Origin of the sequence: Frigoribacterium sp. PhB118 (genome assembly GCF_003751725.1) — a bacterium.
GTDB lineage: Bacteria > Actinomycetota > Actinomycetes > Actinomycetales > Microbacteriaceae > Frigoribacterium.
Genome location: NZ_RKID01000001.1, coordinates 977,012 through 1,091,697 on the forward strand (window position 1 = coordinate 977,012; position 114,686 = coordinate 1,091,697).

The following is a 114,686-nucleotide window of genomic DNA, read 5'->3' on the forward strand; positions in this document are numbered from 1 at the left end:
GGTAGGTCGCTCCACCAGGGGCGACGAGGATCGCTGTGACTCTCGGCTGCATGACTCGTGAAGCCTAGGTCGCACCGGCGCGGGCACCGGCTCGGCGCGCCGACGCGACGGGCGAGACGTGACGACCCGCGCCTCCTGGTCCCCGCGACCTCGGGCCATCACGACGGAACGGCACCGACCCGGAGGGGTCGATGCCGTCGGAAGCCGAGGAGGCGCGGGTCAGGCCCGCTTGCGGAGCTTGCGACGCTCGCGCTCGGACAGCCCGCCCCAGATGCCGAAGCGCTCGTCGTTCTGCAGGGCGTACTCGAGGCACTGGGCCCGGACGTCGCAGGAGGCGCAGATCTTCTTGGCGTCGCGCGTGGAGCCGCCCTTCTCGGGGAAGAACGCCTCGGGATCGGTCTGGGCGCAGAGCGAGTCCGCCTGCCAGGCCAGCTGGTTCTCGTCGTCGGCGACGATGGTGCGCGACGACGATCCGATGCCGGGGACGCCCAGCTGGATCGGGTCGACGTGCCAGTCGTCCGGGACGCCGGCGCGGTTCTCGTGGATGCCCACAGCGCATCTCCCCTCGTGTCGATCGCCCGTGAATGTACGCGACAAGGTAATTACACCGGTGTCATTACCCATCCGTCAAGTCGAGGGCCAATAAACCCTCCACCCCCCGATCAGGGGCAACGGAGCCCCGGCGTGTCGGGGGACGTTTCGACGGGAACGGGTGATGTCGGGTACGTGGCGGACCGTCAACCGCGAGGCGCGGCCTGCCAGGCGCTGGTGACCATCTCGAGCAGCGTGTGCCGCATCTCCCAGTCGAGGTCGCGCGCCGCCAGGCTGCCGTCGGCGACGATCCGGTCGGGGTCGCCGGGACGACGCGGGGCGATCTCGGGCGTGAAGTCGATGCCGGTGCCCTCGCGCATCGCGGTCATGATCTCGGCGACCGAGACGCCGCCGCCCGAACCGAGGTTGTAGGCCGGCTCGACCGGCTCGCCCGCGTCCAGTCGGCGGGCCGCCGCGACGTGCGAGACCGCCAGGTCGGCGACGTGGACGTAGTCGCGGACGCACGTCCCGTCGGGGGTGTCGTAGTCGTCGCCGTTGATGCGCGGGACGCGGCCCTCGGCGAGCGCGGCGAAGACGAGCGGGAAGAGGTTGTGCGGGCTGGCGTCCCAGAGGTCGGGCCGACCCGAACCCACGACGTTGAAGTAGCGCAGGCTGGTGTGGCGCAGGCCCTCGGCCACCCCCTGGTCGCGCAGCAGCCACTCGCCGATCAGCTTGCTCTCGCCGTAGGGCGACGCGGGTGCCTTGGGCGTGTCCTCGGTGACGAGTTCGGTCGGCGGCGTGCCGTAGACGGCCGCGCTGGACGAGAACACGATCCGGTCGACGCCCCGGCTCGACATGGCCTCGAGGAGGCGGGCGGTCCCCGTGACGTTCTGGTCGTAGGTGTGCAACGGCCGCTGGACCGAGACCCCGGCGTACTTGTAGCCCGCGACGTGGACGACGCCGGTCACGCCGTGCCGGTCGATGGTCTGCTCGATCAGCTCGCGGTCGAGGAGGGAACCCCGGACGAACGGGACGTCGGCGGGCACGAAGGCCTCGAGGCCGGACGAGAGGTCGTCCAGGACGACCGCGTCGATGCCCGCCCCCGTGAGCTCGCGGACGACGTGAGAACCGATGTACCCGGCACCGCCGGTGACCAACCATGACATGGGGCCAACCTATCGGGTGCCCGACGGGTCACGGGTGCCACCACGAGCGCCGGGTGGGGCGCACGGAGCCGGACGTCACGCGGAGCGGACGACTCCGCCCGGCCGCCCGGCCCGGCTCAGGCCGGCGTCGCCACGTAGGCCGTGCCGCCGCCGGTCATCGCGAGTCGGACCTCGTCGGGGGTGACGAACGCGGACTCGCCACGACCGAGCCGGATGGTGCCGTCCTGACCCTTGACGTGGACCTCTCCGGCGGTGACCAGGACGATGCTCGGACCGCCGATCTCGACGACGGCCCCCGCGCCCTCGGCGTCCACCCGAAGCATGGCGAAGCCCGTGCCGGGAGGCGCGAAGCGCTCGACCCCCCGGGCGACCGTGGTCGGATCGAGACGGGGGACGGGCAGTGGTTCGAAGTCGAGCACCTTCAGCAGCTCGGGGACGTCCACGTGCTTGGGGGTCAAGCCGCCGCGCAGCACGTTGTCGGAGGGCGCCATGAGCTCGACGCCGAAGCCGCCCAGGTAGGCGTGCACGTTGCCGGCGGGCAGGAACAGCGCCTCCCCGGCACGCAGCGTGACCCGGTTGAGCAACAGCGAGACGACCACGCCGGGGTCGCCGGGGTAGCGCTCGGCCAGGTCGACGACCGTGGCGATGCCCGCGCCGTCCGCCCGGTGGGCGGCGGCGAGTTCGCTCACCGCCGCGATGGCCGCGGACGACTCGTCGTCGCCCTGGAAGAGGAAGGCCAGGGTCGACCGCAGGGACTCGCCCAGGTGTCGGCGGAGCAGGTCGAGGCGCCCCGAGCCGTCGTCGAGGAGGTCGAGGTCGGCCAGGGTCCGGGCCGGCTCGCGGAACCCGCAGAGGGCGTCGAAGGTGTCGCTCAACGCCACGATGATCTCGGGCTTGGCCGAGGAGTCCTTGTAGTTGCGCTCGGGGGCGTCGAGCGGGATGCCCGCGGCGTCCTCGCGCGCGAAGCCCTCGCGGGCCTGCTCGGGGGTGGGGTGCGCCTGGATGGACAGCGGGCCGTCGGCCGCGAGCAACTTCAGCAGGAACGGCAGGTGGTCCCGGTCGCGGCCGAGCGCCCTGCCCGGCTCGGCGGCGAACCAGTCGGCGAGGGTGTCGGCACCACCCACGACCGCCGGGGCGACGACGACGCTCGGCGAACCCGGGTGCGCACCGAGCCACAGCTCGGCCTCGGGGCGGCCGCTCGGTCGACGACCGAGCAGGTCGGCGATGGCCGTCGTGGAGCCCCAGGCGTAGTCGCGGGGCGTGTTGGTGATGGCGAGGAACATGGCTTTACCTGCTTGTCGGAGGTCGTGCTTGGTCGCCCCCTACAAAGCGGTGAGGTCGACGACGCCGGGGCGTTGATCAAAGCTACCAACCCCTTGGCGGCGGCTGGGGCGCTGCCTAGGCTCCTGTCGTCCCGACACGAAGCAATGGAGCACGGATGTCATCAGCGACCCTCACCTCGTTCACCTCCCTCGTCAGCGACTTCTACGGTTACGAGGACCTCCTCTCGGACCGCGAGAAGGGCGTGCTGGCCGACCTGCGGCACTACCTCGAGACCGAGGTCAAGCCCGGGGTGAACCGCCACTGGGCCGACGCGACCTTCCCGCACGAGATCGTGAAGGGCCTCGCCGGCCTGGGCCTCTTCGGCATGCCGTGGGAGGAGACGCGCCCGTTCGAGAACTCCGCCGTCTTCCGCGGCTGGGTCGCGCTCGAGCTCGCGCGCGTGGACGCGTCCGTCGCGACCTTCGTCGGCGTGCAGAACGGACTCGCCATGGGCTCGATCGGCGTCGGCGGCTCGCCCGAACAGCGTGCCGAGTGGCTGCCCCGCATGGCGAGCGGTGACCTGGTGGGCGCCTTCGGCCTGACCGAACCGCTGTCGGGGTCCGACTCGGCCCAGGGACTCCGCACGATCGCCACCCGTGACGGCGACGACTGGGTGCTGAACGGCTCCAAGCGGTGGATCGGCAACGCCACGTTCAGCGACATCACGATCATCTGGGCCAAGAGCGCCGAGGACGGCCAGGTCAAGGGCTTCATCGTCCCGACCGACACCGCCGGCTACACGGCGACCAAGATCGAGGACAAGCAGAGCCTCCGCATCGTCCAGAACGCCGACATCACCCTCGAGGACGTGCGCGTGCCCGAGAGCCACCGACTGCAGCAGGCCGATTCGTTCCGCAGCACGGCGGCCGTGCTGCGCCTGACGCGGGCCGAGGTCGCCTGGGCGGCCGTGGGCAACTCGATCGGCGCCTACGAGGCCGCCCTGGCGTACGCCAACGAGCGCGTGCAGTTCGGCAAGCCGATCGCCAAGCACCAGCTGATCCAGGACCTGCTGGTGAAGTGCATCGGAAACATCACCGCCTCGATCGGCATGGTGGTGCGGTGCTCGCAGATGCTCGACGAGGGCACCCAGCGCGACGAGCACGCCTCGCTCGCCAAGGCGTTCACCACGGCCCGCATGCGCGAGACGGTGGGGTACGCCCGCGAGGTCATGGGCGGCAACGGCATCGTGCTCGAGTACGACGTGGCCCGGTTCTTCGCCGACGCCGAGGCGCTGTACAGCTACGAGGGCACCCGCGAGATGAACACCCTCATCGTGGGCCGCAGCATCACGGGCCAGGCGGCGTTCGTCTGATCCAGGAGGGGCGGCCCCCGGTCGCTCCTCCGCGCCTCCCCCGTCGTCTAGCCTGGTGCCCATGACCACGACGTTGCCCGCGCGGCCCGCCCGGACGGTGCCGACGCGCGGAGCCACGACGTTCGCGACGCTCGCGTTCCTCGTGTTGTTCGGTGGCGACGTCCTCCGCAACGGCACCGGCTGGTGGGGCTGGGGGGCGGCCTGCGTGGCGATGGTCGTCGCCGCCGTCGTCCTCGTCGTGCGGCATCCGCCCCGGGTACGGACCCTCCCGCGCCTCCTCGTCCTCTTCCTGCTCTTCGCCGTGGTCTCGATCGCGTGGTCGCAGTACCCCGCCGGCTCCGCGATCGGCATCGTCCTCACGCTGATGACGAGCGTGGGCGCCCTGGCGGTCACCGTCGTCGCCTCGTGGCCGACCATCGTGACCGCCCTCGGACGGGCCTTGCGCATCCATGTCGTGGCCTCCCTGCTCTTCGAGGTCGTCGTCGGACTGGTCGTCCGCCAGCCGGTCTGCCCGGTGTACCTGGACTGCACGGATCGGCCGGCGGCGTGGTTCTGGTCGCGCGACGTGCTCTTCGAAGGCGGTCGCATCCAGGGACTGCAGGGCAACAGCAACATCCTCGCGATCATCGCCCTGCTCGCCCTGATCGTCACGGCGGTCCAGGCGGCGGACCGGTCCATCGGTCGCGGCACGGCGGTCGTCGGTCTCGTCACCTCGCTCCTGGCGCTCGCCCTGACCCGGTCGACGACCGTCGCGGTGGTCGCGGTGGCCGTCGGCCTCGTGTCGCTGCTGGTGGTGGCGACCCGACGCCGTGAGCCCGGCCGCCGGGGGCCCGTCTTCGGCGTGGCGGCGCTCGTCGTGCTGGCGGCCGTCACGGTGGTCGTCCTCGCCCGCGGCCCGCTGCTCGCGCTGCTGGGGAAGAGCGGCGACCTGACGGGTCGCACCGACATCTGGTCGGCCGTCTACGACCTCGGCGTCCAGCACCCCGTCGTGGGCTGGGGTTGGGTCAGCTACTGGTTCCCGTTCGTCGAACCGTTCACCGACCTCGCCGAGCGCAACGGCGTCGTGTACCTGCAGGCGCACGACGCGTACCTCGACGTCTGGTTCCAGCTGGGCTGGATCGGCCTCGCCCTGTTCGGGCTCACGATCGTCGGCGTCGTCCTGAGATCGTGGTGGTGGGCCGTCGACCGCCGCATGCTCGCGCGCGGGGTCGCGGCGCCGTGGTCGGCCCTCGACCTGTTGCCCTTGCTGCTCGTGACGGCCCTGCTCGTCCACGGGTTGACCGAGTCCCGGCTGATCGTCGAGTGGGGCTGGGCCACGTTCGTGGTCGTCGTGCTCGTGACGCGCCGCGACCCCTTCGGCTGGACGGGCCACGACCGGTGACGTCCGGCCACGGCCACGGGTTCGACCGCAGCCGCGATCCCCTGCGCCGGTACCTCTCGGCCTGGATCGGCTTCTCGGCCGGCGGGCACTTCTCGCAGGCCCTCTCGGTCGCCATCGTGCTCTACGCGTTCTCGACCCAGTCGGTCCGCGCCCTGATGGGCTGGCCGGGCTCGCTCGCCGTCCTGGGCACCCTCGTGGTGCTCGCGACGCTCTCCCTGGTCGGTGGCCGACACCACATCGAGTGGCACGGCATCCTGCCGGTGTCGCTCATCGCCCTGTTCGGCTTCATGGCCCTCAGCGTCTTCTGGAGCGAGTACACCTGGGTCACCGTCGGCGGTGTGGCCTACGCCGTCGGGTTCGGCGCCCTCGGGCTGTACCTGGCCCTGGGCCGCGACCTGGTCCAGGTGGTGCGGGCCTTCGGGGACGCGCTCCGCATCCTGCTCGTCGTGTCGCTGTCGCTCGAGGTGCTGAGCGGGCTGCTGATCGACCAACCGATCGCGTTCCTCGGAATCCAGGGCAACCTCGCCGCGGGCGGTCCGATCCAGGGCATCTCGGGCACGCGCAACTACCTGGGCTTCCTGGCGACGCTCGCGGTCATCACGTTCGCCGTAGAGTTCCTCACCCGGTCGGTCCCTCGGCGGCAGGCCGTCGCCTCGGGCGTGCTCGCCCTCACGGCGCTCGGTTTCGCCCGCTCCCCCGCGACGGCGATCGCGGTCATCGTCCTGATCGTGGCGGGAGTGGCGCTCGACGCGCTGCGCCGGGCTCCCGAGTCGAGACGGTCGCTCATGCAATCGGTCTTCGCGGTGATCGTGGTGCTGGGTGGTGCGCTGGCCTACGCGGGTCGCTCGCGCCTCCTGGACGCGGTGGACGCGACCAACGACCTGTCGGTGCGGTCGCTGCTCTGGGCGCGCATCCGCGAACTGGCCGCGGTGCACGACATCGTCGGCTGGGGCTTCGTCGGGCAGTGGCCGACCGGGATCTTCCCGTACTCGACGATCATCGCGCCGAGCGGCCGACCGCACGAGACGGGGCTCAACGCGTTCTTCGACATCTGGCTGCAACTGGGCCTGGTCGGCGGGTTGCTCCTCGTCGTGGCCGGCACCCTGGCGTTCGTGCGCAGCTGGATCACGGCGTCGGGTCACCCGATCGTGGCGTACGTCTGGCCGGCGCTCGTCCTGGTGCTGATCGGGGTCACCGCCGTCGCCGAGAGCTTCGTGTTGTTCGAGGGAACCCTGATGACCTTCGTCGCCATCGCGACGATCGCCGCCCGCAAGCGGTCGTGGCGGTCACGGCTGCCGCAGGCGAACCGCCGGTAGGAGGCGCGGCTCGGTCGGGTGCCGTCGCGGACGTCGGTCGCCGGTCGAGACCCGGCGCGCCGCTTCAGTCCTCGACGACCCAGCGCGGCCCGGGGCGGTTGCCGAGCAGGGTCTGCAGGCGGCGTCGGAAGCCCCACTGCGTGACGCGCAGCATGGCCTCGACGACGATGGCCTGGCTCATCTTGGACTCGCCGAGCTCGCGTTCGCGGAACTCGATGGGCACCTCGACGACGCGCCCCCCGCCGTCGAGGACGCGGAGGGTCATGTCGACCTGGAAGCAGTACCCCTTCGAGTCGATGCCCGTGAGGTCCATCGCCTCGAGGGCCTCACGCGTGTAGGCCCGGAAACCGGCGGTGACGTCCTTGAGCTGCAACCCGAGCGCCAGCCGGGCGTAGAGGTTGCCGCCGCGGCTGAGGACCTGGCGCGACACCGGCCAGTTGACCACCGAGCCACCCGGGACCCACCGGGACCCGATCGCGAGGCTCGGCGTCGACGCACCCGGTGCGCTGACGAGCGAGATCATCTCGGGCAGTCTCTCGGGCGGGTGCGAGCCGTCGGCGTCCATCTCGATGACGACGTCGTAGCCCCGCTCGAGACCCCAGCCGAAGCCCATGACGTAGGCGGACCCGAGCCCGAGCTTGCCGGTGCGGTGCGCCACGTGGATGCGGTCGTCGTCGGCGGCCATCGTCTCGGCGAGCTCGCCGGTGCCGTCGGGGCTGCCGTCGTCCACCACGAGGACGTGGATCTCGGGGACGGCGGCGAAGAGGCGCCCCAGGATGATCGGGAGGTTCTCGACCTCGTCGTAGGTGGGGAGGACGACGAGTGCGCCGGCGCCGGTGTGGGCGGAGGTGGTCATGCGGTGCTTCCGGTTGCGGGGAACCGGCGACGCGTCGGCGTTCCGGTCGGCTGGGCCCTGGGGGGCACGCCGATGACGACTCTAGACCGAGCACCCGATCCGGCCCACACGAGTCGAGCGTTCAGGGGACGTCGTCGACGACGTCGCAGGGCAGGAGGGCGCCCCAGCCCGCCGGAGCGCCGGCCACGTCGGCGACCTCCGCCCCGCCGTCGCAGACGTCCCCGGCCGTCCCCAACGAACGCTCCCACCGAGGCCCGTCGGCGCGCACCGTGTCCGGGCCGACGAACCAGGTCGCCGCGACGACGGCGAGGACGACGAGGGCGGCCGCGCCCGCCGCCCGGAGACGTCGTCGTGTCGAGAGGAGCAGCGCGTCGACGGCGCACAGCACGACGACGACGAGGAACATCGACGGCACCACCCCGTAGCGGGTCAGCCCGAGTTCGGCCACCCGTCCGGGGTCGGCGAACCAGAACTTCGTGTCGGGACCGTGGTTCACCACGACGTCGAGCGTCCAGAGACCGATCGACGCCACCGCCACCACGGAGGCGAGGACCATCCGCCCGGACGCCACCCGACCCGATGCGTCATCGTCCGGCCCGCGGACGGTCGAGCGCCGGGAGGACCGGACCACGACCAGCGCCGATACCACGAACGGAACGGCCGCGACCACGACAGCGGGCCATCCGGCGCGGTCGAGCAGGTCACCCATCACGGAGGCCGAGGGCACCCAGGTGCCGAGGACGACGGACGTGAGGTAGCCCAGGACGACCTGCGGCACCGTCGAGGCGGCACCCGGGGCATCCGCCCGGGGCGTCAGGGCCGCGACGACGAGCTGGGCGACGAGCGCCGCGCAGAGGACGGCCACGGGGACGAGGTCGCGTCGCGACGGAGCCGTCCGACGGCGGACGAGCCCGGCCAGGACGACGAGCGGCACGAGGAGGACGGCCTGGATCTCGGTGAGGCCGATGAGCAGTGCCGCCACGGAGGCGAGCACGGTGGACGTCGCGCTCCGGTGTCGGTGCAGCAGCAGGAACGGGGTGAGCCACAGCAGGTACCAGTGCAGGTTGGCGAGGTTGCCCGACACCTCGAGCGGGGCGAGCGGCACGAGGACCGTCACGGCCGCGAGTGCGAGCCGGACGACCGGCGACGCCACGAGGCCGCGTGAGCAGCACCAGACCCCGGCGGCCACGACGCCGGCGACGAGACAGGAGAGGACCGTGACACCCGACGCGAGGCTGCCGACGGGAAGCCACGACCACGCGAGATCCGCCACGATGCGGGGGACGACGTGCAGGTAGCCGTCGTAGGGGACGAACCAGCTCTCGAACGGGCCGACGGCCGCTCGCTGCTGGACGAAGACCCGCCCGTCCTCGGCCCAGAGCGTGTCGCGGGCCGCCGGGGGCAACCGCAGCCAGGCCACGAGGGCGGCGACGACGGCGATCGCGACCGCGACCGGAGCACGAGCACCTCGGCGCGTCGGACGACCGGGCCGTCCACCCGGACCGGGCGCGGCCGCACGGATCGCAGGGGTCGGGGTCGATGTCGTCATGGGCTCATTGTGCCGGTCGGGGCCCGACCTGTTGGTACCATCGGGACCATGTCATCGGCCCTGGCGCAGACTCTCATCGTCATGCCCGCGTACAACGAAGAGGACGTCGTCGCCGACGTCGTCACCGAGGTCTTTGACAAATTGCCCGGCGTCACCGTCCTCGTCGTCAACGACGGTTCGCGGGACGACACGGTCGCCCGGGCGCGATCCGCCGGAGCGACCGTGCTCGACCTGCCCTTCAACCTGGGGGTCGGTGGCGCCATGCGCACCGGCTTCAAGTACGCGCAGCAACACGGTTTCCGGTACGTCGTCCAGGTCGATTCCGACGGTCAGCACGACCCGTCGGGAGTCCCGCTCATCCTCGACGCCCTGGCGTCGGTCGACGTGGCCATCGGCGCCCGCTTCGCCGGCGAGGGCGACTACCAGGTCACGGGTCCCCGCCGATGGGCGATGGTCGTGCTGGCGGCGGTCATCGGTCGGATCGCGCGGACGAAGCTGACCGACACGACCTCGGGGTTCCGCGGCGCCGGGCCCCGGGCGATCGGGATCTTCGCCCAGCACTATCCCGCCGAGTACCTCGGTGACACCGTCGAGTCCCTCGTGCTGGCGGCCCGGGCCGGGTGTTCCATCAGCCAGGTGCCCGTCTCGATGCGCCCCCGGGCCGGCGGCACCCCGTCCCACAATCCCGTGAAGGCCGCCGTCTACCTCGGACGGGCGGGCCTCGCCCTGATCATCGCCCTGTGGCGGCCCCCGCTCGCCCTCAGCGTGGAGGCCCCCACCACATGAGCGTCACCACCTACGTCTTCGGCATCGTGTCGGCCGTGCTCGTCCTCTACGTCGTCTTCGAGATGCTCCGTCGCCGACGCGTGCGCGAACGCCACGCCCTCTGGTGGATCTTCGCCGGGGTGCTGGCGCTCGTCGTGGCCGTCTTCCCCGGCATCCTGACCGGCGCCGCCGCGACCCTCGGCATCACCGCCCCGACCAACCTCGGGTTCTTCCTGAGCACGATCATCCTGTTCCTGGTCTCGGTGCAGCACAGCGCCGAACTCACGGTGCTCGAAGAGAAGACGCGCACGCTGGCCGAGGACGTCGCCCTCCACGACGAACGCATCCGTCGACTCGAACGCTCCGTCCACCGGGCGGATCAGGCCTGATGGGACTCCCCCGCGTCACCGTGGTGACCCTCGCCTACGGCGACGAGCCCGTCCTGCACGACTCGGTCTCGTCCGTCCTCGCCTCCACGGACGTCGACGTCGACGTGGTCCTGGTCGACAACGGGTGCACCAGCGATGCGGTCTCGACGCTGCCCACCGACCCGCGCCTCCGGGTTGTCACACCCTCCGAGAACCTCGGGTTCGCCGGCGGCGTCAACTTCGGGGCTCGACTGGCCGACGGAGAATTCCTCGCGCTCGTCAACAGCGACGCCGAGGTGCGGCCCGACACCCTCGCCAAGCTGGTCGCCGTCGCGTCCCGCCCCGAGGTGGGCATCGCCAGCGGAAGCATCCGCCTGGCTTCCGACCCCGAGGTCATGAACTCTGCCGGCAACCCCGTCCACGTCGTCGGACTCAGCTGGGCCGGCGGGCTCGACGAACCCGCCGCGGACCATGCCCAGGAGGCGCGGGTCGCGTCCGCTTCGGGTGCCGGCCTGGTCATCTCCCGAGAACTCTGGCTGCGCCTCCGCGGATTCGCCGACGAATACTTCGCCTACCACGAGGACGTCGACCTGAGCTGGCGGACCTGGCAGCAGGGGTTGCAGGTCGTCTACGTGCCCGACGCCGTCGTCCTGCACCACTACGAGTTCAGTCGCAACGCGCTCAAGATGTACCTGCTCGAGAAGAACCGACAGATCTTCCTGCGGACGGCCTACGGGCCTCGGCTCCGGGCCCTGACGTGGCTGCCCACCACCGCGCTCGACGTCGCCATGCGCGTGGTGGCACGCGCGCAGGGGTGGTCGGCCGAGAACGCGCGGGCCCGTCGCTGGATCGCCGACAACTCGGCATGGTTGCGCGAACGTCGCGACTGGGTCCAAGAGGTGCGCACGGCGTCCGACCGCAGCCTCGTGCCGCTGCTCACGGCGACGTTGGATCAGCAGGTGTTCCCGCTGCCCAAGGGTGCCGGCGTGCTCCAGACCGCGATGCGCGCCTACTGGGCCGTCGCGCGCCGACTCGTCTGATCGACGTCCCTCGGCGAGGCGCCGACGGGTGCTCGGAAGCCGAGCACGAGGAGCGCCACCAGGTTGAGGCCTGACCCGGTGACGAATCCGACCGTCCCGGCTTGCACGCCCAGCACGGGCCCCGACCCGACCATCACCGCGACGCCGACGACGAAGCCGGCCACGGACGTCAGGGCGACGGCCTTCGAACGGCCGGCCGACAGCAGCAGCGCCGAGGGGATCAACGCGACGGTGAAGACGAAGACGCCCACGATCAGGACCCTGAGCAGGGGCACGGCCTCGGCGGCCTCGGCGGGGTAGAACAACGGCAGGTACAGGGGCGCGAGAGCAGCGAGGGCCCCGAAGACCGCGGCGAAGACGGCGGTGAACGCGACCAGGAGCAGCACGGGACCACGCTGACGCAACGAGACCTGCCCACTCCGGTGCGCGAAGGCGGGGATGATGATCTGGCTCACGGCCTGCCCGAGCATGGAGGCCGGGGTGGCGAGGGTGAAGGCCGCCGCGTACACGCCCGCGGCCGTTCCCGGTCCGTAGACCTGGGCGGCGATCATCGCGAGCTGGAGGAGACCGTTGGTCGTCAACCCGGCCACCACGTTCCACGAGGCGAAACGGAGGGCCTCCTGCCGGCCGTCACCGTCCGCCTCCGACAGGTCTTCGGCGGTGGCGAATCCGTTCCCCCGGGGCCGGCACGCCAACGCGAACACCGTGTAACCGAGGGCCAGGGGCAGCAGCACGACGTCGCCCACTCCGCCGAGGCAGACGACGACGAGGAGGCCGAGGCTCACGACGCTCCCGATCGAGTCCCACAGGGCCACCCGTCCCGCGCGGTGGTAGCCGAGCTGGACGCCACGGCAGAAGGCGTAGGCGCCGTAACCCGCGACGAGCCAAGCAGCCAGCACCGCGGTCGTGAGGCCGTTGCCGAGGAGCAGGGCGACGGGCACGGCCGACACGGCCAGGATCGCGGACGACACCAGCATGCTCAGGGAGAAGACCCGGATCAGCTGGGCGTCGGACACCCTGCGGTGGAGCGCGAGGGCGATGAACCGCGAGACCGTGTTGCCGGCCGCGGTGGGCCAGAGGAGCGCCGCGAAGATCGAGAGCGAGAGCAGGGTGCTGGCGTGACCGAGCGCTTCGGTGCCGAACGCCCGCCCGATGAGGACGGTGTACGCGAGACGCGAGACCCCCTGGACGCCGATGCCCAGGGTCGAGAGCACCGCCGCCGAGAGCACCGACCTCGTTCCGGTCGCCTCCGGCGGGACGCCGTCGGCGCTGCGGTCTTCGACCTGGGGCATGTCGCGTCTCCTCACCGGGCACGCTGCCGAACCCGAGGAGACACTCTATTCGCCCGATCGATGCCGCCCGTTCGGTACCATCGTCGGGGGCCGTGGGCCCGCGACGCCAAGGGGAGCATCACCATCGAGACACGCACCGAGACCATGACGGACGACACGACGAACTCCCGCACCCGAGGTGCACGACCCCGGGTCGTCCACGGTGCCGGGCGCCCCCGCCCCTGGGCCGTCTTCGTCGCCGCGTTCGCGGTCTTCTGCGGCCTCGGGGGTGCCTGGGCGGTCGCCAGCCCCCTCATGTCGGTTCCCGACGAGCCGGCCCACACCATCCACGCGGCCGCCGTCGTCCGGGGGCAGCTCAGCGGCGATCCGGTCGAGCAACAGGGATGGACGCGCGTCACCGTGCCGGAGTACGTGGCCCAGACGACCTCCCTGCCCTGCTTCGCCTTCAACGACGACGTGGACGCCTCCTGCCAGGCCACCGTCAGCGACTCCGACGCCGACACGTCGGCCGTCACGACGGCTGGTTCGTACGACCCCGTCTACTACGCCTTCGTCGGACTACCGAGCCTCGTGCTCGACGGCAAGGCGTCCCTCTATGCGATGCGGGGATTCAGCGTGATCCTCTCCGCAGCCCTCCTCGCGTCCGCCGTCGCGGCTCTGGTCCAGCGCCGGTCGTCCCGCTGGTCGTTGATGGCGGTCGTGGTCCTCACCACTCCGATGGTGCTGTTCATCACGGGTTCGGTGAATCCCAGCAGCATGGAGATCTCGGCGGCCGTCGCCCTGTTCGCCTGGCTGACGTTGCTCCGCGAACGTGCCGACGAGGGGCTACCCGTCCATCGGATCGCCATGGTGGCGGTCTCGGCGTCCCTCTTGGCGAACACCCGCAGCATCGGCCTCCTCTGGCTCCTCGTGATCGTCGTCGCCTCGACGCTCGACCTCGCTCTCTGGCGCCGGCTCCTCCGCAGCGTGGCGTTCTGGGTGGCGGCCGCCGTCATCGGAGCGGCCTCGGTCTTCAGCTTGCTGTGGGTGCTGGCCACACAGAGCCTCAGCCCCACCGTCCCGAATCCGGGCGTGGGCTCGACCTTCGAGTCGGGCTTCATCCGCATGATCTTCCTCACGTTCGAGAACGGGCAGGGCTACGTCGGAATCTTCGGCTGGCTCGACGCGCCGGCTCCCGCGACGACCGTCGTGCTCTGGAGCTGCTGCATGATCGTGCTGGTGCTGGCCGCCCTGGTCTTCGGCCGCGGTCCGGCGCGACTCGGTACGGCCGTGCTCGCCCTCGCATTCGTGGTCGCCCCTCCGATCATCCAGGGCATCGCCGTGACCGACTACGGCTACATCTGGCAGTCCCGGTACATCCTGGCCGTCTTGGTCTGCGTCCTGCTCTCGGCCGGCGCAGCCCTCGACGAGGCGTTCCCCGCTCCGACCACCGGGCGGATGAAGACGCTCGTCGTCGTCGTCCTCGCAGCGCTCGGGGTCATGCAACTGCACACGTTCGTCTGGACCCTCCGTCGCTACGTGGTCGGCTGGTCCGACCAGAGCGGCGGTTGGGGTGCCATGTTCACCGACCCCCGATGGGCACCGTCGGGGGGCTGGATCGTGTGGACCGTCGTCTTCGCCGCCGTCTGGGCCACCGGGGCGGTCCTGACCGCGCGGGCGATGTCGGGCTCGGCGCCCGGGCACGACGAGCCGGCTGCTCGCCTGTCCGACGAGGCCACGGCATCCCCGGCGGCCGTCTCGGCGTCCAGGGACGCCTGACGCACGGCGCCGCCCGGGTCCGTCCATCGGACCCGGGCGGCGCCGGGGTGTCGCCCTCGGAATTCGCGCCTCAGCGGGTGTCGATGCGGCGCTTGACCTTCGCCAGAACGCTTCGTACGCCCTCGCTGCGGTAGTAGTGGTACACGCGGCCGACGTCGTGCCGGATGCCGTACTGCTTGCGCCGGTTGCGGACCTGGACCTTCGCATGCGTGGGCACGGCGTGCTCCACGTCACCGGTACCACCCGTCTTGTCCGCCGCACGGACGGGTTCGCGGACGAACTCGACGAGGGGCTTGAGGACGTTCTCCCAGGTGAACTGCTCACGCACCCTGGTGACGTTCGCGACGTGACGTCGGCGCGCCTCCTCGTCGAAGAGGACCGATTCGAGGGCCGATGCGAGACCCTCGACGTCGCGTTCGTCCACGACGACTCCGAGGTCCTCGACCGCCACGAGTTCGGCGAAGGAGTCGCCTGCCGTCGTCACGATGGGCAACTCGGCCCACAGGTAGTCGAGGATGCGGGTACGGAACGAGAACGTGGTCTCGAGGTGCTCGTAGTGCGTCGAGACGCCGGCGTCGGCTTCGCGGAGGAAGGCACCTCGATCGTCGTAGGGAATCCAGGCATCGTTGAAGAACACGTTGACGCCGGTGAGCCCCAGCTCGTCGGAGACCGCCCGCACCTTCGCCACGATGTCCATCTCGGGGACGTCGGGGTTCGGGTGCTGCACTCCCATGAAGAAGAGCTTGACTTCGGGTCGCCTACTCGCGAGGGACGCGATGGCGCGGACGAGGGTGATGGGATCGAACCAGTCGTAGATGCCGCCTCCCCAGACGACGAGTTTGTCGTCGGCATCGATTCCCGGGAGGACCCCCTTGAGGACGGGATGATCGTGCTGGGGCGGCGTCGACGAGAGGCCGAACGGCACGACGCCGATGAGGCTGCGCAGTTCGGGGTCACGCGAGTACGTGCGTGCGTTGACGCGGCCCGAGCCCGCGAGTTGACCCAGCCAGAAGAGCCTCTGGCGCTCCGAGGCACAGATGAAGTAGTCGCCGAGCTCGAGCTGGTGGTTCAGGGTGTCGGCGGCGTCGAGGATCTGGCGGTCCCAGGCCTCGACGTCGGTGCTGCGACCTTGTTCGAGCTGCTCGAGGTGCAGGGGGTCGTAGACGTCGACCACGAGCACCTTGCGCGTCTTCTCGAGCGAGGGGAAGAGCCGCAGAGCATGTCCCTGCACGATGATGACGTCCGCCCAGGCCTCGTGCTCGACCATCTGCTTCGGATGGCGGTGCGGCACGGTCACGACGTCGTAGGTCTCGTCGATGGGGGTGGATCGCGTCATGCTGACGACGCGGACGTCGTGTTCGAGGGCGAGTTCTCGTGCCATGTTCGTCGCACGGATGGCTGGTCCCGCCATCTTGGCGCCGATGGAGTCACCGGTGACGATGAGGACGCGACGCCGCTTGACGACCTCGAGCACGTCGAGGGAGGCGACGATCTTGTCGTACCCCGCGAGATAGCTCTCGATCGGGTATGCGGGTTCGTCACGGTTGCCGAAGAGATCGAGCAGCTGACGATCGTCCTTGACCCGGGAGGCCTGGATCTCGCGCCGGGATTCGGTCAGCGAGGGCAACATCTCGACGAACTGGTCGATGCCGTAGATGCCTGCCATGCCCTTCTTCGGGACGGGCCGCGTCTCGACGGAATCGTCGCCCGGGTTCCGCAGGTCGAGCTCGGTCGAATCGAGTTCGCTGCGTCCGACGGCACGCCGCACGACCAGTGCGAGCGCACCGGGCAGAGCCTTGTCGAGCTGCTCCTGGCCGAGGTTCTTGTACAGGGTGAAGAGGGCGTTGCGTTCGAGAAGGTAGGTCTCGCGGAAGTCACCGAACTTGTTCATCGACGCGTGGTGCTTGTGGTAGGCGATCGAGCGTGGCTGGTAGCGGAATCGCCAACCCAGCAGGTTCAGGCGCCATCCGAGGTCGACGTCGTCGTAGAACATGAAGTAGCGGTCGTCGAACCCGCCCAGCTGGTCGAAGAGCTCGGCCCGGATGAACATGGCCGCGCCCGTCCCGAACAGGACGTCCTTCTCGGTCTCCCAGGCGCCGGTGTCGGGCCCCCCGGCGTGCGGCTTGTAGCCCATGCCGTACCAGGTCATGGCCGCCTCGGTGAAGTCGACGTTGACCCCGTCCCAGTCGAGGACCTTGCTGGCCACGGCTCCGATGTCGGCTCCGGAGGCGAAGGTGTCCATCGCGGCCCGGATCCAGGCCACGTCGGGGCGGGCGTCGTTGTTCAGGAAGGCCACGATCTCGCCCGAGGACTGTTCGACGCCCAGGTTGCACCCTCCGGTGAAGCCGAGATTGCCCCCCGACTCGATCAGGGTGAACTCGAGCGACGACGCCTTGAGGCGGGCGACGTGGTCCGCACCCGAGTCGTTGTCGACGACGATGATCTCGAGCTTGTCGGCGGGCCAGTCCTGAGCGGCCAACCCCTCGATGCTCGTCAGCGTGTCGTCCGTCCCCTTGTAGTTGACGAGGACGACGGAGACGACGCCCGGTCTGCGGTCTTTCACGTGATGACTCCCTTTGGTCGGCGCGACGTCGTCCGTCCCGAGGACGACGAGGGCGCGGACAGCGCCATGGCCCGTCCACCTTACCGTCGGCACCCCGGTGGCCGAACCGGGTGGGAGGGTGCGGCAGCCGTACCCACCGGTAGAGTGACGACCGGTCTTCGCCGGGAGCGCCGATCCGGCCTCACCGCTCGAAGCCACCCCGAATCGATCGACAGAACCCGAGACGATGACCCCTGACGCACCCGCCCCCCACACGTCGACGCATGACGCATCCGATCTCTACCAGGCCCTGGCGCGTGACGAGCTGGCAGACGGCGATCGTGGCCGCGTCCTCTTCTGCGTGTCGACCGTCGACCTGGGCCAGGGGGCCGGAGACCTCTACGTCGCCCTCGGCCTCGCGGCCGCCCTGCACCGCATCGGATGGGGCGTCTCGTTCTGGCCGACCGAACGATGGGACGACGCGCCCGACGAGGCGGCCGACGTGGCCGTGGTCATGATCGAGTCGTTCGTGCCCGGCCTCTTGCCGCCGTCCACGGCGACGGTCGCGTGGGTCCGCAACTGGACGGCGTCGTGGGCCCGGCTCCCGTACCTGGACGACTTCGACGCGGTCTGGGCCTCATCAGGGGCGGCCGCGCGTCACGTGTCCGCCGCCTACGACGGACCGGTCGAGATCGTCCCGATCGCCGTCGACCCCGACGTCTTCGACGCGCCCGGCGTCCCTCGCGACCTGCAGGTCGTCACGACGGCGAACTTCTGGGGCGCCGAACGCAAGATCCAGCGCGCCCTCGACCGGTTGGCGGAGACGGTTCCGGTCGACTGGTTCGGAGCCAACGGAGCCCACCTCGAGAGGTCGCCCCACATCCGGCACCACGACCGTGTCGACTTCTTCTCCCTTCGCGGGGTCTACGGTCGGAGCGTCCTGGTCGTCGACGACCTCATCGATCCCGCGCGCGAATTCGGCACGCACAACAGCCGTCTCTACGAGGCGTTGGCCTGTGGGGCCCTTCCCCTGGTGAACACCCGGGACGGGCTCGACGAACTCGGCCTCGGTGAGCTGCCCGTGTACTCCGATGCGGACTCGCTCCGGGACGTGGCCCTGGGCCTCCTCGCCACACCGGAGGCGACGGCACGACTCGTGGGATCCCTCCGCGACGTCGTCCTCAGCCGTCACTCCTACGACGATCGCCTGCCGACGGTCACGGCGTCCTTCGCGCTGGCGACGTCGAGGGCACGACCGCGGACGTCTCGTCCGGCGATGCTCACCTGGGCCACGCTGCAGCAGGAACGACTCCGCAACGCCGTGCGGGAGGGCGACGGGCATCTCATCACCGTCCGGAGGCTCGAGAAGGAGATCGCGACCCTCCGCGACGAGATCGGTGCCCTGCAAGCCGACCTGCTCGCCACGGTCGGCCCCCTCGAGGAACTCGACGAACTCAAGTCGAGCAAGGCCTACCGGACCCTCGAGCGCTACCGAGGCCTCGTCGGCCGGGTCTCGCCGCCGCGCTGACCTCGGCCAGGCGTCCACCCAGCCGGCCGAGCACGACCATGAGACCTGCCGGGCCGACCGTCAGCGGACCGTGACCGGGGAACAGACGACGGTGTTGGCTCCGGCTCCGACGTTGATGGAGTAGAGGCACACCGAATGCTGCCCGGCGGCGAGGCCTGCGACGGACGCCGAGAACTGGTGACGCGGGCCGAACGCGGGGAAGGCCGTCCCGAGGCTCGACTTAACGACGTCGGCCGTCACCTTGGTTTGCAGGACGCCGTCGACGTAGACGTGCACCCGGAGGGGGTCGACGGTGTCCGGATCGATGGTCCAACCCCGGGCCAGCACGGCCCCCGCGCTCGGCGACGAGACCTCGTCGAGCAGCATGGACGGGGAGCCCGTGACCGCGGAGACGGTCCGGCAGTCGACGGTGTTGCCACCCCCACCGACGTTGATGGCGTAGGTGCAGAGGGTGTGCGCACCCGGACCGACCCCGGTGAGCGTCGCCGTGAAGGCGTGCTTCTCGCCGTAGCCGGGGAACGACGTGCCCAGACTGGCTTTGGCCACGTCGGCCGTCACCTTCGTCACGAGACGCCCGTCGAGGTACAGGTGGACGCGGACCGGGTCCACGACGTCCGGATCGAAGGACCAGCCCCGGACGGTGATCTGGCCGAGAGCCGTGCCCTGGGCCTGGTCGAGGAAGAGCCGCGGCGAGCCCGTCGGCGCTGCCACTTCGGCGCAGCGGACGGCGTTGCCGCCCGCCCCGACGTTGATGGCGTAGACGCAGACGGAGTGGGTGCCGGCGGAGAGTCCGGCGACGGGCACCGAGAAGGCGTGCTTGTCGCCGTAACCGGGGAACGCCGTCGCCAGGCTCGCCTTGGAGACGTCGGCCGTGACCTTCGTGGACAGGGCACCGTCCACATAGACGTGGACGCGCACGGGATCGACCGTGTCGGGATCGATCGCCCACCCGCGGACGAGAAGCTTGCCGGGCGACCCCATCGACACCTCGTCCAGGAACAGCGAGGGTGCGCCCGACGCCATCACGACGGTCTGGCAGGCGACGTCCACGGTCGAGCCCGCTCCGACGTTGACCCCCTGGACGCAGACGCGGTGCGAGCCGCCGGACACGCCCGTGACGGTGCTCTCGAAGGCGTGCCGGGTGCCCCAGCCGGGATAGACCGCGGGCAGGCCGGGGACCTCACCGGAGGCGATCTGGCTCGAGACCTGGCGTCCGTCGACCGTCACCCGGGCGGTGATCGGGTCGGCGGTGTCGGGGTCGACGACCCAGCCCTTCACGGTGAGTGAACCGGCCGAGGCCGAGACGCTGTCGACGTACCCGAACGGGTCACCCGTTCTCACGACGAACTCGCGACAGTCGAGCAACGTGTTCACGCCCGTCCCCACGTTGATGGCATAACTGCAGACGCTGTGCCGGCCGGCCGACAGGCCCGTGATGTTGGCCGAGAAGCCGTGTGCGGTGTTGCCCTTGCCGAGGACGCCCGCCAGGCTCGGGTAGTCGTTCCCGGCGACGGTGCTCGCGGCTCCGCGACCGTCGACGTAGAAGTCGACGCGGATGGGCGCGGCGCTGTCGGGATCGACGGCCCAGCCGCTGACGGTCACCTGTCGGAAGCCTGCCGCCGCCGTGTCGACGTAGCCGTAGGGCGAACCGCCGCCCGTCGTCGAACCGAACCAATCGGTGTAGATGCGGAAGAAGTTGCGGTTTCCGTAGGCCGAGCACGAGTCACCCGTGCCGTACATGTTGGCAAGGGCCGCGGCGTTCGGCGTGTACGGCGTGTAGATGTACAGGGACGCGGTGGCCTGGTTCTGGATGTACACGGGCTTCGTCCCGCAGCTCGCGTTGGGGTGATAGAAGATGTTGTTGGTTCGGCCGGCCTGGTAGCTCCACGACGTCGGAGTGGCGGCGTAGCGCTTGAACTGCAGCGCCGCCCCGTAGACCTGGTTGAAGAAGCCGTAGTACTGGGCGTCGCAGGCGGCCGTGTCCGGACAGCCGTAGCCGGTGGCGGACCTGTACATGTACGCGGTCGGGGCCGAGGACGTGACGATGCCCTGCTCCTTCTCGAGGAGCACGAGGAGCACCTTCGGACTGATGCCACAGATCTGGGCGACGTTGTAGATGACCGCTGCGGCCGACTGACCGGGCCCCCCGGGATACGTGCCGCAGCGGGCTCCACTGTCCTGTCGGGTGAACGTGTCCATCGTGTAGCTCTTGAGGCACGCGGGCCCGCTGGAGGCCCGACAGGACGGCACCTGCTGGTTGAGGAAGGACTGGACGTTGTCGAGGGTCATCGACCCCGCCGCATAGAAGTTCGCATCGCTGATGATGTTGCCCGGATCGAAGTCCGCACCGGAGGCGGCCGAGGCGGGCCGTGGATCGTCGGCGGCGATCGACACGACGGTCAAGGCCGAGGCGACGAGCGCGACGGCGAGGAGACGAGCTGTCCATTTCTTGATCACGCGGGTACCTCTACTTGTACGGCTTCGGACGATGCCGCGGACGAACCGACCACGTATCGGAGGGTGACGTTCCAGAGACCCGGCGCCAGCTCGGCCCGGGGGACGACGAACTGGCCGCAGTCGACGCTCGAGGCCGAGGCCTGGGGCACGGAGTCACGGACGACGCGACTCGATCCCTGGACGAGGACGAGACGGCACGTCCCGGCGGGATCGAGCTGACCGCTGACCACCCCACCGGCCTCGAGCTGCCCCGACGCGGCGTTCCAGGTCGCGAAGGTGACGAGGGGGGACGCGGGGTAGTCGGCAGGGTCCGGCTCGTCGACCGGATCGGAACCGTTCGATCCCGGGAGGGGGGCTCCGGTCACGAACTCACCCCCGGTGACGGGTGCCGCCGAGGTCGCGGAACCCGTCGGAGCGACGGGCTCCGCGGAGGGGGCCTGTGAACCCGGGCCGGTGGTCGACACGGTGGGAGACGGCTCGGACCCCGACGACGTGCACGCTCCGAGGGAGAAGGAGAGGACGACGGCGGCGCCGACGGCGAAGACCAGCACGGGCGCCCCGTGGAGGGAGTGGTTCATCCAGATGTGCCCCGTCTGATCGATTGGTCGAAAACAACCGTAACCCAGGGGATTGCCAGGTGCGAGGGCCATGCGGTCGTCAGTACCTATCGGCCGCCGACCGGGAGCCGTCAGACCGGGCGGCCGCCGAGCAGGTGCCGGTTATGCTGGCCCAGTCCTTTTCCGCCGACCGGATCGCGTGATGACCTCCAACTCCCGTATCGAAGCACTCTCCCGCGAACCACTCGTCGTCATCGGCGCCCCCGCGAAGGCCTTCCGCGGCACCGGCAAGTCGCTCCGAGACATCCTCGGCCAACGAGAGATGCTCTCGCTCCTCGTGCGTCGCGACCTGAAGGCACGCTACAAGGACAGTGCGCTCGGCTTCGTCTGGTCCCTCGTCAGGCCCCTCACGCAACTGCTCATCTACTACGTCGTCCTGGGGCAGTTCCTCGGTGCCGCGAGGGGCATCCCCGACTTCGCGATCTACGTCTTCACCGGGCTGACGGCGTACACGCTCTTCAGCGAGATCGTGGCCGGCTCCACGAGTTCGATCGTCGGCAACAGCGGACTCATCAAGAAGGTCTACATCCCCCGCGAGGTCTTCCCCCTCGCGAGCGTCGGTGCGGCATTGTTCAACTTCTGCATCCAGTTCGCCATCCTGCTCGCAGCCACCCTCGTCCTCGGCAAGTTCCCCCTCACCGGCGAATTGATCTACCTGGTGCCCGCGCTCCTGGTCATCGTCGTCTACGGAACGGCACTCGGGCTGGTGCTCTCCGCCCTCAACGTCTACCTGCGTGACGTCCAGTACCTCATCGACGTCGGCTTGATGGTGTTGCTCTGGGCGTCGCCGATCGTCTACGCATGGTCACAGGCGAAGAGCGTCCTGGGCAGTGGACTGCTCCTGCAGATCTACACCGACAACCCCCTGACCCTCTCGGTCCTGTCGTTGCAGCGAGCCATCTGGACGGCGGGCCATGACACCGTCGCCTACCCCGAGCACCTGATGCTGCGTCTGCTCGTCGCCCTCGCGGTGGGCCTGCTGCTGCTGTTCGGGGCACAGCGAGTCTTCTCCCGACTGCAGGGCAACTTCGCCCAGGAACTGTGAGCGCCATGAGCAACGACGACATCCTCAGCACACCTCCGCGCCCGGCCGTCGAGGCGCCCGACGTCATCGTCGTGAAGGGCGTGTCGAAGAGGTTCACCGTCCGCAAGGACAACTCGCTGAAAGAGCGCCTGGTCACCCTCGGCAAGATGGGTCGACGTCACCGACAGGACTTCTGGGCCCTCAACGACGTCGACGTCAGCATCCAGGCGGGCACGACGGTGGGACTCATCGGCCAGAACGGCTCAGGCAAGAGCACGCTCCTCAAGGCGATCGGCGGCATCATCCAGCCGACGACCGGCACGGTGTCCCGCCGCGGACGGTTGGCGGCCCTGCTCGAACTCGGCGCGGGATTCCACCCCGACCTGACGGGACGCGAGAACGTCTACCTGAACGCCGCCCTCCTCGGCCTCACGCGTCGCGAGACCGAGGACCGTTTCGACGACATCGTGACGTTCTCGGGCATCGGCGACTTCATCGACACCCAGGTGAAGTTCTATTCGTCCGGAATGTACGTCCGGTTGGCCTTCGCGGTGGCGGTGCACACCGACCCCGACGTGCTCCTCGTGGACGAGGTGCTGGCGGTCGGCGACGAGGCGTTCCAGCGGAAGTGCCTGGACAAGATCCGTTCGTTCCAGGCCGAGGGCCGGACGATCATCATCGTCACGCATTCGCTCGCCCAGGTCCAGGAACTCTGCACCCGCGCGGTCTTCCTGAACAAGGGCACGGTGTTGTTCGACGGCGAGCCGAACGACGCGGTGGCCATGTTCCGCGACCTCCTCGAGGATCGGCGCCAGACGGAAGCGGAGCAGGCCCACGACCCCCTCGTCGGCTCGGGTCACGTCACGAACGTCTCCGTCGCGGCGTCCGGCCGGGTCGGCGACACCCGCATCCTGCCCGGTGACGATCTCGAGGTCACGATGGAGTTCGAACACGCGACCGGCATGGACGACTGGATCGCAGCGCTGCAGATCAACAGTGCGTCCGGTCAGGTGGTCTACGGGACGACGAGCACGCGCATGGGCATCGACCTCTCCCGGTTGCAGGGCACCCGCAGGCTGAAGTTCGTCCTCAAGGACGTCGCGTTCGGTGAGGGCAAGTACTTCGTCAACGCCTCACTGATGGACCCCCGAGGTGTGCACGTCCACGACCTGCCCCAGGGAGCCTCTTTCGACGTGCCGGCCTACGCGCTGGCGGTCGGCACTGTCCATGCCGAACCCGAACTCGTCCAGCTCTGAGGTCCCGACGACCCTCGTCGTCGTCGTCAACTGGAACAACGCAGATCTGACGTCTCGGTGCGTCGCCGCGCTCGACCGCGAAGCGACCGCACCCGAGGGAGCCGACTTCGAGGTCCTCGTCGTGGACAACGGTTCTGACGACGACTCGGTGGATCGTCTGCGAGACGGAACGACCGGTGACCGCCTCCTGGCCCTCACGCGCAACGGCGGCTTCGCAGCGGGGGTGAACGCGGCCATCCGGCATCACCCCGCGGATCGCTACGTGCTCGTCAACAACGACGCGGTCCCCGCTCCGGGGTTCGTGCGTGCACTGGTGGCGCACGTCGACGCGGCGCCGACCGCCGTCGCCGCGGTCACCGCGCGCCTCGAACTCGAAGGGCGATTCGTTCAGGTGCCGACCACGGCCGGACGACCCGACGACTTCGTCGCCGCGAACGGTTCCCGCTGGCGTCGAGACGACCACGGCCGCACGCTGGTGAACTCGACCGGTGGTGTCGTCGACCGATCAGGCAACGGACTGGATCGCGACTGGTTGGTCCCCCGGGAGGCCGTGACCGGCGGGCGGGACGTGTTCGGTTTCTCGGGTGGAGGCGTCCTGCTGCGAGCGTCCGCCCTCGAGGACGTCGGTCTCTTCGACGAGAGTCTCTTCATGTACTACGAGGACACCGAGCTCAGCTGGCGGCTGGCGGAACGCGGTCACGTCGTGCATCACGAACCGGCTGCCGTCCTGGTCCACCGCCACTCCGCCTCCTCGGGCACGACGTCGTGGACGTTCGTCTTCCACAACGCTCGCAACCGCATCAAGGTCGCGGTGTGGCACGCGTCGGTGACAACGGTCGTGCGAGCCGTCCTGCGGACCCTCGTCCGCGTCCTGACCACGACGGCCCGCCGATCCCCCGACGCGCCCGCGGTCCGGGCTGCCCTCCTCGCGTCGTTGACGGGCCTCCCCGCCGACCTGCGGCACCGTCGCGAGCTGGCTCGTCGTGCGACGTACCGACGTCGGGACATCGACCTGACGACCGGACTGCGCCGACCAGGCGTCCCAGGCCGCTGAGGGCGGGCCGGTCGGACGCTCGACGGTATGCTGGACGACGGTTCATCGAGTCAGTCAGCGAAGGGCGGCGTGTGCCTCACTACTCCGTTCTCATCGACGGCACGGCCATGCCGGTCGACCTGGGAGGCGTGGGCCGTTACGTCGAGGGTCTCCTCGGCGCCCTGGACCCCCTCGACCTCGACCTCGCGATCGTGGTCCGCCCCGAGCACCGGCAGCACGTCAGCGACGTCGCTCCCGGTGCGAACGTCGTCGTGGGTCCACGGTGGCTGCGGACGAAACCACTCCGCTTCGTGTGGGAGCAGCTCGGGCTGCCCGCTCTCGCCAGACGCCTGGGCAGCGATGTCGTGCATTCGCCGCACTACACGTTCCCTCTCCTCCGGCGTCGGGGGTCCGTGGTGACGCTGCACGACGCGACGTTCTTCAGCGACCCCCAGTGGCACTCCGTGACCAAGCGCCTCTTCTTCACGGCCTGGACGCGCCTCGCACTCGGTTCGGGACGACCCTGTGTCGTGCCGAGCGACGCGAGCGCCCGAGAGTTCCGGCGACACGTCCGACGAGTGAGGTCGACCCTGACCACGACGGCACTCGGCGTCGACTTCGATGTCTTCCACGCGCCGGGGCCGGACGAGACCGCCGCGTTCCGAGCCGCCCATGGACTGTCCGACTCCGAGCGGTGGGTGGCGTTCCTCGGGACCATCGAACCCCGGAAGAACGTCGGGCCTCTCGTCCGAGCCCACGAGCGACTCCGGCGCGAGCGTGAAGACGTTCCGACCCTCCTCATCTCCGGGGCGCGCGGTTGGGACGACGACGCGGCCGCCGAACTCGACCGCGTCGCGGCGCAGGGTGCGGTGCGCGAACTGGGCTACCTTCCCCTCGAGCAACTCCGCAGCCTCCTCGGCGCCGCCGAGTTCGTCGTGTACCCGAGTTCGGGCGAAGGTTTCGGCCTGCCCGTCCTCGAGTCTCTGGCCTGTGGCGCCTGCGTGCTCACCACCGACCGCCTGTCCCTGCCCGAGGTGGCGGGAGACGCGGCCGACTACACCGAGCCCGACGAGGACGCTCTGCTCGACGCCCTGCGGCGCCTGGTCTCCGACCGTGCTCGGCGCGACGAGTTGCGCGGCCGGGCGATCCCCCGAGCCCGCCTCTTCACCTGGGCCGCGACGGCCGACGCGACCCTCGAGGCGTATCGCGAGGCTGCCGCGTGACGGCGCGGATCGCGGTCGTCACGGTCACCTTCGACACGGGTGAGACCTTGAGGCCTCTGCTCCAGAGCATCCCGGCCGCCGCGTCCGTCCCGGTCGTGACGGTCGTGAGCGACAACGGGTCGAGAGACGTCGACCTCGTGCGCTCCATCGCCACCGAGCACGGTGCCCGGTTCGTGGCGTCCGGTCAGAACCTCGGATACGGCGGCGGCATCCGCTACGGTCTCTCGACGATCGACGAGGACGTCGAGTTCGTGCTGGTGACGAACCCGGACGTCGTACTCGAAGCAGGGTCCGTCGACCGCTTGCTCGCCGCTGCCGATCGACTCCCCCTCGGCGGCTCGTTCGGCCCACGGATCGTCGACGAGGCCGGTGACGTGTATCCCTCCGCTCGGCGGCTCCCCTCACTCCGGACGGGGATCGGCCACGCCGCGTTCTCCCGGGTCTGGCCGCACAACCCCTGGAGCCAGAGCTATTGGGCGGCGCGCGAGACGACCGCCGAACGAACGGCCGGCTGGCTCTCCGGCGCCTGCGTCCTGGTGCGGCGCACCGCTTTCGACGCGATCGGTGGATTCGACGAGGGGTACTTCATGTACTTCGAGGACGTCGACCTCGGCGCACGACTGGGCCGCGCCGGTTGGGACAACGTCTACGTGCCCGACGCCGTCGTCATGCACAGCGGCGCTCATTCCACCTCGAGCAATGCCAAGACCATGGAGCGCGTGCACCACGCGAGCGCCTACAGGTACTTGTCGCGACGCTATCGCGGCCCCCTGCTCTGGCCGGTGCGGTTGGTCCTCCGCGTCGGCCTGCGCGTCCGAGGCTGGTGGGTGACTCGATGAGCATTCCTTCACGGGCACTGTCCCGTCTCCGGCACGAGGCGCGTCGCGCAGCGCGGCGACTCGTCGATGCCGCCGGCCAGGGAGAGCGTCTGTCCCTCGTGCTCGCCCGTCGCAGAACGCTGTCCACCCTCGAAGCGGGCGGATGGCACGAGCGCCTGCTCGCGGTGCTCGAAGGAGGGGTGACGTCGACGAGGTCTGCTCGATGGGCGGCGCCCGACGACGACTCCATCCCTCTCGTCATGTGCCTGTGGAACAGGCCCGAACGTATCCACGACATCGTCACGATGCTCGAGCGACTGGACCCGGCCCGCCCGGTTCGGGTGCTGCTCTGGAACAACGATCTCGCCCTGAGGGCGGAGTACGCCTGGCTCGACGATCACGTGCCCTCGGGCTCGCTCCGCAGCGTCGACGTCGTGCACAGCCCGACCAACCTCGGCGGGCTCGCACGGTTCGTCGCGATCCGCCTGCTGCGCAACGGTGGTTACGAGGGTCCCGTGGTCATGCTCGACGACGACCAGGACGTCCGCCCGTCGTTCGTGGACGACCTCTTGGCAGACCACTCCCCTCGACGCATCGCTGCCTGGTGGGCGTTCGACTTCGGTCCGTCGTACTGGGATCGCGTCCAGATCTCGGTGGGCAGCATCGCGGACCACGGAGGCACGGGAGGCACGATCGTGGACGCGTCGCTGGTGGACGACGACCGATTCTTCCTGTCGCTCCCGGAGCGCTACGCATTCTTGGAGGACCAGTGGATGTCGCACTACGCTCGCACGCTCGGCTGGACGATCGTCAAGGCCGACACCGAGATCGGCTTCGTCCTCGAGCACAAGAACCAGTACCACGGGTTGCATGAACGCAAGGACGAGTTCCACCGAGGACTCGAGGATGGTTCGTTCCCGATCGGACCCGAGATCGGGTCGTCGGCCAAGGGGCGTCGGCAGGGCCGGTTGAACCCCAGGCCGCCCCACCCCGCACACGGAGCGGGCGCCTAGCCGACTCGCTCGACAGGGCCGTTCGGGCCCTCGAGGAGGACGATGGCCGAGCCGCCGGCGGCGGCGGCTCGGCCCTCTCCGTGGTCAGGCCTTGAGAAGATTCTGGAGATAGACGCCGTAGCCGCTCTTGGCCAGGGGCGCCGCCAACGCAGCGAGGTCCTCGTCGTCGATCCAGGCGTTCCGCCAGGCGATCTCCTCGATGCACCCGATCTTGTGCCCTTGACGGTCTTCGATGACACGGACGTATTCGGATGCCTGCATCATCGATTCGAAGGTGCCGGTGTCGAGCCACGCTGTCCCTCGATCGAGCACCTGCACCTGCAGTTCGTCCGCCTCGAGGTAACGCTCGTTGACCGTCGAGATCTCGAGCTCCCCCCGGGCGCTCGGCTCGATGGTCTTGGCGATCTCGATGATCTTGTTGTCGTAGAAGTAGAGGCCGGGCACGGCGTAGTTGCTCTTCGGAGCGAGCGGCTTCTCTTCGATCGACACGGCTTTGAACGACTCGTCGAACTCGACGACGCCGTAGGCCTTCGGATCGGCCACGTGGTAGGCGAAGATGGTCGCACCGTTGACGTCCGCGTTCTTCTTCAGATTCGACCCCAGGCCGACCCCGTGGAAGATGTTGTCCCCGAGCACGAGCGCGACGCTGTCGTCGCCGATGAAGTCCTCACCGATGATGAACGCCTGGGCCAAGCCGTCGGGCGAGGGCTGGACGGCGTACTGGATGTCCATGCCGAGCTGCGATCCGTCTCCGAGCAGGGCACGGAACTGGTCGTTGTACTCGGGTGTCGTGATGATGAGCACCTCTCGGATACCAGCCATCATGAGCGTCGACAAGGGGTAGTAGACCATCGGCTTGTCGTAGATGGGCATGAGCTGCTTCGAGATGCCCTTGGTGATGGGCCACAGGCGCGTACCGGACCCGCCGGCGAGGATGATCCCCTTCACGTCAGACGCCCTTCTCGAGGGCGGACGCCCCGTCGAGCGAGTCGTAGAACGCCCGCATGTCGGACCAGGTGGGCAGCAGCCCTGCCTCGGCCGCCTCGGAGAGAGAGGGTGCGTCGGTGTCCTTGGCAGACAGCAACGGTTCTCCGGCTTCGTCGGGGAAGACCAGGCCGATCTCGGGATCGAGGGGGTCGATGCCGTGCTCCCTGTCGGCGTTGAACGTGTCGGTGACCAGGTAACTCACCGTCGCGTCGTCGCTCAAGGCGACGAAAGCGTGCCCGAGCCCCTCGGCCAGGTAGATGGCACGGCGGTCGACGTCGTCGAGGAGGACCGTGTCCCACTGACCGAACGTCGCGGAACCGACACGGATGTCGATGACGTAGTCGAGCACCGCACCGTGCGTGGCGGTCACGTACTTCGCCTGCCCTCGAGGCACGTCGGCGAAGTGGATGCCACGGACGACGCCCTTCTTCGACACCGACGTGTTGGCCTGACGCAGGTCGATCGGATGACCGACGACGTCGGCCAACTTGTCGAAGCGGTACCACTCGAGGAACACGCCACGGTCGTCGCCGAACTGCTTCGGAGTGATCTCGTAACTGTCTGGGATCTTGAGTTCGCGGATCTGCACCCGGGCAGCCTACCAAGCCGGATGGACGCGGTCGCGGGAGGAGCGAGCGGGAGCACGACGAGGCTCCCGACGGGGGGCGATCAGCGGCCCGACCAGTCGGCGCCCGTCTTCAGTTCGGTCCGCGGGATGCCGAGGGAGGCGATGAGATCGTAGAACCCGGCGGCGTTGATGTTGCGCGGAGCCAAGCCGACGGCCCGCAGCGCGACCACCGTCGATTCGGTCGTCACGTGACGGATCATGCGCGGGGCGACGACGCAGACGTAGCCGCGGCCGACCTCGGGAAGGCTGTCTGGGCAGTGGAGGACGATCATGGAGTTCCTTTCTCGAGACGCTCAGCGGCGCCAGTAGTCGGAGTCGCCGGTGATGGCGGTTCGAGGGACGGAGAAGGCATCCACCAGGAGGTAGAAGTTCTGCCGGCCGACCTCGTAGTAGGGCACTCCCACGACCCGGAGGGCGTTCACCTTGTCGATGGTCGTCAGGTGCCGGAGGGAACGTAATCCGAGCAACGCCGTGTACCCGGTGCCGACGCCGTCCAGCGCCTCCGTCGCCCGGACGGTGACGAGGCCGCTGTCGCCCTGGACGGCACCCGCGGGCCCGGCATAGGCACCCACGTAGTCGAAGTGCCAGGGCTCGGGTCGGGAGAACGTGTTGCCCGTGGGACTCCACCCGTACGACGGGGCGTTGGCGTCCATCCACCGCTTGGCCACGCTGCCGGCCTGATCGACCCCGGCCCCGAAGTCGCAGGAGATGCCCCAACCGTGGTTCGACGTGCCCGGGTAGGCGGCCAGGTTGCCGGTGCCCGCCTGGTAGCGGTTCCAGTAGTCGACCTGCCGCTCGTAACTGCGATAGCCCTCGGTGATCGTGAGGGATCGTCCTACGGCGCTGCGGAAGGCGAGGCTCAGGGAGAGGTACTGACGGGCCGCGTCGTCCCGGAGGTAGCCGGAGCCGGCCACGGACGCCTGGACGGGCGACATCAGCGCTGCGGGGACCTTGCCGTTCGTCTGGCCACCCCAGGCCTGCAGCGCGGCGGCCGCCAAGGCCTCGGCCACGGTGTCCACGCCCGCCGTCGTCTCACCGAGTTGAACAGCGGCGGCCGCCCGCTCGGGCCTCGACAAGGCGGTAGCCGCGGCGACCGCACCGGCGACGCCGACACCGAGCAGGAGGCCACGGCGATCGAGGGAGGGAGCCCCGGAGGGCAGACCTCTGGAGTCGGATTCGTCTAGGGGCATGCGACGACGTTCGCACGAGCGACGCCGACGGTCCAGACCTTTCTCCCCGGGTCGTGTCGTCCCCCGGGCCGTGTACCCCGGTTTTCCGGCGCTCCCGAGGATCGCTTCCCCCCACGACTGGGGGCAGTCGACAGGATCGACCGTCCCGCCTACTGTCGATCACCGTCACAGCCGCGGCGCTTCCGGAGACCTCCCGAAGGCGAGCGACCGGTCCGATATGATGGCTCGACCGCCTGCGATCGACCCCAAGGGACCACTGTGAAAATTCTTGTCACCGGTGGAGCCGGCTTCATCGGCTCCAACTTCGTCCGCCGCACCCTCGAAGATGCCTACCCGGGCCTCGAAGGGGCCGAGGTCGTCGTCCTCGACGCGCTCACCTACTCGGGCAACGAGGCCAACCTGGCGAGTGTCGCCGACTCCCCCCGTTACACGTTCGTCAAGGGCGACATCCGTGACGGTGCCCTGCTCGACACGCTCTTCCCCGGGGTCGACGCCGTGGTCCACTTCGCCGCGGAGTCCCATGTCGACCGCTCGGTCCGCGACGCCTCGATCTTCGTCGAGACGAACGTGCTGGGAACGCAGCAGCTGCTCGACGCCGCCCTGCGCAACGACCTGAAGCGCTTCGTGCACGTCTCGACCGACGAGGTCTACGGCTCCATCGCCGAGGGCTCCTGGGCAGAGGACCGACCGCTCGAACCGAACTCGCCCTACTCCGCCTCGAAGGCCGGGAGCGACCTGCTCGCCCGCAGCTACCACCGTACGCACGGGCTGAACGTCTCCATCACGCGCTGCAGCAACAACTACGGCCCCTACCACTTCCCCGAGAAGGTCATCCCGCTCTTCGTCACGAACCTGATCGACGACGTGCACGTGCCGCTCTACGGCGAGGGCAACAACATCCGGGACTGGCTGCACGTCGACGACCACACCCGTGGCATCGCCATGGTGCTCGTCAACGGTCGCGCCGGAGAGATCTACAACATCGGCGGCGGGACCGAGCTCACCAACAAAGAGCTCACCGAGATGTTGCTCGAGGCCACCGGCAAGGACTGGTCGTACGTCGACCGCGTCCAGGACCGTCTGGGCCACGACCTGAGGTACTCCGTCGACATCTCGAAGATCCGGGACGAGCTCGGCTACGAGCCCCAGGTCCCGTTCGAGAAGGGTCTCGCCGACGTCGTCCAGTGGTACCGCGACAACCGCGAGTGGTGGCAGCCGCTCAAAGAGCGCGCCGCCCTCTGATGGCCGCCCCTCAGAACTCGAAGTACCTCGTCACCGGGGCCCGGGGAATGCTCGGCACCGACCTGCTCGAGGCGCTCTTCGGGCGTGACGTCACGGTCCTCGGCCGCGCGGACCTCGACGTGACCGACCGGGACGCCGTGTTCGCCGCTGTCGAGGGACACGACGTCGTCATCAACGCCGCCGCGTACACCGCCGTGGACGCGGCCGAGACCGACGAAGAAGCCGCATTGGCCGTCAACGGCACCGCCGCCGGTCTGCTGGCCGAGGCGACGGCATCCGTCGGGGCGAAGCTCGTCCAGGTCTCGACCGACTACGTCTTCGACGGCGATGCCGCCACGCCCTATGCCGAGGACGCCACGATCGCGCCGGTCAGCGCCTACGGCCGCACGAAGGCCGAGGGAGAGAAGCTCGCCCTCGCCGCCAACCCGGAGGGCACCTTCGTCGTGCGCACGGCGTGGCTGTACGGTGCCCACGGGGGCAACTTCGCGAAGACGATGGTCAAGCTCGCAGGCTCGCACGACACCGTCAAGGTCGTCGACGACCAGCTCGGTCAGCCGACGTGGACGGCCGACCTCGCGGCCCAGATCGTCGCGCTGCTCGACTCCGACGCTCCGGCCGGCGTGTACCACGGCACCAACTCCGGCAGTACGAGCTGGTTCGAGTTCGCCCGGGCCGTCTTCGACGAAGCCGGACTCGATCCGGCCAGGGTCTTGCCGACGGACAGCTCCACCTTCGTCCGTCCCGCACCGAGACCGAGCTACAGCGTCCTCGGCCACGATGCATGGGGACGGGCCGGACTGGCGCCCATGCGTCCGTGGAGAGAAGCGCTGGCCGAGGCCGCGAGCAGGGGAGTGTTGCAGACCGATGACCACGCTGCGAGTAGTCGTTGACCAGATCCTGGCTCCCATCCCCGGAGGCATCGGGCGCTACACGGAAGAGCTGACCCGGGCCCTCGTTGAGACGGCTCCCCGCGGCTGCGACGTCGAGGGCGTCGTGGCGGCCCACCCGCAGACCGACTACGACCGGTTGACGGACCTGCTCCCGGGGCTGTCCCGTGTCGCCAAGTCGCCACTCGGTCGCCGTGAGTTGTCGCTGGCGTGGCAGGGCGGCGTCGTTGGCCTTCCCGGCCGGGGGATGGTCCACGCGACCAGCCTGCTCGCTCCCCTCTACCGTCACGACCGCGCACTCGACCCGGGAACGCAGACCGTCGTCACGATCCACGACACGGTGCCGTGGACCCACCCCGAGACCCTCACCACTCGTGGCGTCCGCTGGCACAAGGCGATGACCAAGCGGGCCTTCAAGCACGCCGACGGCGTCGTCGTGCCGACGCACAGCGTCGCTCGTGAACTCTCCGAGTTGTTCCCCTTCGGCGACCGCCTGCGCGTCATCGGCGGCGCCGTGAGCCCCAAGCTCGCCGTCCCCGCGGACGCCGACGAGGTCGCCGATGCCCTGGACCTTCCCGAGCGGTACGCCCTCAGCGTCGGCACCCTCGAACCGCGCAAGGGCATCGAGCCCCTCATCCAGGCCCTCGCACACCCCGACGCCCCCGACCTGCCTCTGCTGATCGTCGGCCCCGAGGGATGGGGAGACCTGAAGGTGGCCGACCTGGTCGCCGCGGCAGGGCTCCCCGCCGACAAGGTCCGCACGATGGGCTTCGTGTCGGACGAGCAGCTCGCCGTCCTGTTGCAGCGCGCGGCCGTATTCGTGTTCCCCAGTCTCGCCGAGGGGTTCGGGCTGCCCGTCGTCGAGGCGTTCAGCCTGGGCACGCCCACCATCGTCTCGGATGCCCCCGCCCTCCTCGAGGTCGCGGCGGATGCGGCCGTCAGCGTGCCGCGGGAAGACTCCGCCGGTTACCCGGAGCGCCTCGCCCAGGCCATGTTCCAGGTCGTCTCCGACGTCGAACTGTCGACACGTCTCGGCATCGCCGGGATCGACCGGGCGCGCGCCTTCAGCTGGCGGGACTCGGCCGACAAGGTGTGGCAGCTGCACGCCGACCTCTGAGGACCCCTGAGGCCCGGGTCACGACGCGCGTGACGCGCCCAGCCGCAGAGCGCCTCCTCACCCGGCCGCCTCCGCCGACCGGCCTCGACGGACGGCCTGAGACGGGTCGTCAGGGTGCGGTGACGGACGTCGTGGCCTGCGCCACGGCGGTGCGCATCGCGTCGTAGTCCGGGTAGACGTTGTCATAGGTGGGCGGCACGAGTTCGAGACTCGTGATCTGCTGCGACTTCGCCTTGACGGCCAGGTCGACGAAGGCAGCAAGGGCACCCTGCGGGATGTCGGTGTCGACGGTCTGCACACCGGCCGACGCGACTGCCTGGAACTTCGAGAGCACCGTCGCCGGCTGGAACTGGGAGAGGAGCGCCTGCTGCACCTCGCGCTGACGAGCCATGCGGTCGTAGTCGCTGGTGCCGTGCCGCGCCCTGGCGTACCAGAGGGCGTGGTACCCGTCGAGCTTCTGCTCGCCGGGCTCGATCCAGCCGTCGACGTTGATCGGCTGACCGTTGCCGTCCACGCCTCCGTTGATCGGGATGCGCTGCTGCACGTCGACCTGGATGCCGCCGAGCGCGTCGATGAGGTCGACGAAGCCCTGCATGTCGATGAGGGCGTAGTACTGCACCGTCAGGCCCGTGATGCCCTCGACGGCGTCACGCATCGCCTCGACCCCGGGGTTGCTTCCCCTCGACTCGGCATCGGGGTAGAGGTCGGGATGCTCTTCCCCGTAGGTGTACAGGAAGCTCACGAGGCAGTCGTCACCGCAGTCGTAGCCGTCGGGGTACTCGCCGTACAGCGGCGATCCCGCGACGAAGGGCGCGTCGTACAGGTTCCGCGGGATTCCCACGATGGTGGTCGCACCGGTCTCGGCGTCGATGCTGGCGACCGAGATGCTGTCGGGACGCAGACCCGTGCGGTCGGCCCCCGCATCACCGCCGAGCAACATGATGTTGTAGCGACCGTCCACAGGAGGTGCGGCGTCGGCCCTCGAGGTGAAGAGACTGTTCAGCAGACCGTGCTGCACCCCGGCGAGGTAGGCCCCGTAGGCGGCGGGCCCGACGGTCACCACCATCAAGAGCACCATCGCTCCGGCGAGGAATCCCCGCGCCGAGGGGGCCGTCCGGACGATGCGGGCCAAGCGCAACGTGTCGACGGTCAGCACCACCCACAACACCGCGTAGTACGCGAGGAAGACCTGGACGATCGTGAGGGCGACGACGTTGGTCGCGATCTCGATCAGGGGCGAGCGGAAGGCGAACGCCAGGACGATGACGACGACCGCGACCGCCCAGAAGACCAGGGTGGAGGCGAGCCCCCACCGGCCGAGCCGGCGGCTGCCCGCGAGCACCTGGGCCGAGCCGGGCACGACCACGTTCAACAGGACGAGCACCCACGCTCGCTTCGTCATGAAGGGCTCGGAGGTGGCGTCGGGGTGACGCACGGGCAGGGACGTGCTCACAGTGATCGGCGCAGGTCGGCGTTCTTCTGCTCGACCAGACCGGCGAGGGACTCGGCGTGACGGGCCAACCGCTCGGCGACGGCCGGGTCGTGCGCGCCGATGATGCGGGCCGCGAGCAGGCCGGCGTTGACCGAGCCACCGATCGACACGGTCGCGACGGGGATGCCCGCCGGCATCTGCACGATCGAGAGCAACGAGTCCAGACCGTCGAGCTTGGCCAGCGCGACGGGCACGCCGACCACGGGCAGGGTCGTCACCGAGGCGATCATGCCGGGCAGGTGCGCTGCTCCCCCGGCCCCGGCGATGACGACGGAGATCCCCCGACCGGCGGCGTCTCGACCGAAGGCGATCATCTTGTCGGGCGTGCGGTGCGCCGAGACGACCTCGACCTCGTGCGGGATGCCCAGCTCGGACAAGATCGTCGACGCGCCCTGCATGGTGGGCCAGTCGCTGTCGGAGCCCATGACGATCGCGACCTTCGCGGGCACGGCGGGGTCGTTCGGGCGCACGTCGGTGCTCTTCGGGTCGGACACGGACTAGAGGATAGCCGTCAGTCGGTGAAGAACTCGACAGCGGCGCGCGCCCGGAAGACGGCCTCGTCGAGGTCGTCGCCGACCACGGTGACGTGACCGACCTTGCGACCGGGCCGCGGCTCCTTGCCGTAGTCGTGGACCTTGACCGCCGGCTGGTCGGCCATGAGAGCGGGGAGACGGTCGGCCATCGACCCGGTCGCCGGTCCGCCGAGCACGTTCAGCATGACGCTCCACGGGCGGTGGCAGTCCGTGTCGCCCAGGGGCAGGTCGAGCACGGCCCGGAGGTGCTGTTCGAACTGGCTCGTGGTCGACCCGTCGATCGTCCAATGGCCGGTGTTGTGCGGCCGCATGGCGAGTTCGTTGATCAGCAGCCGCTCGTCGGTCGTCTCGAAGAGCTCGACGGCCAGGACCCCGGTGACGTCGAGCCGCTCGGCGACCGTCCGGGCGATCTCGTCGGCCAGGTCGGCCAGGCGACCGGCACTCGAGGGCGCCGGGGCGAAGACCTCGGAACAGACCCCGTCGCGTTGGACGGTCTCGACGAGGGGCCACGGGACGATGTCGCCGCTCGGACGACGGGCCACGAGCTGCGACAGCTCACGCCGGAAATCGACGAGCTCCTCGACGAGGAGCGCGCCTCCGTTGCCGTCCTCGGCCAGGGCTCCGAACCAGTCGTCGGCTTCGTGCGCGGCCGAGACCACGCGCACGCCTTTGCCGTCGTAACCACCCCGCGCGGTCTTGACGACCGCCCGGCCTCCGTGGTCGGCGAGGAACGCCTCGAGCTCGGATGCGTCGTGGACGGCCGCCCAGTCCGGGACGGGCAGCCCGAGCTCGGTGAGCCGCTGACGCATGACGATCTTGTCCTGCGCGACGGCCAGCGCGGACGGCCCGGGATGCACGGGCACGCCCGCGTCGACGAGGGCGGTCAGGACCTGCTGGGGAACGTGCTCGTGGTCGAAGGTGACCACGTCGACCGTGCGGGCGAAATCGAGGACGACGTCGACGTCGTGGTAGTCACCCACCTGTGTCGCCGCCAGCCTGGCCGAACTGCCCTCGGCCTCGGCGAGGACGCTGATCTCGATGCCGAGGTGGACGGCGGGCGGGATCATCATGCGGGCGAGCTGGCCGCCACCGATCACGCCGACACGGTTTGCCATCTGGTCCTCTTCCTGTCGTGCTCCGGGCGTCACCGGGAGAGGACGGGCTCATCCGTCGGCTTCCGGCTCGAACCATCTTGCCCGATGGTCGACCTGGCCGTCGCGAGGCTACGGTCGCCCGAGCCCCCGGAACTCGAACCCGGCCTCGCGCCACTCGGCGGGGTCGAACACGTTGCGCGCGTCGACGATGCGTCGCCGGGAGACGAGGGCGGCGACGTCGGCCGGACGCAGCGCCTTGAACTGCGTCCATTCGGTGAGGACCAACACGAGCTCGGCGTCGCGGAGGGCGGTGGGGACGTCCCCGACGTAGGTGAGGTCGGGAGCCAGCCGGGCGGCGGTCTCGTTGGCCTCGGGGTCGTGGACGACCACGTCGGCCCCGGCGGCGTGCAGTCGTCGGGCGACGTCGAGGGCCGGCGAGTCGCGGACGTCGTCGCTGTCGGGCTTGAACGCCACCCCGAGGACGGCGACGCGCGCACCGCGCACCTCGCCGAGCAACTCGCCCGCGAGCTCGACGACGCGGTCGCGGCGGCGCAGGTTGACGGCGTCGACGTCAGCGAGGAAGTCCAGGGACTCGAGCCCCAACTCGCGCGATCGGGCCCGGAACGCCCGGATGTCCTTCGGCAGGCACCCGCCGCCGAAGCCGAGGCCGGCGTTGAGGAACCGGCGGCCGATGCGGGCGTCGTGCCCGATCGCGTCGGCCAGCTGCGTCACGTCCGCACCGGTGGCCTCGGCGATCTCGGCCATCGCGTTGATGAACGAGATCTTCGTCGCGAGGAACGCGTTGGCCGAGACCTTCACCAGTTCGGCCGTCGCGTACCCGGTCACGAGCCGGGGCGTGCCCGTCGCCAGAGCCGTCGCGTAGACCTCGTCGAGCACGGCCGTCGCCCGCTCACCGGCGTCACCCTCGGGCACTCCGTAGACGAAGCGGTCGGGCGCGACGGTGTCGGCCACGGCGAAGCCCTCGCGGAGGAACTCGGGGTTCCAGGCCAGGTCGGCCCCGGAGGAGGCGCGGACCAGGTCGGCGAGTCGGCTCGCGGTGCCGACGGGAACGGTGGACTTGCCCACCACGAGGTCGCCGTCGGCGAGGTGGGGCAAGAGCCCCTGGACCGCGGCGTCGACGTAGGTGAGGTCGGCCGCGTCGCTGCCCGGGGTCTGCGGGGTGCCGACGGCGACGAAGTGGACCTGCGAACCGGCGGCGTCGGCCGGGTCGGTCGAGAACCGCAGTCGCCCCGAGTCGAGGGCCCGGCGGAGCGCCTCGGGCAGTCCGGGTTCGAAGAACGGGGCGTGACCCGACGAGAGCAGGGCGATCTTGCCCGGGTCGACGTCGATGCCGACCACGTCGTGCCCGAGGTCGGCCATGCACGCGGCGTGCACGGCTCCGAGGTAACCGCAACCGATGACTGAGATTCGCATTGTAATATCCTATATCACGCGAGCCGGATCAGATGACCCGGTCGTCGCCCCATGAGGTGGTGTCGGCGTGTCCGACGGACTGCTCGTGTTGGCGACGCTGCGCGACGCTGTTGAGGTTCGACTCCATCAGGTCGTGCAGGGTCGATTGGACGAGGTCGGCCGACGGCACGTCCCAGAGGACGAGCGGACGGTCGAGGCCGGTGTTGATCAGGACGTCTCCGCTGCGGAAGGCGCTCTGGACCGAGTTCTTGCGCACCGTGAGGTCGTAGCCGCGGCTGTGGAGCAACTCTTGACGAGTGCGCACGAACAGCCCCTTGCGCACGACGAGGCGACGCGAGGTGATGACGTAGCGCTTGCCGAGCCAGATCAGCACGGGCACCAACCAGAGCAGCACGATGAGGGCGACGGCCGAGCCCAGCACGACGTAGTTCTGCCAGGCGACGTCGAAGCGACCGCCGAAGTAGCCGGTCGCGGCGCAGATGCCGACGAGCCCGAGGGACGGCCAGAACAGAACCCGGGCGTGGGGACGCAGCCGCGCGACGACGTACTCGGTCGGCTGTGGTCCGTCGCTGCTCACAGGCTCATTCATACCGCAGATGCGTGACGTCACCCGAAGCGACGGCCGTCAGCCCGCCGGTCGAGGCGGAACGCACGACCAACCGGCCCGCCTCGTCGACGTCGACGGCCTCGCCCACGAGAGCCGCGCCTCCGGGGAGTTCGACGCGGACGTCGCGCCCCAGCGTCGCGCAGTGCGTGCGCACCAGCGACAGGGCGCCGCTCGCCACGGCGTCGCCCCGGGCCGCGGCGAGGTCGGCGACGAACCGGGCCAGACCGGAGACCCAGGCCGACAGCACGGCGTCGGCGAGCTCGAGAGCCGTGCCCCGCGCACCGTGCAGACCGAGCGACGTCGAGGTCGGCGTCGGCAGCTCGTCGGCCGGCACCGTGAGGTTGACCCCGGCCCCCACGACCACGGCGCTCGCGTCGGGCCTCAGCTCGGCGAGCAGGCCGCAGACCTTGCCGCCGTCCACCTGCACGTCGTTGGGCCACTTCAGCGTGACGTCGCCGCCCGGGAGCAAGCCCTGGACGGAGGCGCGCATCGCGACGCCGGCGAGGAGCGGCACCCAGCCGAGCGAGTCGACCGGCAGGTCGCCGCGGCGCAGCAGGACGCTCGCCGCGAGGGATCGACCGGGCGCGGTCTCCCACCGTCGACCGAGCCGGCCCCGCCCGGCGGCCTGGTCGAGGGTCAGCCAGGTCGCCAGGTGCGGCTCGTCGACGGCGGCCAGCAGGTCGGCGTTGGTCGATCCGGTGGACTCGAGCACCACGAGACGGGGGCTGACGGACGCGCTGAGGGGGAAGTCCATCGGGTCAGCCTAGGCGGCCTCGGTTGACGACTCCTACGACGTGCGACGCCGTCCACGCGTGGAAACCTCCAACGGATGGCTGCGGGTCGGTCAGTAGAGTGAAGCGCGTGACTCCTGACTCCGCGCCACTCACCGACGCCGCGCCCGACCTGCACACCACCGCGGGCAAGCTCGCCGATCTCAAGGCCCGCTATCACGAGGCCGTGACGGCCAGCGGCGAGGCCGCGATCGCGAAGCAGCACGCCAAGGGCAAGAAGACGGCCCGCGAACGGATCGACGAGCTGCTCGACCCGGGTTCGTTCGTCGAACTCGACGAGTTCGTCCGACACCGCACCCACGCCTTCGGCATGGAGGCCAAACGGCCCTACGGCGACGCGGTCGTCACGGGAACGGGCACGATCCACGGCCGCCAGGTCGCGGTCTACTCGCAGGACTTCACCATCTTCGGCGGCTCGCTCGGCGAGGTGGCGGGTGAGAAGATCATCAAGGTCATGCAGCTGGCCCTCAAGACCGGGGTGCCCATCATCGGCATACTCGACTCGGGCGGAGCGCGCATCCAGGAGGGCGTCGTCGCCCTGGGCAAGTACGGCGAGATCTTCCGGCTGAACACGGCCGCCTCGGGCGTCATCCCCCAGATCTCGCTGATCATGGGCCCCGCGGCCGGAGGCGCGGTGTACTCCCCCGCGCTGACCGACTTCGTGATCATGGTCGACAAGACCAGCCACATGTTCGTCACCGGCCCGGACGTCATCAAGACCGTGACGGGCGAGGACGTGGGCTTCGAAGAGCTCGGCGGAGCCCTGACCCACAACAAGGTCTCGGGCGTGTCGCACTACCTGGCGAGCGACGAGGACGACGCCCTCGACTACGCCCGCGCGCTGCTCTCGTACCTGCCCGACAACAACCTGGCCGACCCGCACGTCTTCGACGTGCCGGTCGAACTCGAGACCACCGACCACGACCGCCAGCTGAACACGCTGATCCCGGACAGCCCGAACCAGCCCTACGACGTCATGACCGTCATCGACCACGTCGTCGACGACGGCGAGTTCCTCGAGGTCCAGCCGCTGTTCGCGCCCAACATCGTCGTGGGCTTCGGCCGGGTGGAGGGCCGTCCGGTGGGCGTGATCGCCAACCAGCCGTCCGCCATGGCCGGCACCCTCAACATCGAGGCCGGCGAGAAGGCCAGTCGTTTCGTACGCTTCTGCGACGCGTTCAACATCCCGATCCTCACCCTGGTCGACGTGCCCGGCTACCTGCCCGGCACGGACCAGGAGTGGACCGGTGTCATCCGTCGCGGAGCCAAGCTGCTCTACGCCTACGCCGAGGCCACGGTCCCGCTCGTGACGGTGATCACCCGCAAGGCGTACGGCGGCGCCTACATCGTCATGGGGTCGAAGCAGTTGGGTGCCGACATCAACCTCGCGTGGCCCACGGCCGAGATCGCCGTGATGGGCGGTCAGGGCGCCGTCAACATCCTCTACCGCAACGAGATCAAGGCGGCGGCCGAGGCGGGCGAAGACGTGGCGGCCGTGCGCACGCGACTGGCCAACGAGTACACCTACAACGTGGCGAGTCCCTTCCTCGCCGCGGAGCGGGGCGAACTCGACGGTGTCGTCGAACCGGCCGCGACCCGCGTCGCCGTCATCAAGGCACTGCGCGCCCTCAAGACCAAGCGGGCGACCCTGCCGCCGAAGAAGCACGGGAACATCCCCCTGTGAGTGGTCGCCACGCCGCCGCCTCCCCCGACCCGGCGGACTCCCCCACCGACCCGGACGAGCAGCCGTCGGCTCCCCTCATCAGGGTCGTCGCCGGGGACCCGACGCCCGACGAACTGGCGGCCGTCACGGCGCTGCTCGCCGCCGTCGCGGCCGGCCGGGCCGGATCGGCGACGACGACGTCCTCCCGACCCACGACGTCGGGCTGGACGCGATCGGCCCGGGCACCGCGTCCCGTCATCACGGCCGGAGAAGGCCGCTGGCGGGGTTTCGAGGGCTGACGCCCCCGGAACGGGGGTAGACGCAGTCATCTTCCCCCGCCTGTCCCCCTAAATGACGACTGCACCCGCGGCCCCGACCCACCATGCTTGCTCTTGCTAGGTGTCTCTCTAGGAGTCACACCACCAGCAGGACCACATGGGTAGTGGATTCCTGCCGGGGGGAGTCAGGGCGACATTCGGGTTGCCGCCCTGACTCAGGGTCTCGGAAGGGCCGGACGATCGTCCGGCCCTTCCTTCTTCCCCGGCCCTGCCGTGAGGCTGCCCGGTGGATGATCAGGGGGCCGAGCGGGGGATCTGCAGCCAGAGCTGCACCTCGTCGGCGTCGTCGTCCTCGTCCGCGTCGGCCGAGACGCCCCGGCCGAGGGCGCTCGACGACAGGTCCGGCGAACCGAGCCCGACGACCGTGACGGCGTCGTCTCCCCCGCCCTGGACGGTCCGGACGATGATGCGATCGGCGAGCGAGCCGCGGAGGGCCTCGGCGAGCACGGCATGGACCCGCCGCAGATCCGTTGGCCCGAGGTCGTCGAGGCCTCCCTCGTCGAGGAGGCTGACGACGGCCCCCCGACGACGCGCCGCCATGACCTCGTGACGCACGTCGTCGTCGAGGAGGCGGCGTCCCCGGATCTCGTCCCGGATGGCCCCCTCGAGGTTCAGGCACTCCTGGCGCTCGGCCGCGGTCAGGTCGCCGTGTCGATCGACGATGGTCTGGAGCATCGGCCGTGCCGTCCGGCCCGTCTGCAGCAGCCGGTACTGCCGCTCGTTCACGTGGGCTTCCTGCGCTGCCTGCCAGTCCGCCGCCTCGTGCTCGGCGAGGATGAACTCACGCGTCTCGCGCCCGGCACGCGTCAGCGTGCTCGACATCGCGTGACTGAAGGCGACCCAGACCACGCTGCCGACGATGCCGAGGTCGGCGATCTGTTCGGCCCCGGCCCAGAGCACCCCGTGAGCCGCCATGAATCCGACCCCGAGCCAGGCGAACCCCTGGCGGCGTCTCGTCGACACGATCACCATGAGCGTGCCCACGGCCGCCACGTACCACGTGGCATAGCCGTTCTTCACCGAGCTGTCGAGCTCGGAGGTCACGACCAGCGGGAGGACGATGCTGACGGCGAGGCAGAACGAGGCCAGCCACACGGGCATGATGACGTGGCGGCTGGGCCACAGCACGGCCACGGTCGCCGCGGCGTACAACACCATGCACGCGACGACGGGAAGCGGATCGGTGAACCGGTCCAACGAGGCCACGGCGAGGACCAGATGGTAGGCCGAGAAGACGGCGGCGAGCGAGACGATCAGCCACCGCGGCACGGAGACCCTCACGCGACGCCCTCCGGGATGCCCGTCTCGTCGGCGCGGTCGGGCGAGGGACGGGGAGCCGATCCCCCCTCGAGGAGGGCGCCGACCGGCCACTGCAGTCGCACGAGGGTTCCGCGCCCCGGTGCCGAGTCGATGGTCGCGAGTCCGCCGGCGTTGTTCAGCCTCTCGTGGATCGACACCCGGACACCCAGACGCTCGGTCGGCACCGTCGCCGGCTCGAAGCCCTTGCCCGTGTCGCCGACCTCGACGGTCGTGAGGCCGGTCGCCTCGCGGGTGACGTCGACCCACCGCCGGACACCGGGCGCGTCCCCGGCGTGCTGGGAACTGTTCACCAGGGCCTGCACGGCGGCCGAGTAGAGGGCCTCCGCGGCGGTGGACGGGATGCCCTCGCCCTCGATCGGGCCCCGGCGCAGCTCGACCGAGACGCCCAGGTCCGACACGGCGGCCGCGATGCGGTCGACCATGCCCGTGACCGTCGTGTCGGACTCGTCGAACGGCGTCGTGCTCGCCGCCGCCGAGAGGTGGGACATCGCGTTCCGGGCCATGTTGGTCGACAGCTCACGTTCTTCGGGCGACCAGGCCCTGGCCGCCTGGATGAAGGTCGTGAGGACGCTGTCGTGCACGATGGCGTCGACCTGCACCCGCTCGAGCTCGGTGGCGTGCTCGCGGATCGCCTCGGAGTACCGCGCGACCGCGGTCGCCTGGGCCTGGTCGACGTTCGCGGCCGCCTGGCGCAGGATCACCACGAGGATCAGGACCGCACCGCCGAGCAGGATCGCGTAGACGGAGTCGAGGGTCGCGCGCTGCGGGGAGACCGCTCCGCCCGACGGCGTCAGGCGGATGAAGCCGTAGACGGCCGGGGCGACGAAGAGGTAGCCGGTGGCGATCCAGGTGGAGAACGCCGACGCGGCCGAGGCCGTGGCGACGGTGCACAGGTACCAGAGCCAGGGCACGCTCGCCTGGACCTCGCTGGGGTCGTCGACCGCGAGGGGCCAGGTGACCAGCGCGATCAGGTAGGCGATGGCGACGAAGGCCTCGACCGTGGTCACGCCGCGCTGCACGAGGCTCGCCACGACCAACGCCAGGAACCCGCCGAACATGGCCAGGCCGATCACCCAGGCCCAGGCGAGCTGCATGCTCCCGACCTGACCGATCATCCCGGGCAGGGCCTGCAGGCCGAACACGAGACCGGCCGCGGCGATGATGCGCCCCAGCACCTTGTCGAGCAGGGCACGACTGATCGGGTTGCGCGGGGGCCGGAGGGGGCCGAGCGGGAGCGGGCCGGTCAGCCGACCCTCACCGGCCATCGCCGCCGTCCGCATCGAGCCCCGGCAGGATGCCGTCCTCGACGGCGCGACGGAGGAGGTCGACCTTGGTGGGTGCCGGGCGTCCGACCTCGACGTACTTGACGCGGATGCGGTCGAGGTACTCGCGGGCCGTCGAGTAGCCGATGCCGAGCTGTTGGGCGGCCAGCTTCAGCGGCAGACCCGAGGCGTAGAGGTGCAGGATCTCGCGCTCGCGACGACCCAACTGGGCCTTGGCGAAGTCGCGGTCGGCATCGATCGCGCTCGCCCACTCGAGGTTGTTGAGCACGTCGCCGCGGGCGACCGTGGCGACCGCGGCCATGACGGTCTTCGTGGCGGAGGACTTCGGGATGACGCCGGCCGCCCCCGCGGCGAGCGCCTCACGGACCGAGGCGACCCGGTCGGCGATGCTGTGCACGAGGACGGCCGACCCCGTCGCCTGGACGCGCTTGACGTTCTCGGTGACGGTCGAGCCGTCGCCGAGCGACAGGTCGAGGACGACGACGTCGACCTCGCGACCCGCGAGGTTCTCGACGAACTCCTGCACGCCGGCGGCGGTGAGGATCACCTCGAAGCCCTCGTTCTGGCACGCGGCCTGGATGCCGAGCCGCACCGACTCGTGGTCGTCGACGACGGCGACCCGCACGGGTGCTGTCTGGCGGGTGGCGATGGGGGTCTCGGTCGTGATGTCTGACACGGTGATCCTTCGGTCGGCGTGTGCCCTGGTCCCTGAATCCCGGGCGTGCACGGGGTACATCGTAACCGGACGGCGGCTCAGGCCGGCAGCAGGCGCACCACCGTCTCGACGTGGTGCGTGTTCGGGAAGAGGTCGTACGCCTGCAGGGCGTCGAGCGCGTAGCCCCGCTCGGCGAAGAGGGCCACGTCCCGGGCGAGGGCGACCGGGTCGCACGCGACGTAGACGACCTGGGCCGGGCGGAGGGCCGCGATCTCGGACACCACGTCGCGCCCGGCGCCCGAGCGGGGCGGGTCGAGCACGACCGTCGCGGCGGCGAGGCGCTCGCGCTCGGCGTCGCTCGCCTGCGACGCGGTCTGGCGCAACCAGCGCTCGACGCGTCCTGTCACGGCCGACGCGCCGATCCACTCGGCCAGGTTCTCGGACGCGTGCTCGGTGGCCCGCTCGTCGCTCTCGACGCTCGTGATGCGCGTCCCCGCACCGAAGCGGTCCCCCACGGCGGCGGCGAGGAGTCCGACCCCGCCGTACAGGTCGAGGTTGGCGCCCTTCGGGTCGAAGCGCTCGGGGTCGATCATGGTCTGCACGGCGGCGGTGAGCGTGGCCGCTGCCTCGCGGTGCACCTGCCAGAAGCCGCCGTCGTCGAGCCGGAACTCGCGGTCGCCGACGACCTCGGTGATGATCGAGCGGGCCTGCCGCCCGATGATCAGACGCGCGCCTCCGCCGCTCGGGGCGACGACGTCGACGTGTTCCTCGCCGGGGAAGGCGTCACCCAGCGGCGCCACCTCGGCGACCTCCGGGGACGCGAGCGGCAGGTCGGGCACGTGCACGACCCGGTGCGACCGAGCCGCGTACTGACCGGGACGCCCCTCGGCGTCGAGGTGCAGGCGCAGGCGCGTGCGCCACCCGGTGCCGCCGCGCTCGTCGTCGCCGGGCAGGGCCTCGACCGAGACGCGGCCGTCGGCGTCGGCGATCCCGCCCATGCGGGTCAGCGCGTCGACCACCACGCGTCGCTTCAGCTCGCGCTGGTGGCCGAGCTCGACGTGCCCGAACTCGGCGCCGCCGGCACGGTCGGTCGGATCGACCTCGAGGGCGGCCGCGCCCCACACGTGGGGTCGACGGTGCTCGCTCGCCTCGAGGACGCTCACCGTGTCGGCCCGCCAGAACGCCTTCTTGCGGTCGTCGGTGATGCGCGCCACGACCTTCTCGCCGGGCAGGGTGTCGGTCACGAACACGACCCGCCCGTCGAGTCTGGCCACCGAGATGCCCCCGTGTGCGATGCCCGTCACGTCCAGTTCGACCTCGCGGCCCAGCATGTCTCCCATGCGTCGAGTCTGACAGGCTGGGCGGCATGACCGTCCCGCTCTACCTGGCCAGCACCTCCCCCGCCCGTCTCGCCCTGCTGCGCGCCGCCGGCGTCGAGCCGGTGCTGATCAGTCCCGGTGTCGACGAAGAGGCCGCGGTCGCGATCGAGTCGACACGGCTCGGCCGAGCGCTCACGGCGGCCGAGACGGTGCAGCACCTCGCCAGGCTCAAGGCCGAGGCCGTGCTCGACACGGTCGTCGACGGCCGCCCCCTCGACGGGTTGGTCCTCGGGGGCGACAGCGCCTTCGAGTTCGACGGCGAGGTGCACGGCAAACCCCACGAGCCCGCCCTGGCGCTCGACCGGTGGCGCCGCATGGCCGAGATCGGCCACGGCACCCTCTGGTCGGGTCACTGGCTGGTCGACCACTGCGGTGGCGCTCCGCGCGTCACCGCCGAGACCCCCTCAGGAGGCGCGGGCCGGGTCGCGAGCGCCTCCCTCACCTTCGCCGACGACCTCGATCCGCGCGAGCTCGCGGCCTACGTCGAGACGGGCGAGCCGCTCGAGGTCGCGGGGGCCTTCACGATCGACGGTCGGGCATCCGCGTTCATCACGCACATCGAGGGCACCCCGAGCGCCGTCGTCGGACTCTCGGTGCCCGTGCTGCGGTCGCTCGTCCGGGGCTTCGGCGTGCCGTGGCACGAGCTGTGGACCTCGCCGACCGCCGGCTCCTTGTAGGTTCTGCCTCGCGCCTCCTCGTCCTTTTTGTGCACGTCAGCCAAAGGCGGACGGGGAGGGCGCAATAGGGTGGGGAACTATGCCGCGTATCAGCAAGGTCCTCATCGCCAATCGTGGAGAGATCGCCGTCCGCGTGATCCGGGCCGCGCGTGACGCCGGAATCGGCTCGGTGGCGGTCTACGCCGACCAGGACCGCGACGCCCAACACGCCCGCCTCGCCGACGAGGCCTACGCCTTGGGCGGGACGACGAGCGCCGAGACCTACCTGGTCATCGACAAGATCCTCTCGATCGCCCGCCGCTCGGGTGCCGACGCCGTGCACCCCGGCTACGGCTTCCTCGCCGAGAACGCGGACTTCGCCCGGGCCGTCCAGGCCGCGGGCCTGGTCTGGATCGGCCCGTCGCCCGAGGCCATCGAGCAGCTGGGCGACAAGGTCTCGGCCCGGCACATCGCCGAGCGCGTCGGCGCCCCGCTCGCCCCCGGTACCCTCAACCCCGTCTCGGGCGCCGACGAGGTGCTCGAGTTCGTCGACCAGCACGGCCTCCCCGTGGCGATCAAGGCGGCGTTCGGTGGTGGCGGACGCGGTCTCAAGGTCGCCCGCACCCGCGAGGAGGTCCCCGAGCTGTTCGACTCGGCCACCCGTGAGGCCGTCGCCGCCTTCGGACGCGGCGAGTGCTTCGTCGAGAAGTACCTCGACCAGCCCCGCCACGTCGAGACCCAGTGCCTGGCCGACGCCCACGGCAACGTCGTCGTCGTGTCGACCCGCGACTGCTCGCTGCAGCGCCGTCACCAGAAGCTCGTCGAAGAGGCCCCCGCACCGTTCCTCACCGACGAGCAGACCACGAAGCTGTACGAGTCGTCGAAGGCCATCCTCCGCGAGGTCGGCTACGTCGGTGCCGGCACCTGCGAGTTCCTGATCGGCAAGGACGGAACCGTCTCGTTCCTCGAGGTCAACACGCGCCTCCAGGTCGAACACCCCGTGTCCGAAGAGGTCACCGGCATCGACCTCGTCCGCGAACAGTTCCGCCTCGCCGAGGGCGGCGTGCTCGACTACGACGACCCCGAGGCCCGCGGCCACTCGTTCGAGTTCCGCATCAACGGCGAGGACGCCGGTCGGGGCTTCATGCCCGCCCCCGGTCCGATCCACGTCTTCAAGGCCCCGGGCGGTCCCGGCGTCCGCGTCGACAGCGGCGTCCAGGCCGGCGACGAGATCAGCGGGTCGTTCGACTCGCTTCTCGCCAAGCTGATCGTCACGGGTTCTTCGCGCGAGGACGCGCTCGAGCGCTCCCGTCGCGCCCTGGCCGAGTTCGAGGTCGCCGGCCTGCCGACCGTGCTGCCGTTCCACCGTGCCATCGTCGACGACCCCGCCTTCGCGCCGGCCGACGGTGCACCGTTCTCCATCTACACCCGCTGGATCGAGACCGAGTTCGACAACACCATCCCCGCGTGGAGCGGCGAGGCCGAGGCCCCCCGGCCGGCCGACGAACGCGACACCGTCGTGGTCGAGGTGGGCGGAAAACGCCTCGAGGTCTCGCTGCCGGCCGGCCTCGGGTCGCGCACCGCGCCTCCTGCGGTCGCGCCCAAGCGCCGGGGCGCGCCCCGGTCGTCGGTCGTCACCGCGACCGGTGCCGAGGTCAAGGCTCCGATGCAGGCCACCGTCGTCAAGCTCGCCGTCGAGGCCGGTCAGCAGGTCGTCAAGGGCGACCTGGTGCTCGTCCTCGAGGCCATGAAGATGGAGCAGCCCGTCGCCGCCCACCGCGACGGCACCGTCTCGGGCATCGCGGCCGTCGTCGGCGAGACGGTCTCGTCGGGTCACGTCCTGCTCAGCATCGACTGACCCCCGCGCCGGGCCCGGCGGCGACCGGGGACGCGCGTCGGCAGACCCTAGAGTGGACGCCATGTCTGAGACCACCACGCACCCGCTCGACGACCGCGCCGCCGACCCCTTCGAGGTCGCCCGCACCGCCGCCGCCGAGATCGCCGAGAAGACCGGCGTCGCCCGACACGACATCGCCCTGACGCTGGGCAGCGGCTGGGCCAAGGCCGCCGACCTGATCGGTGAGACCGTCGCCGAGGTCCCCGCGACCGAGATCACCGGCTTCGCCGCGTCGGCCGTCGTCGGCCACACCAGCTCGATCCGCAGCATCGCACTGCCCTCGGGCAAGCACGCCCTCGTCATGGGCGCCCGCACCCACTACTACGAGGGCCACGGCGTGCGTCGGGTCGTGCACGGCGTGCGCACGGCCGCCGCCACGGGCGCGACCACCATGATCCTGACGAACGGTGCCGGGGGCATCAAGGAGACCTGGAAGCCCGGCACGCCGGTGCTGATCAGCGACCACATCAACCTCACGGCGGACTCGCCCCTCGAGGGCGCGACGTTCATCGACCTGACCGACCTCTACTCGACGCGCCTCCGCGACGTCGCCCGCGGCATCGATCCCGAGCTCGACGAGGGCGTCTACACGCAGTTCCGCGGCCCGCACTACGAGACGCCGGCCGAGGTGCAGATGGCCAAGGCCATCGGCGGGCACATCGTCGGCATGTCGACGGCCCTCGAGGCCATCGCCGCGCGCCAGTCCGGCATGGAGGTGCTCGGCATGTCGCTGATCACCAACCTGGCCGCGGGCATCCAGAAGACCCCGCTCAGCCACGCCGAGGTGCTCGAGGCCGGGCGCGACGCCGAGGCCAAGATCAGCGACCTGCTCGCCCGCATCGTGGCGGCCCTGTGAGCGGCGACGTGACGGGGCCCGGCAGCGACGGCTCGCCGGTCTCGTCCGACCTCGAGCGGTTGATCGCGTCGGCCACCGCCTGGCGCGACCAGGACCCCGACGACGAGACGCGCGACGAGCTCGACCGACTGCTGACCCGGGCCGGCTCCGACGACGCCGACGCCTCGTCCGAACTCGCCGACCGCTTCGCCGGTCGCCTGCAGTTCGGCACGGCCGGCCTGCGCGGCGCCCTGGGCTCGGGTCCGAACCGCATGAACCGCGTGCTCGTGGCGCAGGCCGCGGCCGGCTTCGCGGCCTTCCTGCGGGGCCGCGAGTCGAGTCCCTCCATCGTCATCGGCTACGACGGGCGCAAGAACTCCGACGTCTTCGCGCGGGACACGGCCGAGATCATGGCCGCCGCGGGCGTCGCGGCCACGATCCTGCCCCGCGCCCTCCCGACCCCGGTGCTGGCCTTCGCCGTGCGCCACCTCGACGTCAGCGCAGGCGTCATGGTGACCGCGAGTCACAACCCGGCGAAGGACAACGGCTACAAGGTCTACCTCGGCGGTGTCGACGCCGGCTCGCAGATCGTGTCCCCGGTCGACGGCGAGATCGCCGCCGAGATCGAGAAGGCCGCGCAGTCCCCCGTCACGCGACTGGCCCGCTCCGACGACTACCGCGAGGCCGGTGACGACCTCGTCATGGAGTACGTCCGTCGCACCGCCGCGGTGGCCGGCACGGCGGCGAACGGTCGTCAGCCACGGGTCGTCTACACCGCGATGCACGGCGTCGGGTGGGAGGTCGCACGCCGCGTGTTCGCGACCGCCGGCTTCACCGAGCCGATCCCGGTCGGCGAGCAGAGCGCCCCCGACCCGGCGTTCCCGACCGTGGCCTTCCCCAACCCGGAAGAGCCCGGCGCCCTGGACCTCGCGTACGCCACGGCCGGCCGCGTCGAGGCCGACCTGGTCATCGCCAACGATCCCGACGCCGACCGGCTCGCGGTCGCGATCCCCGTCGACGGCGGCTGGCGTCGACTCAGCGGCAACGAGGTCGGCTCGCTGCTCGGCTGGCGCGCCGCAGAACGGGCACGACGGGACGACCGCGACGGCACCCTGGCCGCGAGCATCGTCTCGTCGCCCGCCCTGCGCGAGATCGCCCGGGTGCACGGACTCGACTACGTCGACACGCTCACGGGATTCAAGTGGGTCTCCCGCGTCGGAGGGCTGCTCTACGGCTACGAAGAGGCACTCGGCTACCTCGTCGACCCCGACGTCGTCCGCGACAAGGACGGGATCTCGGCCGCGGTCGACCTCCTCGCCCTCGCCACCGAGCTGCACACGGCCGGGTCGAGCCTGGCCGAGCACCTCGTCGCCTTCGACGAGCGGTTCGGCGCCTACGCCTCCTCGCAGATCTCGATCCGGGTCGAGGACCTCGCCACCATCACGGCCCTCACCGACGGTCTCCGCCGGCGCCCGCCGTCGACGATCGGCTCGCACCGCGTCGACCGGGTGGACGACTTCCGGGACGGGTTCGGAGCCTTCCCCGCGGGCGACATCCTCCGCTACTGGCTCACCGACGGCTCACGCGTCATCGTCCGCCCGAGCGGCACCGAGCCGAAGCTCAAGGTCTACATCGACGCGTCGAGCACCGAGGGCGACGCCGTCGCCCGTCGAGCCGCCGCCGAGGCGGCCGTGGCCGATCTCGACGCCGGCATGCGCGACCTCCTGGCCTGACGGTCGGGGCGGTGACCGCCCGGACGACGAGAGAGACCCCGGAGGCGCGAGCTGCGCCTCCGGGGTCTCTCTCGTCGTGGCCGGTGCGGTTCGCCCCGATGCCGCACGCCGCGGTCAGCCCAGCGACTTCTGCAGCTTCTCGGTGAGCTCCGCCTGGTCGAAGTGGTTCTGGATGACGATGACGTCGGCGAACGTGGAGCCGATCGCCTCGACGAACTCGGCCGACGTGAGGATCACCTGCGCATCGTCACCGACCGTCGCGATCGAGCCGATGTCGGCCGCGACCACGTCGGCCTCGATGTCGAGCTTGGCCAGGACCCGCTCGGCGTTGACCTTGAGGATTCCGCTGCTGCCGATGCCGGCGCCGCAGATGGTGACGATCTTCATTGTGGGGAGGTCTCGATCCGTGGGAGGGCGATCAGGCGGGGACGCCCATGAGCCGCCGCACCTCGTCGACCGAGGAGGCGGCCGCGAGGGCGGGGATGACGGAGGCCTCGTTGAAGACGTTCGCCAGGTCGGCGATCGACTCGAGGTGGCCGCCGACGGTGACGATCGCGAGGCCGAGGACCACGCTGACCGGGTCGTTGTGCGGGTGCCCGAACGGAACGGGCTCGGCAAGGGTCACGACGGCCAGGCCGTCGCGGACGACGTCGTCACCCGGCCGAGCGTGGGCCAACGCGAGACCGGGGGCGATGACCACGTAGGGGCCGTGTTCGTCGATCATGCGGACCATCTCGTCGCCGTAGCCCTCGCGGGCGGCACCGGAGTCGACCAGGGCACGACCGGCGACCCGGACGGCCTCACGCCAGTCGACGACCTGGGCGCCGATGACGACGGCCTCGTCCGGGAGCGGCGGGAGCGCCATGTCAGGCCCCCTCGAAGCCGGCGGTGATGCGGTCGGCCAGCGCCTCGCGGTCCTCGAGGGGCAGGAAGCACGACGCGGCGGCGTTGAGCTGGAAGGTCTCGTGGTCGTCGAGGTCGTAGTCGAAGGCCTGGCTGAGCAGGGCGAGCTCTTTGCAGAGGCTCGTGTCGCTCATCAGGCGGTTGTCGGTGTTGACCGTCACGCCGTAGCCGAGCTGGTACAGCAGGTCGAAGGGGTGGTCGTCGAGGTCCGTTCCCCAGGCGGCGATGGCACCGGTCTGCAGGTTCGACTGCGGCGACAACTCGAGCGGGATCTCGCGGTCGCGCACCCACGACGCGATCGGCCCGATCTCGACGGTGGAGGTCGACCCCTTGCTCGCGACGACCCGGATGTCTTCGGCGATGCGGACCCCGTGGCCGAGCCGGAGGGCCCGCCCGTCGATCAGCGCACCCCGGATGCTGTCGAGACCGTCGGCCTCGCCCGCGTGCACCGTGACGGGCATGAACTCGCGGGCCAACAGGTCGAAGGCGACCCTGTGGTCGGCGGCCGGGTAACCCGCCTCGGGACCGGCGATGTCGAAGGCCAGCACGCCGTTCTCGCGATGGCGCACGGCGAGCTGGGCGATCTCGAGCGATCGCTCGCCCTGGCGCAGCGCACTCAGGATCTGCCCGACCGAGATCTCGTACCCGTCGTCGGCCAGCGACCGCACGGCCGACGCGAAGCCCGCCTGCACGGCCTCCACCGCCTGGTCGAGGGTGAGCCCCTCCCGTTGGTGTTGCTCGGGGGCCCAGCGCACCTCGGCGTGGACGACGCCGTCGGCGGCCAGGTCGAGGACGAACTCGTGCGCGACCCGGGTCAGCTGCTCGCGGGTCTGCATGACCGCGACCGTGAGCTCGAAGGTCGCGAGGTAGTCGACGAGGGTGCCGGAGTCGGCGTTCTCGACGAACCAGCGGCGCAGCGCCTCGGGTTCGGACGCGGGGAGATCGACGCCGGCCTCGACCGCGAGGTCGACGATGGTCTCGGGCCGGAGGCCGCCGTCGAGGTGGTCGTGCAGCGAGACCTTCGGCAGGGCCGCGAGGCGCGGGCCCCCGTTCGGCAGCCGGTAGTCCTTGTCGGGAGCGCTCATGCCCTCAATCTACTAGCGCTCCGGGCGGCGACTCTGGACGCGCGCCACGAGAGAGGTGCGCTCTCCACGAGAACCGGCACCGCGCCTCCTGGACGGAGGCGCGATGCCGGTGGGACGTGCTCGGGCGGGTCGTCAGCCGATGCGCTCGGCGACGATCGTGCGCGCCGCCGGAGCCTCGTCGCCGATCGTCCACGCCCCGTCGACGGCCTCGAGGGCACGCTCGAACCGCTCGGGTTCGTCGGTGTGCAGGGTGAAGAGGGGCTGGCCCTCGGTGACCCGGTCGCCCGGCTTCGCGTGCAGCTCGATGCCGGCGGCCGCCTGCACGGGGTCCTGCTTGCGGGCGCGACCGGCACCGAGGCGCCAGGCACCGATGCCGAAGGGCAGCGCGTGCTGCTCGGTCAGGTGACCGCTGCGCCCGGCGGTGACGACGTGCGTCTCGCGGGCGGTCGGCAACGCGGCGTCGGGGTCCCCGCCCTGGGCACGGATCATGCGCTTCCAGGCGTCCATGGCGCGTCCGTCGTCGAGGGCGGCCTCGACGTCGGCGTCGGGTCGACCCGCGAGGGTCAGCATCTCGCGGGCGAGTGCCACCGTGAGCTCGCGGATGTCGGCGGGGCCGCCTCCGGCGAGGGTCTCGACCGACTCACGGACCTCGAGGGCGTTGCCGATGGTCAACCCGAGCGGCACGTTCATGTCGGTCAGCAGGGCGGTGGTCGCGACGCCGGCGTCGGTGCCGAGGTCGACCATCGTGCGGGCCAGCTCACGCGACCGCTCGATGTCCTGGATGAAGGCGCCCGACCCGAACTTGACGTCGAGGACGAGGGCGGCGGTGCCCTCGGCGATCTTCTTGCTCATGATCGACGACGCGATCAGCGGGATGGCCTCGACGGTGCCCGTGATGTCACGGAGCGCGTAGAGCTTGCCGTCGGCGGGGGCGAGGCCCGACCCGGCCGCACAGACGACGGCGCCGCTGTCGGCCATGATCTCGCGCATGCGGTCGTTCGAGATCGAGGCCTGCCAGCCGGGGATCGACTCGAGCTTGTCGAGCGTTCCCCCGGTGTGGCCGAGGCCACGGCCCGAGAGCTGGGGTACGGCGACGCCGAACGAGGCGACGAGCGGAGCCAGCGGGAGGGTGATCTTGTCGCCGACGCCACCGGTGGAGTGCTTGTCGACGGTCGTCTTGCCGAGCCCGGCGAAGTCCATCGTCTCGCCCGACCGGATCATGGCCATCGTCATGTCGCGGATCTCTCGGCGCTCCATGCCGTTGAGGAAGATCGCCATGGTCAGCGCCGACATCTGCTCGTCCGCGACGTACCCGCGCGTGTACGCGTCGATGAGCCAGTCGATCTGCGCGGTGCTGAGGGCGTCGCCGCCCCGCTTGACGCGGATGAGGTCGACGGTGTCGAACGGTTCGACGGCGTTCTGGGTCACGGCGGGGCTCCTAGCGGTGGTGCGGTGGGTGGTGCGAGGGCGCGACCACGGGGTCGCGACCGGGAGGGACGAGGAGGCGCGGGTCAGCCCTGCGAGGCGCGGTACGCCTCGAGCTGCCGCGGCCCGAACGCGTCGGGGATGACCTCGTCGATGGTCTTGAAGCCCGAGACGGTGTCGAGGACCATGGCTTCGTCGGAGTGTTCGTAGAGCAGCTGACGGCACCGCCCGCAGGGCATCAGGACCCCGCCGTTGCCGTCGACGCAGGCGAAGGCGACCAGACGGCCCCCTCCCGACATGACGAGGTCGGACACCAGTGAGCACTCGGCGCAGAGGGTGATGCCGTACGAGGCGTTCTCGACGTTGCAGCCCGAGACGATCCGACCGTCGTCCGTGACGGCTGCAGCCCCCACGGGGAAGTTCGAGTAAGGGACGTACGCCTTGCGCATGGCGTCGCGAGCCGCTCCGCGGAGGGCGTCCCAGTCGGTCTCGGCGAGCACGGACTCGCTGCTGCGGCCCGTCACGACTTGATGTAGGGCTTGCCCGAGGCCGCGGGGCCCCGGGACTGCCCGACCAGGCCGGCGACCGCGAAGATCGTCACGACGTACGGCAGCATGAGCATGAACTCGCTGGGCACCGGCGAACCGATGGCCCCGAGCACGTTCTGCAGGTTGCTCGCGAAGCCGAACAGCAGCGCGGCGAGCGTGGCCCGGATCGGGTCCCACCGACCGAAGATGACCGCGGCCAGGGCGATGAACCCCGCGCCCGCCGTCATCTCTTTCTGGAAGTTGCCGAGCGAACCGAGCGTGAAGTACGCCCCGCCGAGGCCGGCGATCGCCCCCGCGAGGGAGACGTTCCAGAACCGGGTGGCGTTGACCTTGATGCCCACGGTGTCGGCCGCCTGCGGGTGCTCGCCCACCGAACGGAGGCGCAGCCCCCACCGCGTGCGGAAGAGACCGTAGAAGACGACCGCGATCGCGATGTACATCAGGTAGACGATGATCGTCTGACGGAAGAAGACCGGCCCGACGATCGGGATCTGGCTGAGGACCGGGATGTCGAGCTGCGGGAACCGCACGCCGCGGTTCAGCGACTCGGACTTCGACAGCACCTGCGAGTACAGGAAGCTGGTGAGGCCCGTGACGAGCACGTTGAGCACGACGCCGACGATGACCTGGTCGACGATGTAGCGGATGCTGAACACCGCCAGGACCATCGACACGAGCACGCCCGCGATCATCGCCCCGACCAGGCCGACGTAGGCCGACCCGGTCGCCGAGGCGACCATGGCCGAGACGAAGGCTCCGGCGAGCAACTGCCCCTCGATCGCGACGTTGACGACACCGACCCGCTCGCTGATGACGCCGCCGAGGGCACCGAAGATCAGCGGGGTGCTGAGTGCGAGGGCGCCGAGCAGCAGACCGGGCACCGGGATGGTCTGACCGGCGCTCGCCCACGTGAGGAAGCCGAGCAGGAAGAGGACGCCGAACACGGCGATCAGCCAGATCGGCACCTTCTCGAAGCGGACGGCGCGCAGCACCGCGACCACCGTGATGACGGCCAGGAGCACCGTCAGCACGATGCCGGTGCCGGCCGCCGGCAGGACCGCGTCGGGCAGGGCGAAGAAGTCCGTCGTCGTCGACAGGCGGAAGGTGCTCTCGCCGTCCCGGGCGAGGCCGAGGAACAGCACGGCGGCCACGACCGTGAAGATCGCGAACGCGATCGGGGCCTTGAGGCTGCGGGAGGAGGCCCGCGCCAGGTCGGGCGACGGCGCGGCGGGGACCGCGGTGTCGGGGGTGAGCGTGCTCACTTGGTGACCACCGCCTCCTTGTTCGAGGCCTTGCGCACCGGGCGGAGGCCCGGGGCCGGCAGACGGAAGATCGCTCGGACCAGCGGGGGCGCGGCCACGAACAACACGATGAGGGACTGCACGACGAGCACGATGTCGATCGGTACGCCGTTGGCGGCCTGCATCGAGTACCCGCCGGCCTTGAGCGCGCCGAAGAGGACGCCGGCGCCGAACACTCCCCACGGCCGCGAACGACCGAGCAGCGCGACCGTGATCGCGTCGAAGCCGATGCCGGCGTCGATGCCCGAGGTGAAGCCGCTGGTCAGCGTGCCGAGCACCTGGGTCGACCCGGCGACGCCCGCGAGAGCACCCGAGATGAGCATCGCGTAGAGGTAGATGTTCTTGACGTTCATGCCGGCCGTGCGGGCTGCGTGCGGGTTCTCGCCGACGGCACGGAACCGGAAGCCGAGCGTCGACCGGTTGATCAGCCACCAGACGACGGCGGTGATGACGATGACCAGCACGAAGCCCCAGTTGAGGTTGTACCGGGCGCCGAACAGGTCGGGCAGGATCGCCGTGTCGAGCGTGGCGGGCGACTTGGGGTTCGCGCTGCCCGGAGCCTGCAGCAGGCCCTGCGTCCGCAACATGAAGGCCAACAGGTAGAAGGCGATGTAGTTGAGCATGATCGTGAGGATCACCTCGTGGGCGCCGGTGCGGGCCTTGAGCAGGCCCACGATGCCGCCCCACAGGGCACCCGCGGCGATGCCGGCGGCGAGGGCGAGGGGAAGGTGCACGGCGAGCGGCAGGTGGAAGGAGAAGCCCACCCAGCCGGCGGCGGCCGAGGCCATCAGCATCTGCCCGCGGGCACCGATGTTGAACAGGCCCACGCGGAACGCGACCGCGACGCCGAGGCCCGCGGCGATGAGGGGCACGGCGTAGTTCAGCGTCTCGGTCAGCGGACGGATGCCCGCCGCGAAGCCGTCGACCCGGAAGTTGTAGATCGCGCCCTGGAAGAGCGACGAGTACGACCCGCCGACCGCGGTCCAGAACGCCTGGAAGAAGTCGGCCGGGCGCGAGAAGAAGTAGCCCAGCGTGCCCTGCACCGTGGTGTCGGTGAACCCGATGAGGAGGCCCGAGACGACGAGTGCCAACACGACGGCGAGCACCGAGATGGCGGCGTTGCCGGTCGTGATCTCTCTCAGGAGGCGCGAGCCGCGTCCCTCGGTCGACTCCGGTGACGACGGGGCGGGTGGCGTGCCCGGGCCCGTCGTGGTGGTCGTGGCGTCGCTCACGCTGCCTGCTCCGTTCCCTGCGGCATCTCGCCGGCCATCATGAGCCCCAGCACGTCGCGAGGGGTGTCCGCCGGCACGATGCCGACGATGGTGCCGCGGTACATCACGGCGATGCGGTCGGCCAGGGCGGCGACCTCGTCGAGCTCGGTCGAGACGACGATGACGGGCACGCCCTGGTCGCGGGTCTCGACGATGCGCTTGTGCACGAACTCGATCGACCCGACGTCGATGCCGCGGGTGGGCTGGGCGGCCACGAAGAGCCGCAGGTCGCGGCTGAGCTCGCGCGCCAGAACGACCTTCTGCTGGTTGCCGCCCGAGAGGCGGCCGGCAGGCGTCGTGATGCCCTGGGTGCGGATGTCGAACTCCTTCACCTTGGCCACGGCGAACGCCGCGAGCTCGGCGAGCTTGAGCGAGCCGCGTTTCACGAAGGGACCGGACTGCGAGCGGTCGAGCATGAGGTTCTCGGCCACGGTGAACTCGCCGACGAGGCCGTCCTGGTTGCGGTCCTCGGGGACGAAACCGACGCCCGCGTCGAGGACCTGGCGCACGCTGCGGCCCGTGATGTCGCGCCCATCCAGGGAGACCCGCCCTTCGACCCGGGGCTGGAGGCCGAGGATGGCCTCGGTGAGTTCGGTCTGGCCGTTGCCCTGGACGCCGGCGATGGCGAGGATCTCGCCCCGGCGGACCTCGAACGAGACGTCGTCCACGACGACCTGTCCGATGGGGTCGACCACCCGGAGGTTCTCGACCACCAGGGCGGGCTCGCCGGCTTCGGCGGGGGCCTTCTGGACGGTGAGTTCGACGGCGCGACCGACCATGAGCGAGGCGAGCTCGGCGTTCGAGGCGGTCGGTTCGGCCTCGCCGACGACCGTGCCGAGTCGGATGACGGTGATGCGGGTGGCGACCTCGCGCACCTCGCGCAGCTTGTGGGTGATGAAGACGATGGCGGTGCCGGCGTCGCGCAGCTGACGCATGATCACCATGAGCTCGTCGGTCTCCTGCGGCGTGAGCACGGCGGTGGGCTCGTCGAACACGAGCACCTTGGCGTCACGGGACAGGGCCTTGATGATCTCGACGCGTTGCTGCACACCGACGGGCAGCTCCTCGACGAGGGCGTCGGGGTCGATGTCGAAGCCGAACCGGCTGCTGATCTCTCGCACCTTGGCGCGTGCCGCGGCGAGGTCGAGCCGGCCGCCGGACCTGGTCTCTTCGTGGCCGAGCATGACGTTCTCGGCGACGGTGAAGACGGGCACCAGCATGAAGTGCTGGTGGACCATGCCGATTCCGGCGCCCATGGCGTCGCCCGGACCCGAGAAGTGCTGGACGGCGTCGTCGAGCAGGATCTCGCCCTCGTCGGCCTGGTAGAGCCCGTAGAGCACGTTCATCAGCGTGGACTTGCCGGCACCGTTCTCGCCGAGCAGGCAGTGGATCTCGCCGGGCTCGACGGTCAGGCTGATGTGGTCGTTGGCGGTCAGCGCGCCGAATCGCTTGGTGATGCCCCGCAGTTCGAGCTTCATCTCAGGTGGCTACCTCGGGTCTAGGCATTCGGGTGGGGACGGGCGGCACCGGGTCGGCGGCCCGCCCACGGGCGTTGAGAGGGCCGGGAGCGACGGGGTGACCGTCGCTCCCGGCCCTGGGTCAGTCGATGCTAATCGATGACGGGAGGTGCTTTCGTCAGCTGGTGAGCGCCGACGGGGACTCGACCTCGATGGAGCCGTCGATGATGCCGGCCTTGATGGTGTCGAGCTCGTCCTGCAGACCGGAGTCGACCTTGTCGGCGTAGTCGTGGAACGGGGCGATGCCGACGCCGTCGTTCTCGAGCGTGCCCACGTAGGGCGTGCTCGAGAACTTGTCCTCGCTGGCCTGCGTGACGACCGCGTCGGTCGCCTGCTTGATGCCCTTGAGCACCGAGGTGAGGAAGAGGTCCTTGTTGGCACTGTCGGTCTCGTAGGTGTCGCTGTCGGCACCGACCAGGACGACGTCCTTGCCGGAGTCGCGGATCGCCTCGGCGGCGCTCTGGTAGATCGGGCCACCGACCGGCAGGATGACGTCGGCGTTCTGGTCGATCAGGGTCTGGGCGCTCTGCTTGGCCGTGGTGCCGGCCTCGAAGCCACCGGTGAAGGTGCCGTTCTGGGCGTCGACGTCCCAGCCGACGACCTTGACGTCCTTGCTCTTCTGCTCGTTGTAGTACTTCACGCCGTCGGCGAAGCCGTCCATGAAGATGGTGACGGTCGGGAACTGCATGCCGCCGAAGGTGCCGACGACGCCGGTCTTCGAGTAGCTCGCCGCCGCGTAGCCCGCGAGGAACGCGGCCTCGGACGTGTTGAAGGTGATCGGCTGCACGTTGTCGGCCGTGATCGACGAGTCGTCGATGGTGGCGTAGTTGATGCCCGAGTTCGCCTCGGCCGCCGACTTGGTGGCGTCGGCGAGCGCGAAGCCGACCGTGACGATCAGGTTGCAGCCCTGGTCGGCGAGGTTCGACAGGTTGGCGTCGTAGACCGTCTCGTCGGCCGACTCGACCGTCTTGGGCGTGGACCCGATGGTCTTCGCGGCCTCGGTCAGGCCCTCGTAGCCGAGCTGGTTGAACGACTTGTCGTCGAAGCCGCCGGCGTCGGAGACCATGCAAGGGACGAAGTCGCTCGAGGCGCCGCTGGTCGAGCCAGAGCCGCTCTCGGGGGCCGAGGCACAGCCGGCCAGGATGACGGCGGTGCTCGCCAGGGCGAGGCCGCTGAGCACGGCCTTGCGCGCAGTTGTAGTCAAGTTGTCCTCCAGGGTGCAGCCCGGCACGAGGCGCGCCGGGTGGGTATGGCTGACAGGTTACCTACTGTGACGGGCGCCTCCGACCGACGGGTGGTCGTGATGCCGAGGCGTTACACAGTCGCGACCACGACGTAACGAGCACGAAACGTCCACGGCCCCGGAGCGGGTCAGAGGACGTCGCTGCGACCGCTCAGCTTGAGGGCGTCCACGACGCCCTTGACGCGTTGGGCGTTCGCCGTCGTCGTGACGAGCAGGGCGTCGGGGGTGTCGACCACGATGATGTCGTTGACGCCGATCAGCGAGATCAGCCGGCCGCTGTTGCCGACGACGATGCCGCTCGAGCTGTCGGCGAGCACGCGGGCGTTCTCGCCGAGGATGGCCAGGTCGCTCTTGCGACCGCCGGCGTGCAGCTTGGCGATGGACGCGAAGTCGCCGACGTCGTCCCAGTCGAAGTCGCCCGGCACGACGGCCAGCCGGCCCGCCGCGGCGGCGGGTTCGGCCACGGTGTAGTCGATGGCGATCTTCTCGAGGCCGGGCCACACCTTGTCGACGACGGCGCCGCGCTTCGGGGTGTCCCATGCCGCCGCGAGCTCTTCGATGCCCTCGAGCAGGTCGGGACGGGTCTCGCCCAGCTGCTCGAGCAACCGGTCGGCCCGCGAGATGAACATGCCGCCGTTCCAGAGGTAGTCGCCGCCGGAGACGTATCGCTCGGCCGTCTCGAGGTCGGGCTTCTCGACGAACGACTCGACCGTGCGGGCGCTCGGTGCGCCCTCGATGTCGAGCGGTGCGCCGACATGGATGTAGCCGAACCCGATCGCGGGTTCGGTGGGGGTGATGCCGATCGTGGCGATGTAGCCCTCGTCGGCGGCGACGATGGCCTCGCGGACGGCCCGACCGAAACCGCGGGTGTCGGCGATGACGTGGTCGGCGGCGAACGAGCCGATGATGACGTCCGGCTCACGACGACGGAGGACGGCGGCGGCGAGGCCGATGGCCGCGGTGCTGTCCTTCGGCTCGCTCTCGAGGACGACGTTGTGGTCGGCGAGGCCGGGCAGCTGCGACTCGACCGCGGCTCGGTGTGCCCGCCCGGTGACGACCATGATGCGTTGGTCGCCGTTGAGCGGGGCGAGGCGGTCCCAGGTGCCGCGCAGCAGGGTCGAACCGCTGCCGGTGAGGTCGTGCAAGAACTTGGGTGCGTCGGCGCGGCTGAGCGGCCAGAGACGGGACCCGATGCCACCCGCCGGGATGATGCTGTAGAACCGGTCGAGGCTTTCCTGGATCGTCATGAGTTCACCTTATCGACGCCCCTCCTCCATGCCTCCGATCCCCTCGCGCCACCGTCGCCGTCGAGGCTCGCAGCACGAGCAGTCCGAGGAGGACCGATGCGAGTCGTGATCGTGACCGAGAGCTTCCTACCCACCGTCAACGGGGTCACCACGAGCGTGCTGCGCGTGCTCGACCACCTGGCCCGACGCGGACACGAGGCCATGGTCATCGCCCCGGCCGGCCGCGGGACCACGAGCTACGCCGGCTTCCCCGTCCACCGGGTGCCGTCCGTGGCCTACCGCCAGTTCCCGGTCGGCCTGCCGAACCCGCAGGTCGCGGCCGCCATCGCCGGGTTCCGACCCGACGTCGTGCACGTCGCCTCGCCGTTCCTGCTCGGCGCCCAGGCCATCGCCGCGGCGGCACGCCTGGGCGCGCCCTCGGTCGCCGTCTTCCAGACCGACGTCGCCCGGTACGCGGGGACGAACGGCCTCGGGCTCGGCTCGGCCGTCGCCTGGCGGCTCGTCCGCCGCATCCACGACCAGGCCACGACGACGCTGGTCCCCTCGCGCGCCTCCTTGCGGGACCTCGAGACGGCCGGCGTGGGCCGGCTCGCGACCTGGGGGCGAGGAGTCGACTCGGCCCTGTTCCACCCGAACCGCAAGTCGGGCGACGCGGTGCGCGCCCTGCGGGAGTCCTGGGGCGCACCCGACCAGGTGCTCGTCGGCTACGTGGGCCGACTGGCCCCCGAGAAACAGGTCGAGCGGCTGGCCGCCCTGCGCCCCCTGCGGGAGGCCCGCCTCGTGGTCGTCGGGGGCGGCCCCTCACTGCCCGCCCTCCGCCGCCGCCTGCGACAGCTCGACCCGGTGTTCACCGGCCCTCTGCACGGCGAGCACCTCGCGGACGCCTATGCGGCGCTCGACGTGTTCGTGCACACCGGCTCGACCGAGACCTTCGGTCAGACCGTCCAGGAGGCCCGCGCCAGCGGACTGCCGGTCGTGGCCCCGGCCGCGGGCGGGCCCCTCGACCTGGTGCGGCACGGGGTCGACGGGTTCCTCTTCGAGCCCCGCCACGACCACTCGCTCCGCCGGAGCGTCCGCACCCTGGTCCTCTCGGACGAGCTGCGGGCCCGCTTCGGCGAGGCCGGCAGGCGGGCAGTCGTCGGACGCACGTGGGAGACGCTCGGCGACGAGCTCGTCGAGCACTACCGACGGGCGATGGCGAGCGTCCGCGCTGGGGCGGAGCGCGCCTCCGTCCGCTGATCGCAGGGCCGGGCCGACGGGTCCGTCTTGTCTCGACGTCGAACGACTTCGGAGGGGCGGGGCCGCGTCCGCACTCGGCGGGAACATAGACTGGACAGGTTCTGAGAACGCCACCAGCGGACACGGCTGTCCCTCGTACCGATCGAGCGAGAGCGTCGTCCGCCCCATCCGCGAGGAGAAGTGCTCATGGCCGAGCAGTCGACGGGAACGGTCGCATCACCGGCAGGCAGACCGGGTGCACCGAAGATCAGTGCGCCCAAGGCGCCCGGGAAGATCGCCGGCACCCTCTACCGGGGCCGTGAGGGCATGTGGTCGTGGGTCCTCCACCGCATCACCGGCGTGAGCATCTACTTCTTCCTGCTGGTGCACATCCTCGACACCGCCCTGGTGCGGATCAGCCCCGAGGCCTACAACGCGGTGATCGGCACCTACAAGAACCCGATCATGGGACTCGGCGAGACCGGCCTCGTCGCCGCGATCCTGTTCCACGCCCTGAACGGCCTGCGGATCATCCTCATCGACTTCTGGGGCCCCGGCACCAAGTACCAGCGCGTCATGTTCTGGGTCGTCATCGGCCTCGCCGTGGTCCTGTTCGCCGGTTTCGCCCCGCGCCACCTCATGAACGTCTTCTCGGAGTAGAGCCATGACCACCCAGACCGTCGAAGCCCCGCGTTCGGCCCGCGCGGCCCAACGCTCCACCAACTACGAGAAGTGGGGCTGGATCTACATGCGCGCCAGCGGCCTGCTGCTCGTCGTGCTCGTGTTCGGCCACCTGTTCATCAACCTGCTCGCGAGCGAGGGCGGCGTCAAGGCCATCGACTTCGCCTTCGTGGCCGGCAAGTGGGCCAGCCCGTTCTGGCAGGTCTACGACACCCTCCTCCTCTGGCTCGCGCTGATCCACGGCACGAACGGCATGCGGACGATCGTCAACGACTACGTCTCGAAGCCGACGGTGCGCAAGGTCCTGCTCGTCACGCTCGTCACGTCGACCGTCGTCCTGCTCGTCCTCGGCACGCTCGTGATCTACACGTTCGACCCGTGCCCCGCGAACGCCCCGGCCGACCTGCTGCCGTCGTTCTGCACCGCCGGCTAGCCATCCGGCCCACCGTCCACTCCGGCCACCGGCCGCACGTCCCCACCGGAAAGAACCGTGACCACACCCTCCCCCGCCCCCGCCAGCACCGTCGTCGACGGCGTCCACTACCACCAGCACGACATCGTCATCGTCGGGGCCGGGGGTGCGGGCATGAGGGCGGCCATCGAGGCCGGCCCGAACGCCAGCACCGCGGTGATCTCGAAGCTGTACCCGACCCGTTCGCACACCGGTGCGGCCCAGGGCGGCATGGCCGCGGCCCTCGCCAACGTCGAGGACGACAACTGGGAGTGGCACACGTTCGACACCGTCAAGGGCGGCGACTACCTCGTCGACCAGGACGCCGCCGAGATCCTCGCCAAGGAGGCGATCGACGCCGTCCTCGACCTCGAGAACATGGGGCTGCCGTTCAACCGCACCCCCGAGGGCAAGATCGACCAGCGTCGCTTCGGCGGCCACACGGCCGAGCACGGCAAGAACCCCGTCCGGCGAGCCTGCTACGCGGCCGACCGCACCGGGCACATGATCCTCCAGACGCTCTACCAGAACTGCGTCAAGCACGGCATCAACTTCTTCAACGAGTTCTACGTCCTCGACCTCATCATGGGAGAGATCGACGGAGAAGAGCGCCCGGCCGGTGTGATCGCCTACGAGCTCTCGACCGGCGACCTGCACGTGTTCCAGGGCAAGGCCGTCATCTTCGCCACCGGCGGCTTCGGCAAGATCTACAAGACGACGTCCAACGCGCACACCCTGACCGGCGACGGCGTGGGCATCATCTGGCGCAAGGGTCTGCCGCTCGAGGACATGGAGTTCTTCCAGTTCCACCCGACCGGCCTCGCCGGGCTCGGCATCCTGCTGAGTGAGGCCGCCCGCGGTGAGGGCGCGATCCTGCGCAACAGCGAGGGCGAGCGCTTCATGGAGCGCTACGCCCCCACCATCAAGGACCTGGCGCCCCGCGACATCGTCGCGCGCTGCATGGCGACCGAGATCCGCGAAGGCCGGGGGGCCGGACCGCACAAGGACTACGTCTACCTCGACATCACGCACCTCGACCCGGCCGTGATCGACGCCAAGCTGCCGGACATCACGGAGTTCGCCCGCACCTACCTCGGCGTCGAGCCGTACACCGAGCCCGTCCCCGTGCTGCCGACCGCCCACTACGCCATGGGTGGCATCCCGACGAACGTCAAGGCCGAGGTGCTCCGCGACAACACGACGGTCGTGCCGGGCCTCTACGCCGCCGGCGAGTGCGCCTGCGTCAGCGTGCACGGCTCCAACCGCCTCGGCACGAACTCGCTGCTCGACATCAACGTCTTCGGCAAGCGCGCCGGCAACAACGCCGTCGAGTACGTGAAGGACGCACCCTTCGTGCCGCTGCCCGACGATCCGGCCGGCTTCGTGCGCGGTCTCGTCGAGGACGTCCGCAACGCCACGGGCACCGAGCGCATCGCGACGCTGCGCAAGGAGCTGCAGGACAGCATGGACCGCAACGCCCAGGTGTTCCGTACCGAAGAGACCCTCGACGAGGTCACCCACGTGATCGCCGACCTCCGCGACCGGTTCAAGAACATCTCGGTGCAGGACAAGGGCAAGCGCTTCAACACCGACCTGCTCGAGGCCATCGAGCTGGGCTTCCTGCTCGACCTCGCCGAGGTCGTCGTCTACTCGGCTCGTTCGCGTCAAGAGAGCCGCGGGGGGCACTTCCGCGAGGACTACCCCACGCGCGACGACGAGAACTGGCTCGTCCACACGATGGCGTACCTGACGGGCGACGCCCACTCGTCCCTGGCCGGCGACCACATCCGCCTCGACACCAAACCCGTCGTGATCACGAACTACCAGCCGATGGAACGGAAGTACTGACATGAGCACCGCTGTCCTCGAGAACAAGCCCCAGGGCGCCGACGCCGTCCCCACGTTCACGGCCACCCTGATCATCCGTCGGTTCGACCCCGAGGTCGACGACGAGCCCCGCTGGCAGGACTTCGACGTCCAGGTGCTGCCGACGGACCGGGTGCTCGACGCCCTGCACCAGATCAAGTGGGAGCAGGACGGTTCGCTGACCTTCCGTCGTTCGTGTGCCCACGGCGTCTGCGGCTCCGACGCGATGCGCATCAACGGTCGCAACCGGTTGGCCTGCAAGACGCTGATCAAGGACCTCGACATCTCGCAGCCGATCTACGTCGAAGCGATCAAGGGCCTTCCCCTCGAGAAGGACCTCGTCGTCGACATGGAGCCCTTCTTCCAGTCGTACCGCGAGATCCAGCCGTTCCTCATGGCCTCGTCCAAGCCCGAGAAGGAGCGCCTGCAGAGCGCCACCCAGCGCGAGCGCTTCGACGACACGACCAAGTGCATCCTCTGTGCCGCCTGCACGTCGAGCTGCCCGGTGTTCTGGACCGACGGCCAGTACTTCGGTCCGGCCGCCATCGTCAACGCGCACCGCTTCATCTTCGACTCGCGCGACGAGGGTGCGCAGGTGCGCCTCGACATCCTGAACGACAAAGAAGGCGTGTGGCGCTGCCGCACCACCTTCAACTGCACCGAGGCCTGCCCGCGCGGCATCCAGGTGACGCAGGCCATCGCCGAGGTCAAGCAGGCCGTGTTGCGCGGACGGGCCTGACACCGAGCCACCTCCACGAGAGAGGGCCCGACCACCATGTGGTCGGGCCCTCTCTCGTCCGACGGGTCGCGGCGGCGCATGGACGCACGTCGACGACCTGGTCAGTCGTCCTCGACGATGCAGGCGGCCTCGAGGCCGAGGGCGAGGCGGAGCGCGACCGACACCCCGGTCTCGCCTTCGTCGCCCATCGGGGCGACGGCGTCGATCCAGAACACCGGGAGGGGCACCGAGGGCGGGTCGGGCAACAGGCGGTGGACCTCGTCCGCCTCGGTCAGTTCGGCCGCCTGGTAGACGGTGAGCAGCGGAACCCCACCCGCCCCGAACACCTGGAGGGCGTCGCCGCCGTCGATCTCGCGCACGCCGAGCGAACCGTCGACCGCGTGGGCCGCCGTCGCGAGGTCGAGCTGGTCGTAGACGTGCGGACTCAGGATGGTGATGTCGCGGGGCATCAGCTCTCGTCCTCGGCCGGACGCGGACGCTCGGTTCCGGCCTGGGACTCGATGCCGTCGGCCTGGCCGCCGGACCGGCTGCCCGTCCCGGCATCGGCCTCGGTCATGGCCTCGGCCTCGGCCTCGGTCGTGCTCTCGTGCAGCAGGTCCAGTTCGTGCAGGTCTTCCTCCCACGCCTGGAGCAGAGGGCTGGCGACGAGCTGGGCGAGCCTCTCGGGGCCGACCGCCTCCAGGGTGCGGTGCAGGGCGTTCCAGCCCGACGTGGCCTCGTCACCCAGCGGCACGACGTAGGCGGGCAGGCGCGGGCGGCCGACCACGACGACCGGACGTCCGGCGTCGAGGGCGGAGCGTTCGAGGCCGAGCCGACGCACGGACGGTGCGCCGATCAAGAGGGCGACCGGGTTCGGCGGGGGGTAGGTCACGGCCCGGACGCACCGATCGGACTCGCCCTCGCGGGCGATGACGAGGGCGAAGGTCGGCAGGGACGACTCGGCGATGTGGCCGAGAGCCTCGGTCAGCCGGGCGATGGCGTCGTCGAGCGTCCCCTCGGTCACGTCGACCGTCAACGCCGTGGTCTCCTCGATGCCGTGGTCGGTGACCCGTGCGGTGATCGTCGCCGACAGGTGCGGCCCCTCGACGACGACCCGGACGGTCTCGGGAGCCTGGTGACGGGCGTGCTGGGTGAGGACCCAGCGGTCCCAGGCGTGGCCCAGGGGCTCGGTCGCCCCCCATCGGGTCGGGACGGTGCCCGAGACCGCCGCTCCCAGGGTCTCGACCGCACCTCCCAGGCTCGTGTCGTGGGATGCCCTGTGGAGCACCGTGAGGTCGACGCTGAGCTGGCAGGTGGTGTCGACGGCGTCCTCGATGAGTGGCAGCCACCCGGCGGACGGCACGACGGGCGCCGAGGCGTCGAGCTCGGTGGCCGCGGCGTCGACGTCGGCGTACGGCAGGCCCGTGAGGCCGTCCCGGAGACGGTCCTGGTCGTCGTGCACGGCCCAGACGCCCCCGGCGGCGACCAGGGCGGCCCGGAGACCGACGGTGAGGCGCGACCGTTCGCTGGTGACCAGCACGACGCGTCGACTCGTCGGGGGTCGACCGAGGAGGTCCGCGAGCGGACGACTGAGTCGGACGACGCGGGCCCTGCTGTCGACCCGGACGGCGCGCGACGAGATCGCGTCGACCAACGGGTGTCGGATTGGGGTGCCCACCCGTCGATTCTGCTCCGTGCCGGAAGGCCGTGACCGGATGCACGGCGGACTCGGACCAGCCCGGCCCGAGAAGGCCCGCGCGGCCTAGGCTTGGTCCCCGTCATCGCCAACGACCCTCGAGAGGCCTGCCATGAACGACGCCCGACGCCTCGACCGACGGCCCCGCCGGCCCGGTCCGCGAGCGATCTCGTGAGACGACGCCCGTACCGCAACGGCGAACGCCCCCTCGACCAGCGGGAACGCCGACGAGCGTTCGCGGCAGCCGTCCGGACGAGGCCGCCCCTCCGACCCACCGCCGACCGAGAGTTCGGTCGGGCCCTCGCGCGCCTCGACGAGCTCGTCGAGAAGGTCCTGCTCTCGGGCGACCACGACCGCTTGCTCGACGAGACGCGGGTGTCGACCTGGCCTCGCGAACTGGACGCCGTGGCCGCGGTCGTGGTGGACCGGCTCGATCCGCCGCCGTCGGTCGACCGCGCTGCGGTGTCCGCCGCCGTCGCGGACAACCTGGAGGCGCGCTTCGGCCTGCGTGCGGGAGCGTCCCCGACCGAGAGGTCGGTCGTCCTCTGGCAGTCGGTGGCCGGTGCCGACTCGCGGCTCGCCGAGAACGGGTGGGAGCGTGACGTCCTCTCGGACGACCGGGAGGCGCTGGCCGAGTTCTTCGCCTCGGACGGCGATCCGGTGCGGGCACGTCTCACGCGGTCGTCGGGTCGCCTGCACCTCGAACTGCGGGGCACGAACGCACCCGTCGGCGATCGGTCGTCGTCGTACGCGGTGCTGTCGAGATCGAGCGCGCTCGTCCTCGTCGACGATCCTCGCGGCCTCGTCTCGGTGCTCGACGAGAGCACGGCCGGTGCGCTGCGGGACGTGGTCGTCGCCTGGGGCGAACTGGCCGACCACCTCGACGAACGACGCGCCGAGACCGGGGCACGCTGAAGCCGGACCGTCTTGAGGCCGGACCGTTCTGAGGCCCGACCGTCCTGAGGCCGGACCGTCCTGAGGCCGGAACACCCTGAGGCCCGTCGACACCGAGGTCGGAGTCGGACGGCCGAGGGACGGCGCCGCCCCCGGGAGGGGCAACGCCGTCCCGACCGTCAGACGGTGACGGCTTCTGCTGCCTGACGCGCGCCCGCGGCGGTGGTCGCCGCGACGGCGGCGGCCGCGAGTTCGCGAGCCTGGTCGAGGGTGTACCGGGAGAGCTCGAGGCGCACGTCGGCCAACGCGGCCGGCGTCATCGAGAGCGTGGTCGCCCCCAGACCGACGAGCACGACGGCCAGCAGGGGGTCGGCCGCGGCCTCGCCGCAGATGCCGACCGGCTTGCCGGCTGCGGCACCGGCGTCGCCGAGCGACTTGACCAGACGCAGCACGGCGGGGTGCCAGGGGTCTTGATAGGCGGCCACGGAGCCGAGCATGCGGTCGGCCGCCATCGTGTACTGGGTGAGGTCGTTCGTCCCGACGCTGACGAAGTCGGCGCTGGCGAAGATCTGGTCCGCGAGCACCGCGAGCGAGGGGACCTCGGCCATCACGCCGACCGTCTTCAGGCCGAGTTCTCGGCCGAGGGCGACGAAGTACTCGGTCTCTTCGGCGTCGCTGACCATGGGCGCCATGACCCACAGGTCGGCGGTGGTCGCCGCCTGTGCCTGCGCCAAGGCGGTGAGCTGGTCGCGCAGGATGTCTTCTTTGACGCGCAGGGCGCGGAGGCCGCGCAGGCCGAGCGCGGGATTCTCCTCGTGGGCGTCGTTCAGGAAGCTGAGCGGCTTGTCGGCGCCCGCGTCGAGGGCGCGCACGACGACCTTCTTGCCCGGGAAGGCCTCGAGCAGGGCGGTGTAGCTCGCCGTCTGGCTCTCGACGGTGGGCGCGGTGGAATTGCCGAGGAAGAGGAACTCGGTGCGGAACAGTCCGACGCCTTCGGCACCCAGTTCGATGGCCCCGGCTGCCTCGGCCGGCGCGCCGAGGTTCGCGAGCAGCGGGACGGTGTGGCCGTCGGCCAGCGCGCCCTCGGTTAGCGGCGCGGCAGCGGCGGCGGCGCGGTCGGCGATGCGCTTCTCGGCGTCGGCGACCTCGTCGGCGGACGGGTCGACCGTGACGACGCCGGTCGCGGCGTCGGCGACGACGATCGTGCCGTCGGCGAGGTCGAGGGCACCGGTCACCCCGACGATCGCGGGGATCGACTTGGACCGGGCGAGGATGGCCGTGTGCGACGTGGGTCCGCCATCACGCGTGACCAGGGCGAGCACCTTGTCGAGGTCGAGCAGGGCGGTGTCGGCAGGGGCGAGGTCGGGCGCGACCAGCACGAACGGGGTGTCGCTCTCGGGCACCCCGGGAGCCGGGACGCCGCGCAGCGAGGCGATGACGCGCTGCGCCACGTCGCCGAGGTCCGTCGCGCGTTCGGCCATGTAGCCCCCCATGCCGATCAGGAGGTCCTGGAAGGCGGCGAACGCCTCGTGCACGGCGCGTTCACCGGTGCGACCGTCGTCGATGCGGGCCTTCACGTCGTCGGTGAGGGTGGGGTCCTGGGCCATGAGCGACTGGGCGTCGAGGACGTCCTTCGCCTCGCCGCCGGCCTTCTCGCCGCGGGCCGTGAGGTCGGCGGCGACCGCGGAGAGGGCGGTGAGCACGGCGTCGTACTCGAGAGCCGCGTCGGCGGTGCGGGGATCGGTGCCCGGCTCGGGCAGCGGATCGGGCATCTTCTTGACGGGGCCGACGGCCACTCCACGTCCGACGCCAACGCCCTGTAGTGCCACGGTGAACCTCTTCGAGTCTCGATGGTGGGGACGTGCGGCAGGACGCCGGGCACGCCCACGGTCGGTCCATCGTAGACGGAACGTCCGGACGTCCGGTCAGAGCCGATCCCGGGCTCGACCGAGGTGGCCGGGCCGCGTCGCCCGGCCACCCCTACCCTGGACGCATGCGCGCGCCGTGGACCCGAGAACCGACGCCCGACCCGGCCGAGGCGACCCGCGCCTCCGCGGCGGGACGCCCGTCCGGACGCGCCCGGCGGGCCGGCTCACGCGTCGTGGGGTCGCGGCCGACGCGGGTGCTGGCGCGGCACGTCACGGCGAAGGGGCCGCTGCTCGCCGCCGGGTTGACCTACCAGGCGCTCTTCGCCCTGTTCGCGGCCCTGTGGGTGGGCTTCTCGGTCGCGGGGTTCGTCGTCTCGGGCGACCAGGTGCTCCGTGACGAGTTGATCGTGTTCATCCGCTCGGCCGTCCCCGGGCTCATCCAGGACGTCGACGGCACGGGCGTCGTCGACCCCGAGTTGCTGCTCGACGCGTCGGTCTTCGGTTGGACCGGCGCGGTCGCCCTGCTCGGTCTCCTGGTGTCGTCCGTCACGCTGCTCGGCAGCATGCGCGACTGCGTGCGCATCGTGTTCCGGGCACCGCAACCGGTCACCCCGCTCGGCCGACTGATCGTGCGCGACCTCGGCCTGGCCCTCGCCTTCGGGGCCGCGGTCGTCGTGTCGGCGACGCTGTCGCTGCTCAGCACCACGGCGGTCTCGGGCCTGTTGTCCGGGGTGGGCGTCTCGACCCGGTCGATCGCGGGCGAGGCGACCCTGCGCGTGGTCGGCATCGTGCTCGTGTTCGTCTTCGAGACCGCGGTGCTGGCCGTCCTGTTCCGCGTGCTGGCCGGGCTGCACATCCCCTTCCGTCGACTGCTCGCGGGGGCGATGCTCGGAGCGGCCGGGTTCGTCTCGCTGACCGTGGTCGGCGGCGTCGTGCTCCGCGCCACGGGGTCGAACCCCCTGGTCGCCTCGTTCGCGGCCGTCGTCGGGCTGTTGATCGTGATCAACCTGCTGTGCCAGGTGCTGCTGCTCAGCGCCGGCTGGATCGCCGTCGGCATGGACGACCTCGGCGTGCTCGCCGACCCGCATCAGGAGGCGGCCCGCCTCCGCCGCCTCGAGGAGGAACGGCGAGCCCAGGAGGCGCGGGCCCGGTCGCGGGGCGGTCGCCTGGTGGACGGCGCCCGCGGGCTGCTCTCGCGGTCGCTGCGGGCCGTCCGCCGGGGTGACCCGTCCGACGCCCCGGGCACGGGGTCTCCCGACGACCCCGGTGACGGTGCCCGCCGCTAGTCTGGAGCCCATGTCCACGCGCCTCCGTCTCGCCACCGTCAACGTCAACGGCGTCCGTGCCGCCTTCCGCAAGGGCATGGGCGACTGGCTCTCGGCTCGCGACGTGGACGTCCTCACGCTCCAAGAGGTGCGCGCCTCGACCGACGACCTCGAGGGCCTGCTCGGCCCCGAGTGGAACGTCGTGCACGACCCGGCCACCGCCAAGGGGCGGGCCGGTGTGGCCATCGCCAGCCGGGGCAAGGCCCACGTGCACCGCGTCGAGCTCGGCCCCGACGACTTCGACAGTGCCGGGCGGTGGCTCGAGGCCGACTACGAGATCGACGGCACCGTCGTGACCGTCGTCAGCACGTACGTCCACTCGGGCGAGGTCGACACCCCCAAGCAGGACGAGAAGTGGAAGTTCCTCGACGCCATGTCGGCGCGGCTCCCCGAGCTCGCCGCCAACAACGAGCTCTCGGTGGTGACGGGCGACCTCAACGTGGGCCACCGCGAACTCGACATCAAGAACTGGAAGGGCAACGTCAAGCGCGCCGGTTTCCTCCCCCGCGAACGCTCGTACTTCGACCGGTTCCTGGGGCCCGCGGGCGAGCAGGTCGTGACCGTCGACGGCACCGGCGGAGAAGGCCTCGGGTGGGTCGACGTGGGTCGACGCTTCGCCGGCGAGGTCGAGGGGCCCTATTCGTGGTGGTCCTGGCGCGGACAGGCCTTCGACAACGACGCCGGTTGGCGCATCGACTACCAGCTGGCCACCCCGGCGCTGGCCGATACCGTCGAGCACTACGTGGTCGACCGGGCGGCCGCCTACGACCAGCGCTGGTCGGACCACGCCCCGGTCGTCGTCGACTACCGGCTCTGACCCGCGTCCCACCCCGTCTCTTCTCGCACCACCCCGACCGAGGACCTCATGACCAAGCCCCGTCTCTTCTCCGGCATGCAGCCGTCCGCCGATTCGCTCCACGTCGGCAACTACATCGGCGCCCTCCAGCAGTGGAAGTCGTTGCAGGCGACGCACGACGCCCTGTTCTGCGTGGTCGACCTGCACGCCATCACCGTCCCCCAAGACCCCGCCGCGTTGCGCGCGCAGATCCGCGGCACCGCCGCCCAGTACATCGCCGCGGGCATCGACCCGGCGGAGTCGACCCTGTTCATCCAGTCGCACGTGCCGGCACACACGCAGTTGGCCTGGGTGCTCAACACCCTGACCGGTTTCGGTGAGGCCAGCCGCATGACGCAGTTCAAGGACAAGGCGGCCAAGCAGGGGTCCGACGCGGCCTCGCTCGGCCTGTTCGCCTACCCGACCCTGATGGCCGCCGACATCCTGCTCTACCAGGCCGAGACGGTTCCCGTCGGAGACGACCAGCGTCAGCACGTCGAGCTCACCCGCGACCTCGCCACCCGGTTCAACTCCCGTTTCGGCGAGACCTTCGTCGTGCCCGAGGCGACGATCCAGAAGGAGTCCGCGCGCATCTACGACCTGCAGTCACCCGAGTCGAAGATGAGCAAGTCGGCGGCCACCGACGCCGGAGTCGTGTGGATGCTCGACGAACCGAGCCGCACCGCCAAGAAGATCAAGTCGGCGGTCACCGACGCCGAGCGCGAGATCCGCTTCGACCGCGGCGCCAAAGCGGGGGTCTCCAACCTGCTCACCATCCTGTCGTCGTTCTCGGGTTCCAGCGTGGCCGACCTCGAGGAGCGCTACGCGGGTCGCGGCTACGGCGACCTCAAGAAGGACGTGGCCGAGGTCGTCGTCGAGACCTTCGCGCCCGTCCGGGCCCGAGCCCTCGAACTCCTCGACGACCCGGCCGAGCTCGACCGCATCCTCGCCGTCAACGCCGATCGGGCGAACGAGATCGCCCAGGTCACGATCGACACCGTGTACGACCGCATCGGCTTCGTCCGCAAGGCCTGATCGTGCTGCCGTTCGTGCTCGCGTCGCCGACCCTCGAGTTGCGGGTGCCGAGCGCGGCCGACGTGCCGGCCATCGTCGACGCCTGCCGCGACGAGACGCTGCAGCGTTTCACCACGGTGCCCGTGCCGTACGGACGGCCCGACGCCGAGTTCTTCCTGCGGCGCATCGTGGACGACGGGTGGGCGACGGGACGCGAGTTCACCTGGGGGCTGCGCCGCCCGGGTTCGGGTCTGCTCGAGGGCGTGGTCAGCGTTCGGCTCCGGTCGTCCGACGTCGGCTTCTGGACGGCCCCCGCCTCGCGGGGTCAGGGGATGATGACCGAGGCGCTCGGCCTGGTGGCCGACTGGGCGTTCGGCGCCGGAGGGCTCCGAGAACTCTTCTGGGAGGGCTACGTGGGCAACGACGCCTCCGCGGCCGTCGCCCGCCGGACGGGGTTCACCTACCAGGGCGTCGGTCCGGGGCTCCACCCGGACCGTGACGGAGGCCACCCCCTCTGCTGGAAGGCCCGCCTGCGACCGGGCGACGTGCGGTCGGCGCGAGCCGGTTGGCCCGACCTGGGGCGCCCCGGGGTCCGTCCCGGCGGCTCCGCGGAATACCCCGTCGCCGACGGCGTTGACTCCCTCACCGATGCCGTCGACGGCGTCGCCCGCCCGACCCCCACCGCGCACGCCCCGGCGCGCGACCGTTCCGTCCCGGAGGCACAGTGAGCATCGATCCGATCGACCACGACGTCCTCGAACGCGCCATGCGCCGAGCCGTCACGCTCGCGCGACGTGGGCCGGCCCGCGGCGTGAACCCCCAGGTCGGTTGCGTCCTCCTGCGTCCCGACGGCAGCACCGCGGCCGAGGGATGGCACCGCGGTGCCGGCACGCCACACGCCGAGGTCGACGCCCTCTCGCACCTCTCCCCCGGCGAGGCGCGGGGCCTGACCGCCGTCGTCACGCTCGAACCCTGCGACCACGTGGGCCGCACCGGTCCGTGCAGCGTCGCCTTGATCGAGGCGGGCGTCTCCCGCGTCGTCCACGCCGTCGCCGACCCCGGCGCGTCCTCCGGGGGCGGGGCCGAGCGGCTGCGCCGCGCCGGCGTCGAGGTGGTCGACGGCGTGCTCACCGACGAGGCCACCGAGATGGCTCGCCGCTGGTTGGTGACGGCCCGGACGGGCCGGCCGTTCGTGACGCTCAAGTGGGCGTCCAGCCTGGACGGTCGCACGGCGGCGTCCGACGGCAGCAGCCGCTGGATCACCGGGACGGCGTCACGGCAGCACGTGCACGAGCAGCGAGCGGCCCACGACGCGATCCTGGTGGGCACGGGCACCGTGTTGGCGGACGACCCCAGCCTGACCGCCCGCGGCGACGGCGGAGAACTGCTCCCCGACCAGCCCCTGCCCGTCGTCGTCGGCACGCGCACCGTGCCGGCCGACGCCGCCCTGCGTCGGCACCCCCGCGACATCGTCGAGACGGGGACGCACGACCTCGAGGCCGTGCTCGACGACCTCGGCACCCGCGGGGTCCGCAGCGTGTTCGTCGAGGGCGGACCGACCGTGGCCAGCGCGTTCGTCCGGCTCGGGCTCGTCGACGACTACGTCGTGTACCTCGCGCCCACGCTGCTCGGCGGCCCCCGGACGGCCCTCGACGACCTCGGCGTGGACCACATCGACGGGCAACGACGACTGCGCGTCACCGACGCGCACCCCCTCGGCGACGACCTGGTGGTCGTCGCCCGCGACACCCCCAGGAGCCCCGCATGACCACCACCCCCGCCGCATCGTCCCAGGTGTCGTTCGAGGTCGAGACCACGGTCCCCACCCGTCACGGCACGTTCCGCATGAGGGCCTACCGCGACACCCTCACCGGGGCCGACCACGTGGCGATCATCGCGAGCGACCCGACCGGCCTCCCCCCGGCGGACGGTGCCCTCGTGCGCGTCCACTCGGAGTGCCTCACGGGCGAGGCGTTCGGCTCCCTCAAGTGCGAGTGCGGGCCACAGCTCGACGCCGCGCTCGACACCATCCGGGACCACGGCGGGGCCGTCGTCTACCTGCGTGGTCACGAGGGTCGGGGCATCGGCCTCGTCGACAAGCTCCGGGCCTACCGCCTGCAAGAGGACGGACTCGACACCCTGGACGCCAACCTCGCCCTGGGGCTGCCGGCGGACGCCCGGGACTACGGGGCGGCGGCCGACGTGCTGCGCGACCTGGGGCTCGGCCGCGTCAGGCTGCTGAGCAACAACCCCGAGAAGCGGCGTCAGCTCGGCGAGCACGGCATCGAGGTCACCGAACTGGTGCCCCTCGTCGTCGGCGTCGGTGCCTTCAACGAGGGCTACCTCGACACGAAGCGCGACCGCATGGGCCACGAGCTGCCCGGCCACCTCGGCTCCGACGACTGAGTCCGCGGCGGCCCCCGCTCCCGCGGCGGCTCCCGCTCCCGCCGCCCCGACGTGCGTCCCCACCGGGGTACACGCCGGAGTACGATGGACGACGGCTGTCACGAGCGGCCACCGTCTCACCCGGCCGAGCGATCCGCAGATCCCTGCACCGCGCCTCCGTCCGACCCGTTGCGCCGCACCATGCGCCCGGTCGTCGACGTCCGCCGGGACCTCGACCCCTGCCTCGGAGTGCCCCCGTGTCTGCCCCCACCGTCGACCCGTCGACGTCGTCCGTCCCCGCCACCAACAAGCGTTCGCGCGTCATCGTCGCGAGCCTCATCGGCACCTCGATCGAGTTCTACGACTTCTACGTCTACGCGACCGCCGCGGTGCTCGTCTTCCCGACCATCTTCTTCGCCAACGACGACCCCGCCGTGGCCCGCCTCGCCTCGTTCGCGGTCTTCGGCGTCGCGTTCATCGCCCGGCCCGTCGGGTCGATCGTCTTCGGCCACTTCGGCGACCGCATCGGCCGCAAGGGCACCCTCGTGGCGTCGCTGCTGACGATGGGCATCGCCACGGTGCTGATCGGGTGCATCCCGGCGGGCACCACGCCCGGTTGGGCCGTCGCCGGCCCGGCCTGCCTCGTCGTGCTGCGCTTCTGCCAGGGCCTGGGCCTCGGTGGCGAGTGGAGCGGTGCCGCATTGCTCGCGACGGAGAACGCCCCGGCGAACCGCCGCGCGATCTACGGCACGTTCCCCCAGCTGGGTGCGCCCATCGGCTTCATCATCGCCAACCTGCTCTTCGTGCTGCTGAACACGACCCTCACCGAGGAGCAGTTCATGGCCTGGGGATGGCGCCTGCCGTTCCTGGCGAGCGCGGTGCTGGTGATCATCGGCCTCTACGTCCGGTTCAAGCTGATCGAGACGCCGGCGTTCCAGAAGGTCGTCGACTCGGGCAACGTCGCGACCCTCCCGCTCGCCCGCGTGTTCCGGTCGAGCTGGCGCCCCCTGCTGCTCGGCACGTTCATCATGCTGGCGACCTACACGCTCTTCTACCTGATGACGACGTTCACGCTGACCTTCGGGACGGCTGACGCCGCGGGCGACCCGGCCGGCCTGGGCATCCCCCGGACGCAGTTCCTCTGGATGCTGATCCTCGGCGTGGTGTTCTTCGGCGTCTTCACGCTCGTGTCGGGGCCCCTGGCCGAGAAGTACGGACGCCGCGCGATGCTCATCTGCGTGACGGCCGGCATCCTCGTCTTCGGCTTCACGTTCGCCCCGCTGTTCGCCGCGGGTGCCCTCGGCGCTCAGGCGTTGCTCATCATCGGCTTCGTCCTCATGGGGCTGACCTTCGGACCGATGGGGGCCGTGCTGCCCGAGCTGTTCCCCACGAGCGTGCGCTACACCGGCTCGGCGATCAGCTACAACGTCGCGAGCATCCTCGGTGCCGCCGTGGCCCCGTTCATCGCCGTGGCGCTCTGGACGGCCGCGGGCGGCAGCACCTGGCTCGTGGGTCTCTACCTGTCCTCGATGGCGGTGTTGACCCTGATCGCGCTCGTGCTCAGCCGTGAGACCCGCGACGTCGACTACGACACGGCCGGCTGACCGGACGCGACGTGCCCTGCCGCCCGGCCCGCGCCTCCTGACCGGAGGCGCGGGCCGGTCTCGTGACGCAGGTGGATGTCACCGGGACGAAGTACGGTCGTAGTCGGCGGAGGCACCGCCCGCGACACCGACCGCCGCACCCGCGACGCCGGTCACCTGGCACGAGAGGCATCATGAGCTCCGACACGCGCGCGCGCACGACGACGTCCGACGGGAAGGAGGCGCGGGTCGACCCACCGGCCGCGCCCCGGTCGCGGTGGGGTCGCCGTCCGCAGCCCGAGGGTCCGCGTGCCACGTTCCGTCAGCTGTTGCCCTACCTGTTCGAGCACAAGAAGGTCATGGCCGTCATCATCGTGCTCAGCGTCCTGGGTGCCGCGGCGTCGCTCGGTCAGCCGTTGCTCGTCCAGCAGGTCATCTCGGCCGTGCAGGAGGGCGTGACGCTCGGTCCCCTCGTCTGGGCCCTGGTCGCGCTGGTCGTCGTGGCCGGGCTGATCAGCGGGTTCCAGCACTACCTGCTGCAGCGCACCGGCGAGGGCGTCGTCCTGTCGAGCCGCCGTCGCCTCGTCGGACGCATGCTCCGGTTGCCCGTCAGCCAGTTCGACACGCGCCGGACGGGCGACCTCGTGTCGCGGGTCGGCTCGGACACCACCCTGCTGCGGGCCGTGCTCACCCAGGGGCTCGTCGAGGCGATCGGTGGCAGCCTCACCTTCGTCGGCGCCCTGGTCGGCATGTTCCTGATCGACCCCGTCCTGCTCGGACTGACCGTGCTCGTCGTCGCCGTCTCGGTCGTCGTCGTCGTGCTGTTGTCCGGACGCATCCGCGTGGCGAGCCGCCAGGCGCAGGAGAAGGTGGGTGACCTGACGGCCGCCGTCGAACGCGCCATCAGCTCGGTCCGCACGATCCGCGCCTCGGGCGCCACCGAACGCGAGATCGTCGCCGTCGAGCGAGACGCCGAGGGTGCCTACCGACGGGGGCTGCAGGTCGCGCGCATCTCGGCCCTGGTCGTGCCGATCTCGTCCGTCGCCCTCCAGGCCTCCTTCCTCGTCGTGCTCGGCGTCGGAGGGTACCGGGTGGCCAGCGGTGCCATCGAGATCGCCTCGCTCATCTCGTTCGTGCTCTTCCTCTTCCTCATGATCATGCCGCTCGGCCAGGCTCTCGGCGCCGTGCTCAGCGTCAACCAGGCCCTGGGGGCGCTCGGACGGATCCAGGAGATCCTCGACCTGCCGAGCGAGACCGACGGCGACGAGCGCCTCGCGGCCGAGGTCGCGACCCGTGAGGCGGGTGCCGGTGGTCTGGAGGCGGACGACGGCATCGCCGTCCGGTTCGACGACGTGCACTTCCGCTACCCCGACTCGCCGGTCCCCGCCGGGCCGGCCACGGGGGGCCCGCAGGTCTCCGGCGACCCGGTCCACGTCTCGGGCGAAGGCCCCGCCGACGACGACCTCACGGTGTTGCGAGGCGTGAGCTTCTCGGTGCCCGTCGGCAAGCGCACGGCACTCGTCGGCCCCTCGGGAGCAGGGAAGAGCACGATCCTGTCGCTCATCGAGCGTTTCTACGACCCGACCTCGGGTGCCGTGCGCGTGGGGGGCGCCGACGTGCGCACCCTGGATCGGCGCGACCTGCGGTCCCGCATCGGCTACGTCGAACAGGACGCCCCGGTCCTCGCCGGCACCATCCGCGACAACCTCACCCTGGGTTCGCCCGAGGCGACGGACGACGACTGCCGTCGGGTCCTCGAGGCCGTGAACCTCACCGCCGTCCTCGAACGCGGCGACCAGGGCCTCGACGCCCAGGTCGGCGAGGACGGGGTGATGCTCTCCGGAGGCGAGCGCCAGCGCCTGGCCATCGCCCGCACGCTGCTCAACGCGCCGCCGATCCTCCTGCTCGACGAGTCGACCTCGAGCCTCGACGGCCTCAACGAGCAGCGCCTCCGCGAAGCGATCGACGCGGTGGCCGAGAACCGTACGCTCATCGTCATCGCCCACCGGCTGTCGACCGTGGTCGACTCCGACCAGATCGTCGTCGTCGAGGCCGGGCGGGTGGTCGGTGTGGGCACCCACTCCGAACTGGTGGGGACGACGCCGCTGTACAAGGACCTGGCGAAGCACCAACTCCTCGTCTGAGGCCGGGCTCCGCGCACGACGAGCACGGCCACGACGCCGTGCGACGATGGCCCGATGAGCGATGTCGCCCCCGCGGTCCTGACCCACGTCGAGCGCGGGGTCGGTGTCGTCACCCTCAACCGCCCGGAGAAGATCAACGCGGTGACGCTCGAGATGCTCGGGCTCGTCGAGCAGGCGCTCGACGCCTGGGAGGACGATTCGCGGGTCTCGGCGGTGCTGGTGCGGGGCGCCGGGCCACGGGGGTTCTGTGCCGGGGGCGACATCGCGTGGATCCACGCCGCCGCCACGACGGACCCTCGGCGCAGCGTCGAGATGTGGCGGCGCGAGTACCGTGGCACGCTGCGTCTGTCGCGCTGGTCGAAGCCGATCGTGTCGCTGCTCGACGGCATCGCGATGGGTGCCGGCATCGGGCTCGGCGGTCACGTCACGCTCCGCATCGTCACCGAACGCAGCTCGGTGGGCATGCCGGAGACCCGCATCGGGCTGACACCCGACGCGGGCGGTAGCTTCTTGCTGTCGCGAGCCCCGGGCGAGCTCGGTACCCACCTCGCCCTGACGGGCCGCGCGATGACGGCTGCCGATGCCCTGCACACGGGCTTCGCCGACCTGTTCGTCCCGTCCTCCGAGCTGACTCGAGTCCTGCCGGCACTGGCCGAGGGCGGCCCCGACGCCGTGCGGGCGCTGGGCACGACGGCGGGGCCGTCCGAGCTCGCGGATGCCGCCGGGTGGATCGATCGCGCCTATCGCGGCGACGACGCCGGGACGATCGTGTCCCGCCTGCACGAGCTCGCCGAGGAAGGTCTCGCCGACGCCGGAGCCGTGGTCGACGACCTCGTGGCGGCGTCGCCCACGTCGGTGGTCCTGACCCTCGAAGCCCAGAGGCGGGCGGCCCGACTGCCCGACCTCGAGGCCGTGCTGGGGCAGGAACTCGGCATCGTCACCTCGCTCGCCGCGTCGCCGGATCTCGTCGAGGGCATCCGGGCTCGCGTGATCGACAAGGACCGCCGGCCCCGGTGGTCACCGTCGACCCTCGCCGAGGTCGACGTCGAGGCGACGCTCGCGACGGTCGACTGGTCCACGCGGCTCTGACCGGGTCGAGTCGACTGCCGCCCCGCTCGCCGCCGACGGGCTGCTCGCCGTTCGCCGCGAGCCACCGGCTCAGAGGCGGACCACGCGTCCCTCCCCCGCGGAACGGCGGGCGGCCTCGATGACCTCGAGTGCCCGGACCGCGTCCCAGGGGTCGACCGGGAGGTCGCCGTCGCCTCGGAGCGCCCGGGCCATTCGGGAGTAGAACTCGGGATAGCGCCCCGGATCGGTCGACTCGTCGCGACGCGTGCCGCCCGTGACGACGACACCACGGCGATCGCCCGCGTCGACCCCGTAGGTGGGATCGACAGGCGGCAGTCCGGACGACAGCTGGGCCTCTTGCGGGTCGAGGCCGTGCACCTCGTACGCGCCGGCCGACCCCAGCACCCGGAACCTCGGCCCGGGGAGGGCTGCGACGTGGCTCATCGTGAGCCGCGCCCGTCGACCCCCGTCGTGCTCGAGCGACAGATGCACGTCGTCGTCGGCCGAGCCGGTGGGGCGGCGAGTCGCGATCTCGGCATGGACGGACCGGACCGGCCCCAGGAGGCGCATGACCTGGTCGACGAGGTGCGGGCCCAGGTCGAACAGGATGCCGCCACCGTCGGCGGGTGTGGCCCGACGTTTCCAGCCGACGCGGTTCTCGAGCTTCCACGGCTCGAAACGCGACTCGACCGTGTGCACGTCGCCCAGCTCACCCGACCCCGCGAGACGCGTCGCCGTCAGGAAGTCGCCGTCCCACCGCCGGTTCTGGTAGACCGTCAGCGGCCGCCCCAGCGACTCGGCGAGCCCGACGAGCTCGCGGGCGTCGTCGGCCGAGGTCGCCAGCGGCTTGTCGACCACCACGGCGGCCCCGGCTCGCAGGGCACGCACCGCGGTCTCGACGTGGGTGTCGTTCGGGGTGGCCACGACGACCAGGTCGAGTCGACGACGCCAGAGCTCGTCGACGTCGGCGACGACCTCGGCACCCGGATGCGCCGCGGCGGCCTGCCCCGCACGGTCGGCGTCGCGCGTGACGACGGCATCGACCTGCCAGGCCGGGTCCGCCGCCAGGAGCGCGCCGTGGAACACCCGTCCTGCGAGCCCGTAGCCCACGATGCCGACGCGCAGCGGCTCGACGGCGCTCATGCGGCGGCGAACGGGTCGGGGGTGAGCACGTAGACCGTCTCGAGGTACTCGTGGATGCCCTCGGCACCGCCCTCGCGGCCGAGGCCCGACGACTTGACGCCGCCGAACGGGGCCGAGGCGTTCGACACCACGCCGACGTTCAGCCCGAGCATGCCGGTCTGCAGCCGCTCGGCCAGCCGCTGCCCTCTGGCGAGGTCCCGCGTGAAGGCGTAGGCGACGAGCCCGAACTCGGTGTCGTTCGCGAGGCGGACCCCCTCGGCCTCGTCTCGGAACGTCGAGACGGCCAGGACGGGGCCGAAGATCTCGGTCGTCAGGATCTCGCTGCCGGGGGCGACGCCCGACACGACGGTCGGCTCGAAGAACGTGCCCGGACCGTCGACGGGGTGGCCGCCGGTCTCGACCACCGCGCCGTGGGCGACGGCGTCGCGGACCAGGCGGTCGGCCTTGTCGACGGCCCGGTCGTCGATCAACGGGCCCACGGAGACCCCGTCGTCGGTCCCCGCGCCCACCCGGAGTCCTCGCACGCGCTCGACCACCCGGGCGGTGAACTCGTCGGCGACCGACTCGTGCACGATGAACCGGTTGGCGGCAGTGCAGGCCTGGCCCACGTTGCGGAACTTCGCCTGCATCGCGCCCTCGACCGCGGCGTCGAGGTCGGCGTCGTCGAAGACGACGAAGGGCGCGTTGCCCCCGAGTTCCATCGAGGTGCGCAACACCTGCTGGGAGGCCTGCGTCAGCAGCGTCGAACCGACCGGTGTCGACCCCGTGAAGCTGAGCTTCCGGAGGCGCGGGTCACGGATCAGGGGCTCGCACACGTCGTTCGCCGACAGGGTCGTCACGACGTTCACCACACCGTCGGGAACACCCGCCTCGGCGAGCAGGGCGGCGAAGGCGAGCGTGGTGAGCGGGGTCAGCTCGGCGGGCTTGACGACCACCGTGCAGCCGGCGGCGAGGGCGGGCGCGATCTTGCGGGTCGCCATGGCGAGGGGGAAGTTCCAGGGGGTGATCAGCAGGCAGGGGCCCACCGGGCGGTGCAGCACCGTCGTCCGGCCGGTGCCCTCGGGGTTGGTGCCGTAGCGACCCGAGACGCGCACGGCCTCTTCGGAGAACCAGCGGAGGAACTCGCCGCCGTAGGTGACCTCGCCGAGCGACTCGTCCAGCGGCTTGCCCATCTCGAGCGTCATCAGGAGGGCGAAGTCGTCGCGCCGCTGCATCAGCAGGTCGAAGGCGCTACGCAACACCTCGCTGCGGTGGCGGGGGGACGTGGCCGCCCAGTCCTCTTGCGCGGCGACCGCGGCGTCGAGGGCCCGCAGGCCGTCGGCGGGAGTGGCGTCGGCCACCGCGACCAGGACCTCGCCCGTGGCCGGGTCGACGACGTCGATCGTCTCGCCGGAGGACGACGGGCCCCACGAGCCCCCCACGAAGAGGCCGGTGGGCACGGCCTCGACCACGCGACGACGCTCGGCGGCCGTCACGACCGGGCGGCTCACGCCGGGACCCCGGTCGAGCCGTCGACGACGTCGGACGACGGGACCGTGCGCACGCCGGCCGCGCGCAGCTCGGCCAGGGCGGCCTCGCTCGGAGCCGGGGCCACACCCGCCACGAGGTCGGTCAGCACCGTGACCCCGAGCCCGGCGGTGACGGCGTCGAGGGCCGAGGCCCGGACGCAGTGGTCGGTCGCCAGACCGACGACGTCGACCTCGTCGACGCCCGTCGCGGCGAGGACGTCACCGAACGGTCGCCCGTCGTCGACGAGCCCGTCGAACAACGAATAGGCCGGCCGACCGTCGCCCTTGAGCACGTGGACGTCGACGAGGGCGGTGTCGAGGTCGGGGTGGTAGTCGGCACCGGTCGAACCCTGCACGCAGTGGACCGGCCACGAGTCGACGAAGTCGGGCTCGAGGCTGAAGTGGCCGCCGTTGTCGCCGTCGGCCGCGTGCCAGTCGCGGCTGGCGACGACGAGGTCGTACCGGTCGCGATGGGCGCGGAGGTGGTCGGTGACCGCCTGCGCGACGTGGGCGCCGCCGGTGACCCCGAGTGCCCCTCCTTCGGTGAAGTCGTTCTGGACGTCGATGACGAAGAGTGCTCTGGTCATGCCACCATTCTCGCGCGCCGCACCGACAGCGGCACGCCTCAGCCGTTGGCCAGGTTGTCGCCGCAGTTGTAGACGGCCGTCGTCAGGGTGTCGAGGGCGGCCCGCGCGTCGTCCTGCACGGAGCCGATCGCGTAGAAGGCGAAGGTGAGCTTCGTGCCGTCCGCCGCGTCCACCGTGCCGGCCAGGGTGTAGGCCGTGTCGATCCAGCCGGTCTTGGCGTGCACGGCACCCCGGGCCACGGCGTTCGCGCCCGTGAACCGGGAGGCGAGCGTGCCCGTCTTGCCCGACACCGGCAGCGCGTCGTAGACGACGCCGAGGCCGTGCTCGCGGTTCAGGACCTGGATCATCAGGCGCGCGACGAAGGTCGAGGGCACGGCGTCGTTCTCGCTCAGGCCGGACCCGTCGATGATCGTGAGCGAGGACGTGTCGAGACCATAGGTCGACGAGAGCACGGACTTGTAGAGGGCGGTGAGCGACGCGGCCGACCCGTCGGCACCGGACGCCTTCGACGAGACGCGAGCGAGCATCTCGGCGAGGGTGTTGTCAGAGGTCGGCAGCAGCTGCGAGATCAGGCGGCCGACCGGCTGGGACGACACCTGGGCGATCACGGTGCCGCTCGTGGCGGCGCCCTGGGTCATGGTGGCGGAGTCGGCGCCGACGACGCCCGCGGCGACGAGCGCGGAGCGGAAGGCGTCGCCGGCACGGGCGACGGGGTCGGTGCTGCGCGGACTCGTCTGGGCCGCAGGGTTCGCCCGGTCGCCGTCGACCATGAGCGCGGTGACCTCGGAGTGGTACCCGATGGTCTGCTCGGTGCGCTTCCAGGACGGGTCCCACTTGTCGGAGGGGTTCCAGAAGGTGGCGTCGAGCGTGATCTGCGTGAGGGGCTGCTCGCCGAGCGACGCCTTCACCTGGGTCGCGAGGTCGGCCACCGTGGGGGCCCCGGCGTACACGCTCGAGCCGGTGGCGCTGAGCGTGGCGTCACCGCCGCCGACCAGGGACACGGCACCCGTCCCGGCGTCGCCGGTCACCCGGGTCGTGAGACGCGCGTCGGGCCCGAGGACCGACAGGGCGACCGCGCTCGTCAGGGTCTTCAACACGCTGCCCGTGCGAGCCGGGGTCGAACCGTTGCGGTCGAAGAGGACCTCGCCCGTGGCGGCGTTGACCACGCTGCCCTCGAACTGGGCGAGACGGGCGTCGGACGCGGCCCCGGTGACCGAGCAGGTCCGGAGGCGCGTGGCACCCGGGATCTCGGCGGGAACCGAACGGGCAGGGTCGACCGAGGGGGTCGGGGTCGGGGTGACCGTGACCGCCGGCTCGGGGCTCGACGCGGCGGCCCGTGCCGTCCCGGCGTCGGGCGCGGTGGCGGCCCCGGCGGCCACGGCGCCGCCGCCGAGCAGCGCGAAGGCGAGGACGCCCGCCGTCACGACGACCCCCCGCGGACGCGAGGAGACCCAACGCCGCACCGAGGCGCCCGCCCCCGTGGACCGGGCCGCGTCGCCGGAGCCGACGCCGTCGCCCCCCGTGGTCGACTCGGGACGGTCGTGACGTGGCTCACCCTGATCGCTCATCGAGGACATCATACGGAGCCTCGCGCCCACGTCATCCCTCGGAGGGGTACCGCACGCCGATCTGTCGGCGGACCTCGTCCATGGTGCGCATGACGCCCACGACGTCGGCGGCTGTCAGCAGCGGACTCTCTCGCTCGCCCGCCGCCACGACCCGTTCGAGTTCGAGCGCCTGGTGGTGCATGCCCCTCAGCCCGTTCTCGTCGGCCTCGTAGCGTTCGACCACGGCGTCGTCCTGATCACGCACCGTGAAGCCCCCGGGCGCGTAGAACGTGTCGTCGACGTCGATGCGGCCGGCGGTGCCGAGCAGCGTCGCCGTGTTGCGCCCCGAGGTGTCGAGGGCGGCGTACAGCTGTGCCGTCGCACCCGACTCGTGACCGAGCTGGATCGCGACGCGGGCGTCCACGCCCTGGTCGCTCAGCGTGGCGGCGGCCGAGACCGTCGAGGGCGCCCCGAGCAGGTCGTCCGCGAACGACACCGGGTACACCCCGAGGTCGAGCAGGGCCCCGCCGCCGAGGGCCGGGTCGTTGATGCGGTGGTGGGGATCGGTGGGCAGCGACTGGACGTGCACGGCCGTCAGGAGGCGCACCTCGCCGATGACCCCGGAGCGCACGACCTCGCGCAGTCGCGCGCTCTGCGGCGTGTACCGCGTCCACATCGCCTCGAGGACGACCACGCCGGCCTCGCAAGCGGCCGCGTGGACCCGCTCGGCCTCGATGGCGTTCACGGTGAAGGCCTTCTCGACGAGGACGTGCTTGCCGGCAGCGATGGCCAGCAGGGCGTTCTCGGCGTGGAACGGGTGCGGGGTGGCGACGTAGACCACGTCGACCTCGGGGTCGGCGACCAGGTCGTCGTAGCTGCCGTGAGCCCCCGGGACCCCGGCACGGTCGGCGAACTCGCGTGCCTTGGCCAGGTCTCGCGATCCGACGGCGGAGACGGTCGACCCCGCCCCCTGCAGGTCGGACGTGAAGGTGGCGGCGATGCCGCCGGCGCCGAGGATTCCCCATCGAAGTGTCATGCGGACTGTCTACCAGTCACCGCCGACGGGGAGGCCCGCGAGGGTCGAGGCGCCGTCCCGCGGTTCGTTCAGCAGGCGTACCAACGACTGGCCGAACGGACGAAGTCCGGGCTGTCGTCCGGTGCTCCCCCGTGCACGGCGGCGAACCCGACACAGGCGTGCGCGAGGTCTCCGCGGAAGTCCGGTCGGTAGACGGCGTCGCGGTGCGGGGCCGAGGCCCACCACTTGGCGGCGGCGACGTCGCCCGTGGTCGACGTGCCGCCCGCGAGGTTGCCGTTGCAGCCGACCGGGGGCACCCCGTCGCTGCGGACCACCTCGCCCTTGTGCCCCCAAGCGCTCAACGGATCGGGGCTCGGGTCGCCGGCGACCCAGAAGAGGTACTGCTCGAGGCACGCGTCGTACCGCACGTTCGCGGCCGGCAGCAGCCCGAGGCACGCCGCCTGTCGCCGCTCGTCGTACGCCGTCCGGAACGCGTCGAGGTCGGCGGCGGTCGTGCCCGTGGCGCCGCTCGCCGCGTCGGGGGCACCCGTCGCGCCGCTCCCGGCATCGGCGCCGGGCTGCGCGGGCGAGGGGACGGAGGCGCCGGTGGCGTCGTCGACGCACCCCGCGCCTCCTGCGTCCTCGGTCGTGGGGCCCGCCTCGGATGCGGGGTCGCCGCTCGCGAGGACCACCGTCGTCGGTCCGTCGGCCACGCCGGCCGTCGCGAGGGCCGAGGAGTCGCCTCCGGCCCAGACGACGAGGAGGATGCCCGCCAGGACGGCGGCGAGCAGCGCGGTGCAGATCACTCGGAGAGGCATGCGGGCCACCTCCTTCCGGCATCAGGTGGTCGTCGCAGATCGACCGTAGGGCGACGGAACGACGCCCGGGGGCCGTTCGGGGTACAAGTCGACGACGCCCTCACCACTATTGGGGGCGGAGGGACCGGGACCGGGGCCTCGAGAGGCACGCCCTCGGACGAGAACAGCCCCGGGTCGTGGTGACCCGGGGCTGTGGTGGAGCCGCTTATCAGAATCGAACTGATGACCTTCTCATTACGAGTGAGACGCTCTACCGACTGAGCTAAAGCGGCGGGGCCGGCCTCGGCCGGTTGCCCGTGCCTCGCGGCACGATTAGATACTGTACAGGATCAGCGGACCTCACGCGTCACGAGGCGACCGAGCTCGACGAAGCTGGCCTCCATGCGGGCGCGCAGGCTGTACCGCATGTCGCTGAGGTGGTCCACGTCGTCGTCGTCGATCCACTCGGCCCAGGCATGGCGGAGGGTGGCGATGCTGACGAGCGACACCAGGTGCGCGCGGCTGAGCAACGAGGCGTCGACGGCGTCGTCCGCCACCCCCTCGTCGGCCGCCATTCGTTGCGCGACGACGGTCGTCAGTCGCTCCTCGAAGACGCGCGTCGACGCGATGCGACGGGCCAGCAGGTCGGGGTGGGCCCGCAGCACCCGTCGGCGCAGGACGACGAGCTCGCGATCGACCGTGGCCGACTCGACGGCGTGCGTCAAGAGCTGGATGAGGCTCGACAGCACGGGCTCGTCGCGTTGGGCCACGAACCGCTCGAGGTCTCGACCGTCCGGCAGCGCGGGCGGGTCGCCGACGACGGCTTCTTCCTTGGAGGGGAAGTAGTTGAAGAAGGTTCGCGGCGAGACGTCGGCCCGGCGGCTGACCATGTCGACCGTCACCGCGTCGAGCCCGTGTTCGACGATGAGGTCGAGGACGGCGACCTGGATCGCTCGTCGGGTGGCCAGACGTTTGCGCTCGCGCAGACCGGGGGCGGCGTTCGGGTCGCTCATCAGGCCATCATCGCTCATGCCGCCGGGGAAAGGGGTGGACGCCCCCTGGCCGATCCGGCGCTCGCGTCGCTGCGGCCGCGCCGGTGCCGCCGGGCCGGTGCCGCCGGCGCCGGTGTCGCCGGCGCCGGTGTCGCCGGCGCGGGTCAGCGGGTGGCGTGACGGCTGACGACCACCAGCATGGCTTCGAGCGCCATGGCCGGCGACACGTTGGCCTCGATGCGGCGGCGGGCCAGGGCGATCGCGTCGAGGACGGCCAGGGTCGCGGCCGGCGTGGAAGCGGTCGCCGCGGCGTCGAGCTGTGCCCGGATGGCCTCGTTGATGGGCTGCTCGTCGACGCCCAGCTGCAGCAGCAGGACGTCTCGGTACAGCGAGAGGAGGTCGACCATGATGCGATCGATCCCGTCGCGGAGGCTCCGGGTCGCTCGGCGTTTCTGGTCGTCCTCGAGGGCGCGCAGTTGGCTCCGCAACGCCGGAGGCACCGTGCCACCCGGCTCGACGCCCAGGGAGCGCAGGGCGCTCGCCCGTTCCTCGGCGTCACGCTCTTCCGTGATCGCCTTGGCGTCGTCGCCGGCCACCGCGAGCAGGGTCGCCGCCGCGATGACGGCGTCCGAGACGCTGCGGATGCCCAGGGCGGTCTCGAGGGTCTGGCGACGTCGCGACCTCGCCGAGGCGTCGAGCGCCAGGCGCCGCGCCATGCCGATGTGGCTCTGGGCCTCCCGGGCCGCCACGAGGGCGATCTCGGGCTCCACCCCGTCGCGGTCCTCGAGGAGAGCGGCGACGTCGGCCACGGCGGGCATGCGGAGGCGCACGCTGCGGACGCGGGATCGGATCGTCGGGATGAGGTCGGCCTCACTCGGGGCGCACAGCAGCCAGACCGTCCGGGGTGGCGGCTCTTCGAGCGCCTTGAGCAGGAGGTTCGAGGTGCGCTCGGTCATGCGGTCGGCGTCCTCGATGACGACCACCCGGTAGCGACCCACCGACGGCGAGAACTGGCTCGCCGCGACCAGGGACCGGACCTCGTCGATCGTGATGATGATGCGTTCCGTGCTGAGGACCGCGAGGTCGGGGTGCGACCTGGCGGCGACCTGCCGGAGGGTCGCCGCTTCGTCGGCCGGCTCTCGTGAGAGCAACGCGGCCGCGAAGGCGTAGGCGAGGTTGGAGCGACCCGAACCGGGCGGGCCGGTGATGAGCCACGAATGGGTCATCGAGGCGTTGCCGGGCTGGGTGGAGGCCGCCGCGGTCAACGCCTCGATGGCGTCGGGCTGACCCGTGAGGTGTTCCCAGAGGGGCATGGTCAGCGTGCGCCCTCGACTCGAGGGCCTACCCCGCCGGTCACTCGGCCGCCGGGGCCTTCGGGGCCGGCGCCTTCGCGGCCGGCGCCTTCTTCGCCGCGGTGGTCGTCTTCGCGGTGGCCGTCTTCGCGGTGGTGGCCTTCTTGGCCGGTGCCTTGGCCGTGGTGGCCTTCTTGGCGGGTGCCTTCTTGGCCGGAGCCTTCTTGGCGGCCGCCTTGGGTTTGGCGGGACCCTTGGCCCGCTTGTCGGCGAGCAGCTGGACGGCGCGGTCGAAGTCGACCTCTTCCACCGTCTCGCCCCGCGGGATGGTCGCGTTCGTCTCGCCGTCGGTGACGTACGGGCCGAACCGGCCGTCCTTCACCTTGATGGGCTTGCCGCTCACCGGATCGGCCTCGAGCTCCTTCAAGGAGCTGCTGGCCTTCCGGGCACCGTACTTCGGCTGGGCGTAGAGCTCGAGCGCCCCGGGCAGGTCGATCTCGAAGATCTGGTCCTCGCTCGTCAACGACCGGGTGTCGGTGCCCTTCTTGAGGTAGGGGCCGTAGCGCCCGTTCTGCGCCTGGATCTCGTCGCCGCTCTCGGGGTCGGTGCCGACGGTCCGGGGCAGGTCGAGCAGCCGCAGCGCCGTGTCGAGGTCGACCGTGTCGACGCCCATGCTCTTGAAGAGCGACGCCGTGCGTTCTTTCGGAGCGGCGGCCTTCTTGGCGGGGGCCTTCTTCGCCGGAGCCTTCTTCGCCCCGGTCGTGGTCGCGGCGGCGGACGACGACTCGGTCACCTCGCCCGTCGCCGGGTCGGCCGTGATCTCGTCGGTGGCCGACTCGGGGGTCCGCTCGGTCACGTACGGGCCGAAGCGGCCGTCCTTCGCGATGACCTCCTTGCCCGTCTCGGGGTTCAGACCCAGCACGCGGTCGCCGACGACGGGGGCGTCGATGAGCTCGCGGGCCTTCTCGGCCGTCAACTCGTCGGGGGCGAGGTCCTCGGGCACGTTGACCCGACGGGGCGTCTCGGGGTCGTCGCCCGGCGCCTCGAGGTAGGGGCCGTAGCGACCGATGCGCAGGGTCACGCCGTCGGCGAGCACGATGGAGTTGATGTCGCGCGCGTCGATCTCGCCCAGGTTGTCGATGACCTTGCGGAGACCACGGTGCGACTCGTTGCCGAAGTAGAAGCCGTTCAACCAGTCCACGCGGTCGGCATCACCACCGGCGATGAGGTCGAGGTCGTCCTCCATGCTGGCCGTGAAGTCGTACTCGACCAGGTCGGCGAAGTAGTCCTCGAGCAGACGGACCACCGAGAAGGCGATCCAGTTCGGGACGAGGGCCGTTCCGCGAGGGGTGACGTAGCCACGGTCGACGATGGTCGACATGATGGCGGCGTAGGTCGAGGGGCGTCCGATGCCGAGCTCTTCCAGGGTCTTGACGAGGCTCGCCTCGGTGTAGCGCGGCGGTGCCGACGTGTCGTGGCCCTTCGCCTCGACCTCGTCGAGGCCGAGGGCCTGACCGGCGGTCAGCGGGGGCAGCTTGGCCTCGGCCGGCTCGGCGGCGCCGTGGCGGTCCTCGTCACGACCCTCTTCGTAGGCGTTGAGGAACCCGCGGAACGTGATCACCGTGCCGGACGCGGCGAACTCGGCGAGCGTCCCGGCGGCGGCGCGGGGCGCGATGCCCTCGACCGGTCCCGAGGTCGTCGCCGAGACGACGACCGAGGCGGTCGAGCCCTTGGCGTCCGCCATCTGCGAGGCGACCGTGCGCTTCCAGATGAGGTCGTAGAGCTTCCAGTCGTTGCCCCGCAGGACGTTCTGCATCTCGGACGGCGTCTTGAAGGTGTCACCCGACGGACGGATCGCCTCGTGCGCCTCCTGGGCGTTCTTGCTCTTGCCCGTGTACAGCCGAGGCTTGTCGGGGACGGTGTCGGACCCGTAGAGCTTGGCCGCCTGGCTGCGCGCCGCACCGATCGCCTGCTGCGACAGCGCCGGCGAGTCGGTTCGCATGTAGGTGATGTGGCCGTTCTCGTAGAGCGACTGCGCGACGCTCATGGTCTGTCGGGCCGAGAAGCGCAGCTTGCGCGCTGCCTCCTGTTGGAGGGTCGACGTCGTGAAGGGAGCTGCCGGACGACGGGTGTAGGGCTTCGAGTCCACCGAGCCGACGACGATCTCGACGTCCGAGGAACCCAGCGCCTCGGCGAGCGCCCGCGATGACGCCTCGTCGAGCGCGACGGCCTCGTTCTTCAGCCGGCCCCGGTCGTCGAAGTCGCGCCCCGCGGCCACGCGTCCTCCGTTGACGCGGACGAGGCGTGACCCGAAGGCGACCTTCGCCTCCCCCTCGGCCGCGACGGGCTCGAAGGTCGCGGTGAGGTCCCAATAGGAGGCGGAGACGAAGGCGAGGCGCTCACGCTCGCGGTCCACGACGAGACGGGTCGCCGCCGACTGCACGCGTCCGGCCGAGAGGCCGGGGCCGACCTTGCGCCACAGCACGGGCGAGACCTCGTAGCCGTAGAGGCGGTCGAGGATGCGACGGGTCTCTTGCGCATCGACCAGGGCGGTGTCGAGGTCGCGGGTGTTCTCCTGTGCCTTCTGGATGGCGTCCTTGGTGATCTCGTGGAACACCATGCGCTTGACCGGCACCTTGGGCTTGAGCTCTTGCAGGAGGTGCCACGCGATGGCCTCGCCCTCGCGGTCCTCGTCTGTCGCGAGGTAGAGCTCGTCGGCGTTCTTCAGCGCGCGCTTGAGGTCGGAGACCGTCTTCTTCTTGGCGTCGGAGACGACGTAGTAGGGCTCGAAGCCGTTCTCGACGTCGACGGAGAACTTGCCCATCGACCCCTTCTTCAGCTCGGCCGGGAGGTTCTTGGGCTCGACGAGGTCGCGGATGTGACCGACGGAGGCCAGCACCTCGTATCCGTCGCCGAGGTACTGCCCGATCGTCTTGGCCTTGGCGGGCGACTCGACGATGACCAGTTTCTTCGTGCCTGGCACGGGACTCCTTGGGTGGTGGTGCGGCGACCCGGTCCGACGGACCGGGCGAGGGGCTGCAGGGCGAGGACGGGGTGCTCGATCGCTCCCACCGACCCCGAGGAACGTCGGGAGCCGTGCAGCCGACAGCCACACCATACACACCCGACGCCCGGGCCCCCTTCACGGGCCGCCGCCCCGGGACGGGGCCGTCGCGGGCGGCGGACCGGCGGTCGCCCGGGCCCCGACGTCGAGGGGACCGAAGGTCGTCGAGACCTCCACCGTGACCTCCGCACCCGCGACGACGCAGGCCGAGAGAGAGACGCCGTTCGCCTCGGCGGTCGCGGCGGCGCGGTCGCAGGCGGCACCGACGACGGCCCCCGACAGGGCGTCGGCTGCGGCGAGCGCCGACGCGTCGGCCGCCCCGGCCGTGCGCGACCGGACCGCGAGGGCCGAGTGCGATCCGACGAGAGCGACGGCGAGGACGGTGATCGTCACGAGCCCGCCGGCCGCCAGCACGCTCGAGCTGCCGCGGTCGCTCCCGAGGAGCTGGCGGACGGTCATCCCCCGGCCCGCGGTGCGCAGCTGCGGGAGGCCAACGCGACCTCGCCGACGAGACCGAGCCGTACCTGCCGGCGGAGGTCGACGCAGACGAGGTCGGCGGTGACGGACTCGGACACCGCCGCGCCCGGCGCCAGCCGGGCGAGGGTCGGGCCGACCGAACCACGGTCGCCCCGGGCGGTCTGGCGGGCGACCACGGCGGCGGCGTCCGCGAGGCGGACCGACTGCGAGGTCACACCCAGGCTCGCCGCGACGAACGAGACGACCATGATCAGGGCGGGCATCGTCATCGCGAACTCGACCGTCGCGCTTCCCCTCTCGTCGTCCACTCGACGGAGGAGACGGACGAGGCACGCACGGACCCCGGTCGCCACGGCGATCACCCGACCGACAGGGCGGACCGGACCAGGTCGGAGAGGATGCTCCGGACCTCGTCCGACCTCATGATCGTGACGAGCAGGCCGGCGAAGCCCACCGCGGCCATGATCACGATCGCGTACTCGGCCGTGGCGGCACCGTCGTCGGCCCGGGCGACGCGACGCGCGACCGAGGCGAGGCGGCCGAACGGGGCGAGGCGGCCGGCCGGGGAGGCACGGCGAGCAGGGGACGGAGGGCCTGACGTGGGGACGGCGGGCGACGGGGTCTCGGCAACGGTCATGATGTTCCTCTCGTGGGTGTCGGCACCTCATCGGTGACGTTCCGAGCCTGGCGGCATTCCACGGACGGCCTGCAGACGTCGCTCCGTGCTGGGGACGACCGATCACCAGGAACCCGCTGTGGACGACACGAGCGAGACGACCAGCGGCACGACCCCGATGACCAGGAACGCCGGAAGGATGCACACGCCGAGCGGCAGCATCAGGGTGACGCCGAGGCGGCCCGCGGCGGCCTGGGCGGCCGTCCGGGCCTCCAGCCGCAGCTCGCGGGCCTCGGAGCGCAGGAGCAGCCCCGCCGGTGCCCCCGCACGACGGGACAGGTCGAGGACCGCCTCGCACCGACGCCGCTCGACCCGGTCGGCGGACTCGCCGACCGGGCCCGCGCCTCCTGGTGGTTCGGTGACCGAGGCCTCGATCCCGCACGAGACGATCGCCTCGTCGACGGTGGTGAGGCCGGACGACCACGAGGCTCCCCCGGACAACGCCACGGCGAGGAGTTCGGGGCGCAGGCCCGGCACCCTCGACGACGGGAGGGCGCCCCGCACGAGTCGGGCGTTCCACCGACGGGCGACCATCACGAGTCCTCCGGCGACACCGACGCACGCCCAACCGATCGGGGTGCCGACGAGCACCGCACCGGTGTCGAAGCCCAGCCCCAGGGAGAAGAGGAGGCCCACCGGCGGGAGGGCGAGGACAACGTTCGCGGTCGCCCGTGGCCCGCTGAGGGCGACCTGGACGTCACGGCGTGCCTCGTCGGCCGACCGGAGGGCCGACACGAGGGAGTGGAGGCAATCGGCCATCGGGGCCCCGCTCGTCTCGGCCACGCGCCAGGCGCAGGCGACCTGCCTCCAGGTGCGGTCGTGCCCGTCGGGGTCCTGGGCACCCTCGAAGGGTCGGGTGTCGAGCCGGGACACGAGGCTCGTCGACACCGCGACGCCGTCGCCGCCGTCGAGCGCGACCGCCTCGGCGAGCCGTCGGATCGCGCCCGGGGGTTCGGCCGCGCCGACGTGGCCCCAGGCCCTCGCGGGCGCGACCCCTGCACCGATGAGGACGGCGAGGCGTTCGACCAGGACGGCGGCCGGCGTGAGTCGTGACCGCCGCGTCCTCCGGCGCCCGGGGCCCGGACTCCCGGAACGACGGCTCGGACCACCGGTCACCCCCGTGACCCCGTCCGCGCGACCAGGCGCCCCTCGGGCGTCACCGCGAGATGGCCGATCTCGGCGAGCCTCCGACGACCGTCGCGTCGCTCGAGGTGGAACACGGCGTCGATCGCGCTGACGGCCTGCCGGGCGAGCGCGTCCACCCCGAGCCCGGCGAGTGCCCCGAGAGCCTCGAGTCGGGCGGGGACGTCGTCCAGACCGTTGGCGTGGACCGTGCCCGCGCCTCCGTCGTGCCCGGTGTTCAGGGCCGAGAGGAGGTCGCGGATCTCCGGCCCACGGACCTCGCCCACGACGAGACGGTCGGGTCGCATCCGCAGCGCCTCGCGGACGAGACGGGACAGGTCGACTCCACCCGCTCCCTCGAGATTGGGCTGCCGCGTCTCGAGCGCCACGACGTGTGGATGGCGTGGCCGCAACTCGGCGACGTCCTCGATGGTCACGATGCGGTCGGAGACGGGAGCCTCGGACAACAGTGCGGCGAGGAACGTGGTCTTCCCGGCCCCGCCCGACCCGCTGACCAGGACGTTGGCACGGCGCTCCACGCAGCCGATCACCGCCTCGAGGGCCCCCGCGGGGAAGAACCCCCGACGATCGAGGTCGAGGAGCGACATCGACTCGACCCGGGGCACCCGGATCGAGAGCGCCGTCCCCGCGACCGCCAGCGGAGGCAGGACGACGTGGACCCGGAGACCGTCGCCCAGGCGCACGTCGACGCACGGGCTCGACTCGTCGACGTGGCGTCCCCCGAGCGAGACCAGGCGTACCGCGACCTGCCGAGCCGATGCCTCGGAGAGATGGATGCTCGTCTCGGGCTCGGCCCCGTCGCCGCGATCGACCCAGACGCCCACGCCGCCGGTCACGAAGACGTCGGTGACGGCCGGATCGTCGAGGAGGCGCCCCAGGGGCCCGAAGGCGGAACGCTCGGGTCGAGCGAGGCGCCCTTGTACCCCGAATCGAGCGTCTGTACCCCGGTCCAGGCCGAGTGCCGGCACGGGAGGCAGGGCGAAGCGGGAGGGAGGGTGACGGAGGGTGAGGGACGGGTGACCGGCAGTGTCGACCTGAGGCGCATGGGACATGGTCCCGACGGTAGGCAGCGTCTCGTCAGCACAGACAGATCGGTAGAGCACCGTGGGGACGGATCGTCGATGAACGCCCTTGGGGACGAGCCGTCCATCCACCCGGGCGACCGCCGGGTTAAAAGAGAGGGGCGGCACCGGTTGGGGGGAACCGGTGCCGCCACGTGCGCCGGGCGATTGGGGGGAATCAGCACGACGCACGTCGGAATTGAATCCGACTCGCCAAGTGTACCCCAGGTCGGCTCCGGAACACCACGTCGTCCGGCCTCCCCCCGCGCGCGGCCCGCCCATGCCCGGTGGGACCTCCGGAGTAAGGTCGTCGGCGCGGCTCCGAGCCGCGGTTCACGCAACGACGCGAGAGGACTTCCGATGCTCGACGGCACCGACGACCAGCCCACCGAAGGACGCACCTTCGCCCCGCCTGCCGACTTCGTCCGGACGGCCGTCGCCGGCTCGGACCTCGCCGCACGAGCCGCCGCCGACCGGCTCGCCTTCTGGGGTGACCAGGCCCGCGAGCGGCTCACGTGGGACCGGGTCCCGACCGAGACGCTCGACTGGTCGGACGCGCCCTTCGCCCGGTGGTTCGCCGACGGAACCCTGAACGTCGCCTACAACTGTCTCGATCGTCACGTCGAGGCAGGGCACGGGGATCGCGTCGCGCTGCACTGGGAGGGCGAGCCCGGTGACGCCCGCTCGGTGACCTACGCCGAGCTCACCGACGAGGTCAAGCGCGCGGCGAACCTGCTGCTGTCACTCGGCGTGCAGGCGGGCGACCGTGTAGTCGTCTACCTCCCGCAGATCCCGGAGGCCGTGGTGACCATGCTCGCCGTGGCCCGGATCGGAGCGGTCCACTCGGTCGTCTTCGGCGGCTTCAGCGCCGAGAGCCTGCGCGCGCGCATCGACGACGCCGGTGCTCGCCTGGTCGTCACGGCGGACGGAGGCTGGCGCAAGGGAGCGGTCTCCCCGCTCAAGGCCGCCGTGGACGAGGCCCTGGCGGTGGACGGCGACTCGACGGTCGAGCACGTCCTCGTCGTCCGACGAGGCGGCAACGACGTCGACTGGACCGACGGACGCGACGTCTGGTGGCACGACGCGATCGAGACCGTGGACGCCGAACACGTCGCCGAACCGTTCGAGGCCGAGCACCCGCTCTTCATCCTGTACACGAGCGGCACGACCGGGAAGCCCAAGGGCATCCTGCACACCTCCGGGGGCTACCTCACGCAGGTCGCCTACAGCCACTCCGTCGTCTTCGACCTGCACCCCGAGACCGACGTCTACTGGTGCACGGCGGACGTCGGGTGGATCACCGGGCACAGCTACGTCGTCTACGGCCCGCTCGCCAACGGTGCGACGCAGGTGCTCTACGAGGGCACCCCCGACTTCCCCGCACCGGGCCGCTGGTGGGACCTCGTCGAGAAGTACGGGGTGACGATCTTCTACACCGCGCCGACGGCCATCCGGGGCTTCATGAAGTCCGGGAGGGAGATCCCGGCGGCCCGCGACCTGACGTCCCTGCGCCTCCTGGGGTCGGTCGGCGAGCCCATCAACCCGGAGGCGTGGCTGTGGTTCCGCGAGGTGATAGGCGCCGGCCGGACGCCCATCGTCGACACGTGGTGGCAGACCGAGACGGGTGCGCAGATGATCTCGGCGCTGCCCGGCGTCACCACCACCAAACCCGGATCGGCCCAGACCCCCCTGCCGGGCATCTCGGTCGACGTGGTCGACGACCACGGCACCCCGGTGGCGAACGGCGAGAGCGGCCTCCTGGTCGTGTCCGAGCCGTGGCCGTCGATGCTGCGAGGCATCTGGGGTGACCCCGACCGCTACGTCGAGACGTACTGGAGCCGCTTCGGCGACCGCTACTTCGCCGGCGACGGTGCCCGCCGCGACGAGGACGGCGACATCTGGCTGCTCGGCCGGATCGACGACGTGATGAACGTCTCGGGTCACCGTCTGTCGACCGCCGAGATCGAGTCGGCCCTCGTGTCGCACCCCATCGTCGCCGAGTCGGCGGTCGTCGGTGCCGCCGACGAGACCACCGGTCAGGCGGTCGTGGCGTTCGTCATCCTGCGGAACAAGGCGAAGACGACGCAGACACCCGAGGAGGCGGTGGCCGCGTTGCGCGCGCACGTCGCCCACCAGATCGGCGCCATCGCGCGTCCGCGCACCGTCGTGCTCGTCGACGAGCTGCCGAAGACGCGCTCGGGCAAGATCATGCGCCGCCTGCTGAGGGACGTGGCGGAGGGCCGCGAGGTCGGCGACACGACCACGCTGGCGGACACGTCGGTCATGTCGGTGATCACCGCCGAGATGCGCTGACCCCGGCGCGACGACGGCCCCTCCTCGTCGAGAGGAGGGGCCGTCGTCACGACCGGACGAGGAGGCGCGTCAGCGGACCTCGAGGACGAGTTCGACCTCGACCGGCGAGTCGAGCGGCAGCACCGCGACCCCGACGGCGCTCCGGGCGTGACGCCCGGCCTCGCCGAAGATCTGGCCGAGGAGGTCGGACGCGCCGTTGATCACCCCGGGCTGGCCGGAGAAGCCGGGATCGGAGGCGACGAAACCGGTCAGCTTGACGACGCGGACGACGTCGTCGAGCGAGTCGAGCACCGTCGCCGCTGCGGCCAGGGCGTTCAGCACGCAGGTCGCCGCCAGCGCCTGCGCCTCGGCGGGCTCGACCAGCCCGTGACCGTCACCCACCTTGCCCGTGGTCGGCAGCTGACCGTCGACGAACGGCAGCTGACCCGCGGTGTAGACGAGCGACCCCGTGCGGAGGGCCGGGACGTACGAGCCCGCGGGTGCCGCGACGGGAGGGAGGACGAGACCGAGCTCGGCCAGGCGCTCGTCGACCGTCGTCATCAGGCGTCCTGCCGGGGGCGCTTCAGCCACGCGACGGGACCACCCTCGGGCCCCTGGGTCACCTGGACGAGTTCCCATCCGTCGGAGCCCCAGTTGTTGAGGATCGCCGTGCTGTTGTGCACCAGCAGGGGCGTCGTCGTGTACTCCCAAAGGACCATTTCGGCTTCCGTTCAGCTTGAAAATCGGCGATGTCGCTTACCCTGATCCTATGTCTGCCCAAAAATCGAAGCCCACGTCCGCCATCGGGGCACTCTTCGGATTCGTCGGCTTCAGCGTCCTGGCCGGCCTCCTGGTGACCATCGGCGTGACGCCGGCCATCGCGGTCGCCGGCATGACGGCCTCGAGTTCGATCGGCGTCTTCGAGTCGATCCCCGAGTACATCGAGATCGGCAAGCTGCAGCAGCGCAACACGCTGTACGCGACCCAGGGCGGGCAGCAGGTCCCCTTCGCGACCCTCTACAGCGAGAACCGCGTCGAACTCTCGTGGGACGAGGTCAGCCCGAACCTCAAGACCGCCGTCGTCGCCGGCGAGGACCGGCGCTTCTACGAGCACGGCGGCGTCGACGTCACCTCCCTCGTGCGCGCGGCCGTGGGCTCCGCGGGCGCCGGCGAGCTGGGTGCCAGCGGTGGTGGCTCGACCCTGACGATGCAGCTCGTCCGCAACATCCGCATCGCGCAGTCGCAGCAGCTGCCGACGGCGGACGAACGCGACGCCGCCTACAAGGAGGCGACCACCACGACCCTCGACCGCAAGCTGGAAGAGATGAAGTTCGCGATCGGGCTCGAGAAGAAGTACAGCAAGGACGACATCCTGCTGGCCTACCTCAACATCGCGTACTTCGGCGACCAGACCTACGGCGTACAGGCCGCCGCCCAGCACTACTACAACAAGAGCGCGGCCGAGCTGACGGTCCCCGAGGCCGCCAGCCTCATCGCGATCGTCCAGTACCCGGACTCGCGCAACATGTCGACGCCCGAGAAGTACCCGGCCAACAAGGCGCGTCGCGACGTCATCATCAAGTCGATGCTCGCCGAGAAGGACATCGACCAGGCGACGGCGGACGCCTCGCTGGCCACGCCCGTCGAGAGCTACGTCGTCCTCACGGCGCCCTCGCAGGGCTGCGGCGCGGTCACGGTCCCCTCGGCCGCCTACTTCTGCGACTACGTGAAGAAGAGCATCAAGGACCTCGCCGTCCTGGGCTCCACCCCCGAAGAGCGCCAGGCGAACTGGAACACCGGCGGTTACGACGTCTACACGACGCTGAACCTCGACCTCAACGAGAACGCCAAGGCGCAGGTCGACAAGTACGCTCCCGCCAGTGAGAGCAACTTCCAGCTGGGCAGCGTGGTCGACAGCGTCGAGGCCGGCACCGGCCGGGTCGTCGTGATGGCTCAGAACACCACGTTCTCCGAGACGTCGAGCCCCGACCGCACCCTCACCTCGGTGAACTACAGCACCGACCGGGACTACGGCGGATCGATCGGCTTCCAGCCCGGTTCGACCTACAAGCCCTTCACCCTCATCGACTGGCTCGAGCAGGGGCACGGCATCTACGAGAGCGTCAACGCCAAGCCACGGACGTTCAACATGACCATCGACGGCAGCCGGGGCAACAAGTACACCCCCAAGAACGACGCGGGCGAGCAGCCCGGCCAGATGAGCGTCGCGGACGCGACGGCCAAGTCGATGAACACGGCCTACGCGGCCATGGCCGAGAAGCTCGACATCGCCGACATCAACGGCGTCGCGAAGAAGCTCGGCGTGCACCGTGCCGACGGAGGCGAGATGCACGACTTCGCGTCGTCGATCCTCGGCACGGCCGACGAGATCGCGCCGCTGACCATGGCGACCGCCTACGCCGGGATCGCCGCGGGCGGCGTCTACTGCTCGCCGATCATCGTGGACAACATCAAGGACGACAAGGGCGTCGACATCGGCGGACAGCCGCAGTCGTGCAGCCAGGTCGTCGACCCGCAGGTGGCCGCGGCCGCCGCGGTGGCCATGCAGGGCCTCTGGCGGAACGGCACCGGCGTCGGCGGCCTGCCGGCCGACGGCTACCCCGAGATCGGCAAGACCGGCACGACCGACCTCAAGGACCAGATCTGGATCATCGGCGCGACGTCGAAGATCGCCACGGCCGTGTGGCAGGGCGTCGCGGACGGCCCCAAGAAGAGCCTCCGCAGCTACAACTCCCCCAACCTGGCCGGCTCGACCAGCTACGCGACGGCCCGCGTGCAGTACTTCAAGGCCGTCCAGAGCGTGAACAACACCGTGTACCCGGGAGGCGCCTTCGGTGAGGCTTCCGGTGCTGTTCTCCGCGGCTCGGGCGTCGCCGTGCCCGACATGGCCGGCACGACCCCGTCGGCGGCCCAGGCGCTGCTGAGGGGCGTCTCCCTGGCCTACGCGGACGGTGGCACCCAGCCGTCAGCCCTGCCCGCCGGGCAGGTCATCGGCTCGGACCCCGCCGTCGGCAGCGTCGTGTCGAAGGGCACGACCGTGAAGGTCTTCACCAGCGACGGCAGCGGCGCGGCCGCGGTCCCGGACGTGACCCGGCAGAAGGTGGGCGACGCGGTCAAGTCGATCGGCGGAGCCGGGTTCGACGCGTCCAAGGTGTCCATCGCGGGGTTCACGCCCGGAGACGGGAAGAACGCCTGCCAGGTCGCCTCGACGAATCCTGCCGCCAACACGTCCGTCGCGAAGGACTCGGCCATCGGGCTGACCGTCTACGGCGACAAGGACGGCAACGACCCGGGCAACTGCGCGTGAGCCCACGGAGCACCGGCGGGCCGAGCGCCCTCCAGACGACGGCCGTGACCGCAGCAGCGGGCGCGGCCGTCGGCCTCGGGGCGCTTGCCTGGGGCGTGTTCGTCGAACGCAACCGGTTCACCGTGCGGCACGAGGTGTTGCCCGTCCTCGAGCCCGGCTCCCGGACGCTGACGATCCTGCACCTGTCCGACCTGCACCTGGCACCCTGGCAGGCCGAGAAGCAGGAATGGATTCGCGGCCTCGCCGTGCTCGAACCGGACCTCATCGTCAACACCGGCGACAACATCGGCCACGAGGACGCCCACACCGCGCTCGAGTACGCGCTCGAGCCCTTCCGGGGCGTCCCCGGGGTCTTCGTCAACGGCTCCAACGACTACTACGGACCCTCCCCCAAGAACCCCCTGGCCTACTTCGGCGGACCGAGCAAGGCCCACCGCACGCCCGTCGACCTGGACGTCGACCGGATGCAATCGTTCTTCACCGACCAGCTCGGCTGGCTCGACCTGAACAACAGGGCCCGTGCGCTCGAGATGCGGGGCTCGCGACTCGAACTCTTCGGGGTCAACGACGCCCACCGCGGCTGGGACCGCCTCGACCGCATCCCCGGCGCCCTCGACGACCTCCGCGAGAACGTGGGCTGGCAGGACGACCACGGTGGACCCGAGCCCATCAGCATCGGCGTCACCCACGCGCCGTACCAACGCGTGCTCAACTCGTTCGTCAACAACGGCGCCGACGTCATCTTCGGTGGTCACACCCACGGCGGACAGGTCCAGGTGCCCGGCTACGGTGCCCTCGTCACCAACTGCGACCTGCCGCGCAGCAAGGTCAGCGGTCTGACGACCTGGAGCCATGCCCGCAAGACCGCACACCTCGAGATCTCGGCCGGTCTGGGCACCTCGATCTACGCCCCCGTGCGGTTCTCGTGCCGCCCCGAAGCCGTGATCGTGACCCTGACGGCCTGAGCATCACCGGAGTGACACGAGCAGGCCCGAACATGGGCTATTCTTGTCAGGTTGCTTCACGTGAGAACGCGAAGACATCGGGGTGTGGCGCAGCTTGGTAGCGCGCCTCGTTCGGGACGAGGAGGTCGTGGGTTCGAATCCCGCTACCCCGACCACAACGAATGGCTCCACCTTCGGGTGGAGCCATTCGTTCTTCTGTGCTCGTTGGTTCGCCCTGCGGGCGACACGAATCGGCTCCACCTTCCGGTAGGGCCGGTTTCTTCTCGTGTTCGCCGGTTCGCCCTCGGGCGACACGGGTCAGGCGAGGCGGCCGCCGGACTCGGCGAGATAGCAGGCACCGCAGAGCGACTCGTACGTCACCTGCTGACCGTCGATCGCCACTTGGTCGCCGTCGAAAACGAACCGGTCACCGACCGTGCGCGCCGTGAAGACCGCCTTACGACCGCAGCGGCAGATCGTCTTGAGCTCTTCGAGCGAATGGGCCACCTCGAGCAGTCGCCGACTACCGGGGAAGGCCACCGTGCGGAAGTCCGTCCGGATGCCGTAGGCCAGCACGGGGACGTCGTCGAGGATCGCGATGCGCAAGAGGTCGTCGATCTGGTGCGGCGCCAGGAACTGCGCCTCGTCGACGAGCAGACAGGCCAGGCTCGACCCGGTCTCGGCCCGGACGGCGTCGCGGCGGGCCGAGAAGACCTGGCGGACCTCGTCGTCGGGGGCGAAGGTGACGTCCGCGGCCCGGGTCACGCCCAGCCGCGAGACGATGGCGTCGTCACCCTTGGTGTCGACGCCCGGCTTGGCGAGCAGGACCCGCTGACCGCGTTCTTCGTAGTTGTACGCCGCCTGCAGCAGAGCCGTGCTCTTGCCGCTGTTCATCGCGCCGTAGCGGAAGTAGAGCTTGGCCACTACTGCAGGTAACCGTCTTCGGCGGCCCGACGGATGAGCTCGGACTTCTTGCTGGCCGGACGGTTGGCCTTGGCGTACTTCTCGCGGACGCGCCGGAGGAAGGTCTTCGCCGTCTCGTACTGCACGTTCATCTGCGCGGCGACCTCGTTGGTGCTGAACCCCGAGACGTACAACCGGAACGCCTCGGCCTCGCCGGCGCTGAGCTTGGGTCGGGTCTGGTTCGCGGCGCCGGCCGGCAGGGGACGCCAGTCGCGCTGCGGGGAGTTGTCGCGGGCGACGCCCATGACCTGGCGGGCCGCATCCATCACCTCTCGCATGGGCAGGGTCTTCGACAGGAACGCCGACGCTCCCGCCTCGAGGGCACGCTCGCGGGACTCGCGGGTGTCGAGACTGGACAGCACGACGACCTTGGCCCCGGCGGCCCGGCAGGTGCGCACGCGGGCCTCGATCGAGACGGGCTCTTTCAACTGGAAGTCGAGGAAGACGAGGTCGGTCGGGAAGTTGTCGCTGTGCACCAGCTGCAGCCAGGTGTGCGCCGTCAGGACGAGGTCGAAGTCGTAGGCGTTGACGTTGATCCAGCTGCTGAGGCTGTCGAGGAGCACCTCGTGGTCGTCGAGGATCGCGAGCCGGACACGGCGAGCGGGCGGTGCCTCGGAACCCGGGCCGACGGTGGCCCAGGAAGGTGATGCGACGGGCCTCCCGAAGCCCGGACGGTGGGACGAGCGGCCGCTCGGCTCAGTGCTGGTCATAAGAAAACCTTAGTGTCAGAAGCGACGGCGCCCGGTCGACCCGCAGGTCGCCCGAGACGAGGCGCAGCACGGTCAGACAGGGGGCGAGCGACCGTCGTGCGGCGACGGCCGAGGCCCGGCACGCGAGCTCGATCGTGACGCCCACCCGCGCCTCCTCGGCCTCGAGCAGGACCCGGAGCGAGCGGACGTCGGCGGCCTCGACGTCGTCCACCGTCGCGACGAGGGCCCAGAGGGCGGTGCGGTGCCCGGGGCCCAGGAGATCGGCGAGCCGGTCGGGGTCGACGACCTCGGCGGGCACCCGGCGGCCGGGCGCGGCGAGTCGCCGGGCCAGCCACGTCGCGTCGGCGTCGGCCACCAGGGAGGCGCGCAACGCGTCGGCCACGCGCCGGGCCTCGTCGGCGTCCCCCTCGACGATCCGGCCGGATTCGACGAGCCGTGCGAAGAACGGCACCACCTCGCGGTTGAGGACGGTGACACGGTCCTGCTGGACCGACCGGGCGAGGGTCACCCTGAGGTCGTCGGTGCTGGCCCTGCGGAATCCCGTGGCCCGCGAGACCCACCCCTCGACATGGGCCACGAAGACCCCCGAGAAGGTCGCCGACGCGGCGGTCAGGGCGAGCAACGGGGTGAGGGCGACGACGACGTACGACGCGGTGGGCACCGGTGTGACGAAACCCGGCGCCTCGACCAGGACCACGAGGGCGAGGACCACGGCCACGGCGCCTCCTGCGGCGAGGATCTCGCGTGCCGAGCGGTACGGCGCCACCCCGAGCAGGAGCACCCCGGAGACGATCCCCGCCCAGTCGTCCCGGACGAAGGGATTGCTGCCGGAGGTGGCCAGGGCGGACAGGACACCCGCCACCGCACACGTCGCGGCGACGCACCAGAGCGCCCGCGGCCCGAACGGTGCCCGCAAGGGGCCGGCCGACACGACGAGTGCGACGCCACCCGCGGCCACGGCGACGAGTGCACCGACCGCGGCCCCCGGCGAGGACACGTCGGAGGCCCGCAGCAGCGTGCCGACCACGGCGACGAGCAGGGCGGCGAGAGCCGCCCCGAAGGTGATCGGTCGGGCCGCCAGGGCGCCGAGGGGGTCGACCTGCTGGGGTGATCGATCGGAGGCGCGCCCGAGGGCACGAGAAGGGGCGGGGAGGGTCACGCGGGCACCCCGTCCTCGGTGGCGACGTCGCCGACCACCGGCGCCCCGGCGGCGAACGGGACCCGCAGGACGATCGACGTCCCGCTGCCGGGGGACGACCAGACCTGCACGTGACCGTGGACGCGTGTGAGACGGCCCTCGACCGACGCCGTCAGTCCGAGACGGTCGGGGGCCACCGCCGCCGTGTCGAAGCCGACTCCGTCGTCGATCACCATCACGGTGAGGTCGGTGCCGTCGCCGAAGACGACGAGCTCGGCCCGGTCGACCCCGCTGTGGCGGCTCACGTTCACGAGGCACTGTGCGACCGCCAGGCCGAGGGCGTCCCCGGTGACGGGGTCGAGGCGACCGACGGCCGAGACGTCGCCGGTCACGGCCACCTCGAGGCCGCCCGATCGCGACTGCTCGACGGCCGCGTGCAGTCGGCTGGCCTCCCAGCCGTCGGCGGCCGTCACGGCGGCCTCGGAGGGCACCGACCCCGGTGAGAGCCAGTCGCGCCCCACGAGGAGCTCGAGATCGGCCGCGATCGACCGCGCGGTGTCGGGCGACAGAGGACCGGGGCGGGCGGTGGCCACGGCCGCGAGATGCCCGAGGATCGTGTCGTGGACGAGGGCCGCGGCCTGCTGCTCGATGTCGACACGGATGCCCTGCACCTGCTGCTCGAGTGCGGACCGGTGCAGCCGCGGCTGAGCCGACCGCGCGCGTCCCCGCGACGCCTCGGCGTGACCGGTCACCACCGCGACCAGGACGAAGGCCAGCAGGGCGGTCACGTCGAGCCGCAGGGAGGCCCCCGTGTGCCAGGTCGCCAGCTGCGTGGCGAGCTCGCCCGCCGCGTAACCCGCCGCAGCCCAGAGGAGACCCCGGCGGGGCCCGACGGCGGTGCTGCCGACCATGATGAGGGCGATCTTGGGCAACGAGAGCGAGAACGCGTCCGACGCCTGCACCGCCGCGACCTGCGAGAAGAGGGTGACGGCGTACCAGTAGAGGGCGGCGGTCCCGACGATCAGGTAGGCGAGGTGGGCCGTCGTGGACCGCGTGCGCTCGACCACGACGAGCAGGACGACCATCGGGAGGAGCGAGACCAGAGCGGGCCAGAGCAACAGATCGGGCGTGGCGGCCTGTTTCGTGAGCAGGAGGGCAGCCGCCGCCGCGAGGACGGTGGCCGCGATCGCGTGGCAGGCCCTCGACACCGAGTCGCCGAGCGCCGTCGGCGCCAGGTGGGCAGGGAGGCCGAGCAGCATGGGGCCTCCTCGGCTCGTTCGTGGTCAGGACAGATCATGACAGAAGCCGGACCTGGGCTGTACCCCGACATGTGGGGCCAGTGCGGGTGTCGCGCAGGCAGAGCGCTTCTTCTTGTGCCCCGTTCTGGTCGAGCGGGGCACAACACCCCGTGCCGATGACCTCTGGTCCTCGGAGGCTCAGAACAGTCGCGGCTGTGATCGGGCCCCGCCCGGCAGTTCGTGGGCGATGAGGGCGCGCGGGACCGCGGAGTCACCGGCACCGGCACCGACGGCCAGGTCGGGGATGTCCGCCAGGCCGCCCGTCCCAGCGGCAGGGGCCGCGCCGGTGCCGTTGAGGCCCATCAGTCGCAGGGAACGCGCGCTGTCGTCGAGTGCGGCGGAACGCATCGACCCCGTGGCCGGGTCGGCCTGCCCCTTCTCGAGGCCGTACTCGCGCAGCAGGGGCCGAAGCCGTGCGGCCAGCCAGGAGCGGTACCCCGTCGGGGCGTAGGTGCCCTGGGCGTAGAGCGCACGGTACTTGCCCACGAGTTCGGGGTGCTCACGCTCGAGCCAGGCGAACCACCACTCTTTGACCCCGGGCTTGAGGTGCAGGGCGCTGTACATGACGCTCGACGCGCCCGAGTCGCGGACGGCGGCGAGCGCGGCGTGCAGGTGGTCGAGGCCGTCGGTGAGGTACGGCAGCACGGGCATCATGAACACCGAGCAGGACAGCCCCAGCTCTCGGGCCGCGGAGACGGTGGCCAGGCGGGCCGCCGTCGTCGGCGTGCCCGGCTCGACCGACTGCTGCAGGTCGTCGTCGTGGACGGCGATCGACATGGCCAGGTCGACGGGCACGTGCTGCGCCGCCTCGGCGAGCAGGGGCAGGTCGCGCCGCAGCAACGTGCCCTTGGTCAGGATGCTGAAGGGCGTGCCCGAGTCGGCGAGGGCGGCGATGATGCCGGGCATGAGCCGGTACCGGCCCTCGGCGCGTTGGTAGGGATCGGTGTTCGTGCCGAGCGCGACCGGGTGGTGCTGCCAGGTGGGGCGGTGCAGCTCACGCGCGAGCACTTCGGCGACGTTGACCTTGACGACGATCTGCCGGTCGAAGTCGTCGCCGCCGTCGAGGTCGAGGTACTCGTGGGTGGGGCGGGCGAAGCAGTACACGCACGCGTGGCTGCAGCCCCGGTAGGGATTGATCGTCCACCCGAAAGGGAGGGCCGAGTCACCCCCCGGCACACGGTTGAGGGCACTCTTCGCGACCACCTCGTGGAACGTCACCCCCGCGAACTCGGGCGTCGTGACGGAGGTGATCAGGTTGTTCAATCGCGCCAGACCGGGCAGCGCCGAGGCGTTCTCGGTGTCGACCGCTTGCTCGGACCATCGCATTCCCCCATTCGAACACATGTTCGAACCAGGGTCAACCCGGGGCCCGCAGCACGAGGACGCGAGGCCCGGGACGAGGCGTCAGGCGTGGATGTGCAACGCCTCGGCGGTCGCCCCGATGGTCGACGCGGCCCGGCGTTCGTCGGACGAGAGGTCGTCGCCGTACGTGGGGATCATGGCGTTGAGCCGGGGCTTCCACGCCGCGATGCGGTCGGGGAAGCACCGCTCGAGCACGCTGAGCATGATCGGCACGGCCGTGGACGCCCCGGGGGACGCACCGAGCAGGCCTGCGATGGTGCCGTCGCCCGCCGTGATGACCTCGGTGCCGAACTGCAGCACCCCGCCCTTCTTGCGGTCCTTCTTGATGACCTGCACCCGCTGACCGGCCGTGATGCGGTACCAGTCCTTCGGGTCGGCGTCGGGCATGAACTCGCGCAGCGCCTCGAACTTGGTCTGCTTGCTCGCCGCCAGTTGCCCCACGAGGTACTTCACGAGCGAGAGGTTGGCGAGCCCGGCCCGGATCATCGGGTAGAGGTTGTGGGCACGGATCGACGCGAAGAGGTCGAACATCGAGCCGTGCTTGAGGAACTTCGGGCTGAAACCGGCGTAGGGCCCGAACATCAGGCTGGCCTGCCCGTCGACGACGCGCGTGTCGAGGTGCGGCACGGACATCGGGGGCGAGCCGACGGCGGCCTTGCCGTAGACCTTGGCCTGGTGCTTGCCGACGATCGCGGGATCGTCGCAACGGAGGAACTCACCGCTGACCGGGAACCCGCCGAAGCCCTTGATCTCGTCGATGCCCGACTTCTGCAGCAGGTGCAGCGCTCCCCCACCGGCACCGACGAAGACGAAGCGCGCGTCGACGGTCGTCGGCGTGCCACCGACCTGCTTGCGGAGGGCCACCCGCCACGTGCCGTCGGCGAGCTTCGTGAGGTTCGTGACGCGGTGGTCGACCTCGAGGATCGCCCCCTCGCCCTGCAGGTAGGTGAGGAGGAGGCGCGTGAGGGACCCGAAGTCGACGTCCGTGCCGGCGGCGATGCGCGTCGCCGCGATCGGCTGCCCCTTCGCCCGTCCCGGGATGAGGACCGGTGCCCACGACCGGATGACGGACGCGTCGGTGCTGAACTCGAGCCCCTGGAACAGCGGGTGCTCGCGCAGGGCCTCGTGGCGCTTGCGGAGGTACTCGACGTTCTTCTCGCCCCAGACGAAGCTCATGTGCGGGGTCGAGTTGATGAAGGCGTCCGGCTGCGGCAGGGCCCCCTCGGCCACGAGGAACGACCAGAACTGCCGCGACACCTGGAACTGCTCGTTGACCTTGACGGCGCTCGACGTGTCGATGGTGCCGTCGGAGCGCTCGGGCGTGTAGTTGAGCTCGCAGAGGGCGGAGTGGCCCGTGCCCGCGTTGTTCCAGGGGTTGCTCGACTCGAGGGCGACGTCGCCCAGCGCCTCGTAGATCTGGATCGTCCAACTCGGCTCGAGCTGTTTGATCATGGCACCGAGGGTGGCACTCATGATGCCTGCCCCGATGAGGGCTACGTCGACGGGCTTCTTCGCATCGGTCACGACGTCAGTCTAGGCCCGGCCCCCTCGGCGACCCCGGGTGGCCGCCGGAGCACGACACCCCGGTGTCTCGATGTCGAGAGACCGGGGTGCGACGCATCACCGGCCCCTCGGGCGACCGGCGTCGACGGATCAGGCGACGGCGCGTTCGGCGGCGACGAGCTCGGCGATCTGCACGGCGTTGAGCGCCGCACCCTTGCGGAGGTTGTCGTTGCTGATGAAGAACGCGAGCCCACGGTGACCGGGGACGCCCTCGTCGTGCCGGATGCGGCCGACGAAGCTGGGGTCGGCTCCCGCCGCCTCGAGCGGGGTCGGGACGTCGGTGAGGACCACCCCGGGGGCGTCGCGCAGGAGTTCTTCCGCGCGCTCCGCCGTGATGTCCGAGGCGAACTCGGCGTTGATCGAGAGCGAGTGCCCCGTGAAGACCGGCACCCGGACGCACGTGCCGCTGACCAGCAGGTCGGGGCGCTCGAGGATCTTGCGGCTCTCGTTGCGCAGCTTCTTCTCTTCGTCGGTCTCGTTCGTGCCGTCGTCCACGATGCTGCCCGCGAGCGGGATGACGTCGAAGGCGATGGGACGGACGTACGTGACCGGCTCGGGCAGGTCGACCGCGCGACCGTCGTGCACGAGGCCGACGGTGTCGCCCTCGATCGCGGCACGGGTCTGCTGCAGCAGCTCGTCGGCGCCGGCGAGTCCACTGCCCGACACCGCCTGGTAGGTGCTGACGATCAGGCGCTGCAGGGTGGCCTCGGTGTCGAGCACCTTCAGCACGGGCATGGCCGCCATGGTCGTGCAGTTGGGGTTGGCGACGATGCCCTTGACCGCCTCGCGGAGGGCGTGGGGGTTGACCTCGCTGACCACCAGGGGCACCTCGGGGTCCATGCGCCAGGCGCTCGAGTTGTCGATGACCAGTGCCCCGGCCGCGGCGAACCGTGGCGCGTGGGCCCGCGAGCCCGTCGCGCCCGCCGAGAAGAGGGCGATGTCGAGACCCGCGGGGTCGGCCGTCTCGACGTCCTCGACCACGATGTCGACACCGCGGAACGGCAGGGTCGTGCCCGCCGACCGGGCGGTGGCGAAGAAGCGGATCTCGGCGATCGGGAAGTCGCGCTCGTCGAGCAGCGTGCGCATGACCTTGCCGACCTGTCCGGTCGCGCCGATCACGCCGACGCGCAGTCCTTCGGCCATGGGTGCCTCCTGGGTTTCGGTGGTGCGGGGTTCGGTGGTGCGGGTCCTGGCCCGGTGGGAGCCGGGTCGGGAGGCGCGGTGCGGTGGCCGCGCGCGCCTCCTCGGGTGGTGGGTCGCGTCAGCGGCCGGTGCCGCCGTGGACGACTGCGTCGACCTCGGCGTCGAGGCCGAAGGCCGAGTGGACGACGCGTAGGGCGTCGTTCAGGGTGTCGGCCCGCGTGACCACCGAGATGCGGATCTCGCTGGTCGAGATCATCTCGATGTTGATGCCGGCCTCGAAGAGGGCCGTGAACAGCCGCGCCGAGACGCCCGCGTTGGTGCGCATGCCCGCGCCGACGAGGGCCAGCTTGCCGATCTGGTCGTCGTACTGCAGGGACTCGAAGCCGATCTCGGCCCGGTCGGACTCGAGGGCCTGGAGCACGACGGCCCCCTCGGACTTCGGCAGGGTGAACGAGATGTCGGTGCGGCTGGTCGACGCCGCCGACACGTTCTGCACGATCATGTCGATGTTGGCGCCGGTCTTGGCGACCGTGCGGAAGATCTGGGCGGCCTTGCCGGGCACGTCGGGGACGCCGACGACGGTGATCTTGCCCTCGCTGAGGTCGCCCGCGACCCCGCTGATGATGGGTTCTTCCACGTTCTCTCCCTCTTTCGGGTTGACGACGAGCGTGCCCTCGTTGTTGTTGAACGACGAGCGGACGTGCAGGGTGACCCCGTGACGCCGGGCGTACTCGACGGCACGGATGTAGAGCACCTTCGACCCGGCGGCGGCGAGCTCGAGCATCTCTTCGCTCGTGACGCGGTCGAGCTTGCGGGCCTTGGGCACGACGCGGGGGTCGGCCGTGAAGACGCCGTCGACGTCGGTGTAGATCTCGCACACGTCGGCGTCGAGCGCCGCGGCGAGGGCGACGGCGGTCGTGTCGGAGCCGCCGCGACCGAGGGTCGTGATGTCGCCCGTCGACCGGTTGAACCCCTGGAAGCCGGCGACGATCGCCACGTACCCGGCGTCGAGCGCGTCGCGCACCCGTCCGGGCGTGACGTCGACGATGCGGGCCTTGCCGTGCTGGGCGTCGGTGATCATGCCGGCCTGGCTGCCGGTGTACGAGCGGGCCTCGACGCCCAGGCTGCGGATCGCCATGGCGAGCAGGGCCATGCTGATGCGCTCGCCCGCGGTGAGCAGCATGTCGAGCTCGCGACCGCCGGGCAGCGGGCTGACCTCGTTGGCCAGGTCGAGCAGTTCGTCGGTGGTGTCGCCCATCGCGCTGACGGCCACGACGACGTCGTTGCCGGCCTTCCGCGTCTCGACGATGCGCTTGGCGACGCGCTTGATGCTCTCGGCATCGGCGACGGACGACCCGCCGAATTTCTGCACGATCAAGCTCACGGTGACTCCTGAGAAGGGGGACTGGGCGCGCCGGAGGACGGCTCACGCCTGCGTCCGGCGATTCTATTCGGTGTCGAGAGCGTGTGACGTACGTCGGTCGCGGGGCGTCATCGGCGCCTCTCCCCTACGGTGGACCGATGCCCGACACCACCGACCAGGCCCGCGGCGCCGCCAGCCGCCTCCAGGACAGCCGCGCCCTCAGGACCGCCGCCCGCGTCGGCTTCGCCATGAACGGCCTGCTCCACGTCGTGATCGGCGTGATCGCCCTCGGCGTCGCGTTCGGAGGTGGAGGCGAGGCCGACCAGGGCGGTGCCCTCGGGCAATTCGCGTCCCGCCCGGGCGGGGTCTTCCTCCTCTGGCTGATCGTCGTCGGGCTCTGGGGCCTCGGCCTCTTCCAGCTGCTCGAGGCCGCTCTCGTCCGCGGGACGGACAAGGACGCCTGGGCCGAGCGCGCGAAGGAGGGCGGCAAGGGCGTCGCCTACCTCGCCGTCGGGTTCACGGCCTTCACCTTCGCCCGGGGCTCGTCGTCGGACAGCTCGGGGCAGACCCAGACGCTCAGCGCCCGGCTGCTCTCCGCACCCGGGGGCGTCGTGCTGCTCGTCGTCGTCGCGCTCGCCATCGTGGCGATCGGGGCCTACTTCGTCGTGAAGGGCGTGAAGCAGAAGTTCCGCGAGGACCTCACGCTGCCGGGCGGTGCGGCGGGACGGGGCACGGTCGCCCTCGGCGTCACGGGTTACGTGGCCAAGGGGATCGCCCTGGGCGTGGTGGGGGTGCTGTTCGCGGTCGCGGCCGTCACCTCCGACCCGAGCGAGGCCACGGGGCTCGACGGCGCGCTGAAGGCCCTCGCGGCCCTCCCGTTCGGCGTGGTGGTGCTCACGGCCGTCGCCCTGGGGCTCATGGCCTACGGTGCGTACTGCGCCGTGCGGGCACGGCGCGCCCGCCTCTGACGGGCAGGCGCGCGCCGGACGGGTTCAGGAGGCGCGGGTCGTCATTCGGAGACGAGCCGGCGGCCCTCGAAGGCGCGGCCGAGCGTGACCTCGTCGG

General features: G+C 71.0%; 103 protein-coding genes, 2 tRNA genes and 1 pseudogene (2 of these 106 running past the window's edge). 43 read left to right on the forward strand and 63 right to left on the reverse strand.

The features are described from left to right. The 4 genes from EDF21_RS04475 to manA form a co-directional block, all read right to left on the reverse strand. On the reverse strand, positions 1-52 hold the 5' end (the start) of the coding sequence (locus EDF21_RS04475) for a glycosyltransferase family 2 protein (RefSeq protein ID WP_123570422.1). It extends 2,780 nt beyond the left edge of the window; only the first 52 of its 2,832 coding nucleotides appear in the window; the start codon lies at positions 50-52; its stop codon lies beyond the left edge, outside the window. Positions 53-219: 167 nt separating this feature from the next. After that, entirely contained in the window at positions 220-552 is a 333-nt protein-coding gene (locus EDF21_RS04480; protein WP_173151170.1) for a WhiB family transcriptional regulator, read from the reverse strand. 185 nt (positions 553-737) lie between these two features. Next, positions 738-1,697, reverse strand: a complete 960-nt coding sequence (galE, locus tag EDF21_RS04485; protein WP_056046313.1) for a UDP-glucose 4-epimerase GalE — start codon at positions 1,695-1,697, stop codon at positions 738-740. Positions 1,698-1,813: 116 nt separating this feature from the next. Continuing rightward, the gene (gene manA / locus EDF21_RS04490) at positions 1,814-2,980 is read right to left on the reverse strand and encodes a mannose-6-phosphate isomerase, class I (protein ID WP_123570424.1); all 1,167 of its coding nucleotides are present in this window, start codon (positions 2,978-2,980) and stop codon (positions 1,814-1,816) included. Between the two features lie 155 nt (positions 2,981-3,135). Here manA and EDF21_RS04495 point away from each other — a divergent pair, with 155 nt between their 5' ends. From EDF21_RS04495 to EDF21_RS04505, 3 genes are all read left to right on the forward strand, one after another. Continuing rightward, positions 3,136-4,332: an acyl-CoA dehydrogenase family protein gene (locus EDF21_RS04495; RefSeq protein WP_056046317.1), complete on the forward strand. Its 1,197-nt coding sequence runs from the start codon at positions 3,136-3,138 to the stop codon at positions 4,330-4,332. Between the two features lie 61 nt (positions 4,333-4,393). After that, a complete protein-coding gene (locus EDF21_RS04500; protein ID WP_123570425.1) occupies positions 4,394-5,713 on the forward strand; it encodes an O-antigen ligase in 1,320 nt (439 codons plus the stop codon). Beyond that, complete coding sequence (locus EDF21_RS04505) at positions 5,710-7,029, forward strand: exopolysaccharide production protein (RefSeq protein WP_123570426.1); 1,320 nt, start codon at positions 5,710-5,712, stop codon at positions 7,027-7,029. The genes EDF21_RS04500 and EDF21_RS04505 overlap by 4 nt, the downstream gene beginning before the upstream one ends. A 64-nt stretch (positions 7,030-7,093) precedes the next feature. Here the strand turns inward: EDF21_RS04505 and EDF21_RS04510 are convergent, their stop codons facing one another. Next, entirely contained in the window at positions 7,094-7,885 is a 792-nt protein-coding gene (locus tag EDF21_RS04510) for a polyprenol monophosphomannose synthase (RefSeq protein WP_123570427.1), read from the reverse strand. 121 nt (positions 7,886-8,006) lie between these two features. Beyond that, a complete protein-coding gene (locus EDF21_RS04515) occupies positions 8,007-9,434 on the reverse strand; it encodes a hypothetical protein (protein WP_123570428.1) in 1,428 nt (475 codons plus the stop codon). A gap of 48 nt (positions 9,435-9,482) precedes the next feature. On the opposite strand from EDF21_RS04515, the gene EDF21_RS04520 reads away from it, so the two are divergent. The 3 genes from EDF21_RS04520 to EDF21_RS04530 are packed head-to-tail and all read left to right on the forward strand — an operon-like array spanning position 9,483 to position 11,607. Next, entirely contained in the window at positions 9,483-10,220 is a 738-nt protein-coding gene (locus EDF21_RS04520) for a glycosyltransferase family 2 protein (RefSeq protein ID WP_123570429.1), read from the forward strand. Beyond that, complete coding sequence (locus EDF21_RS04525; protein WP_123570430.1) at positions 10,217-10,588, forward strand: DUF2304 domain-containing protein; 372 nt, start codon at positions 10,217-10,219, stop codon at positions 10,586-10,588. The genes EDF21_RS04520 and EDF21_RS04525 overlap by 4 nt, the downstream gene beginning before the upstream one ends. Beyond that, on the forward strand, positions 10,588-11,607 hold the full coding sequence (locus tag EDF21_RS04530) for a glycosyltransferase family 2 protein (RefSeq protein ID WP_123570431.1): 1,020 nt from the start codon (positions 10,588-10,590) through the stop codon (positions 11,605-11,607). Before EDF21_RS04525 ends, EDF21_RS04530 begins: the two co-directional genes overlap by 1 nt. Here the strand turns inward: EDF21_RS04530 and EDF21_RS04535 are convergent. After that, a complete protein-coding gene (locus EDF21_RS04535) occupies positions 11,577-12,899 on the reverse strand; it encodes a lipopolysaccharide biosynthesis protein (RefSeq protein ID WP_123570432.1) in 1,323 nt (440 codons plus the stop codon). The genes EDF21_RS04530 and EDF21_RS04535 overlap by 31 nt on opposite strands. Positions 12,900-13,043: 144 nt before the next feature. On the opposite strand from EDF21_RS04535, the gene EDF21_RS04540 reads away from it, so the two are divergent. Further along, a complete protein-coding gene (locus EDF21_RS04540) occupies positions 13,044-14,657 on the forward strand; it encodes a DUF2142 domain-containing protein (RefSeq protein ID WP_158612856.1) in 1,614 nt (537 codons plus the stop codon). Positions 14,658-14,727: 70 nt separating this feature from the next. On the opposite strand, the gene EDF21_RS04545 is transcribed toward EDF21_RS04540, so the two are convergent. Further along, positions 14,728-17,220: a glycosyltransferase gene (locus EDF21_RS04545; protein ID WP_123570434.1), complete on the reverse strand. Its 2,493-nt coding sequence runs from the start codon at positions 17,218-17,220 to the stop codon at positions 14,728-14,730. 226 nt (positions 17,221-17,446) lie between these two features. Here EDF21_RS04545 and EDF21_RS04550 point away from each other — a divergent pair, with 226 nt between their 5' ends. Further along, a complete protein-coding gene (locus EDF21_RS04550) occupies positions 17,447-18,727 on the forward strand; it encodes a glycosyltransferase (RefSeq protein ID WP_123570435.1) in 1,281 nt (426 codons plus the stop codon). 60 nt (positions 18,728-18,787) lie between these two features. Here EDF21_RS04550 and EDF21_RS04555 read toward each other — a convergent pair whose 3' ends face one another. Beyond that, a complete protein-coding gene (locus EDF21_RS04555; protein ID WP_123570436.1) occupies positions 18,788-21,184 on the reverse strand; it encodes a hypothetical protein in 2,397 nt (798 codons plus the stop codon). Continuing rightward, on the reverse strand, positions 21,181-21,762 hold the full coding sequence (locus tag EDF21_RS04560; RefSeq protein WP_123570437.1) for a hypothetical protein: 582 nt from the start codon (positions 21,760-21,762) through the stop codon (positions 21,181-21,183). The genes EDF21_RS04555 and EDF21_RS04560 overlap by 4 nt, the downstream gene beginning before the upstream one ends. Before the next feature lie 181 nt (positions 21,763-21,943). Between EDF21_RS04560 and EDF21_RS04565 the strand changes: the two genes are divergently transcribed. The 6 genes from EDF21_RS04565 to EDF21_RS04590 all read left to right on the forward strand — a co-directional run bounded on the left by EDF21_RS04565 (position 21,944) and on the right by EDF21_RS04590 (position 28,168). Beyond that, positions 21,944-22,846 (forward strand): ABC transporter permease, encoded by a 903-nt coding sequence (locus EDF21_RS04565; RefSeq protein ID WP_123570438.1) that lies wholly within the window; start codon positions 21,944-21,946, stop codon positions 22,844-22,846. A 5-nt stretch (positions 22,847-22,851) separates the two neighbouring features. Then, a complete protein-coding gene (locus EDF21_RS04570) occupies positions 22,852-24,081 on the forward strand; it encodes an ABC transporter ATP-binding protein (RefSeq protein ID WP_123570821.1) in 1,230 nt (409 codons plus the stop codon). Further along, positions 24,053-25,135, forward strand: a complete 1,083-nt coding sequence (locus EDF21_RS04575; RefSeq protein WP_123570439.1) for a glycosyltransferase family 2 protein — start codon at positions 24,053-24,055, stop codon at positions 25,133-25,135. Before EDF21_RS04570 ends, EDF21_RS04575 begins: the two co-directional genes overlap by 29 nt. A 71-nt stretch (positions 25,136-25,206) precedes the next feature. After that, positions 25,207-26,337: a glycosyltransferase family 1 protein gene (locus EDF21_RS04580; protein ID WP_199736212.1), complete on the forward strand. Its 1,131-nt coding sequence runs from the start codon at positions 25,207-25,209 to the stop codon at positions 26,335-26,337. Beyond that, a complete protein-coding gene (locus EDF21_RS04585) occupies positions 26,334-27,176 on the forward strand; it encodes a glycosyltransferase family 2 protein (RefSeq protein WP_123570440.1) in 843 nt (280 codons plus the stop codon). Before EDF21_RS04580 ends, EDF21_RS04585 begins: the two co-directional genes overlap by 4 nt. Further along, positions 27,173-28,168: a hypothetical protein gene (locus EDF21_RS04590; RefSeq protein ID WP_148053628.1), complete on the forward strand. Its 996-nt coding sequence runs from the start codon at positions 27,173-27,175 to the stop codon at positions 28,166-28,168. The genes EDF21_RS04585 and EDF21_RS04590 overlap by 4 nt, the downstream gene beginning before the upstream one ends. Before the next feature lie 84 nt (positions 28,169-28,252). Here the strand turns inward: EDF21_RS04590 and rfbA are convergent, their stop codons facing one another. From rfbA to EDF21_RS04610, 4 genes are all read right to left on the reverse strand, one after another. Beyond that, positions 28,253-29,116, reverse strand: coding sequence for a glucose-1-phosphate thymidylyltransferase RfbA (gene rfbA / locus EDF21_RS04595; protein ID WP_123570442.1), 864 nt, complete (start codon positions 29,114-29,116; stop codon positions 28,253-28,255). Position 29,117: 1 nt separating this feature from the next. Next, complete coding sequence (locus EDF21_RS04600; RefSeq protein ID WP_123570443.1) at positions 29,118-29,744, reverse strand: dTDP-4-dehydrorhamnose 3,5-epimerase family protein; 627 nt, start codon at positions 29,742-29,744, stop codon at positions 29,118-29,120. Between the two features lie 80 nt (positions 29,745-29,824). Continuing rightward, on the reverse strand, positions 29,825-30,055 hold the full coding sequence (locus EDF21_RS04605; protein ID WP_123570444.1) for a hypothetical protein: 231 nt from the start codon (positions 30,053-30,055) through the stop codon (positions 29,825-29,827). A 21-nt stretch (positions 30,056-30,076) separates the two neighbouring features. Next, positions 30,077-30,973 carry a D-alanyl-D-alanine carboxypeptidase family protein gene (locus tag EDF21_RS04610; protein WP_123570445.1) on the reverse strand — a complete coding sequence of 299 codons (897 nt, stop codon included), beginning with the start codon at positions 30,971-30,973 and terminating at the stop codon, positions 30,077-30,079. A gap of 258 nt (positions 30,974-31,231) precedes the next feature. On the opposite strand from EDF21_RS04610, the gene rfbB reads away from it, so the two are divergent. From rfbB to EDF21_RS04625, 3 genes are read left to right on the forward strand one after another with little or no spacing between them, the layout of a single operon-like run. After that, a complete protein-coding gene (gene rfbB / locus EDF21_RS04615) occupies positions 31,232-32,215 on the forward strand; it encodes a dTDP-glucose 4,6-dehydratase (RefSeq protein WP_123570446.1) in 984 nt (327 codons plus the stop codon). Then, entirely contained in the window at positions 32,215-33,105 is an 891-nt protein-coding gene (gene rfbD / locus EDF21_RS04620; RefSeq protein ID WP_123570447.1) for a dTDP-4-dehydrorhamnose reductase, read from the forward strand. Before rfbB ends, rfbD begins: the two co-directional genes overlap by 1 nt. Beyond that, positions 33,080-34,219, forward strand: coding sequence for a glycosyltransferase family 1 protein (locus EDF21_RS04625; RefSeq protein ID WP_123570448.1), 1,140 nt, complete (start codon positions 33,080-33,082; stop codon positions 34,217-34,219). Before rfbD ends, EDF21_RS04625 begins: the two co-directional genes overlap by 26 nt. 109 nt (positions 34,220-34,328) lie before the next feature. On the opposite strand, the gene EDF21_RS04630 is transcribed toward EDF21_RS04625, so the two are convergent. The 6 genes from EDF21_RS04630 to EDF21_RS04655 form a co-directional block, all read right to left on the reverse strand. Further along, positions 34,329-35,621 (reverse strand): LCP family protein, encoded by a 1,293-nt coding sequence (locus EDF21_RS04630; RefSeq protein WP_173151206.1) that lies wholly within the window; start codon positions 35,619-35,621, stop codon positions 34,329-34,331. 47 nt (positions 35,622-35,668) lie between these two features. Then, entirely contained in the window at positions 35,669-36,136 is a 468-nt protein-coding gene (gene purE, locus EDF21_RS04635) for a 5-(carboxyamino)imidazole ribonucleotide mutase (RefSeq protein WP_199736262.1), read from the reverse strand. 86 nt (positions 36,137-36,222) lie between these two features. Beyond that, the gene (locus EDF21_RS04640; RefSeq protein ID WP_255416429.1) at positions 36,223-37,392 is read right to left on the reverse strand and encodes a 5-(carboxyamino)imidazole ribonucleotide synthase; all 1,170 of its coding nucleotides are present in this window, start codon (positions 37,390-37,392) and stop codon (positions 36,223-36,225) included. A gap of 75 nt (positions 37,393-37,467) precedes the next feature. Next, positions 37,468-38,772 carry a UDP-glucose/GDP-mannose dehydrogenase family protein gene (locus EDF21_RS04645; RefSeq protein WP_123570451.1) on the reverse strand — a complete coding sequence of 435 codons (1,305 nt, stop codon included), beginning with the start codon at positions 38,770-38,772 and terminating at the stop codon, positions 37,468-37,470. Positions 38,773-38,800: 28 nt separating this feature from the next. Further along, positions 38,801-39,349 carry a PH domain-containing protein gene (locus EDF21_RS04650; RefSeq protein WP_233568358.1) on the reverse strand — a complete coding sequence of 183 codons (549 nt, stop codon included), beginning with the start codon at positions 39,347-39,349 and terminating at the stop codon, positions 38,801-38,803. A gap of 4 nt (positions 39,350-39,353) precedes the next feature. Then, positions 39,354-40,133, reverse strand: a complete 780-nt coding sequence (locus EDF21_RS04655) for a biotin--[acetyl-CoA-carboxylase] ligase (RefSeq protein WP_123570453.1) — start codon at positions 40,131-40,133, stop codon at positions 39,354-39,356. Between the two features lie 107 nt (positions 40,134-40,240). Between EDF21_RS04655 and EDF21_RS04660 the strand changes: the two genes are divergently transcribed. Beyond that, a complete protein-coding gene (locus tag EDF21_RS04660) occupies positions 40,241-41,854 on the forward strand; it encodes an acyl-CoA carboxylase subunit beta (protein ID WP_056047698.1) in 1,614 nt (537 codons plus the stop codon). Continuing rightward, positions 41,851-42,132: an acyl-CoA carboxylase epsilon subunit gene (locus EDF21_RS04665; RefSeq protein WP_123570454.1), complete on the forward strand. Its 282-nt coding sequence runs from the start codon at positions 41,851-41,853 to the stop codon at positions 42,130-42,132. Before EDF21_RS04660 ends, EDF21_RS04665 begins: the two co-directional genes overlap by 4 nt. 273 nt (positions 42,133-42,405) lie before the next feature. Here EDF21_RS04665 and EDF21_RS04670 read toward each other — a convergent pair whose 3' ends face one another. The 4 genes from EDF21_RS04670 to EDF21_RS04685 all read right to left on the reverse strand — a co-directional run bounded on the left by EDF21_RS04670 (position 42,406) and on the right by EDF21_RS04685 (position 46,769). After that, positions 42,406-43,452 carry a hypothetical protein gene (locus tag EDF21_RS04670; RefSeq protein WP_056046380.1) on the reverse strand — a complete coding sequence of 349 codons (1,047 nt, stop codon included), beginning with the start codon at positions 43,450-43,452 and terminating at the stop codon, positions 42,406-42,408. After that, the gene (locus EDF21_RS04675; protein ID WP_148053629.1) at positions 43,449-44,756 is read right to left on the reverse strand and encodes a sensor histidine kinase; all 1,308 of its coding nucleotides are present in this window, start codon (positions 44,754-44,756) and stop codon (positions 43,449-43,451) included. The genes EDF21_RS04670 and EDF21_RS04675 overlap by 4 nt, the downstream gene beginning before the upstream one ends. Further along, positions 44,746-45,450, reverse strand: coding sequence for a response regulator transcription factor (locus EDF21_RS04680; protein WP_123570456.1), 705 nt, complete (start codon positions 45,448-45,450; stop codon positions 44,746-44,748). The genes EDF21_RS04675 and EDF21_RS04680 overlap by 11 nt, the downstream gene beginning before the upstream one ends. Positions 45,451-45,527: 77 nt before the next feature. Continuing rightward, positions 45,528-46,769, reverse strand: coding sequence for a class I SAM-dependent RNA methyltransferase (locus EDF21_RS04685; protein WP_123570457.1), 1,242 nt, complete (start codon positions 46,767-46,769; stop codon positions 45,528-45,530). 26 nt (positions 46,770-46,795) lie between these two features. Between EDF21_RS04685 and EDF21_RS04690 the strand changes: the two genes are divergently transcribed. From EDF21_RS04690 to EDF21_RS04705, 4 genes are all read left to right on the forward strand, one after another. Further along, entirely contained in the window at positions 46,796-47,485 is a 690-nt protein-coding gene (locus EDF21_RS04690) for a nucleoside triphosphate pyrophosphatase (RefSeq protein WP_123570458.1), read from the forward strand. Between the two features lie 79 nt (positions 47,486-47,564). Next, positions 47,565-49,322, forward strand: coding sequence for a biotin carboxylase N-terminal domain-containing protein (locus EDF21_RS04695; protein WP_123570459.1), 1,758 nt, complete (start codon positions 47,565-47,567; stop codon positions 49,320-49,322). Between the two features lie 61 nt (positions 49,323-49,383). Continuing rightward, entirely contained in the window at positions 49,384-50,217 is an 834-nt protein-coding gene (locus tag EDF21_RS04700) for a purine-nucleoside phosphorylase (RefSeq protein ID WP_123570460.1), read from the forward strand. 8 nt (positions 50,218-50,225) lie between these two features. Further along, positions 50,226-51,929 (forward strand): phospho-sugar mutase, encoded by a 1,704-nt coding sequence (locus EDF21_RS04705; RefSeq protein ID WP_199736264.1) that lies wholly within the window; start codon positions 50,226-50,228, stop codon positions 51,927-51,929. A 114-nt stretch (positions 51,930-52,043) separates the two neighbouring features. Here EDF21_RS04705 and EDF21_RS04710 read toward each other — a convergent pair whose 3' ends face one another. The 10 genes from EDF21_RS04710 to EDF21_RS04755 form a co-directional block, all read right to left on the reverse strand. Next, positions 52,044-52,316: a PTS sugar transporter subunit IIB gene (locus EDF21_RS04710; protein WP_056046395.1), complete on the reverse strand. Its 273-nt coding sequence runs from the start codon at positions 52,314-52,316 to the stop codon at positions 52,044-52,046. A gap of 31 nt (positions 52,317-52,347) precedes the next feature. Next, positions 52,348-52,794 (reverse strand): PTS sugar transporter subunit IIA, encoded by a 447-nt coding sequence (locus tag EDF21_RS04715; protein ID WP_056046397.1) that lies wholly within the window; start codon positions 52,792-52,794, stop codon positions 52,348-52,350. 1 nt (position 52,795) lies between these two features. Further along, positions 52,796-53,917 carry an adenosine deaminase gene (locus tag EDF21_RS04720; protein ID WP_123570461.1) on the reverse strand — a complete coding sequence of 374 codons (1,122 nt, stop codon included), beginning with the start codon at positions 53,915-53,917 and terminating at the stop codon, positions 52,796-52,798. Positions 53,918-54,049: 132 nt separating this feature from the next. Continuing rightward, positions 54,050-55,345: a thymidine phosphorylase gene (locus EDF21_RS04725; RefSeq protein ID WP_056046402.1), complete on the reverse strand. Its 1,296-nt coding sequence runs from the start codon at positions 55,343-55,345 to the stop codon at positions 54,050-54,052. Between the two features lie 83 nt (positions 55,346-55,428). Continuing rightward, on the reverse strand, positions 55,429-55,866 hold the full coding sequence (locus tag EDF21_RS04730) for a cytidine deaminase (RefSeq protein ID WP_233568359.1): 438 nt from the start codon (positions 55,864-55,866) through the stop codon (positions 55,429-55,431). After that, positions 55,863-57,152: an ABC transporter permease gene (locus EDF21_RS04735; protein WP_056046404.1), complete on the reverse strand. Its 1,290-nt coding sequence runs from the start codon at positions 57,150-57,152 to the stop codon at positions 55,863-55,865. Before EDF21_RS04735 ends, EDF21_RS04730 begins: the two co-directional genes overlap by 4 nt. After that, entirely contained in the window at positions 57,149-58,423 is a 1,275-nt protein-coding gene (locus tag EDF21_RS04740; protein ID WP_056046406.1) for an ABC transporter permease, read from the reverse strand. The genes EDF21_RS04735 and EDF21_RS04740 overlap by 4 nt, the downstream gene beginning before the upstream one ends. Next, complete coding sequence (locus EDF21_RS04745) at positions 58,420-59,940, reverse strand: ABC transporter ATP-binding protein (RefSeq protein WP_056046408.1); 1,521 nt, start codon at positions 59,938-59,940, stop codon at positions 58,420-58,422. The genes EDF21_RS04740 and EDF21_RS04745 overlap by 4 nt, the downstream gene beginning before the upstream one ends. Positions 59,941-60,097: 157 nt before the next feature. Then, on the reverse strand, positions 60,098-61,183 hold the full coding sequence (locus EDF21_RS04750) for a BMP family protein (RefSeq protein WP_056047703.1): 1,086 nt from the start codon (positions 61,181-61,183) through the stop codon (positions 60,098-60,100). Between the two features lie 167 nt (positions 61,184-61,350). Next, entirely contained in the window at positions 61,351-62,469 is a 1,119-nt protein-coding gene (locus EDF21_RS04755) for a mannose-1-phosphate guanylyltransferase (RefSeq protein ID WP_123570462.1), read from the reverse strand. Positions 62,470-62,565: 96 nt separating this feature from the next. Here EDF21_RS04755 and EDF21_RS04760 point away from each other — a divergent pair, with 96 nt between their 5' ends. The 5 genes from EDF21_RS04760 (at position 62,566) to EDF21_RS04780 (ending at position 67,424) form a co-directional block, all read left to right on the forward strand. Beyond that, a complete protein-coding gene (locus EDF21_RS04760) occupies positions 62,566-63,708 on the forward strand; it encodes a glycosyltransferase family 1 protein (RefSeq protein WP_123570463.1) in 1,143 nt (380 codons plus the stop codon). Between the two features lie 186 nt (positions 63,709-63,894). After that, positions 63,895-64,347, forward strand: coding sequence for a succinate dehydrogenase, cytochrome b556 subunit (gene sdhC / locus EDF21_RS04765; protein WP_082486448.1), 453 nt, complete (start codon positions 63,895-63,897; stop codon positions 64,345-64,347). A 4-nt stretch (positions 64,348-64,351) separates the two neighbouring features. Next, positions 64,352-64,801: a succinate dehydrogenase, hydrophobic membrane anchor protein gene (sdhD, locus tag EDF21_RS04770; RefSeq protein WP_056046415.1), complete on the forward strand. Its 450-nt coding sequence runs from the start codon at positions 64,352-64,354 to the stop codon at positions 64,799-64,801. Between the two features lie 57 nt (positions 64,802-64,858). After that, positions 64,859-66,667 carry a succinate dehydrogenase flavoprotein subunit gene (gene sdhA / locus EDF21_RS04775; protein ID WP_056046417.1) on the forward strand — a complete coding sequence of 603 codons (1,809 nt, stop codon included), beginning with the start codon at positions 64,859-64,861 and terminating at the stop codon, positions 66,665-66,667. 1 nt (position 66,668) lies between these two features. Next, positions 66,669-67,424: a succinate dehydrogenase iron-sulfur subunit gene (locus EDF21_RS04780; protein ID WP_056046419.1), complete on the forward strand. Its 756-nt coding sequence runs from the start codon at positions 66,669-66,671 to the stop codon at positions 67,422-67,424. Between the two features lie 101 nt (positions 67,425-67,525). Here EDF21_RS04780 and EDF21_RS04785 read toward each other — a convergent pair whose 3' ends face one another. Continuing rightward, a complete protein-coding gene (locus tag EDF21_RS04785; protein ID WP_056046421.1) occupies positions 67,526-67,873 on the reverse strand; it encodes a hypothetical protein in 348 nt (115 codons plus the stop codon). Further along, the gene (locus EDF21_RS04790) at positions 67,873-69,081 is read right to left on the reverse strand and encodes a DUF6177 family protein (protein WP_148053630.1); all 1,209 of its coding nucleotides are present in this window, start codon (positions 69,079-69,081) and stop codon (positions 67,873-67,875) included. Before EDF21_RS04790 ends, EDF21_RS04785 begins: the two co-directional genes overlap by 1 nt. Positions 69,082-69,270: 189 nt before the next feature. On the opposite strand from EDF21_RS04790, the gene EDF21_RS04795 reads away from it, so the two are divergent. After that, positions 69,271-70,014: a hypothetical protein gene (locus EDF21_RS04795; RefSeq protein ID WP_123570465.1), complete on the forward strand. Its 744-nt coding sequence runs from the start codon at positions 69,271-69,273 to the stop codon at positions 70,012-70,014. A 158-nt stretch (positions 70,015-70,172) separates the two neighbouring features. On the opposite strand, the gene ptsP is transcribed toward EDF21_RS04795, so the two are convergent. Continuing rightward, positions 70,173-71,822, reverse strand: coding sequence for a phosphoenolpyruvate--protein phosphotransferase (gene ptsP, locus EDF21_RS04800; protein ID WP_082460298.1), 1,650 nt, complete (start codon positions 71,820-71,822; stop codon positions 70,173-70,175). Positions 71,823-71,986: 164 nt separating this feature from the next. Here ptsP and EDF21_RS04805 point away from each other — a divergent pair, with 164 nt between their 5' ends. From EDF21_RS04805 to EDF21_RS04845, 9 genes and pseudogenes are all read left to right on the forward strand, one after another. Further along, complete coding sequence (locus EDF21_RS04805) at positions 71,987-73,147, forward strand: YihY/virulence factor BrkB family protein (protein WP_123570466.1); 1,161 nt, start codon at positions 71,987-71,989, stop codon at positions 73,145-73,147. Positions 73,148-73,157: 10 nt separating this feature from the next. Then, positions 73,158-74,003: an exodeoxyribonuclease III gene (locus EDF21_RS04810; RefSeq protein WP_123570467.1), complete on the forward strand. Its 846-nt coding sequence runs from the start codon at positions 73,158-73,160 to the stop codon at positions 74,001-74,003. Between the two features lie 48 nt (positions 74,004-74,051). Further along, on the forward strand, positions 74,052-75,056 hold the full coding sequence (trpS, locus tag EDF21_RS04815; protein ID WP_123570468.1) for a tryptophan--tRNA ligase: 1,005 nt from the start codon (positions 74,052-74,054) through the stop codon (positions 75,054-75,056). A gap of 2 nt (positions 75,057-75,058) precedes the next feature. Then, entirely contained in the window at positions 75,059-75,763 is a 705-nt protein-coding gene (locus EDF21_RS16660) for a GNAT family N-acetyltransferase (protein WP_158612857.1), read from the forward strand. Positions 75,764-75,801: 38 nt separating this feature from the next. Beyond that, complete coding sequence (gene ribD, locus EDF21_RS04825; RefSeq protein WP_123570826.1) at positions 75,802-76,803, forward strand: bifunctional diaminohydroxyphosphoribosylaminopyrimidine deaminase/5-amino-6-(5-phosphoribosylamino)uracil reductase RibD; 1,002 nt, start codon at positions 75,802-75,804, stop codon at positions 76,801-76,803. Positions 76,804-76,820: 17 nt separating this feature from the next. Then, a pseudogene (ribA, locus tag EDF21_RS04830) lies at positions 76,821-77,441 on the forward strand (GTP cyclohydrolase II); the annotation flags it as partial. Between the two features lie 236 nt (positions 77,442-77,677). After that, positions 77,678-79,024, forward strand: a complete 1,347-nt coding sequence (locus tag EDF21_RS04835; RefSeq protein WP_056046434.1) for an MFS transporter — start codon at positions 77,678-77,680, stop codon at positions 79,022-79,024. A gap of 173 nt (positions 79,025-79,197) precedes the next feature. Further along, positions 79,198-81,147 (forward strand): ABC transporter ATP-binding protein, encoded by a 1,950-nt coding sequence (locus EDF21_RS04840; RefSeq protein WP_123570470.1) that lies wholly within the window; start codon positions 79,198-79,200, stop codon positions 81,145-81,147. Between the two features lie 54 nt (positions 81,148-81,201). Next, positions 81,202-82,236 (forward strand): enoyl-CoA hydratase/isomerase family protein, encoded by a 1,035-nt coding sequence (locus tag EDF21_RS04845; protein ID WP_123570471.1) that lies wholly within the window; start codon positions 81,202-81,204, stop codon positions 82,234-82,236. A gap of 69 nt (positions 82,237-82,305) precedes the next feature. Here EDF21_RS04845 and EDF21_RS04850 read toward each other — a convergent pair whose 3' ends face one another. The 15 genes from EDF21_RS04850 to EDF21_RS04920 form a co-directional block, all read right to left on the reverse strand. Further along, positions 82,306-83,358, reverse strand: coding sequence for a Gfo/Idh/MocA family oxidoreductase (locus EDF21_RS04850; protein ID WP_123570472.1), 1,053 nt, complete (start codon positions 83,356-83,358; stop codon positions 82,306-82,308). Continuing rightward, the gene (locus tag EDF21_RS04855) at positions 83,355-84,848 is read right to left on the reverse strand and encodes an NAD-dependent succinate-semialdehyde dehydrogenase (RefSeq protein ID WP_369794387.1); all 1,494 of its coding nucleotides are present in this window, start codon (positions 84,846-84,848) and stop codon (positions 83,355-83,357) included. The genes EDF21_RS04850 and EDF21_RS04855 overlap by 4 nt, the downstream gene beginning before the upstream one ends. Then, complete coding sequence (locus EDF21_RS04860) at positions 84,845-85,453, reverse strand: isochorismatase family protein (protein ID WP_123570473.1); 609 nt, start codon at positions 85,451-85,453, stop codon at positions 84,845-84,847. Before EDF21_RS04860 ends, EDF21_RS04855 begins: the two co-directional genes overlap by 4 nt. 38 nt (positions 85,454-85,491) lie before the next feature. Then, a complete protein-coding gene (dacB, locus tag EDF21_RS04865; protein WP_082460420.1) occupies positions 85,492-87,021 on the reverse strand; it encodes a D-alanyl-D-alanine carboxypeptidase/D-alanyl-D-alanine-endopeptidase in 1,530 nt (509 codons plus the stop codon). A gap of 31 nt (positions 87,022-87,052) precedes the next feature. Further along, positions 87,053-88,036: a Gfo/Idh/MocA family protein gene (locus EDF21_RS04870; RefSeq protein ID WP_123570474.1), complete on the reverse strand. Its 984-nt coding sequence runs from the start codon at positions 88,034-88,036 to the stop codon at positions 87,053-87,055. 68 nt (positions 88,037-88,104) lie between these two features. Then, on the reverse strand, positions 88,105-88,833 hold the full coding sequence (locus EDF21_RS04875) for a hypothetical protein (RefSeq protein ID WP_148053632.1): 729 nt from the start codon (positions 88,831-88,833) through the stop codon (positions 88,105-88,107). A gap of 196 nt (positions 88,834-89,029) precedes the next feature. Beyond that, positions 89,030-89,105 (reverse strand) — tRNA-Thr (locus EDF21_RS04880). A 57-nt stretch (positions 89,106-89,162) separates the two neighbouring features. Continuing rightward, entirely contained in the window at positions 89,163-89,825 is a 663-nt protein-coding gene (locus EDF21_RS04885; protein ID WP_055971509.1) for a TetR/AcrR family transcriptional regulator, read from the reverse strand. A gap of 143 nt (positions 89,826-89,968) precedes the next feature. Further along, positions 89,969-91,117 (reverse strand): DNA polymerase III subunit delta', encoded by a 1,149-nt coding sequence (locus EDF21_RS04890; protein ID WP_123570476.1) that lies wholly within the window; start codon positions 91,115-91,117, stop codon positions 89,969-89,971. A 40-nt stretch (positions 91,118-91,157) separates the two neighbouring features. Further along, positions 91,158-94,079 (reverse strand): type I DNA topoisomerase, encoded by a 2,922-nt coding sequence (gene topA, locus EDF21_RS04895; protein ID WP_123570477.1) that lies wholly within the window; start codon positions 94,077-94,079, stop codon positions 91,158-91,160. A gap of 159 nt (positions 94,080-94,238) precedes the next feature. After that, positions 94,239-94,619, reverse strand: a complete 381-nt coding sequence (locus EDF21_RS04900) for an Rv3654c family TadE-like protein (protein ID WP_123570478.1) — start codon at positions 94,617-94,619, stop codon at positions 94,239-94,241. Beyond that, complete coding sequence (locus tag EDF21_RS04905) at positions 94,616-94,945, reverse strand: TadE family type IV pilus minor pilin (RefSeq protein ID WP_148053633.1); 330 nt, start codon at positions 94,943-94,945, stop codon at positions 94,616-94,618. Before EDF21_RS04905 ends, EDF21_RS04900 begins: the two co-directional genes overlap by 4 nt. Positions 94,946-94,995: 50 nt before the next feature. Next, positions 94,996-95,274, reverse strand: coding sequence for a DUF4244 domain-containing protein (locus tag EDF21_RS04910; RefSeq protein ID WP_056046454.1), 279 nt, complete (start codon positions 95,272-95,274; stop codon positions 94,996-94,998). Between the two features lie 102 nt (positions 95,275-95,376). Beyond that, a complete protein-coding gene (locus EDF21_RS04915) occupies positions 95,377-96,429 on the reverse strand; it encodes a type II secretion system F family protein (protein ID WP_123570480.1) in 1,053 nt (350 codons plus the stop codon). Further along, positions 96,426-97,508, reverse strand: coding sequence for a TadA family conjugal transfer-associated ATPase (locus tag EDF21_RS04920; RefSeq protein ID WP_123570481.1), 1,083 nt, complete (start codon positions 97,506-97,508; stop codon positions 96,426-96,428). The genes EDF21_RS04915 and EDF21_RS04920 overlap by 4 nt, the downstream gene beginning before the upstream one ends. Before the next feature lie 369 nt (positions 97,509-97,877). Here EDF21_RS04920 and acs point away from each other — a divergent pair, with 369 nt between their 5' ends. Next, positions 97,878-99,830: an acetate--CoA ligase gene (gene acs / locus EDF21_RS04925; RefSeq protein WP_123570482.1), complete on the forward strand. Its 1,953-nt coding sequence runs from the start codon at positions 97,878-97,880 to the stop codon at positions 99,828-99,830. Between the two features lie 69 nt (positions 99,831-99,899). Here the strand turns inward: acs and EDF21_RS04930 are convergent, their stop codons facing one another. Both EDF21_RS04930 and EDF21_RS16830 read right to left on the reverse strand, forming a co-directional pair. Next, positions 99,900-100,370, reverse strand: a complete 471-nt coding sequence (locus EDF21_RS04930) for a RidA family protein (protein ID WP_123570483.1) — start codon at positions 100,368-100,370, stop codon at positions 99,900-99,902. Continuing rightward, a complete protein-coding gene (locus EDF21_RS16830; RefSeq protein ID WP_167599048.1) occupies positions 100,370-100,528 on the reverse strand; it encodes a hypothetical protein in 159 nt (52 codons plus the stop codon). Before EDF21_RS16830 ends, EDF21_RS04930 begins: the two co-directional genes overlap by 1 nt. Positions 100,529-100,578: 50 nt before the next feature. Here EDF21_RS16830 and EDF21_RS04935 point away from each other — a divergent pair, with 50 nt between their 5' ends. The 3 genes from EDF21_RS04935 (at position 100,579) to EDF21_RS04945 (ending at position 104,257) form a co-directional block, all read left to right on the forward strand. Then, entirely contained in the window at positions 100,579-103,137 is a 2,559-nt protein-coding gene (locus EDF21_RS04935) for a transglycosylase domain-containing protein (RefSeq protein WP_123570484.1), read from the forward strand. 44 nt (positions 103,138-103,181) lie between these two features. Next, complete coding sequence (locus EDF21_RS04940) at positions 103,182-104,102, forward strand: metallophosphoesterase (protein ID WP_123570827.1); 921 nt, start codon at positions 103,182-103,184, stop codon at positions 104,100-104,102. Between the two features lie 78 nt (positions 104,103-104,180). Next, positions 104,181-104,257 (forward strand) — tRNA-Pro (locus EDF21_RS04945). Positions 104,258-104,399: 142 nt separating this feature from the next. Here EDF21_RS04945 and EDF21_RS04950 read toward each other — a convergent pair. The 8 genes from EDF21_RS04950 to EDF21_RS04985 form a co-directional block, all read right to left on the reverse strand. Then, on the reverse strand, positions 104,400-105,005 hold the full coding sequence (locus EDF21_RS04950; protein WP_056046465.1) for a thymidine kinase: 606 nt from the start codon (positions 105,003-105,005) through the stop codon (positions 104,400-104,402). After that, on the reverse strand, positions 105,005-105,754 hold the full coding sequence (locus EDF21_RS04955; protein ID WP_082460304.1) for a response regulator: 750 nt from the start codon (positions 105,752-105,754) through the stop codon (positions 105,005-105,007). The genes EDF21_RS04950 and EDF21_RS04955 overlap by 1 nt, the downstream gene beginning before the upstream one ends. Then, a complete protein-coding gene (locus tag EDF21_RS04960) occupies positions 105,741-106,913 on the reverse strand; it encodes a hypothetical protein (protein ID WP_123570485.1) in 1,173 nt (390 codons plus the stop codon). The genes EDF21_RS04955 and EDF21_RS04960 overlap by 14 nt, the downstream gene beginning before the upstream one ends. Beyond that, positions 106,910-108,151, reverse strand: a complete 1,242-nt coding sequence (locus tag EDF21_RS04965) for a sensor histidine kinase (protein WP_123570486.1) — start codon at positions 108,149-108,151, stop codon at positions 106,910-106,912. The genes EDF21_RS04960 and EDF21_RS04965 overlap by 4 nt, the downstream gene beginning before the upstream one ends. Positions 108,152-108,328: 177 nt before the next feature. After that, complete coding sequence (locus EDF21_RS04970) at positions 108,329-109,516, reverse strand: Rv2578c family radical SAM protein (protein ID WP_123570487.1); 1,188 nt, start codon at positions 109,514-109,516, stop codon at positions 108,329-108,331. 78 nt (positions 109,517-109,594) lie between these two features. Further along, positions 109,595-111,076 carry a malate:quinone oxidoreductase gene (locus EDF21_RS04975; protein ID WP_123570488.1) on the reverse strand — a complete coding sequence of 494 codons (1,482 nt, stop codon included), beginning with the start codon at positions 111,074-111,076 and terminating at the stop codon, positions 109,595-109,597. Positions 111,077-111,205: 129 nt separating this feature from the next. Next, entirely contained in the window at positions 111,206-112,258 is a 1,053-nt protein-coding gene (locus EDF21_RS04980; protein ID WP_123570489.1) for an aspartate-semialdehyde dehydrogenase, read from the reverse strand. 118 nt (positions 112,259-112,376) lie between these two features. Next, entirely contained in the window at positions 112,377-113,642 is a 1,266-nt protein-coding gene (locus EDF21_RS04985; RefSeq protein WP_056046470.1) for an aspartate kinase, read from the reverse strand. A gap of 137 nt (positions 113,643-113,779) precedes the next feature. Between EDF21_RS04985 and EDF21_RS04990 the strand changes: the two genes are divergently transcribed. Continuing rightward, positions 113,780-114,589 (forward strand): DUF1206 domain-containing protein, encoded by an 810-nt coding sequence (locus EDF21_RS04990; RefSeq protein ID WP_123570490.1) that lies wholly within the window; start codon positions 113,780-113,782, stop codon positions 114,587-114,589. Between the two features lie 41 nt (positions 114,590-114,630). Here the strand turns inward: EDF21_RS04990 and recR are convergent, their stop codons facing one another. Then, positions 114,631-114,686, reverse strand: partial view of a recombination mediator RecR gene (gene recR / locus EDF21_RS04995; protein WP_043595550.1) — the end only. 544 nt of this gene lie beyond the right edge of the window; the window shows 56 of its 600 coding nt (coding positions 545-600); its start codon lies beyond the right edge, outside the window; the stop codon is at positions 114,631-114,633.

Bases quoted from the DNA above. Each gene is read 5' to 3' on its own strand.
- EDF21_RS04510 (WP_123570427.1), bottom strand. From the start codon at position 7,885: ATGACCACCTCCGCCCACACCGGCGCCGGCGCACTCGTCGTCCTCCCC.
- EDF21_RS04605 (WP_123570444.1), bottom strand. From the start codon at position 30,055: ATGATCGTCCTCCACTGCCCAGACAGCCTTCCCGAGGTCGGCCGCGGC.
- EDF21_RS04720 (WP_123570461.1), bottom strand. From the start codon at position 53,917: ATGAGCGCTCCCGACAAGGACTACCGGCTGCCGAACGGGGGCCCGCGC.
- EDF21_RS04900 (WP_123570478.1), bottom strand. From the start codon at position 94,619: ATGACCGTCCGCCAGCTCCTCGGGAGCGACCGCGGCAGCTCGAGCGTG.
- galE (WP_056046313.1), bottom strand. From the start codon at position 1,697: ATGTCATGGTTGGTCACCGGCGGTGCCGGGTACATCGGTTCTCACGTC.
- EDF21_RS04685 (WP_123570457.1), bottom strand. From the start codon at position 46,769: ATGGGAGACATGCTGGGCCGCGAGGTCGAACTGGACGTGACGGGCATC.
- EDF21_RS04785 (WP_056046421.1), bottom strand. From the start codon at position 67,873: ATGCCCCGCGACATCACCATCCTGAGTCCGCACGTCTACGACCAGCTC.
- EDF21_RS04570 (WP_123570821.1), top strand. From the start codon at position 22,852: ATGAGCAACGACGACATCCTCAGCACACCTCCGCGCCCGGCCGTCGAG.
- EDF21_RS04965 (WP_123570486.1), bottom strand. From the start codon at position 108,151: ATGCTGCTCGGCCTCCCTGCCCACCTGGCGCCGACGGCGCTCGGCGAC.
- dacB (WP_082460420.1), bottom strand. From the start codon at position 87,021: ATGAGCGATCAGGGTGAGCCACGTCACGACCGTCCCGAGTCGACCACG.
- EDF21_RS04710 (WP_056046395.1), bottom strand. From the start codon at position 52,316: ATGAAGATCGTCACCATCTGCGGCGCCGGCATCGGCAGCAGCGGAATC.
- EDF21_RS04870 (WP_123570474.1), bottom strand. From the start codon at position 88,036: ATGACACTTCGATGGGGAATCCTCGGCGCCGGCGGCATCGCCGCCACC.
- EDF21_RS04930 (WP_123570483.1), bottom strand. From the start codon at position 100,370: ATGACGACGGTCGACGAGCGCCTGGCCGAGCTCGGTCTCGTCCTCCCT.
- acs (WP_123570482.1), top strand. From the start codon at position 97,878: ATGCTCGACGGCACCGACGACCAGCCCACCGAAGGACGCACCTTCGCC.
- EDF21_RS04700 (WP_123570460.1), top strand. From the start codon at position 49,384: ATGTCTGAGACCACCACGCACCCGCTCGACGACCGCGCCGCCGACCCC.
- purE (WP_199736262.1), bottom strand. From the start codon at position 36,136: ATGGGCTCCGACAGCGACTGGCCCACCATGCAGGGCGCGTCGACGATC.
- EDF21_RS04980 (WP_123570489.1), bottom strand. From the start codon at position 112,258: ATGGCCGAAGGACTGCGCGTCGGCGTGATCGGCGCGACCGGACAGGTC.
- EDF21_RS04990 (WP_123570490.1), top strand. From the start codon at position 113,780: ATGCCCGACACCACCGACCAGGCCCGCGGCGCCGCCAGCCGCCTCCAG.
- EDF21_RS04560 (WP_123570437.1), bottom strand. From the start codon at position 21,762: ATGAACCACTCCCTCCACGGGGCGCCCGTGCTGGTCTTCGCCGTCGGC.
- EDF21_RS04540 (WP_158612856.1), top strand. From the start codon at position 13,044: ATGACGGACGACACGACGAACTCCCGCACCCGAGGTGCACGACCCCGG.
- EDF21_RS04675 (WP_148053629.1), bottom strand. From the start codon at position 44,756: ATGGCCGGTGAGGGTCGGCTGACCGGCCCGCTCCCGCTCGGCCCCCTC.
- EDF21_RS04910 (WP_056046454.1), bottom strand. From the start codon at position 95,274: ATGACCGTTGCCGAGACCCCGTCGCCCGCCGTCCCCACGTCAGGCCCT.
- EDF21_RS04500 (WP_123570425.1), top strand. From the start codon at position 4,394: ATGACCACGACGTTGCCCGCGCGGCCCGCCCGGACGGTGCCGACGCGC.
- EDF21_RS04495 (WP_056046317.1), top strand. From the start codon at position 3,136: ATGTCATCAGCGACCCTCACCTCGTTCACCTCCCTCGTCAGCGACTTC.
- EDF21_RS04850 (WP_123570472.1), bottom strand. From the start codon at position 83,358: ATGAGCGCCGTCGAGCCGCTGCGCGTCGGCATCGTGGGCTACGGGCTC.
- EDF21_RS04920 (WP_123570481.1), bottom strand. From the start codon at position 97,508: ATGTCCCATGCGCCTCAGGTCGACACTGCCGGTCACCCGTCCCTCACC.
- EDF21_RS04575 (WP_123570439.1), top strand. From the start codon at position 24,053: ATGCCGAACCCGAACTCGTCCAGCTCTGAGGTCCCGACGACCCTCGTC.
- EDF21_RS04625 (WP_123570448.1), top strand. From the start codon at position 33,080: ATGACCACGCTGCGAGTAGTCGTTGACCAGATCCTGGCTCCCATCCCC.
- EDF21_RS04535 (WP_123570432.1), bottom strand. From the start codon at position 12,899: ATGCCCCAGGTCGAAGACCGCAGCGCCGACGGCGTCCCGCCGGAGGCG.
- EDF21_RS04970 (WP_123570487.1), bottom strand. From the start codon at position 109,516: ATGCGATGGTCCGAGCAAGCGGTCGACACCGAGAACGCCTCGGCGCTG.
- EDF21_RS04745 (WP_056046408.1), bottom strand. From the start codon at position 59,940: ATGAAGCTCGAACTGCGGGGCATCACCAAGCGATTCGGCGCGCTGACC.
- EDF21_RS04780 (WP_056046419.1), top strand. From the start codon at position 66,669: ATGAGCACCGCTGTCCTCGAGAACAAGCCCCAGGGCGCCGACGCCGTC.
- EDF21_RS04885 (WP_055971509.1), bottom strand. From the start codon at position 89,825: ATGAGCGACCCGAACGCCGCCCCCGGTCTGCGCGAGCGCAAACGTCTG.
- EDF21_RS04935 (WP_123570484.1), top strand. From the start codon at position 100,579: ATGTCTGCCCAAAAATCGAAGCCCACGTCCGCCATCGGGGCACTCTTC.
- EDF21_RS04890 (WP_123570476.1), bottom strand. From the start codon at position 91,117: ATGCCCCTCTGGGAACACCTCACGGGTCAGCCCGACGCCATCGAGGCG.
- EDF21_RS04860 (WP_123570473.1), bottom strand. From the start codon at position 85,453: ATGACCAGAGCACTCTTCGTCATCGACGTCCAGAACGACTTCACCGAA.
- EDF21_RS04715 (WP_056046397.1), bottom strand. From the start codon at position 52,794: ATGGCGCTCCCGCCGCTCCCGGACGAGGCCGTCGTCATCGGCGCCCAG.
- EDF21_RS04655 (WP_123570453.1), bottom strand. From the start codon at position 40,133: ATGGACTTCCCCCTCAGCGCGTCCGTCAGCCCCCGTCTCGTGGTGCTC.
- EDF21_RS16830 (WP_167599048.1), bottom strand. From the start codon at position 100,528: ATGGTCCTTTGGGAGTACACGACGACGCCCCTGCTGGTGCACAACAGC.
- EDF21_RS04690 (WP_123570458.1), top strand. From the start codon at position 46,796: ATGACCGTCCCGCTCTACCTGGCCAGCACCTCCCCCGCCCGTCTCGCC.
- EDF21_RS04845 (WP_123570471.1), top strand. From the start codon at position 81,202: ATGAGCGATGTCGCCCCCGCGGTCCTGACCCACGTCGAGCGCGGGGTC.
- ribD (WP_123570826.1), top strand. From the start codon at position 75,802: ATGCGCCGAGCCGTCACGCTCGCGCGACGTGGGCCGGCCCGCGGCGTG.
- EDF21_RS04610 (WP_123570445.1), bottom strand. From the start codon at position 30,973: ATGCCCCTAGACGAATCCGACTCCAGAGGTCTGCCCTCCGGGGCTCCC.
- EDF21_RS04875 (WP_148053632.1), bottom strand. From the start codon at position 88,833: ATGCCTCTCCGAGTGATCTGCACCGCGCTGCTCGCCGCCGTCCTGGCG.
- sdhD (WP_056046415.1), top strand. From the start codon at position 64,352: ATGACCACCCAGACCGTCGAAGCCCCGCGTTCGGCCCGCGCGGCCCAA.
- EDF21_RS04805 (WP_123570466.1), top strand. From the start codon at position 71,987: ATGCGCGCGCCGTGGACCCGAGAACCGACGCCCGACCCGGCCGAGGCG.
- EDF21_RS04565 (WP_123570438.1), top strand. From the start codon at position 21,944: ATGACCTCCAACTCCCGTATCGAAGCACTCTCCCGCGAACCACTCGTC.
- EDF21_RS04760 (WP_123570463.1), top strand. From the start codon at position 62,566: ATGCGAGTCGTGATCGTGACCGAGAGCTTCCTACCCACCGTCAACGGG.
- sdhC (WP_082486448.1), top strand. From the start codon at position 63,895: ATGGCCGAGCAGTCGACGGGAACGGTCGCATCACCGGCAGGCAGACCG.
- manA (WP_123570424.1), bottom strand. From the start codon at position 2,980: ATGTTCCTCGCCATCACCAACACGCCCCGCGACTACGCCTGGGGCTCC.
- EDF21_RS04840 (WP_123570470.1), top strand. From the start codon at position 79,198: ATGAGCTCCGACACGCGCGCGCGCACGACGACGTCCGACGGGAAGGAG.
- trpS (WP_123570468.1), top strand. From the start codon at position 74,052: ATGACCAAGCCCCGTCTCTTCTCCGGCATGCAGCCGTCCGCCGATTCG.
- EDF21_RS04525 (WP_123570430.1), top strand. From the start codon at position 10,217: ATGAGCGTCACCACCTACGTCTTCGGCATCGTGTCGGCCGTGCTCGTC.
- EDF21_RS04810 (WP_123570467.1), top strand. From the start codon at position 73,158: ATGTCCACGCGCCTCCGTCTCGCCACCGTCAACGTCAACGGCGTCCGT.
- EDF21_RS04755 (WP_123570462.1), bottom strand. From the start codon at position 62,469: ATGACGATCCAGGAAAGCCTCGACCGGTTCTACAGCATCATCCCGGCG.
- rfbD (WP_123570447.1), top strand. From the start codon at position 32,215: ATGGCCGCCCCTCAGAACTCGAAGTACCTCGTCACCGGGGCCCGGGGA.
- EDF21_RS04955 (WP_082460304.1), bottom strand. From the start codon at position 105,754: ATGACCAGCACTGAGCCGAGCGGCCGCTCGTCCCACCGTCCGGGCTTC.
- EDF21_RS04530 (WP_123570431.1), top strand. From the start codon at position 10,588: ATGGGACTCCCCCGCGTCACCGTGGTGACCCTCGCCTACGGCGACGAG.
- EDF21_RS04590 (WP_148053628.1), top strand. From the start codon at position 27,173: ATGAGCATTCCTTCACGGGCACTGTCCCGTCTCCGGCACGAGGCGCGT.
- EDF21_RS04630 (WP_173151206.1), bottom strand. From the start codon at position 35,621: ATGACGAAGCGAGCGTGGGTGCTCGTCCTGTTGAACGTGGTCGTGCCC.
- EDF21_RS04645 (WP_123570451.1), bottom strand. From the start codon at position 38,772: ATGCGAATCTCAGTCATCGGTTGCGGTTACCTCGGAGCCGTGCACGCC.
- EDF21_RS04520 (WP_123570429.1), top strand. From the start codon at position 9,483: ATGTCATCGGCCCTGGCGCAGACTCTCATCGTCATGCCCGCGTACAAC.
- EDF21_RS04515 (WP_123570428.1), bottom strand. From the start codon at position 9,434: ATGACGACATCGACCCCGACCCCTGCGATCCGTGCGGCCGCGCCCGGT.
- EDF21_RS04550 (WP_123570435.1), top strand. From the start codon at position 17,447: ATGACCCCTGACGCACCCGCCCCCCACACGTCGACGCATGACGCATCC.
- EDF21_RS04695 (WP_123570459.1), top strand. From the start codon at position 47,565: ATGCCGCGTATCAGCAAGGTCCTCATCGCCAATCGTGGAGAGATCGCC.